79 protein-coding genes and 1 tRNA gene are annotated in these 93,191 nt (G+C 65.3%); 48 read left to right on the top strand and 32 right to left on the bottom strand.

Annotation, left to right across the window (positions count from 1 at the left end; translation table 11 throughout):
- A partial coding sequence (locus JW958_10230; protein MBN1826634.1) for a VCBS repeat-containing protein occupies window positions 1-1,464 on the bottom strand: 1,464 nt, incomplete at its 3' end.
- 787 nt (window positions 1,465-2,251) lie between these two features.
- Here JW958_10230 and JW958_10235 point away from each other — a divergent pair.
- The 6 genes from JW958_10235 to JW958_10260 all read left to right on the top strand — a co-directional run bounded on the left by JW958_10235 (window position 2,252) and on the right by JW958_10260 (window position 6,685).
- Window positions 2,252-3,373 (top strand): 4Fe-4S binding protein, encoded by a 1,122-nt coding sequence (locus JW958_10235; GenBank protein ID MBN1826635.1) that lies wholly within the window; start codon window positions 2,252-2,254, stop codon window positions 3,371-3,373.
- A gap of 5 nt (window positions 3,374-3,378) precedes the next feature.
- The gene (locus JW958_10240; protein ID MBN1826636.1) at window positions 3,379-3,516 is read left to right on the top strand and encodes a hypothetical protein; all 138 of its coding nucleotides are present in this window, start codon (window positions 3,379-3,381) and stop codon (window positions 3,514-3,516) included.
- 12 nt (window positions 3,517-3,528) lie between these two features.
- On the top strand, window positions 3,529-4,203 hold the full coding sequence (locus JW958_10245) for a hypothetical protein (GenBank protein ID MBN1826637.1): 675 nt from the start codon (window positions 3,529-3,531) through the stop codon (window positions 4,201-4,203).
- A 9-nt stretch (window positions 4,204-4,212) separates the two neighbouring features.
- Window positions 4,213-4,830 (top strand): sulfite exporter TauE/SafE family protein, encoded by a 618-nt coding sequence (locus JW958_10250; GenBank protein ID MBN1826638.1) that lies wholly within the window; start codon window positions 4,213-4,215, stop codon window positions 4,828-4,830.
- A 69-nt stretch (window positions 4,831-4,899) separates the two neighbouring features.
- Window positions 4,900-5,949, top strand: a complete 1,050-nt coding sequence (locus JW958_10255) for a histidine kinase (GenBank protein MBN1826639.1) — start codon at window positions 4,900-4,902, stop codon at window positions 5,947-5,949.
- A complete protein-coding gene (locus JW958_10260) occupies window positions 5,939-6,685 on the top strand; it encodes a response regulator transcription factor (GenBank protein ID MBN1826640.1) in 747 nt (248 codons plus the stop codon). The genes JW958_10255 and JW958_10260 overlap by 11 nt, the downstream gene beginning before the upstream one ends.
- Before the next feature lie 118 nt (window positions 6,686-6,803).
- On the opposite strand, the gene JW958_10265 is transcribed toward JW958_10260, so the two are convergent.
- The 3 genes from JW958_10265 to JW958_10275 form a co-directional block, all read right to left on the bottom strand.
- Window positions 6,804-8,552, bottom strand: a complete 1,749-nt coding sequence (locus JW958_10265; protein MBN1826641.1) for a bacterial transcriptional activator domain-containing protein — start codon at window positions 8,550-8,552, stop codon at window positions 6,804-6,806.
- Between the two features lie 204 nt (window positions 8,553-8,756).
- On the bottom strand, window positions 8,757-10,250 hold the full coding sequence (locus JW958_10270) for a NapC/NirT family cytochrome c (protein ID MBN1826642.1): 1,494 nt from the start codon (window positions 10,248-10,250) through the stop codon (window positions 8,757-8,759).
- 12 nt (window positions 10,251-10,262) lie between these two features.
- Complete coding sequence (locus JW958_10275) at window positions 10,263-11,597, bottom strand: hypothetical protein (GenBank protein MBN1826643.1); 1,335 nt, start codon at window positions 11,595-11,597, stop codon at window positions 10,263-10,265.
- A 552-nt stretch (window positions 11,598-12,149) separates the two neighbouring features.
- Between JW958_10275 and JW958_10280 the strand changes: the two genes are divergently transcribed.
- Window positions 12,150-12,434, top strand: a complete 285-nt coding sequence (locus JW958_10280) for an RNA-binding protein (protein MBN1826644.1) — start codon at window positions 12,150-12,152, stop codon at window positions 12,432-12,434.
- Window positions 12,435-12,610: 176 nt separating this feature from the next.
- Here the strand turns inward: JW958_10280 and JW958_10285 are convergent, their stop codons facing one another.
- The 11 genes from JW958_10285 to JW958_10335 form a co-directional block, all read right to left on the bottom strand.
- Window positions 12,611-13,924: a permease gene (locus JW958_10285; GenBank protein ID MBN1826645.1), complete on the bottom strand. Its 1,314-nt coding sequence runs from the start codon at window positions 13,922-13,924 to the stop codon at window positions 12,611-12,613.
- Between the two features lie 40 nt (window positions 13,925-13,964).
- A complete protein-coding gene (locus JW958_10290; protein MBN1826646.1) occupies window positions 13,965-14,381 on the bottom strand; it encodes an arsenate reductase ArsC in 417 nt (138 codons plus the stop codon).
- A gap of 13 nt (window positions 14,382-14,394) precedes the next feature.
- Entirely contained in the window at window positions 14,395-15,075 is a 681-nt protein-coding gene (locus JW958_10295) for a cytochrome c biogenesis protein CcdA (GenBank protein MBN1826647.1), read from the bottom strand.
- Window positions 15,076-15,486, bottom strand: coding sequence for a thioredoxin family protein (locus JW958_10300; GenBank protein MBN1826648.1), 411 nt, complete (start codon window positions 15,484-15,486; stop codon window positions 15,076-15,078).
- Between the two features lie 53 nt (window positions 15,487-15,539).
- Window positions 15,540-16,004: a hypothetical protein gene (locus JW958_10305; protein MBN1826649.1), complete on the bottom strand. Its 465-nt coding sequence runs from the start codon at window positions 16,002-16,004 to the stop codon at window positions 15,540-15,542.
- Window positions 16,005-16,586, bottom strand: a complete 582-nt coding sequence (locus JW958_10310; protein ID MBN1826650.1) for a hypothetical protein — start codon at window positions 16,584-16,586, stop codon at window positions 16,005-16,007.
- A 59-nt stretch (window positions 16,587-16,645) separates the two neighbouring features.
- Window positions 16,646-17,437 carry a sulfite exporter TauE/SafE family protein gene (locus JW958_10315; protein MBN1826651.1) on the bottom strand — a complete coding sequence of 264 codons (792 nt, stop codon included), beginning with the start codon at window positions 17,435-17,437 and terminating at the stop codon, window positions 16,646-16,648.
- Window positions 17,438-17,476: 39 nt separating this feature from the next.
- Window positions 17,477-17,875, bottom strand: a complete 399-nt coding sequence (locus tag JW958_10320; protein MBN1826652.1) for a rhodanese-like domain-containing protein — start codon at window positions 17,873-17,875, stop codon at window positions 17,477-17,479.
- Window positions 17,876-17,928: 53 nt separating this feature from the next.
- Window positions 17,929-18,162, bottom strand: a complete 234-nt coding sequence (locus JW958_10325) for a TM0996/MTH895 family glutaredoxin-like protein (protein MBN1826653.1) — start codon at window positions 18,160-18,162, stop codon at window positions 17,929-17,931.
- A 58-nt stretch (window positions 18,163-18,220) separates the two neighbouring features.
- Window positions 18,221-18,544, bottom strand: a complete 324-nt coding sequence (locus tag JW958_10330) for a winged helix-turn-helix transcriptional regulator (protein MBN1826654.1) — start codon at window positions 18,542-18,544, stop codon at window positions 18,221-18,223.
- Between the two features lie 155 nt (window positions 18,545-18,699).
- Window positions 18,700-19,425 (bottom strand): DUF4197 domain-containing protein, encoded by a 726-nt coding sequence (locus JW958_10335; protein MBN1826655.1) that lies wholly within the window; start codon window positions 19,423-19,425, stop codon window positions 18,700-18,702.
- Window positions 19,426-19,556: 131 nt separating this feature from the next.
- Between JW958_10335 and JW958_10340 the strand changes: the two genes are divergently transcribed.
- Window positions 19,557-20,867: an esterase family protein gene (locus JW958_10340; GenBank protein MBN1826656.1), complete on the top strand. Its 1,311-nt coding sequence runs from the start codon at window positions 19,557-19,559 to the stop codon at window positions 20,865-20,867.
- A gap of 76 nt (window positions 20,868-20,943) precedes the next feature.
- Here the strand turns inward: JW958_10340 and JW958_10345 are convergent, their stop codons facing one another.
- The 3 genes from JW958_10345 to JW958_10355 form a co-directional block, all read right to left on the bottom strand.
- Window positions 20,944-22,284 (bottom strand): ATP-dependent 6-phosphofructokinase, encoded by a 1,341-nt coding sequence (locus tag JW958_10345; GenBank protein ID MBN1826657.1) that lies wholly within the window; start codon window positions 22,282-22,284, stop codon window positions 20,944-20,946.
- A gap of 198 nt (window positions 22,285-22,482) precedes the next feature.
- Entirely contained in the window at window positions 22,483-23,688 is a 1,206-nt protein-coding gene (locus JW958_10350; GenBank protein MBN1826658.1) for a hypothetical protein, read from the bottom strand.
- Between the two features lie 82 nt (window positions 23,689-23,770).
- Entirely contained in the window at window positions 23,771-24,985 is a 1,215-nt protein-coding gene (locus JW958_10355) for a hypothetical protein (protein ID MBN1826659.1), read from the bottom strand.
- Between the two features lie 715 nt (window positions 24,986-25,700).
- Here JW958_10355 and JW958_10360 point away from each other — a divergent pair.
- The 5 genes from JW958_10360 (at window position 25,701) to JW958_10380 (ending at window position 31,204) form a co-directional block, all read left to right on the top strand.
- The gene (locus JW958_10360; GenBank protein MBN1826660.1) at window positions 25,701-27,278 is read left to right on the top strand and encodes a sodium:proton antiporter; all 1,578 of its coding nucleotides are present in this window, start codon (window positions 25,701-25,703) and stop codon (window positions 27,276-27,278) included.
- Window positions 27,279-27,302: 24 nt separating this feature from the next.
- Complete coding sequence (locus JW958_10365; protein ID MBN1826661.1) at window positions 27,303-27,905, top strand: hypothetical protein; 603 nt, start codon at window positions 27,303-27,305, stop codon at window positions 27,903-27,905.
- A gap of 87 nt (window positions 27,906-27,992) precedes the next feature.
- Complete coding sequence (locus JW958_10370; GenBank protein MBN1826662.1) at window positions 27,993-29,729, top strand: metallophosphoesterase; 1,737 nt, start codon at window positions 27,993-27,995, stop codon at window positions 29,727-29,729.
- A 358-nt stretch (window positions 29,730-30,087) separates the two neighbouring features.
- A complete protein-coding gene (locus JW958_10375; protein ID MBN1826663.1) occupies window positions 30,088-31,029 on the top strand; it encodes an alpha/beta hydrolase in 942 nt (313 codons plus the stop codon).
- Between the two features lie 100 nt (window positions 31,030-31,129).
- Window positions 31,130-31,204 (top strand) — tRNA-Glu (locus JW958_10380).
- Window positions 31,205-31,344: 140 nt separating this feature from the next.
- Here the strand turns inward: JW958_10380 and JW958_10385 are convergent.
- The gene (locus JW958_10385; GenBank protein MBN1826664.1) at window positions 31,345-31,509 is read right to left on the bottom strand and encodes a hypothetical protein; all 165 of its coding nucleotides are present in this window, start codon (window positions 31,507-31,509) and stop codon (window positions 31,345-31,347) included.
- A gap of 239 nt (window positions 31,510-31,748) precedes the next feature.
- Between JW958_10385 and JW958_10390 the strand changes: the two genes are divergently transcribed.
- The 4 genes from JW958_10390 (at window position 31,749) to JW958_10405 (ending at window position 38,013) form a co-directional block, all read left to right on the top strand.
- Entirely contained in the window at window positions 31,749-32,480 is a 732-nt protein-coding gene (locus JW958_10390; GenBank protein MBN1826665.1) for a hypothetical protein, read from the top strand.
- 506 nt (window positions 32,481-32,986) lie between these two features.
- Complete coding sequence (locus JW958_10395; GenBank protein ID MBN1826666.1) at window positions 32,987-33,559, top strand: YfiR family protein; 573 nt, start codon at window positions 32,987-32,989, stop codon at window positions 33,557-33,559.
- Between the two features lie 42 nt (window positions 33,560-33,601).
- Complete coding sequence (locus JW958_10400) at window positions 33,602-35,572, top strand: TonB-dependent receptor (GenBank protein ID MBN1826667.1); 1,971 nt, start codon at window positions 33,602-33,604, stop codon at window positions 35,570-35,572.
- A 23-nt stretch (window positions 35,573-35,595) separates the two neighbouring features.
- Complete coding sequence (locus JW958_10405) at window positions 35,596-38,013, top strand: response regulator (GenBank protein MBN1826668.1); 2,418 nt, start codon at window positions 35,596-35,598, stop codon at window positions 38,011-38,013.
- 26 nt (window positions 38,014-38,039) lie between these two features.
- Here JW958_10405 and JW958_10410 read toward each other — a convergent pair whose 3' ends face one another.
- The 4 genes from JW958_10410 to JW958_10425 all read right to left on the bottom strand — a co-directional run bounded on the left by JW958_10410 (window position 38,040) and on the right by JW958_10425 (window position 41,974).
- The gene (locus JW958_10410) at window positions 38,040-38,630 is read right to left on the bottom strand and encodes a hypothetical protein (protein ID MBN1826669.1); all 591 of its coding nucleotides are present in this window, start codon (window positions 38,628-38,630) and stop codon (window positions 38,040-38,042) included.
- 10 nt (window positions 38,631-38,640) lie between these two features.
- Window positions 38,641-40,560, bottom strand: coding sequence for a DUF4105 domain-containing protein (locus JW958_10415; GenBank protein ID MBN1826670.1), 1,920 nt, complete (start codon window positions 40,558-40,560; stop codon window positions 38,641-38,643).
- 39 nt (window positions 40,561-40,599) lie between these two features.
- Window positions 40,600-41,067 (bottom strand): DUF3015 family protein, encoded by a 468-nt coding sequence (locus JW958_10420; protein MBN1826671.1) that lies wholly within the window; start codon window positions 41,065-41,067, stop codon window positions 40,600-40,602.
- A 166-nt stretch (window positions 41,068-41,233) separates the two neighbouring features.
- Entirely contained in the window at window positions 41,234-41,974 is a 741-nt protein-coding gene (locus tag JW958_10425) for an SH3 domain-containing protein (GenBank protein MBN1826672.1), read from the bottom strand.
- Window positions 41,975-42,186: 212 nt separating this feature from the next.
- On the opposite strand from JW958_10425, the gene JW958_10430 reads away from it, so the two are divergent.
- From JW958_10430 to JW958_10485, 12 genes are all read left to right on the top strand, one after another.
- Window positions 42,187-43,452: a beta-lactamase family protein gene (locus JW958_10430; protein ID MBN1826673.1), complete on the top strand. Its 1,266-nt coding sequence runs from the start codon at window positions 42,187-42,189 to the stop codon at window positions 43,450-43,452.
- Between the two features lie 437 nt (window positions 43,453-43,889).
- On the top strand, window positions 43,890-45,518 hold the full coding sequence (locus JW958_10435) for a hypothetical protein (GenBank protein ID MBN1826674.1): 1,629 nt from the start codon (window positions 43,890-43,892) through the stop codon (window positions 45,516-45,518).
- 239 nt (window positions 45,519-45,757) lie between these two features.
- Complete coding sequence (locus JW958_10440) at window positions 45,758-47,242, top strand: glycosyltransferase family 39 protein (GenBank protein MBN1826675.1); 1,485 nt, start codon at window positions 45,758-45,760, stop codon at window positions 47,240-47,242.
- Between the two features lie 77 nt (window positions 47,243-47,319).
- Entirely contained in the window at window positions 47,320-47,868 is a 549-nt protein-coding gene (locus JW958_10445) for an FKBP-type peptidyl-prolyl cis-trans isomerase (protein ID MBN1826676.1), read from the top strand.
- A 132-nt stretch (window positions 47,869-48,000) separates the two neighbouring features.
- Window positions 48,001-49,527 carry a lipopolysaccharide biosynthesis protein gene (locus JW958_10450; protein MBN1826677.1) on the top strand — a complete coding sequence of 509 codons (1,527 nt, stop codon included), beginning with the start codon at window positions 48,001-48,003 and terminating at the stop codon, window positions 49,525-49,527.
- A gap of 125 nt (window positions 49,528-49,652) precedes the next feature.
- A complete protein-coding gene (locus JW958_10455) occupies window positions 49,653-52,118 on the top strand; it encodes a hypothetical protein (GenBank protein ID MBN1826678.1) in 2,466 nt (821 codons plus the stop codon).
- On the top strand, window positions 52,103-53,590 hold the full coding sequence (locus JW958_10460; GenBank protein ID MBN1826679.1) for a glycosyltransferase: 1,488 nt from the start codon (window positions 52,103-52,105) through the stop codon (window positions 53,588-53,590). Before JW958_10455 ends, JW958_10460 begins: the two co-directional genes overlap by 16 nt.
- Before the next feature lie 119 nt (window positions 53,591-53,709).
- Window positions 53,710-54,852, top strand: coding sequence for a glycosyltransferase (locus tag JW958_10465; protein ID MBN1826680.1), 1,143 nt, complete (start codon window positions 53,710-53,712; stop codon window positions 54,850-54,852).
- Between the two features lie 136 nt (window positions 54,853-54,988).
- Window positions 54,989-56,200, top strand: coding sequence for a glycosyltransferase family 4 protein (locus tag JW958_10470; GenBank protein ID MBN1826681.1), 1,212 nt, complete (start codon window positions 54,989-54,991; stop codon window positions 56,198-56,200).
- The gene (locus JW958_10475) at window positions 56,190-57,161 is read left to right on the top strand and encodes a glycosyltransferase (protein ID MBN1826682.1); all 972 of its coding nucleotides are present in this window, start codon (window positions 56,190-56,192) and stop codon (window positions 57,159-57,161) included. The genes JW958_10470 and JW958_10475 overlap by 11 nt, the downstream gene beginning before the upstream one ends.
- Window positions 57,158-57,976, top strand: a complete 819-nt coding sequence (locus JW958_10480; protein MBN1826683.1) for an ABC transporter permease — start codon at window positions 57,158-57,160, stop codon at window positions 57,974-57,976. The genes JW958_10475 and JW958_10480 overlap by 4 nt, the downstream gene beginning before the upstream one ends.
- Window positions 57,963-58,748, top strand: coding sequence for an ABC transporter ATP-binding protein (locus tag JW958_10485; GenBank protein MBN1826684.1), 786 nt, complete (start codon window positions 57,963-57,965; stop codon window positions 58,746-58,748). The genes JW958_10480 and JW958_10485 overlap by 14 nt, the downstream gene beginning before the upstream one ends.
- A 57-nt stretch (window positions 58,749-58,805) precedes the next feature.
- Here JW958_10485 and JW958_10490 read toward each other — a convergent pair whose 3' ends face one another.
- Window positions 58,806-59,219, bottom strand: coding sequence for a hypothetical protein (locus tag JW958_10490; protein ID MBN1826685.1), 414 nt, complete (start codon window positions 59,217-59,219; stop codon window positions 58,806-58,808).
- Window positions 59,220-59,400: 181 nt separating this feature from the next.
- Between JW958_10490 and JW958_10495 the strand changes: the two genes are divergently transcribed.
- The 7 genes from JW958_10495 to tadA all read left to right on the top strand — a co-directional run bounded on the left by JW958_10495 (window position 59,401) and on the right by tadA (window position 67,458).
- Window positions 59,401-60,780, top strand: coding sequence for a glycosyltransferase family 39 protein (locus tag JW958_10495; protein ID MBN1826686.1), 1,380 nt, complete (start codon window positions 59,401-59,403; stop codon window positions 60,778-60,780).
- Between the two features lies 1 nt (window position 60,781).
- Window positions 60,782-61,279: a hypothetical protein gene (locus tag JW958_10500; GenBank protein MBN1826687.1), complete on the top strand. Its 498-nt coding sequence runs from the start codon at window positions 60,782-60,784 to the stop codon at window positions 61,277-61,279.
- A gap of 420 nt (window positions 61,280-61,699) precedes the next feature.
- Complete coding sequence (locus JW958_10505; protein ID MBN1826688.1) at window positions 61,700-63,490, top strand: PAS domain-containing protein; 1,791 nt, start codon at window positions 61,700-61,702, stop codon at window positions 63,488-63,490.
- A gap of 63 nt (window positions 63,491-63,553) precedes the next feature.
- Complete coding sequence (locus tag JW958_10510; protein ID MBN1826689.1) at window positions 63,554-63,943, top strand: response regulator; 390 nt, start codon at window positions 63,554-63,556, stop codon at window positions 63,941-63,943.
- 23 nt (window positions 63,944-63,966) lie between these two features.
- Window positions 63,967-65,424 carry an HD-GYP domain-containing protein gene (locus JW958_10515; protein ID MBN1826690.1) on the top strand — a complete coding sequence of 486 codons (1,458 nt, stop codon included), beginning with the start codon at window positions 63,967-63,969 and terminating at the stop codon, window positions 65,422-65,424.
- Window positions 65,414-65,749: an STAS domain-containing protein gene (locus JW958_10520; GenBank protein MBN1826691.1), complete on the top strand. Its 336-nt coding sequence runs from the start codon at window positions 65,414-65,416 to the stop codon at window positions 65,747-65,749. Before JW958_10515 ends, JW958_10520 begins: the two co-directional genes overlap by 11 nt.
- On the top strand, window positions 65,746-67,458 hold the full coding sequence (gene tadA / locus JW958_10525; protein MBN1826692.1) for a Flp pilus assembly complex ATPase component TadA: 1,713 nt from the start codon (window positions 65,746-65,748) through the stop codon (window positions 67,456-67,458). The genes JW958_10520 and tadA overlap by 4 nt, the downstream gene beginning before the upstream one ends.
- Before the next feature lie 424 nt (window positions 67,459-67,882).
- Here tadA and JW958_10530 read toward each other — a convergent pair whose 3' ends face one another.
- The 4 genes from JW958_10530 to JW958_10545 form a co-directional block, all read right to left on the bottom strand.
- Window positions 67,883-68,779: a prepilin-type N-terminal cleavage/methylation domain-containing protein gene (locus JW958_10530; protein ID MBN1826693.1), complete on the bottom strand. Its 897-nt coding sequence runs from the start codon at window positions 68,777-68,779 to the stop codon at window positions 67,883-67,885.
- A 16-nt stretch (window positions 68,780-68,795) separates the two neighbouring features.
- A complete protein-coding gene (locus JW958_10535; protein ID MBN1826694.1) occupies window positions 68,796-69,197 on the bottom strand; it encodes a type II secretion system protein in 402 nt (133 codons plus the stop codon).
- Between the two features lie 43 nt (window positions 69,198-69,240).
- Window positions 69,241-69,840: a hypothetical protein gene (locus JW958_10540; protein MBN1826695.1), complete on the bottom strand. Its 600-nt coding sequence runs from the start codon at window positions 69,838-69,840 to the stop codon at window positions 69,241-69,243.
- A gap of 67 nt (window positions 69,841-69,907) precedes the next feature.
- On the bottom strand, window positions 69,908-70,330 hold the full coding sequence (locus tag JW958_10545; GenBank protein ID MBN1826696.1) for a hypothetical protein: 423 nt from the start codon (window positions 70,328-70,330) through the stop codon (window positions 69,908-69,910).
- A 220-nt stretch (window positions 70,331-70,550) separates the two neighbouring features.
- Between JW958_10545 and JW958_10550 the strand changes: the two genes are divergently transcribed.
- The 7 genes from JW958_10550 to JW958_10580 all read left to right on the top strand — a co-directional run bounded on the left by JW958_10550 (window position 70,551) and on the right by JW958_10580 (window position 76,822).
- On the top strand, window positions 70,551-71,768 hold the full coding sequence (locus JW958_10550) for a type II secretion system F family protein (GenBank protein ID MBN1826697.1): 1,218 nt from the start codon (window positions 70,551-70,553) through the stop codon (window positions 71,766-71,768).
- A gap of 137 nt (window positions 71,769-71,905) precedes the next feature.
- Complete coding sequence (locus JW958_10555; protein MBN1826698.1) at window positions 71,906-72,427, top strand: type II secretion system protein; 522 nt, start codon at window positions 71,906-71,908, stop codon at window positions 72,425-72,427.
- A gap of 132 nt (window positions 72,428-72,559) precedes the next feature.
- Window positions 72,560-73,672, top strand: a complete 1,113-nt coding sequence (locus JW958_10560) for a hypothetical protein (protein ID MBN1826699.1) — start codon at window positions 72,560-72,562, stop codon at window positions 73,670-73,672.
- The gene (locus tag JW958_10565) at window positions 73,669-74,271 is read left to right on the top strand and encodes a PilN domain-containing protein (GenBank protein ID MBN1826700.1); all 603 of its coding nucleotides are present in this window, start codon (window positions 73,669-73,671) and stop codon (window positions 74,269-74,271) included. Before JW958_10560 ends, JW958_10565 begins: the two co-directional genes overlap by 4 nt.
- A 9-nt stretch (window positions 74,272-74,280) precedes the next feature.
- Window positions 74,281-74,823, top strand: coding sequence for a type 4a pilus biogenesis protein PilO (gene pilO / locus JW958_10570; GenBank protein MBN1826701.1), 543 nt, complete (start codon window positions 74,281-74,283; stop codon window positions 74,821-74,823).
- A 2-nt stretch (window positions 74,824-74,825) separates the two neighbouring features.
- On the top strand, window positions 74,826-75,380 hold the full coding sequence (locus JW958_10575) for a hypothetical protein (GenBank protein MBN1826702.1): 555 nt from the start codon (window positions 74,826-74,828) through the stop codon (window positions 75,378-75,380).
- The gene (locus JW958_10580; protein MBN1826703.1) at window positions 75,377-76,822 is read left to right on the top strand and encodes a hypothetical protein; all 1,446 of its coding nucleotides are present in this window, start codon (window positions 75,377-75,379) and stop codon (window positions 76,820-76,822) included. The genes JW958_10575 and JW958_10580 overlap by 4 nt, the downstream gene beginning before the upstream one ends.
- Window positions 76,823-76,913: 91 nt before the next feature.
- On the opposite strand, the gene JW958_10585 is transcribed toward JW958_10580, so the two are convergent.
- The 3 genes from JW958_10585 to JW958_10595 all read right to left on the bottom strand — a co-directional run bounded on the left by JW958_10585 (window position 76,914) and on the right by JW958_10595 (window position 78,930).
- Entirely contained in the window at window positions 76,914-77,588 is a 675-nt protein-coding gene (locus JW958_10585) for a hypothetical protein (protein MBN1826704.1), read from the bottom strand.
- Window positions 77,585-77,998, bottom strand: a complete 414-nt coding sequence (locus JW958_10590) for a hypothetical protein (protein MBN1826705.1) — start codon at window positions 77,996-77,998, stop codon at window positions 77,585-77,587. Before JW958_10590 ends, JW958_10585 begins: the two co-directional genes overlap by 4 nt.
- Window positions 77,999-78,183: 185 nt before the next feature.
- Complete coding sequence (locus JW958_10595) at window positions 78,184-78,930, bottom strand: hypothetical protein (protein ID MBN1826706.1); 747 nt, start codon at window positions 78,928-78,930, stop codon at window positions 78,184-78,186.
- Window positions 78,931-79,196: 266 nt separating this feature from the next.
- On the opposite strand from JW958_10595, the gene JW958_10600 reads away from it, so the two are divergent.
- A complete protein-coding gene (locus JW958_10600; GenBank protein ID MBN1826707.1) occupies window positions 79,197-79,769 on the top strand; it encodes a hypothetical protein in 573 nt (190 codons plus the stop codon).
- A 96-nt stretch (window positions 79,770-79,865) separates the two neighbouring features.
- On the opposite strand, the gene JW958_10605 is transcribed toward JW958_10600, so the two are convergent.
- Entirely contained in the window at window positions 79,866-81,728 is a 1,863-nt protein-coding gene (locus JW958_10605; GenBank protein ID MBN1826708.1) for an IPT/TIG domain-containing protein, read from the bottom strand.
- Window positions 81,729-82,259: 531 nt separating this feature from the next.
- On the opposite strand from JW958_10605, the gene JW958_10610 reads away from it, so the two are divergent.
- The 4 genes from JW958_10610 to JW958_10625 form a co-directional block, all read left to right on the top strand.
- Window positions 82,260-82,835, top strand: coding sequence for a hypothetical protein (locus JW958_10610; GenBank protein MBN1826709.1), 576 nt, complete (start codon window positions 82,260-82,262; stop codon window positions 82,833-82,835).
- A gap of 19 nt (window positions 82,836-82,854) precedes the next feature.
- Window positions 82,855-87,852, top strand: coding sequence for a hypothetical protein (locus JW958_10615; GenBank protein ID MBN1826710.1), 4,998 nt, complete (start codon window positions 82,855-82,857; stop codon window positions 87,850-87,852).
- Between the two features lie 250 nt (window positions 87,853-88,102).
- Window positions 88,103-92,092 carry a hypothetical protein gene (locus tag JW958_10620; protein ID MBN1826711.1) on the top strand — a complete coding sequence of 1,330 codons (3,990 nt, stop codon included), beginning with the start codon at window positions 88,103-88,105 and terminating at the stop codon, window positions 92,090-92,092.
- Window positions 92,093-92,321: 229 nt separating this feature from the next.
- Window positions 92,322-93,191: hypothetical protein (locus JW958_10625; protein ID MBN1826712.1), on the top strand; the 870-nt coding region annotated here is incomplete at its 3' end.

The raw sequence follows: 93,191 nt of genomic DNA on the forward strand, positions 1-93,191 counted from the left end.
CTTGTGGAACGATCCTCCGCCGTCATTCCGGTAGAGGATGTTGGGCGCGTTCTCCACCGGCCCGGTGCTCACGATGTACAGGTCCAAATCCATGTCGTTGTCGAAGTCGCCGGAGAGGACGCCGCGCCCCGAGCTGGGTTCCAGGAAGCCCGCGCTCACGGTTCGGTCCTCGAAACCGTCGCCGAGATTGACCAAATAATGATCGGACAGAGGCGGCGCTTCCGGATCCCAGCCGATGGCGGAAAGAGCGAAAATCGACTCGGTGCTCGTCACGACGAGGTTGATCGCCATCTGCGAATGCAGGATCTGCCAGCACTGGGAACAGGAGTCGTATCCGACGTACACGGCGAGTTCCGCGCCGGGCTCGTGCTCGCAGACGCCGCACACATTCGTGTCCGCGGGGGAAAGGGTGAAACAGAAGTCTTCCGGGTGACAACCGCCGGCCCCGATGAAGATCTTGTCCAAGCCGTACTTCCACTTGGGATAGAGATCGATGGTCACTTCTCCGGCGGTTTCAAAACCGACTCCCATTTCCACGGGATGGGCGGCGAGAAAGGCCACTTCCACCGTGTTGCCGTCGACCTGGAGGAAACCTTCCTCTTTCTCGCCGCGAATCATGAAGAGATCGTTGTCCAAGTCGCCGTCGAAATCCCCCGCAACGGCGTCGTTGACCCAGCTGTTCGTCGGTATTCCCAGGTCCTCCCGGATGTCCTCGAACGGCACATCCGTCATTTCGTAGACCTTCTCGGGGAAGGGGCCCGTGACATGGGTGATCAATTCGAGTCTGCCGTCGCCGGACAGATCGGCGAGCAGGGCGAATTCGTTGCCGTCTTCGCTCTGCTCCAGCCCCACCTGCTCCGACACATCCGTGAAACCGTAGGGGCCATGCCGGAACAACACCGTCGGTCCGTCGGCCGATCCCGGTCGCTGGCTCGTCGGGCGAAAAGCATCCAGCAATCCGTCCCGGTCGTAGTCCACCCAGAGGGGCATGCGCCCGCGCCCCAAAGGGTATTTCAAGCCGAGCGAGTCGGCGGATTCATCCATTTGACCTTCGTTGTTGATGAAAAAGAAATCGCGAAGAGGGAGGTAGCTCTCCGGATCGAAATCCGCCAGATGATACAGGTCCTGATCGCCGTCGTTGTCGTAATCCACCCAGGTGGCGCCGTGGGTATCGTTCCCATAAAACTCCGCCGGGATGATCTGAAACACCACGTCGACGAAACACCCGTTCCCCTGGTTCACGTAGAGTCCGGGCCGATTCCAATGGTCGACCAGCCACAGATCCGGGTATAGATCCCCATTGTAATTTCCCCAAGCCGAACCCCAACTCGGACCTACATAGCCGATCCCCGCGGCGCCCGAGACCTCTTCGAACTGAATGCCGTCCGCCCGCGCCGAAACGGCCCACGCGGCCATGACGATCACCATTCCTAGGAAGTACGATGCCCGAAGCCCCGCTTTCATCTTCGATCTCCCCTGTCACGGATGTCCGCGGTGAACCTCTTACCGATAAAAGGCGTCGTTCCCGGCTCGACCTCTCGGTTCGCCACGGCGAACGGGACCGCGGACCTCGGTCCCCCGGGTGAAAGCCGACGAACACCGCCGGGTGCGTACACCCGGTCGATTCGCGAACGGCGCGCTAGGAATCGAACTCGGTTTAGACGGCAATTGAGACAAAAGAACCGTGAACGAGAAGGTCGTCCGATCGCAAGGGACCTTCCTTCTCGTTCCGGCCTCACGGGAGAAAAGAACCAAACTCGAAACAGCGCCGTTGTCGGGCGAAACCCCGAGCCGTCTCCGGAGGCCAAACTTACTAACGCTAATAATATCAGAATATTAGGTTGAACGGCAAGAGAAAAGTGGGGTGCTCTTCCGAGCAAGGGAAACGGCGGCCGTCGCCCCCTCGTTTCTCCCTTCAATCGCGGCGAGAGAAGATTCTCCCGGCGGGTCGTTCTCCCCGACCGCCGTTCATCCCCGAATGGGAACCGTTCGTCGGCGGGTCGTCGCTAGGCGCGTGGGCGCGGGCTAAACTCCCCATAGTCACGGACGGGATGGCTTCGACGCCCGTTCCGGCGAAAAGGAGTGACCCATGCCCGCCCGGCCAAGACGCAAATCGGTTTTCACCAGCGCATTGGTTTCCTTGCTCCTGCTCCTCCTGATGAGCACCTTCGTCATGGCCGGCCACGTGGGCGACGACACGCGCCTGGCGGCCAGCGGCCTCTGGACGCTGTATCTCACCTTCATGACTTTCATGATCCTACGCACCGGGCGAACCAAGCCTTGGCGCGGCGTCTTTTTCGTCGTCTACTCCTTCTCCTTCGTTTTCATCTTCATCGGCGATCTTATCGCCGAGCGCGGCTCCATGGCGTTGACGCCCGAAATCATCGCTGCGCACGAAACCCCTCTCTGCCCGGTCGCCATTCCGCAGCTCATCCTGCCCGCGTTGCTGCGCAAGCTGCTTATTTTCCCTTCACAGATCGTGAGCGGTCATTACGGCGGTTTCTGGGCGATCTTCTTCCTCTGGCTGGTCGGTTTTCTCGCCATGGGGCGGGGGTGGTGCAGCTGGGGTTGTTTCTTCGGCGGCATCGACGAGGGATTCTCCAAGGTCCTGCGGAAGCCGCTGCTCGGCACCCGGCGGATGCCCGGGCGCCTGCGCGTTCTCCCTTACGCCGTGTTGCTGATCGTCGTGGTCTGGTCCTTTTGGACACTGGAACCGAAATACTGCTCCTGGCTCTGCCCACTCAAGTTGGTAACGGAGTATCCCGCCGTGGACAGCCCCGTCAGGTATCTGCAGGCGATCATCTTTATCACTCTCGGCATGGGTCTTCTGGTGATTCTTCCGATCCTCACGAAGAAGAGGACGCAGTGCGGCCTCTTCTGCCCGCTGGGGGCGATGCAATCGTTGATGAGTCCCCTCAATCCGTACCGCATCCGCATCGACCCCGACGCGTGCAAGGGTTGCCGGAAGTGCGAGGCGGCGTGTCCCACCTTCTCGATTGTCACGGCGACCGGGGCGGAAAACCGCCCGGCGGACGGGATCTCGTCGCGCGCCCCCATACCGATGATCACGCGCACCTGCACCCGCTGCGGCGAATGTATCTCCGTATGTCCGGAAGGGGCGATCGACTACGCGCTGGTCGGCGTGCCGGTGTATCGCCCGGCGGCCGGTGGCGAGGCGCCGTGGTGGAAACGCCTGTCGCGGGCGCCGCGGCGGATCCTGGGGGAGATTTTCGAAGCCCGGACCCTGTTCGTCTTCACCGCCGTCGCTTTCGGCGCCACGCTCTCCGGCGGTTTCGTCACCCGGACGCTCGCCGGCCTGCTCGGTCTTCTGGTTCGACCGATTCTCGTTCTCTTCGGCTCAGGGGGTGGATGATGCGGTTGCTCGTAATAATCAGAATGTCGCTCGTGTTCGCCTGGGCGATCGCGCTCGCGCTCCTGGTTCCCTTCTTCTTTCTCAACTACGGCGGTCGCTGGCTGCTCCGGGTCGCCGAACATTGGCCTCTTACACATCCATGAACGGAGGATAGAATGTCGCACAGGATCACATGTTGCTTGCTCGGACTCGTCATCGCCCTCGCGGTCTCATTCGCCGCCGCACCGGTCGCCGCCGGGGAAGCGACGGAGGCCGAGAGCCTGCTCGTCCAAGACCCGGACAACCTCTCCCTGCTGATCCGCGCCGGCAACGCCTGTCTGGCGGAAGCGCGGGCGGGGGACGGCGAAGCACTGAAGAGGGCGGAGAAGCATCTGGACAAGGCGCTGGGGCAGGCTCCCGACGATCCGTGGGTCCTGGTGCTCCACGGAAGCATGCTCGCTCTCAAGGGCCGCGACGCCATGCTTCCGATCATGAAGATGCGCCACGTGAAGGACGGGTTGAAGGAAATGGATCGCGCGGTCGAGTTGGCTCCCATGGATTTCGGGATTCGATACCAGCGAGGCGCCTTCTGTCTCAACCTGCCCGTTATTTTCGAGCGTGCCGGCACGGCCGTCGACGACTTCGAGCAACTGCTGATGATGGCCGAGCACGCGCCGGGAAGCGTGTCGGAAGGGGAAGTGCTCGGCATCAAGCTCAACCTCGCCCGGGCGAGGATGCAAAACGGCAATGCCGGCGACGCGCGCTCCCTTCTGGAGGGGATATTGGCCGGCTCGCCCGACAGCGCTTCCGCGTCGGAAGCCAAAGCCCTTCTCGCGGAGATCGACGAGTAGGGAGGCGGTATGTTCACGAAAGCCCTTCTGCTCGGGCTCTCCACGGGACCTTTCTGCCTGGTCTACTGCTTTCCCGTGCTCTTCCCCCTCTCCTGCGCCGGGGGGAAGAGCGCCCCGGGGGGCAGGCTCCGCATGCTGGGCGAGTTCAGCCTCGGACGTCTGGCCGCCTACCTCGCCTTCGGCGCCCTCGCCGGATGGCTGGGAGGGCGCTTCGAGCACCGGCTGCTCGCGTCGATGTCGGGGGCGGCGCTCGTGCTGCTCTCTCTCTTGCTGATCGCCTACGGCCTCGTGACCGGCTTTCCACGGCTCCGTCTTTGTGCGTCCTTGGGTCGAGTTCTACCTATGCGCGCCTTGCCGCTGGGGCTCGGCTTCTTCACGGGATTGAACGTCTGTCCTCCCTTTCTCGCGGCGGCTGCTTATGTCTTTACCTTGGGGCGCGTCGGGAACGGAATTGTCTTCTTCGCCGTCTACTTTCTAATGACGACTCTCTGGCTGCTCCCCCTCTTGTTGGCGGGCGCCGCAGCCCGCGTCGAGCGGGTGCGATGGCTGGCGCAGCTGTCCGCGCTGGTGGCGGGTCTTTTGTTTCTATGGATGGGACTCGGCATGTTTGCGCGAGGGGCCGCGTGACGCGGCGGGCGGACGAAAAGCCGGTAGCATCGTCGCAGGGGATCGGCTAGATTCGCTCCGGAGGGTGTCGTGAAGGAAATCGCGCGGGAAGCCGTCATTTACCAGTTGGTCGCCGCCGCGTTGGCTCTTCTCGCCCACCACGACTCGGGTTTCCTGTCCAGTCTTCCGAGCTATCTGATCATCACGAACTGCATTGCCTGGAGCATTCGATCCCTGTTCGCCTACGCCTCGAACCATCACGGTTTTCTGAAATGGCGCCGGCCCCTGCAGATCGCCTTCGGGCTTCCCGCCGTGGCCGCCGGCTGTTTCGTCGGCCTTCTGGCCGCGTCGTTGATTTTTCAAGTGTTCTTTCATCAGAGCGTTCTCGGCGGCCCGCTCTTTCTGGCGATCTTCAAGGGGAGCCTGCCCGGCGCCCTCATCGTGACGGCGCTGATTCTGAGTTATTACACGATTCGCGAACGCATGGCGAGCCAGGCTCTGGAGCAGGAGCGGTTGAAGGGCCTGCGGGCGAGGGCGGAGCTGGCGGCCCTTCAGTCCAAACTGAATCCGCATTTTCTTTTTAACACGCTGAACACCATGATCGACCTGGTGCACAAGGAACCGGACAAGGTGGAGGAGATGATCCTCGGTTTGTCGGATATCTACCGCAAGGTGCTTCACCTGCCGGCGGCCGAAAGGATCAGCCTGGCCGAGGAATTCGATCTGGCGCGGCAATACCTAGCGATCGAACAGGTCCGCCTAGGAGATCGTCTGCGTTACGACATCGATCTTCCCCGGGCGCTCGAGGCGAGGCGTGTGCCGCCGCTTCTCATACAACCGCTCGTGGAGAACGCGGTGGTGCACGGCATCACGCCCAAAACGGGCGGGGGGAATCTGTGCCTGTCGGCTATTGAGGCGGAAGGCTTCACGCGCGTCGTGGTGGAGGATGACGGCGTCGGCATCGATTCGCGGAAGAGCGGCCGTGACGGCGCGCTCCCGGTGGAGCGGAGCAGCGGCTTCGGCCTGCACAGCGCGCGCGAACGCCTGCGCCTTCTCTATGGCGGCAAGGGAATGCTGAGGATCGAATCGCCGGATAGCGGCGGGACGCGGATCACACTGGAGTTGCCCCTTGCGAATTAGAACTCTCCTCGTGGAAGACGAACTCCATTCGCTGGAGCGCCTGAAAACCCTGTTGGCGGAACGGACGGAGATTGAATTGGTGGGTGAAGCCATGGACGGACTCCAGGCGATCACCCTTATCGACGAGCGGAAACCGGAGCTGGTCTTCCTGGACATACAGATGCCCGGTGCGACCGGGTTCGAGGTGTTGGAGCGCATCGCGCACAAACCGATGGTGATCTTCATGACCGCCTATGATGAATACGCAATCAAAGCCTTCGAGGCGAACGCGCTCGATTACATACTGAAGCCGAGTTCGGTGGGGCGCGTCGCGGAGGCGGTGGCGCGCGCCCTGGAGCGCCGCCGAATCGTGGACACGCGGTTTCTCGCCTCCCTGCGCGAAGCCGTGGAAAGGGAGCCCTATCTGAAACGCTTCGCGGTGAACCGTGCGGACGAGATCCTTCTCATTACCGAAGCGGACGTGTATTGCTTCAAGGCGGAGGAGAAGTGCGTGCTACTCTGCACCGAGGACGAAGAGCACTTCATCGACATGACCCTGAAGGAACTGGAGTCGAGGCTCGACCCCGCCGTTTTCTGCCGAATCCACAAGAGCCACATCGTGTCGCTCGAAAAGGTGAAGAAGATCCAGCGCTGGTTCCACGGCGATCTCGTCGTGCAGCTCGAGGACGCGAAGAAGAGCACGCTCAAGGTGGGACGCAGCTACCGGGAGGAACTGCGCCGAAGGCTGAGCTTATAGTAAGGCGCGTTTTCTCTCCCGCGTTTTCTCTTTTCCCCCGGCCTCTAAAACGCTTTGCGGCGGCTCCCGCGACGCCGCGGCGGGCGACGTTTCGTTGCTTCATCACGGCGACGACGACCTACCGCATTATCTTCTCGTTCTCGTACCAATCCGTCGACGGTTGTTTTTGCATGAGGCGGCGGATCTCTTCGTTGGCGGCGGGGCGCTGGTTGGTGGATTTGAGAAGCTCGATGTAGTTCTGGTGGAGGTGAATGTCGTCGGGGCGTTCGCGGAAGGCGCTCCGGTAGGTCTGGTAGGTTTCGAGCATCTTCTCCTGTGACGCTCCCCTTTTCAGCTCCTCCATGCGGTGGACGGCGCGGGCGTACTTCTCCCCGTGATCGTACTGCTCGGGGAAGGGGTGGTCGTCCAGAAGCTCCAGGATGATGCCGAGAGCGCGGTGCTCGTTCCAATCGGTGTAGACGAGATAATCGGCGCACTCCTCCAGGGAGGGTGGGGCCGGCGGATCGGGTTCTCCGACGCCGAGACGAGCGCGGAGCCTCTCGACGAACGCCGGGAAAACCGTCTCGGCGATCCGATAGTTTCCGGTGAACGTGGGATGCACGTGCTCGAAGAAGAGCGTCTCCGCCGGTATCGGATCGGGACCGCCCACCAGCTCGTCGAAGCGCGACTCCAGATCGACGAGGAAAACGTCCGGCCGGGCCGCCGCGACGGAACGGATCCGGCCGTTGATGACGCCGTCGGCCCGGAAGCGGAGCCCGTCCAGATCCCGCGCCCGCAGAAAACGCTCGCGCGCCCCGGCCACGTCGCCGGCGGCGAGCAGACAACGCCCCAACCGATACTGCGACTCCGCGTGGGCGTCGTCGATCGCCAGCGCCTCGCGATAGAGCGCGATCGCCTCCTCGGTCCGTCCGTCCTCGTCCCGCGCGACCGCCCGTGCGTAGATCTCCTCCCAGCGCGCCCTCTCTTCATCCGTCAGGTCCGCCCGATGGAGCGATGCGAAGGGGGCGCTGTCCCAAAGGTTGACGGGGACGGTACAGAGGAGAACCGGCGCCCCCGCGCCCTCCGCGGCGGCGCAGATGTCGCACAGGTTGCTCTCGAAGAAGTCGTACACCCTCGCCAGGCGGGGATCGCCGGCGGCGATCGTGTTCTCGGTGTACATCTCCATGCCGCCCCACCGTTGGATCAGCTCCTCCTCGTTCCGGAAGCGCCCGGTGATCTCCTCGAGGAGCTGCCCGACCTTTGTGGCGCGCAGGCGTATTCCCAGCCGCACCAGGCCGAGGCTCCCGGCGCGGCGGCCCCCGTCGGAGGCGATCCCGTAGGGACCGATCACCTCGTTGTTCCCCAGATAGACGATGAAGAGATCCGGGTCTCGGCGGGCGAACTCTCGCGCGATGGGGAGGACCACGTGGGAGTTGGTCGCCACGATCGCTGTATTCACGAACTCGAAATCGATATCGGGAAAACGAAGGCGCGCCATCGCCTCGAGGGCGCGGGCGAAGCTGAATGTGTTGTCGGGATAACCCTGCGCCGCCGACGCGCCGAGGATGACGACACGATACGCGCCGGGCGCCTTCTCCTGCCGGAACGTGAAGAAGGGGCAGACGCGCGCGATGGATCGAGGGAAGAAGCGCCAACCAAAACGAAGGTTGACGCCATAGGTGTCCCGCCCCGGCACGGGGATGGCGAGGTCGGTCGGATATCCGTAGCCGCCGACCCGGAGGCCGAGTTCGAGCAGGAGGAGCAGAAGGAGCGGGGCCACCGCCCCAACGGCGACGGGGAGGATCCACGACCAGGGGCGCGGGAGAGGGGCACGCGCGCGCTGTTTCGCCTTCCGTTTCGCGGTTCGTCTCTTGGGGTGTTTCTTCATCCTTCTCTCCGCTTTCGCCCGCCGCCCGCGCCGCGAGGGCGCGACCGCCAACGGGTTCAACCGTCGTATCTTACCACGCCCTTGCGGTTCCCGCTCGGGGTTTGACGACCGGAAACGGTCGCAGCCGATGGGGCGTGAGAAGGGAGGCGACTCACGGTGCGGGCCGCCGCATTCAATCGGGGCGGAAGAGCGGTCGCCGCGTCGCTAGCGGCGCCACGAGTTTAAAAATTCTTCCCTTAAATATTCGTGCATCGCCATTTCCGGATCGTCTGCGACGGACGGCTGGAGAAAGCGGAACGGTTCGTCGCTCTCGAAGGAGAGAATCGAGTGGCAGAGGGTGCAGTCGTAGGGGATCGTCCCGCCGTAGGCGTCGGTCATGTTCCGGTTGTGGCAGCGAAAGCAACCGCCGCCGTTCCGGTGTCCTCGGTGGTCCGGATAGGGGTTCCAGGTCACCCGCATGCGTGGATGAATATTGCGGCGATACGATGCCTGCAGGACCTCTACGGTCCGGTCGGTTATTGATGGGTCGGCCGGCTCGAATCCCTCGGCGCCGCGCCCGTAGAATCCCTCGATCGCGCTGCGGATGCCGGCCATGGCGGCGGCGGAATCGCCGTAGGCACCGGTGAGCGCCGCAAGCGCCTCCCGCTTGAGCCAGGGGAGCCCGGGGTCGAGGTCTCTCTCGCGGATTAGACGGTCCACCGCATGCTCCGGATCCTCATATACGTGTGTCGCCCGGTTGTGGCAGTCTACGCAGTCGAGAATCCTCTCCTCACGGAAGAGCGTGTCCGCCGGGTCGAGGGCGCGGTTTTCGTAGCGCCAGAAATCATCCCCCTTGCGGACCTCCACCCAGGCCATTCTTTCCCGTGACTCGTCGGCCGCCGCGTAGAGGATTTCGTTTCGCGCGGCCACGTGCCAGTGTATTTCGCCACGGTTCTCGCCTCGTCCCGATCCGACCTTGAGAGAGAGCGCGCTGTATCGAGGTGTCGAGAGGCGATCCAGAGCGCGCTTCGGGAAAATCCGGATGCGATCGCCGTAGAATTTGTCCGGCCAATGGCAGCGTTCGCAAGTCTCGCGGGCGGGGCGGAGTTGCCGCACCGGCGTAGGGATCGGCCGTTCGTACAGGTCGAAAGTGGCGGAGACGACCTGCCAGAGGCCGTTCAGCTTGGAATCGATCAGTGCCCCCGCCCCTTCGCCGACGTGGCACTCGACGCATTTCACGTGTGCGTGGGGAGAAACCTGGTAGGTGTTCCACTCCGGGTGCATCACCGAATGACAGGCCGTGCCGCAGAATACGGGTTCGTCCATGAAGTGCAGTATGCGGGCGCCGCCGGCGCCGAGAAAGAGGACGTTGATCAGGGTGAACACGGCGATGGTGGATACCAATCTGCTTCCGGTTGCGCGTGGCCGGACCATTTCGCCGCTGAATCGCTCGGCGAGGGGGTCCGCGACGGAACGGGCCTTCGACGAGCGCAGGTAGATCCGCCAGCCGATCGGGATGAGCGCGAGCCCGAGAAGGAAAAGCGCCGGCAGCGTCATATAGGTGACGAGCCCCGTGTAGGCGTTGGTCAGCACACCCAGAAGGCGGAGCGCCTCCAGGAAGAGGAAGAGGAGGAAAGCGGAGGTGGTGAGCACCACTCCCGCCGTTCCCACCCAATTCGCGGAGAGGCCGATGACGAAGAGACGAAAACGGCGGATCATGACCGGCTGCTCCTATTCGGGCGCGAGGAGGTCGGTATAGACCTTTTGCAATTTCCCGGACCGGATCTCCGCCTGGATCTCCTCCGTCGGCCGGTTGATCCATGCGTGCATGGGATCAAGGGTGAGTAATTCGTCGATCCGGGCGTTTACGTCTCCGTCGCCGTAGTCGCGCGCCTCGGGAAGGAACTTGAAATAGAAATGTTTTGCTACGTCGTAGATGCCGTGCCACCATGTGTAGTCGGGTCCCATCATCGCCGCGCCGTGGCGGGCCCGCCGCCCTTCGTGGTGCCAAAGCTCCCAGTAGGTCCACTCGATTCGGTTGCCGAAGGAGGCGGGGCGCTCGAGCAGCCCTTTCTCTCGAATCATCTTCATGATTTCGCCCGACGGTCGCGCGAACTTCTCGTCATAGAGACGGACCACGCCGTCCATCTGCGCGTAATGCCCTTCGACAAAGAGGTTGCCGTGGCAGTTGATGCATACTTCGAGCATGGCGCCTCGCCGCTCCCGCCAATTTTCCTTCTTCTTAGAGATCGGCGGGCGGAGGGACCAGGAGATGCGGCCGCCCACGTCGTGGGAAGAGGACGAAACGGGCGTTGCCGACATGTGGCAGGTTGCGCAGGTGGGCGCGTTGAAATAGTCCGCGCCGACCACCCAGCGGTCCGCGTCGATATTCATGGACTCCAGGTGGGTTCTATAGGCGTTCCCGTGTTTGCTCTCTTCGTAGACTTCTTTCTGCGGGTGGTCCGGGCCGAGGTGACATTTGCCGCACGATTCCGGTCTTCGCGCTTGCCCCTTGGAGAAAGCATGTCGGGTGTGGCAAGCGTTGCAGGATCCCTTGCTCCCGTCAGGGTTCAGGCGGCCGATGCCGGAGTTGGGCCAGCTCTCCCTGGCGAGGCGGTTGGGAGAATCCGGGTCGATACGCACCTTGCAGCCGTGGCAACTCTCGCAGCCGGCGATGGCGACCGGCCGGCCGCCGGCGGCGTGGGCGAGGTAGGCGTCCTGTGATTCGAGGATCAGACCCGCCGTGGCGTGGTAGGAGTGATCCACCTGCTCCATCTCGCGGGGATGGCAGGAACCGCAATCCTTCGGCGTGACGAGCGTGGCGATGACCGCTCCTTCGTGCTCGAAGGCGTCCGGCTCCCCCCGCTCGGCTCCGTGGCAGTCGACGCAAGTGATGTTGTGAACGGCGTGCTCCGACGCGTACCACTGTCGGTAGAGGCCGGGCGAGACTTCCTTATGACAGGTCATGCACCGGCCGGCGACGTTTTCGACCGGCGATGCCGCGAATGCAAAAAACGCGCAGACCACCGAGACGAGCAAGGGGATCAGGGCGTGGGACCGTTTCATGACCGCACACCTCCGGTCGAGTGTGGATATTGGCGGGACGCCCACGAGTCTAGGGAATGTGCGTACGGCATATCGAGAGAAATCGGAGGACCGGAGAGCGCGGCGCCGGGTCGTACCCCCTCCGGATCGCCTTTTCGCCCCCGGCAGACCCCGAAAAGGGGTGCGTCCGGGACATTTTCAAATATTTTTTACGTGCCGTCCCCACGATGGCCCGGACTTAACCGACTTATTATCAACAACATGGGGCCGGCCCGGCTCCGGGAATCCGGTTTCGCGGGAGAGGGGGAGAAGTTTATAGTTTGACAACCATCGGTCGAGGACGATATCTTTAGTACAGCTGTGGGATAGTCCTACCGAGTCGACTCACCGTTTGCGCCCTCGTTGAATCGAAGATCGGTTTTGGAGTGATGTTCCCGAGCTTGCGCGAAGAGAGGGTCTCTTCGGGGCGAGAAGAGAGAAGTTCGAAAGGTAGGAGAAGAGCGGAGGAACCGCGTCGTCTCACCGATCGGACAGTGTTCGATTAGGGCGGAAATGGAAGAGAAGGATCCTGTTATGAAGTTGTACATCGGAAATCTGCCTTTCAGTGCGACCGAAGCCGAGATTCGTGAGCTGTTCTCCAAGCACGGCACGGTGGAAGAGGTCAATCTGATCACCGATCGTGACACGGGCAGACCGCGTGGATTCGGTTTCATCGAGATGGACGAAGCCGGAGCGAACGCGGCGATCAGCGCGTTGAACGGCACGGACATGGACGGTCGTTCGCTTACGGTCAATCCGGCTCGCGCCCGCGAGAACCGCGGTGGCGGCGGCGGCGGCGGCCGGCGCGATCGCTGGTAGATTACCGCAATCGCCGCGGGGGACGTCTACGACGTCCCCCGCTTTTTTTTGTCCGCGTCGTGGAATCCGGGACTCACGCATTCGTGGGAACGCATGGGGAACCGGCGCGCTAAAAAAACACAACTCGACGCCCCCGGTGGAGTTCCGCCGGGGGCGTTTTCCGGATCACGGGAAGCCTATTCCGTGAAGGCGCCGAAGATCATTCCGCTGACCGTCGCCATGACGATCACGAGAATGACGAAGGCGATTGTCTTCCGCGTGCCGATCACGCTCCGGATAACGAGCATGTTGGGGAGGCTGAGCGCCGGTCCGGCGAGGAGAAGGGCGAGGGCGGGTCCCTTCCCCATTCCCGCGCCGAGGAGTCCCTGGAGGATCGGCACCTCCGTGAGCGTGGCGAAGTACATGAAGGCGCCGGCGGCGGAGGCGAAAAGATTCGCTCCCAAAGAATTGCCGCCGACGAGAGAGGCGATCCACCGGCTCGGGATGAGCCCCTCCTCGTTCGGCCGGCCGAGGAGCGCGCCGGCGACGAGCACGCCGAGGAGGAGGAGCGGAAGGATCTGCTTGGCGAATCCCCAGGCGGAACCGAACCACTCCGACGCTTCTCCGCGGCCGCGGGCCGTGAGAACCGACAAGGCGAGCGCGCCGGCGGCGAAGGGGATCACGGGCGTTTCCCGGAAGAGGAACGCGAGCGCGCCCGTTGTCGCCGCCGCCGCGACGAGCCACGCCCGCCGGACTCCGAACCATGTGCCGAGCATGACGCCCAACGCCGCCGCGCACCCCGCCGTCAGGAACCATTTGGCGAAATAGATCGCCGCCCAGACGCCGCCGTCTCCCCGCGGCGCGCCCCAGTTCGCGAAGACCAGTATCCCGACGAGTGAGGCGAAGAGAAGGGCCGTTTGATGGAGAGGCCGTCCCTCTTCGGGCGCCGGCATCGCCGCCGCGGCCGCCGCCTTTTCCTTCTCTTCGCGCAGGAAGAGGAGGTGCATGAGCACGCCGATCACCACGCTGAAGAGGATCGCGCCGGCGGCGCGCGCGATTCCCATCTCCAGGCCGAGCACCCGCGCGGTGAGCACGATGGCGAGCACGTTGATCGCCGGCCCTGAGTAGAGGAACGCCGTCGCCGGTCCGAGTCCGGCCCCCATCCGGTGGATCCCCGCGAAGAGGGGGAGCACCGTGCAGGAGCATACGGCAAGGATCGTCCCGGAAACGCTCGCCACGCCGTAGGCGACGATCTTGTTCGCCCCCGCGCCCAGATACTTCATGACCGAAGCCTGGCTGAGAAAGACGGATATGGCGCCGGCGATGAAGAATGCCGGGACGAGGCAGAGAAGGACGTGCTCCCGGGCGTACCAGCGGACCAGGTGAAACGCCTCGAAGAGAAAGTGGGGGAGGGGGAGGGCCCGTTCCAGCGCTTCGGCGGGGAAAAAGTAGGCGGCGAGGAAACCTCCCGTCATGAGAAGAAGCGCCCCTCGTTCCTTTTTCCATCGCATCATTCCGCGGCCCTCTTTTCTTGATCCGATGAACGCGGGATCACTCCCCTTCGGCCAGGTATCTCACGATTCTCGCGCGGATGCCGTCGCGCACCTCCCGAAAGGCGGCGAGACGCTTCTCCTCGTCTCCGGTCGCGTGGATCGGATCCGGGAAGGGCCAATGGAGGCGCGCCTTCGCGTCGGGGAAGAAGGGGCAGTTGCGGGCCGCGTGGTCGCACACGGTGACGACGAGGTCGAAGGTGTCCCCGAGAAAATCGTCGATCCCCTTGCTCCAATGCCCGGAGATGTCGACGCCGATCTCCTCCATGGCGCGGACGGCGAGGGGGTGCACCCATCCCGCCGGCGCGGCGCCCGCCGAGTGGGCTTCCCACTCCCCATTCCCCAACTCCCGCCAGAGCCCCTCCGCCATTTGGGAGCGGCAGGCGTTTCCGGTGCAGACGATCAAAACCCGCTTCATGGGAGCACCATCCTTACGTAGTAAAAAGAATCGAAATTCCCACGACGAGAACGAGCGCGCCCGCCGCGCGGCGGGCGACGACGAGGCCGCGGGTCCAGCCGCGCGAGTTCGCCATCTTCTGCACGAGGCCCATGGACGTGCCGCCGGCGAGGACGAGCCCGCAGTGGCCGAGGCTGTACGCGCCGAGAAGGATCGCGCCGAAGGCGGTCCCTTTCAGCGGCACCACCGCGAGGAGGGCGAGGAGAATCGGTCCGGCGCAGGGGAGCGACACGAGCCCGAAGAGGAGCCCGAGCAGGAAGGCCCCCGGCAGACCGCCGCCCACGCGGGGGAGACGGGAGAGGCCGGGGGGGGACCAGCGGAAAACGCCCACCAGATGCAGTCCCATGAAGAGGCAGACCGCGACCGCCACATAGCGCCACCAGGAGGCGCGGAGCATCGAGCCGGCCGTCCAGGCGACGAGGAAGAGGAGAGCGAACATCGCCGTGAGCCCGGCCGCGAAGCCGAGGGAGAGGAGGAAGGAACGGCGCACGCCCGCCCTCTCCTGCCCCGCCACGTATCCGATCATGAGAGGGACCATGGCGATCACGCAGGGATTCGCGGCGGTGAGCAGCCCGCCGGCGAAGGCGGCGAAGGGGGCGGCCCATAGGTTCCCTTGAACCGCGGCGGCGAGGCTCTCGGCGGCTCCTTCGAACAACTACTCCACCCCCATTTCCGCGAAGCGGGCGACGATCTCCTCTTTCGAGAGGAAGCCCTCGTGTCGCCACACCTCGTTCCCCTCGCGGTCGAAGAAGATCTGCGTGGGAATGACGCGAACGCCGTGGCGGCGCCCTTCTTCCGGATCGATACGAACGTCTATGAAGCGGACCTCCGCCCGCCCGGCGTACACGCCGCGCAGCTCCTCCAGGATCGGCGCCATCTTTTGGCAGGGGATGCACTTGTCCGATCCCAGATCGACGAGACTCGGGAGCGTCTCCCGCGCGGGCGCCTCCACCGCCGTCGCGCCTTCCGCGCCCTCGCCGCGCCGGGCGCGCTCTCTTGCGTAGGTGACGGCCAGAAAGAGCAGCACCGCGAAAAGAAGAATGGAGACCAAACGTTGATGTTTCATCTACTCTCCTCGAAATCGATGTCGTGACGGGGGAGGCACTGAGGAGGGACCGTCTAGCGACAGGCTTCGCGCAGCTTCGCCTCAAGCTCCTCGACGGGGACGAACCCCTCCTTCCGCCACGTCTCGTTCCCATAACGGTCGATGAGCACGGTGGTGGGGAACGTCTTGGTCGCGGTTTTCTCTCGGTCCCGGTGGACCGGCAGATCCAGGTAGGCGACCACGGCGCGGTCTTCATACTCCCCGGCGAGGCGATCCACCGCCGCCTTCATGTCGCGGGATTCCTCGTTGTCGCCGGCGAGAACGAGGAGACGCGGCAGGTCCGCCCGCCATTCGCCCGTCGTCTCGGCGGGGAGATCCGCCGTCCAGGGGCGGGCCTCCTCGGTCCGTTCCGTCTCAGCGGGCGTTGTCGTCGTCGGGCCGTTCGGCCCGCGCGTCTCCCGGCTCCGCATGAAAAGAGCGACCAAAATCCCGAGTACGATGAATACGACCGCCTGGACCATGGAACGGCGATGGATCATTTAATCACTCCGCCGGGAATCCGACCCCGACTCGGGACCGGTGTTCTCCGATTCCGGCGTCTTCGCGCCGGCCTCTCCGCTCAGGAACGCCTCGACCTCGCGGCGCACGTAATCCTGAACATTCCGCTTCTCTTTCTCCAGAAAAAGATCCCACAAGCGATCGAGCCGTTTCCACTCGGTCGTCGCGCCGTTTTCCCGACGAACGAGAACCACGGTCTGCGTGCCGGCGCCGAAGGTCCCGGCGAGGTGAGCGTTCTCCTCCGTGTCCATGTCGATGGACCGCCATTCGAGAACGCCGCCGGCGATCGCGTCCGCGAAACCGGTCTCGACCGCTTCCCGGGCGTACTCCTCGATGGTGAGGCAGGACCGGCAACGAAGCGTGTGGTGGCAGTAATACGCGATGTACTCCGGCGAGGCGGGAAGGTCGGCCGCCCGTTCCGGTGTCTTTTCCGCCGGGAACGACGCCACCGCGCCGCCCTCCATTCCGCGCGGTGCGCCGGCCACGGCCGCGCCCCTCAGGACCGCTCCGGCGAGCAGAATCCCGGCGAGCAACGGAGAGAGCTTGAAAAGACGCAGCTTCATTGAGCGCTTCCTCTCTTTCGGGATCGGATCCGTGCGACGATGCCGCCGGCCGATCCCTCCTAGCGCGTCATCGCGGCGTTCACGCAGAGGAAAACCGCCGCCGCGAGTGTCGTGATCGCGAAGATCCTCTTCAGCACTTTCGGCTTGGTGCGGAGCGTCAACCTGCCTCCCAGAACGCCCCCCGCGATCGCCGCCGCGGTCTGCGGGAGAATCCAAACCGGATCGAAGGCGCCCCGGCTGAGATGCCCGAGGAAGCCCATGAACGCGGTGGCCGCCACCATGACCGTCGCGGTTCCGACGGCGAGCCGCATCGGCAACCGGCAGGCGAGCACCATGAGCGGCACCAGGAAGGAACCTCCCGAGACGCCGACCATGCCCGCGAACAATCCCGTGGCGAGGGCGACGGGGACGGCGATCCGGAGATCCACCGCGTATGTCCCTTCTCCGGCACGAAATCTCCAGGTGAGCACGCCGGCCGGCGGGGCTCCTTCCCGTTCGCGTATCGGGAGAAGCATCAGAATTCCCGCGAGGACGAGCATCCCCGCGAATACCATCTTGAGCGTCCAGCCGTCGATGCCGTGGGAGATGAAGCCGCCGACAAAAGCCATCAGGCTCGTGGTGAGCCCGATAAAAATCGCCATCGGCCAGACGACGGCGCGGTGCTTCTGGAAAACGATCATCGCCGCGAGCGACGTGGAGGCCATGAGAAATTGTCCGGTGGTGGCCGCCAAGTGCATCGAAGCGCCCACGACGAGCTGAAGGAGGACATAGAAATTGCCGCCCCCCCGGCCGGCGATGGTCATGAGCACCGCGATGACGAACACCAGGATGCTGACCCATCCGACGCTCATCGTCGTTCCCCTCGGTGGTGCGTGCGGTTCATCGTGCGGCTATCCCCGGCGTGCGCGGAGCCGCCGAGACAACTTCCCCGGTGTCAGTTCCGGCAGGAGCGCGTCGTATCCCGATAAAAGGATCTTCGCGTTTTCGTACCCGTGGGCGCGGAGGTAGAAGTACGCCATGGTGGAGCGGGTATGCGACGAGCAGAACAGCCCCACCGTTTTGTCCCTCGGGATCTCGGACAGGCGCTCCGGCAACTCGTCGAGGGGGAGGGAAATGGTTTTGAGCAGCTCCTCCGGCCGGAGGTCGATGATCGCCCGCTCTTCGTCGGATCGGAGGTCGACCAGTATCGTGTCCGGTCCTTCGAGTAGTCTGTCGGCCGTGATCTTGAAGCGGCCTTCGCCTATAAAAGCGAAGTCCATCTCACGAAGAACGGCATCGAAGTCCGCCATGTCGTCACTCCTTGCGGCCGGGGAGCGCCGGGATTTCCGTTACATTCCTTGCGTCAGTCTTGGAGCATTCCTCGGATCTTTTCCACCGAGGGCACCTTTCCGGAAATTCGGATCACGCCGTCCACGGCGAGGGCGGGGGTGAGGAGAACTCCGCGGGAGGCCATCTCGGCGATGTCGGACACCTTGATCAGCTCGTAGTCGATACCGAGCCCCTCCGCGGCCTCGCGGGCCGCCCCCTCCAGGGCGTTACACTTGGGACAGCCGGTCCCGAACACTTCGATCTTCATGTTTTCTCTCCACGCCCGGCGCCCGGCGCGGGCGCCCGCGATTCGCCGGCGAGTCGGTTCACCCGGAGAGGAGCTTTTTCTGCGCCTCCAGGTTTTCCCGGAGGACCGACTCGATGCAATCGAACATCCCGCCCAGACAGCGGCAGGTGATCCGATAACGATGGGTCGTTCCCTCTTTGCGGGCGGCCACCAGGCCGATCTCGCGCAGAAGGGTGAGGTGCTTGGAAACCGTCGACTGGTCCACGCCGGCGAGCTCGGTCAACTCATTGACACACAACTCGTTATGTCCAAGAGCGTCCAAAAGGAGCAGGCGGGTGGGATGGGCGATCGCCTTGGCGATCCGCGCACGCGCGTCATATTGCTGTGGCGATTTCAGGTTCATGGTACTATGGCAATATTAGCATATATCCGTGGTTCGTCAAGGGGGGAGGGGAGGAAACATGCCCGCCGTTCTCTCCGCACCCGTGCGCGTTCACGTACACGAAGAGAAATCGAAATCGGGAAGCCGGATGAATCCGGTACCGAAAGTTCGCTCCTTTACGATTTCCCGCCGAACACTCTTTTCAAGAGCGCGGTCGTGCGGGCCGCCGGATCCTCGCGGATCTTTCCCTCTTCCTGGGCGAGGACGGTGAAGAGACCGCCGAGCGCCCTCTCGGTCACGTAATCGGTCAGATCGACCGCCGGAGTGGTGACGAAGGGGAGGGCGTTGTAGCGCGTCGACAGGTCTCCGTAGATCCGCGCGAGCCCGACCTCTTCCATTTTTTCCGAGACGATCGGCCGGAAGCGCCCGCTCAGCTCTTCGGTGGTTTTCTCCTGAAAATAATCGGTCGCCGCCCGGTCGCCGCCGTTCAGGATGCCGAAGGCGTCGGCGATGGTCATCTGGGTGATGGCGGAGACGAAGACATCCGTCGCCTCGCCGGCGGCCAGTTCCGCCGCCCGGTTCATCGCCGTCTCCATTTCATCCACCTGGCCGCCGAGGCCGACCGTGCGGAGCGTGCCGGCCATCGACTCCAGCTGTTCCGGCATGGCGATCCGGATCAGCTCGTTGCCGAGGAATCCGTTCAAGGCCGACGTGACGGAGACGGTCCGGTCGGTGCCGACGCGGAGCGCCTCTTTGAGGCCGGCCGCGACGGTCGATTCGTCGAGGGGACCTCCGCCCCCGCCGAGGAGCCCGCCGAGGGTTTGTTCGGCGGCGCACCCTCCGAGCGCGAGGGGGACGATCAACAGCAAGGCGATGGCGACGGAACGAAGAGGGGCATCCATCGGTTTCTCCTTTGTAATTAGGGACAGTCACCTATTACCGTTACAGTGTACTCCGTTTCGAATCAGGCGATAGGAATAGGTGTCCATCTGAATAGATGGCTGTCCCCCATACCAGTCCGGGAGGCCGAACGATGAAGAGGATCCCACGCACGCGCCGCCGCGCGTTCCCCCTCGCCGCGCCCTTTCTTTTCGCAGCCCTCATCGCCGCGCCCGCGGCGGCGGAGGAGACCGACAGGACCGCGCCGATCACCGAATGTCCTCGCGAAGAGATCTTCCCCTCCTACGGCGCCTTTCTGGCGGAACTCGACCGCGTCACGGCGATCGAAGATGGGGAGGAGCGTGTCGACGCGCTCGACGCGCTCTGGCTTCGCCTCCGCGAGGCGAACCAGGTCCCCTTCGTGGCGGGCGATTCCGTCGCCTTCCTTTATCGCGGGCCGGCGCGCGCGGTGGAGTGGAGGGGGGACTGGAACGGTTGGGGGAACGGCGGTCCTCTCGGCTACGGCGCCGGTCGCCGGCTCGGCGCGTCCGACCTCTGGCTCTGCGAAGCGGTCTTCCCGCTCCGCGCGCGCCTCGATTACAAGATCGTGCTGAACGGCTCCGAATGGATCCTCGACCCGGTGAACCCCCTCCGGCAGGTGGGAGGCTTCGGGCCGAACTCGGAACTCCGGATGCCGGGCTTCGTCTATCCGATGGAGACGGTGCGCCGGCCGGGCGGGCCGCGCGGCCGGTTGGAGGGGCCGTACACTCTGCCGAGCGCCGCCCTCGGCTACGACGTGAACGTCCTCGTCTATTCGCCCCCCGGCGCGGACACACTCTCCGACATGCCGGTCGTTTTCGCGACCGACGGCCACGAGTACGCCGCCGACGACATGGGGAGCATGGTGATCGTCCTCGACAACCTGATCGGCGACGGGAGGATCGAGCCGCTCACGGCGGTTTTCATCGACCCGCGCGAGGTGGGCGTCCCCTCCCACAACCGCCGCGGCGAACAGTACACGGCGCGCGAAGACTTTCTCCGTTTCGTCTGCGACGAGTTGGTCCCTTGGACGGAGGGGCGCTACGCCGTGAGGCGGGACGCGGCGGGGCGCTGCATACTCGGCACCTCTCTCGGCGGGCTGAACGCCGCCTACTTCGGCGCCATGCGCCCCGACATCTTCCGTAATCTGGTCGTCATGTCCCCCGCCTTTCGCGATTGGCCGGAGGTGATCGACCGCTACCGCGATCTCGATCCCGGCGGGGCGCGGGTTTTCCTGAGCGACGGCCTTCTGGGGGATATCGGAGACGCGGCGCGTCTCGCCGGCGTCCTCGAGGAGAGGCGCTTCGATTTCTATTATGTGGAAATGAACGAGGGGCACTCCTGGGGGCAGTGGCGCGCCGTGCTGGACGACGCCTTCCTTTATCTCTACGGGATCGGCGGGGACGCCGCTTCGCCGCGGGAGTGAGCGCGGCCGCGGGCGGGCGCGCGCGTGAGTTCGCGGGGTTCGTGGCGGCGCGCGCCGCCGCCGGTCGGAGTCGGCATCAGAGTTCGTCGGTCTCTTCGTCGACGACGCGGCGTCCGAAGAACGCCGGCTGGGCGGTCGCCTCGAGGACCGCCATCCAGAGGCGCCCCTCGGTCGAGATCCGCTTTTTGCGTGACGTGGCGAGCGGGATCGGAACGTGGATGAATGTGTCGTGGCGCGTCCCGATCAGCAGGTCCGTCTTCCCCGCCATGGCGGCGTGGACGGCGTGGCGCGCCAGATCGTTGCAGAAGACGCTGTCCTCGCCGTTCGCGCGGATGCTCCGGATGATGTAGCTCGGGTCGATGTATTTCAGATCGACGGGGTCGCCGATCCCCTTGAAGTACGCGCCGATTCGTTCCTTCAAGAAGGCGCCGATGTCGCGGAGCCGCACGTTCCCCGAGGCGTCCTTCTCCGCCTCCGCCGCGAGATGGTCCTGCCCCGCCCCCTCGGCGACGACGATCACCGCGTGGTGCCTCTTCGCCATCCGCCCCTCCAGAACCTTCAGGAACCCTTCGTCGCCGTCCATGTCGAAGGGAATTTCGGGGACGAGGACGAAGTTCACTTCCTGGCTGGCGAGGGTGGCGCCGGCGGCGATGAACCCGGCGTGGCGCCCCATCACGCGAACGAGGCCGATGCCGCGCCGCGTCCCCTTCGCCTCGGCGTGGGCGCAGTCGATCACCTCGCGCGCTTTCTCCAGCGCCGTGCTGTAGCCGAAGGACTTCGCCACGAAGGGGATGTCGTTGTCGATCGTCTTGGGGATGCCGACGACGGCGACCGGCGCGCCCCGTCGCGCGAGTTCCTCGTGGATCGCGTGGGCGGCGCGCTGCGTGCCGTCGCCGCCGATGCAGAAGAGCATGTCGATGCCGCGGCCGAGGAGGAAGTCGACCATCACCGCCGGTTCCTGCGGCCCGCGGGTGGAGCCGAGCACCGTCCCGCCCTCTTTATGGATGTCCTCGACGAAATCGAGGGTGAGGGGGATGGGCGGGTCGCCCACCTTGGGATTCAGGCCGCGCAAGCCGTGCCGGATGCCGAGCACCTCGGCCACGCCGTACTGATGCCGGAACTCGTGGACGATCGCGCGGATCACGTTGTTCAGGCCGGGGCAGAGCCCGCCGCAGGTGACCACCGCCGCGCGCGTCTTCGCCGGATCGAAGAAGATGCGCTCCCGCGGGCCCGCCTTCTGGAAGCGGAGGTCTTCGCGGGGATCTTCGCCCGGGACGCGTTCGGCGAGGTAGAGGACGCGCGTTTTGTCCCGGATGAAGTTGCCGATTCCGTCGCCGCGGATCGTGGAGAAGTTGAGGGGCGACGCGTGGGCCCTCTCGCCCAGTTCGCGGATTTTGAGATCTTCCGTACGGATCATGGACTTCCTCACCGGTAAATAGGGACAGTCACCTATTTCCAGGGTTCCCCGTGATTGTGGGCGGGCGAGGGGGCGGGGTCAAGAGGAGAGGGGGGCGTTCGGTACCAGTCGTTCGGTACCAGATACCTTTCCGCTCGCCCTGCTCGCGAAAAGGTATCTGGTACCGATAAAGCACCGAAAAAGCAGGCTCCCCTTTCCCTACCGCCAGAGCTGCTTCACCGATCCCCAGGAGGAATTATCTGTCGCGGCAATTTTATTGTACGGTTCTTTGTCGTACTGCCGGAAGACGACCCAGCCGCCGGAATCGTTCGGATCGGGGCGGACGACGAACTCCTGGTCGGAGGCGACGAGGAAAAGAGTCACCCCGTCGGGGGATTGGGGGTTCTCCACTTCGACGCGGAGGTCGACGGAGCAGGTGACTCTGTACCACGTCTCTCCCTCCGGAGGGAGGTCGGGTCCGAAGCTGGTCGTCTCCAATCGCTTGGTGATGTTGGAGAGGGCGAGGTCGATGGAGTTCACGTGCTGGCCGTCCGGATTCTGCCACCCGCCGAACATCCGCCCGGCGATCCGGATCTCGTCCTCTCGGTCCCACCACTCCACCGGGTAGCCGGGGCCGATGTTGTTGGGATCCAGCTCGAAGATGTACAGGGAGTCGAGCAGTTCTTCGTAGGCGGTGCTGTCCTCCGCGTCGTAGACCTCGGCGAAGCGGGTGATCAGTTTCTCCGGCGTGTCGGCCGTGGTGTATGTGTCTCTCTCCCGAAAAAGCCCCTTCACCGCGCCCCAGGAGGCCTCCTCTGTCGCGGCAATTTTATTGTACGACTCTTTGTCGTACTGCCGGAAGACGACCCAGAGGTCCGGATCGTCCGGATCGGGGCGGACGACGAACTCCTGATCACAGGCGACGAGGAAGAGAGTCACCCCGTCGGGGGATTGGGGGTTCGTCACTTCGACGCGGAGGTCGACGAAGCAGGTGACCCTGTACCACGTCTCTCCCTCCGGAGGGAGGTCGGGGCCGTAACTGGTGTTGTCGATCTGGGGGGTGATGTTACCGAGGGCGAGACTGATGGAGTTCGCGTGCTGGCCGTCGGCGTTCGTCCATCCGGAGAACATCCGTCTCGCGATCTGGATCTCGTCCTCTCGGCCCCAATACTCCACGGGGTCCTCCGGATCGATATTGTTGGGATTCAGCTCGAAGATATACAGGGAGTCGAGGAGCGCCTCGTAGGCGGTGCTGTCCTCCGCGTCGTAGACCTCGGCGAAGCGGGTGATCAGTTTCTCCGGCGTGTCGGCCGTGGTGTATGCGTCCCCGTTCCCGCCGCCGGCCGGGTTGTCGTCATCGTCGCACGCGGCGGCGAGGAAGAGGACGGGGAGGATGAGAAGAAGGACGGCGATCGATCGTTTCATCGGTTCATTCCTCGTGGTTGTAACCAGATACCTTTTCGCTCGTCCTGCTCGCGAAAAGGTATCTGGTTACGAAAAAAGCCCTCTATCGCCAGAGCTGCTTCACCGCGCCCCAGGAGGCCTCCTCGGTCGACCGGGTTTTATTGTACGGTTCTTGGTCGTACTGCCGGAAGACGACCCACTCCTCCGGATCGCCCGGATCGGGACGGACGGTGAACTCCTGGCCGGAGGTGACGTGAAAGAGGGTTTCGCCATCCATGGACGTGGGATCATCCACCGCGACCAGGAGATCGATCGAGCAGACGATCCGGTACCATGGCTCGTCGGAGAAGGGGTCGTACCCCTCGAAGGACCCCGTCTCCACCCGCGAGGTGATGGCGGATATCGCGAGGTCGATCGATTCCACGCTCCGGACGTCTTCGTTTTCCCATCCGGAGAACATCCGCCCGGCGATACGCAGTTCATTCCCCAGATCCCACCACTCCACCGGACCGTCGGGGAAAAGGCCGGAAGGAGCCAACTCGAACACGTATTCCGGATCCAGGAAGGCGGCGTAGGCGGCGCTGTCCCGGGCGCTGTACGCCTCGGCGAAGCGCTCGATGAGGGCGCTCAACGAATCCGCCGGCGGGGGCATATTGGCGGGGTGGAAGAGGGATTTCACCGCGCCCCAGGAGGTTTCTTCCCTAGCGGTCCCTGAGCCCGCTTTGCCGTACGACTCCTGATCCTCCTGCCGGAAGAGAATCCAGCGGGTCCTGTCCTCCGGCGCCGGGCGGGCGACGAACTCCTGGTCGGAGGCGACCAGAAAGAGGGTGACACCGTCCGGGGAATGGGGGTTCTCCACTTCGACGCGGAGGTCGATCCACGCGGTCACCCGCCACCAGGTCTCCCCCGCCGGTTTCCCCGCGTAGGGAGTTTCGTCGACTTGTTTCGTAATATTGTAGAACGTCAGGCAGATGCTGTTTGTTCGCTGCCCGTTCTTGTTTGTACTGCCGGCGAACATATTACCGGCGATGGCGCACTCCGTCTTCTTCCCCCAGGTTGAATCGGTCCACCATCCGGGATTGATGTTGTCCGGGTCCAGGGCGAACACATACAACGAGTCGAGAAGGTCCGCGTAGTCCGTGCTGTCCTCTGTGTTGTAAGCATCTGCGAGAAGAACCACCAAGCTCTCCGGTGAGGCCGCTCCCCGCGGAGAGGGATCCGGATCTCCGCCGCCGACCGGGTTGTCGTCATCGTCGCAGCAGGGGAGGAAGAGGAGGGCGAGCGGAAAGAGCAGCGCGAAAAGGGCGGTCCGGCGCATGGGGGGCTCTCCTTGCATCTCCAGGGGAGGAGCGAAGGCGAAACATGGGCAATTCAAGGGCATAGTATCACGAAAGCGCTTTTCGTGGAAGGAGAAAGGTTTCAAGGAATTCCTCGTAACCAGATGAATTCCTCGTAACCAGATACCTCTTCGCGAAAAGGTATCTGGTTACGAAAGGTCGCCATCCCGGTACCAGACACTTTTTCCCTCCCTGCGGTCGGGAAAAGGAGAGTCAGGTACCGGGGTCGTACTCCCGCGGCCGGGTGGCGGCCACGGGCGCCCGCGAAGGGCGCGGCCACCGAGTGCGAAGGCGCGAATGGCCAGGCGCCCTCGCGGGCGGATGGCCGACAGGACCCGGCCGCGTTCCCGATTACGATTGCCCATGGCTATCGTTGTGGGGATCGATTTCGATAGCGATCCCGATCCCGATAGCGATAGTGATGGAAAGCTCTTCATGGTTTCATTTCCCGCGTACGGGTACGTGAACGGGAACATGTACGGAAAGAGGGCGAGGGGTACCGGAACCCTTTTCTCGTCGCTCCGCTCTTCGAAAAGAGATTCCGGTACCAAGGTCGTCCTCCCCGCGGACCGGTGGCGGCCGCGGGCCCGCGCTCTTGACGCTCCCCGGACCGGGTGCGACAATCGGCCCTTCTGTTGCGACCGAAAGGCCTTGAGGGGCGTGAGCCTCGTAACCGTAGAGGTGGAAATGGATTGCATGGTCAGACTCAACGGGGAACGCGTCCCCGGCGTCGGACGCGCGCTTCCGGCGCTCGCCCTGTTTCTGCTTTTGGTCTTCTCGCCGGCGCTCGTCTTCGCGGGCGGCGATCCTCATAATGGAGACGGCCACGCCGCCACCGCCGAGGAGCTCGCCGAAGCCCACGCCGCGGCCCCCGCCGGTGATCACACGGAGGCTCACGAAGCCCACGGCGGACACCACGGCCCACCCCTCGGCGAACGCCTCCCCCTCTGGAGCGTCATTCCCTTCATCGGGATCCTCCTCAGCATCGCCCTCGGGCCGCTTCTGGCGCCGCATCTCTGGCACCACCACTTCCCCAAGGTGAGCTTCGCCTGGGCGCTCATCTTCGCGATCCCCTTCCTGATCGTTTACAGGGGGCAGGCCTTTCACGAGATCCTGCACATCTATCTGGTCGACTACATTCCGTTCATTATTTTGCTATGGGCGCTCTTCACCGCCGCCGGCGGGATCGCGGTGAGCGGCCGTCTCCCCGGCACGCCGCTGGCGAACACCATCGCCATCGCCATAGGCACTTTCCTCGCCTCCTGGATCGGGACGACAGGCGCGTCGATGATCCTGATCCGTCCTCTCCTCCGGATGAACAAAGACCGGAAGCGAAAGGCTTACATCGTCATCTTCTTCATCTTTCTTGTCTCCAACATCGGCGGCTCGTTGACGCCTCTCGGCGATCCGCCCCTCTTCCTCGGTTTCCTGCACGGAGTTCCTTTTTTCTGGACGCTTCATCTGATCCCGATGATGGCCTTCGTCGTCGCGATCTTGCTGGCGGTTTTCTTCGTGATCGACACGCTGAACTACCGTAAGGAGAGAGAGCGGCTCGAAGAGGCCGCGGCCGCCGTGTCGGCGGCGCCCTTCAAGGTGGAGGGTCTCCGCAACCTGATTTTCCTCGGCGGGATCATGGCCGGGGTGCTCGTTTCCGGGCTCTGGAAGCCGGGGATCTCGGTGAACGCGCTCGGCGTCCACGTCCCGATCGAGAACATGTTGCGGGACGGGACGCTCCTCCTGATGGTGGTTCTCTCCCTCCGGTTCACGCCGAAGAAAATGCGCGAAATCAACGAGTTCACCTGGTTCCCGATCAAGGAGGTGGCCTACCTCTTCGCCGGGATCTTCATGTGCATCGTGCCGGCGCTCGCGATCCTGCGGGCCGGCGAGAACGGCGCTCTCGGCTTCCTCGTGCGGGCGGCGGAGAGCCCCGCGGATTACTTTTGGATCGCCGGCGGCCTCTCCAGCTTCCTGGACAACGCGCCGACGTACCTCACCTTCCTGAACACCGAACTCGGGAAGTTCTACACCGGCATGCCGGAGCTGGAGGCGGTGCACGCGCTGATCGCGGAGCACGCCATCTATCTGAAGGCGCTCTCCGTCGGCGCCGTTTTCATGGGCGCCAACACGTACATCGGCAACGCGCCCAACTTCATGGTCAAATCGATCGCCGAGGAGGCGGGCGTCCCGATGCCCAGTTTCTTCGGTTACATGCTCAAGTATTCGATACCGATCCTTATCCCGATCTTCCTACTGGTCATGTTCGTGTTCCTGTAGGCCGGGATTCACGGAGGCATAGTCATGGCGGATGCATATCGCGTGCTCCTCGTTCAAGGACCCTACCCGCTGGTGCGCGGGTTCATCTCCGGCTTTTTGACCGGAAAGGGGATCGGCGGGCGGGTGCACTACTGTGAAAAGGAGAAGCTCCATGTGGACGTGGGGGACGAGGGATTTACCGACCGTCTCAAAGAGTGGATCGGTCTCAAGGATTTCCTCGCCACGCCCGTCGTGATCGACGAGAGCCTGCACGGCCCGCTCGTGGAGGCGTTCCACAGCTCCCGGCACGACCTCTCCCTGTCGGTCAAGGTGGACGTTCCGGTGACCGGCGCCTCGTTCCGCGTCGATTTCCGTGTTTACTCGCCCGAGATGGGCGCCCAGGTCAAGGCGATGGTCGAGAATCCTCCGGCCGGCCTGTCGCTGGACGACGATTTTCGGTTGGAGGAAAAGAAGCATGAGGACGCCGCCGGCGTGGAAGCGTACGCGCCGGAGCACGCCTACGAGCTGCACGGCGAGGGGACGATCCACGGAGAGCTGGAGGCGCTGATCGCTTTCCGCGATCGGATCCGGGAGAACCCGCTCGTTCACTGCGAGCCGATCCGAATCGAGATCCGGAAGGGGAATTAGGGGCGTCCCCCTCTTTCCTCGGGTGCGCGTCTCCCGCTTTGGTGTTACATTGGAATCACCCTCCGGTGTTTTCCCACGGGTGAGCCGATGAACCTTCGCATCACTTTTCTTGTTGCGCTTCTCTCCGCGGCGGCGTTCGCGCACGGTTCCGCCGGGGCGTACGCCCTCGGCGACACGCTCACCGTGATCATGCGCCCCATCCTCACCGTGCCGACCATCCTCGCCGCGCGGGAGACGTTGGAGGTGACCGCCCTCGCGCCGCCGGAGACGGAAGGGTGGGAGGCGGCGCTCCTCCGGCCGCCCCGCGCCTTCCCTCTCGATACGGTCGCCGCGGCCTACGACACGGCGCTCGGGCGCTGGACGCTGCGCGCGGCGGTCCCGGCGGACACGCCGGAGGAGTTGTACGACCTCGTGCTCGTCGCGTCGGGGGGAGTGGCCGACACCGCTCGTCACGCCGTGAAGGTGCTCGCCTCCTATCCGGAGGAGTACACCGTTGTCCACGTCACCGACACGCACCTCCCCGGCCACACCTTCTGGCCTTTGCCGACCTGGGCGGGTGACGACACGGAGATGGACGACTTCCGCGAGGTGATCCGCGACATCAACCTGCTCGCGCCCGCCTTCGTGATCCACTCCGGCGATTACGTCAACGAAGGGGAGATGGAGGATTACAGCGGCTATCGCGCCTTTTCGCGCGCGCAGGAACTTCTCCTCGAGCTGGAAGTGCCGGTCTACGTGGTCGCCGGAAACCACGACGTGGGCGGCTGGCCGCACGCGCCCCCCTCGCAGGGGACGGCGCGGCGCAACTGGTGGCGCTTCTGCGGCTGGCCCTGGCTCGACGACCCGCCGGACGGTGTCCGCACGCAGGACTACTTCTTCGATTTCGGGCCGATCCGCTACATCGGGCTCGAGGCGTACATCAATTACGACGGCTGGCGGGGGGCGATCTACGGCGAGGACTCCTTCATCCCTTCGCAGATCGACTACTTAGACCAGGTGATCATCATGCGGCCGCTCGGTTCGAAAGTCGTCCTCTTCTATCACATGGATTTCAGCCAACAGCTCGGCGATCCGGGCGGGCGGGGGATCGATCTCGCCCTTTACGGGCACATCCACCGGAACAGTGGATCGGTGAACGATGCGCCGCCGGTGCTCGCCACGGACGCGGTGTGCGACGGGAGGCGAAGCTACCGTTTGATCCGCGTGCGGGGCGGGGACCAAATCACTCCCTGGGAGACGATCACCGCCGGTGGGCAGGGGGAGAACCTGGGGGTCCGCTTCAACATGCCGAACGACGGGAGACATGCGCGCAACGTGGCGACCATCGTGAACCGCCACGGGGTCGACATGCCCGACTGCGAGGTGCGTTTCGTGGCGCCGGCGTCGGGCGCGCCTTATCTGATCACCGGAGGGTCGACCGCGCGCGTCTTCGACGCGGACACGGCGCTGGTGGTGGTCGCGCGCGTCTCGGCGCGGGCGGAGGACAGCGTGCGCGTGGAGATCGAGCCGGGCGGCGCGGCCCCGGAGCCGCCCCCGCCGTCGGCAGCCTTCCGCCTCCTCGGCAACCGCCCCAACCCGTTCAACGGAACGACGAGGATCCGTCTCGAGATCCCCGAGCCGGGCGGGCGCGTCGAGATCGACCTGTTCGACGCGGCGGGGCGCTATCTCTTCCCCATCGCCCGCGGCCCCTTCTCCGACGGAGTCCACGAGGTTCCCTGGGACGGGACCGCCCCCTCCGGCGCGCGCGTGCCGAGCGGCGTCTACCTCTACCGCGCACGATTCGCCGGGGCGGAACGAACGGGGCGGATCGTCCTCGTCCATTAGCCCGGCGATCAGGATCCCCATCTACTGCGGTTTCATGCCACGGGCTGCGGAGTCCCTTCTCCTTCGCCGATTCCCTCATCGTGACTATGGCCACGACTCCGGGAATCGACTCGTCCGAAGGAACTCCTCGCCGCGCGTCATGAAACCTCGTAACGATGCGGATCCTGATCGACGGGCTTAATCCGGAATGAAAAGCCTGACGAGAGGGAAAGGAGGATGAGAATAACGATATCCGGAAAGGCTCCCTCTCCCGTCCTGATATTTCACGGGAGAGGGTAGGGTGAGGGTTCGTATTCTTCTTCGTTCAGCGGGCGAAAAACCTCTTCTCATCCCCGTGCGGAGATTTCACAATCGCGGCATGCGTCTATTCGTGGTCATCCTTCTCCTCCTCGTAGCTCTGCCGCTCCTTCTCTATCTGGGTCTCGTGCTCTACGCGGACGCGCGTTTGGGCCGCGCCGTCGATCGCGTCGATCGCGTCCGCCTGAAGAGCGTGATCACCGGTGTTCCGGAGGAGAGCGGAATCACGCCGGTCCGTCTCGGCGGCGCGGAGGGAGAGCGGGTGGAAGGCCTTCTTCTCCCGCCTCGGGAGGGGGAGGGCGCGCGCCTCGCGATCCTTCTCCTCGGCGGCGTGGGGACGGGGAAGGAGGCGGTCCGCCTTATCGATCCGATCCCCGGCGCGGCGGTTCTCTCGATCGATTATCCTCTAAAGGAAAAACTGCCGGGGAATCGTCTGCTCGACAAGGCGGCGTCCCTGCCGGGACTCGTGGGCGGCGCGGCGGAGAGCGCCCGCGCCTCGGCCCTCGCCCTCCGCTATCTGCGGGCACGGGAGGGGACGGAAAGGGTGGTGGTGGTCGGCGTCAGTCTCGGCGTCCCCTACGCCGCCCTCCTCGCCGCCCGTTGCGAGGAGGTCGACGCGGCCGCGCTCCTCCACGGCGGCGGCGATGTTTCCCGGATCGTCGCGCGCGCCCTCCCGATCCCGGAGCGGCTGCGCGGCTTCGGCGGAGACGCCCTCGGGCGGCTGATCGCCCCTCTCGATCCGGCCCGCTTCGCCGGCGCGATCTCCCCCCGGCCCCTTCTTCTGGTGAACGCCGAGGACGATCCGCGTATCCCGCCCCGGTCGATCCGCGCCCTCCACGACGCCGCGCGGGAGCCCAAAACGATCGTGATGCTCGAGGGGGGACACGTGCTCCCGGAGAAACGGGACCTTGTGAGGGGGCTCATGAAGATCACCCTCGAATGGCTCGCGGAACTCCATTTTTTGCAACGCGATGCGACCCCGCCCCCGCCGCCCGCCCCCTGATTTTCCCTCGATCCGTCCCCTCAAAAGGGCATTTTTCGGTTGCGCGTTTTCACCGGGTGCTCTTACACTTCATCAAGTACAGGGACCGAAGTCCAGCGGTGCCGCTATCGTCTAGGGGTTAGGACGCCTGGTTCTCAGCCAGGTAACCGGGGTTCGAATCCCCGTAGCGGTACCATTTTTGCCGGGCGGGGCATAAGCTCCGCCCCTTGTTTATTTTCAGCGAGTTCGATTCATCAAACGCACGAGTCGGTTCCTGTCCGCCCTTGTCGGTTCTCGTTTCATTCCAACAGGTTGGAGGTTCGAATCCCAGCTGGTTCACTCACCTGACGACGCTCTTGCGTTCTCCGCGCATCTGAGCAACAGCATCCCTAGGTCGAATAACTTGCGCAGTGCCTCGATTGCCTCCTTCTCGGTGATCTCTTCCCCGCGGACCGCGTACTGATTCCGCATCCACTCGACGTCTTCTCGTCGTATCTTCATTGAATCCTCCCGGGCTTGGTCCCCGGGAGAATGCTTGACGGATTAGACGAGTGTGCTTCAATACCAAACGGTATCCGCGATGGCGGAATAGGTAGACGCAGTGGGCGGGAACTTCGGTGACCGACCGCATATAATGCCATGCGGAGGCGGTGAAGAAACGGAAAGTTGATGAGCGGCACTTCACCATGCAGGGTGCAAATCCCTGCTCGCGGGTACAGGCTGTCGATAGGAGAGTACCTATGACGAAGGAATCATCTCCACCTACGCCACCGGGCTGGGGGAACGACTCCCTATCTGAGTACATCGACGTCGCGCGGCAGAACGTTTTCGCAACGTTCCACAACCTGAAACACATTTATGAGCGTCTGAGGGATATCTCTGGGGTCTTCAAAGAACTCGAAGCCCATCTCAACAATCCTAAAGAATGGTTCGCTGTCTTCTTTGTCGTCAGGGCGGAGTGTTCATATCTGTCGGCCGCCGAGCTAGCGCTGAGTGGAAAGGCCGTGGAAGCGTTTGTCGTCTTACGAGCCTGTCTTGAGGCAGCCTTGTACGGACTCTATCTGAGCCGGAATCCCGACAAGCAGGAAGTGTGGCTGCGGCGAGGTGAAGACGAAAAGGCCAGGAAAGCCTGCCGGAATGAGTTCACTTCTGGGCGGCTTCTTAGGTGTCTGAAAGAGGTCGATTCCGTGACTCACGATCGAGTCAAAAAGCTCTACGACATTTCCCTCGATTTTGGCGGCCACCCGAATGAGCTGGCGATCACGAGCATGCTCGAATCCGATACGGAGGACGGTCAGATCCACTTCAACCAGCTTTGCATGACCGACAACGATTACCGGTTGAGGCACGCCCTTGCGATGACGGCCAGAACAGGCATCTGCGTCCTGGATGTTTTTCGGAACGTGTTTTCAGAACGCTACGAGATTCTGGACTTGCCAGAGAAGATTGATGCTCTGAGGAAGGACCTATGACTCAGTGGCGGGCTTCAGCCACTTCTCTCTGACCGGTGGCGAAACCGCCCTCACTAGTGGCCTAAACGTCGCTAGATCAATCCGTTCGCATACTACGACCAGCTCGCCCCGGGTTCGAGTAAGCTCACGTGAGGTGTACCATTTTTATTCATAGACCCTTCGGCGGCGACGCCGGAGGGTTTATTGTATGCGGACCAAGTGGTTACGCCGCCGGGCGGCCGCTAGGCATCGCCTCTGCTCCTTACCCGGTCGCTCACACCGCTCGTCGCGGATGTTCGGGTCGTAGACGATGATCCTCCCGTGGTCGGCCGTCCATTTCTTCTCCGATTCGAGCCGAACCGAATCCGCGCCGCCGATGCTCCAACGCGCGGAAATTAACGGATTAACCCCGACAGCCGAAAAGTAGGTGAACCCCCGGAACAAGTTGAAACGGACGGGTGGGGGCTTTCTGCACAACAGGGGTGGACGGCCCCAAACGACGTCATGGGAAAGGCATCGGAATGCCGGTGATTCCACTCAGATTCTTTTCCGGCCGCCGGTTCAAGCCCGCGTTCGCCGTCGCGGCGTTTTCCCTCTGTATCCTGTCGGCGGACCGAATCCTCGCCGACCAGCAGCCGACCACGGAATTGCAGATCAAGGGCGCTTACCTCATGAACTTCGCCCGCCTGGTCACATGGCCCGAAGGCAGCTACCGGTCGGAAGACGATCCCACGATCATCGGCATACTCGGGGATGACCGGTTGCTGGAGATTCTCGATGACGCGCTCGAGACCCACCAGCCTCAGTCGCGCCCCATCGTTCTCCTGCGGATCGACTCTCTGGAACAGATTTCGCAGTGCCACTTGTTGTACGTGTCGCGAAAGACGGACAGATCTCTCGAGGAGATCCTGAAACGGGTTGACGGAAACCCCATCCTGACGGTCAGCGACATCGATGAGTTCACGAGCCGGGGCGGCGCCATAGGGCTGTTCCCCGACAAGGACCGCATAGGCATCGACATCAATCGCATCAGCGAACGTCGCGCCGAGCTGCAGATCAGTTCGCGATTGCTGCGGCTGGCGAGGAAGATCCTGGAGTAGCGATCCAATCTCGGAACGCCGGGAGTCGACGAGGAAAAGAGCATGAAACGAATCGGAACGGCAAGCGCAATCATCATCTCGCTCGCCTTGACAATCACGCCCGTCCGGGCGACGGATGGTGAAGAAGACATTTTCGACCTGTCCATCGAGGAGTTGACGCAGATCGTCATCACCTCCTCCAGGCGTCCCCAGGAAGCGAACCAAGCGGCAGCCAAGGTCTACGTCATAACGCGGCCCATGATCGCCGGGAGCGGAGCCACCAGTCTGGATCAGATCCTCCGCCGCGTCCCCGGTTTCCAGGTGAGGAACTGGCTGTGGGGATTCACCAACACGTCCGTACGCGGCCTGCTCGGCGGATCGCCCATCAACGAGAGGATGCTGTGGCTTGTGGACGGCGTGTCCATCAACGACGTGCGGGACGGCGGCATCTGGACCGATCTCACGGTGTTCCCCCTCGATATGATCGACCGCATCGAGGTTATGCCCGGGCCCCAGTCCTCGATGTATGGGAGCAACGCCTTTCAAGGCGTGATCAACATCATCACGTTACAGCCCGACGACGTGCCGGATGGCGGTGAGTTCAGCGCCGCGTACGGCCGTCACAACACGGTGATCAGCACGGTGGCGATTCCTACGATCCGAGGCGAGACCGCGTCGCTGCTGAGCGCGAGTTACATCGGAACGGACGAGCACCGAATCGTCTCGAATCATTCCGGCAAAAGAACTCTTCATGTGCGCGGAAAAACCCGGCGTGGTTCTTTGTCTCTCCATTACGGCGGGCGCCTGGCCGAGATCGCCTACCCGTCGGTCTTCACCTCTCCGTACAGTCTGTACTCCGAAACCAGGGACGAGCTCTACCTAAACATCAGGCGGGACATCGATCTGTCGGATGATCTGCGGCTCAGCATTCAGCCGAGCTTTCATCGCTGGCACGATCACTTCTTCGACTTCGGCGACGTCCCGGGATTGCAGTACGAACAGGTCTCCTACCGATTGGGGACCCTGGCTCAGCTCCACGGAAATGTGCGAGACGGTGACCGGATCACTCTCGGCGCTCTGATCTTCCGGGAAGATTACGACGGAAACGACTTCGCTCCGGAACGACAGGATCTGGCGGTGACCAAGCTGGAGGTATTCGGAGAATACGAGCTGAAGCTCGCCGACCGTTTGCGGATGTTTCTGGGCGCCAGCGCACACAACACTCCGGGTTTCGACGTAGACGAGGATGCTTCCCGCATCCACCCGCGCGCGTCGGCGTTGGTCGGCCTGACGGAAGATCTTCACTTCCGGGGCGTTTTTTCCACGGCATACCGGACACCCTCCTGGTGGCATCGCTACATCAACACCGTGGACGCGCGGGGCAACCCCGATCTTCACGCCGAGGAGTTGACAGGCTTTGAGTTCGGCCTCGATCAGGCCTTGCCGTCCGGTTCCATCTCGGCGACTTATTTTTCGCAGAAGGTGAATCATGGAATCCTGGAGATCTACGATCCGTCCCTCGCCAACCCGGATTACCTTCAATACGGCATTTTCGGAAAGTTCAACCCCATACAAACCGATGGCGAATTCAACCTCAAGGGTGTCGACATCAGCGCCACGCAGACCATCATCGCCGACCGGTGGTCCGCCGCCGGCTCCTATTCGTATCTCGATTCGCGGCAACCCGACGGAGAGAAGACCCCTTACGACTCGCGCCACAAATTCAACATATTCAACAATTTCCACGCAACAGACCGGCTCTCTTTGGACTACGGTGTCCACTATATCGGCGAGACAGAGGATGCCGAGATGGAGTTCGTCCCCGTAGATGCGAACAACCCCGACGCCGGAACGATTGGACGCCGTCCGGTTGACACCTACGTCATTCACGAGCTGTCCCTGGCGTACCGGTTCACGGGCGGATTCGAAGCCAAGCTTTCGTACTGGGGTTTGGGGCAGGAAGTATACGAGCAGTACCTCGGCTCGGAGCAGACGGGGAACCAATGGTTGTTCACGGTTAGGTATCCTCGATGACAGGTTCGGAGGAAAACCGAACAATGAACCAAAGACACCACGGTAAGCCGCATGTCGGGTTTTCGCTGCCGCGGGTGTTTCTGGATCTTTCCATCCGCAATAAGCTGCGGTGGATCGCTCTGTTGACCAGTCTGCTGGTCATTGTTCCTGTCAGCGCTATCTACATCTATATCGACTACGGCGCGACCACACGCGCCGTCGTCAACAATTTCCAGCTGACGGCCAGGATGGTGGGGAGCAACACCGCGGTCCCCATGCTGTTCGGAGATCGGAAGACCGCGAGCGAGATCCTGCAGGCTCTGGACCAGGACGATCGGGTTCTGGACGTCGTCCTTTACGACGCCGATGGAGAGATTTTCGCCGGGCGACAGGCCGACGAGGCCACCAGGGCGCTTCACGTCAATATGTTGGAGGGGAGCGCCGTCATCGAGGGCAATCTGGCGCATATCCACGAGCCGGTCACCTTCGAGGACCAATACCTGGGCACCATCTGCCTGAAGGCCGATCTCCGGGAACGGCGCAGCAAGATGATCAACAGCGTGATGATTCTCGTGATCCTGATCCCGCTGGCCACCACGCTGGCGTTTCTGGTCTTTTCCCGCATCCAGCGCGCGGTCACCATGCCGATCGAATCGTTGGCGGCCACGGCGCGGCTGGTCTCGGAGAGCACCGATTTCTCCCGGCGCGTGGAAAAAATCTGTCACGACGAAACCGGGGACATGGTGGACGCTTTCAACGAGATGCTTGTCCAGATCCAGAGGAAAACCGTGGCCAAGGAAAAGGCCGACTCCGCCAACCGCGCGAAAAGCGAGTTCCTGGCCAACATGAGCCATGAGATCCGTACGCCGATGAACGGCGTGATGGGCATGGCGTCGTTGCTTCTCGATACCAAGCTGGACCAAGAGCAGCGTGAGTGTTCCAACATCATCTATCGTTCCGCCGAATCGTTGATGACCATCCTGAACGACATCCTCGATTTTTCCCGGATAGAGGCGAATGAGATCGTCCTGGAAAATGAACCGTTCGACCTGCACGAGATGCTGGAGGACGTGGTCGAGCTTATGTCGAGCAAGGCTCGCGAACGATGTCTCGACCTGGATTTGGACTTTCAGGTGGACGCGCCGCGCCGGCTGCTGGGAGACGTCGGGCGCATACGGCAGATCATCGTCAACCTGTTGGGCAACGCCATCAAGTTCACGGAGGTCGGGCATGTCCGATTGACGGCGCGGACGGAAACGGGTCGAAACGCTCGGACGAAATGGCGGATCGCGGTCTCCGACACCGGTATCGGTATCGCCGAGTCGAAGATCGACAGACTGTTCGATCGTTTTTCCCAGGAGGACAGTTCCATTACGCGTCGCTTCGGGGGGACGGGTTTGGGCTTGGCCATCAGCAAGCATTTGGCGCGACTCATGGGTGGTGATATCACGGTGAAGACCGTCCAGGGCGAGGGATCGACCTTCTGCCTGTGCATGGAGCTTCCCGTTCATGCTGAGCAACCCGAGTCGATCCGGCTCCCGGCCGCGGCAACGGGCGCGCGGGTCCTGCTGGTGGAAGCGGGCGGATTCCGTCGTGGAGTGGTCGCTCGACAGTTGCTGGCGTTGGGGCTGAAAGTCGATGCCCACGCCTCGGCCGCCGCCGCCCTTACCGCATGGAGGGCCGCGGGGGCTGCTCCCTACCGGCTTCTGCTGATCGGATCACCGGGAGACGCCGCCGATGCCGAATCCCTCCTGGCGGCTGTTCGCGCCGACACGCCCGACCGCGGAACCGGAACGGCGGTGCTTCGGCTCGGTGAAGAGTGGGAATCCGCAAGTGAGCGGGAATCGTGGCGTGATGTGCCCGGCATCCCCGTGCCGTATAGGGAGACGCATCTCGTCCGTTCGTTGGTCGCCGCCCTGACCGGGCACGAGACGATCGACTCGACGCGCTCTCGCGATTTCGCCAAGGCGGTCGACGAAGACCCGCCCTCCACCGGGGAAGGGAGTCCGCAGCCGCTGGTTCTGCTGGTGGAAGACAACCCGATCAATCAGAAGGTCGCCGCGAGCGTTTTGCGCAAGCTGCACTACCGGGTGGTGTCGGCCGCCGACGGCCGCGAAGCTCTGGCTTTGGTTCAAGAACGCACTTTCAATATCGTGCTTATGGATTGCCATATGCCGGTGATGGACGGCTACGAATCGACGGCCGCCATCAGGGCGCTCCCCGGTCCGGCCGCCGACGTGCCCATCATCGCCCTGACGGCCAGCGTGATGCCCGAGGACCGGGAACGCGCCCTGGCGGCGGGAATGAACGATTTCCTCTGCAAGCCTTTTCATCGCAGACTTCTGGTGGGGATGCTCCGGCGATGGTGTCCTCGGGAAAATGCCGCACCGCCCGCCCGGAGTCACGCGCCCCGCCCCGGTCTTGCCGCCGGCATTCAATCGGAAGACACTCACTCCCGCTAAAGCGACACCTGATTTCACGGGGCGGATTATTCCTCGGCGGTCGCCGTCACGCGGCACGGAACGTCCAATCGGTTCTCCGCGCCGTGGTAGAGGAAGGCGTCGCCGTCGCCGTAGGAAAAGGGGATGAAGCGGATCTCGGCGGGGAAGAGCGCCCCTTCGGGGGATGCGGCGATGAGGGCGGCGAGGGAGTCGGGGGTGAGGTCGTCGTCGGCGATCCCCACGAGACGGCTCGCGGCGGTGTGGAAGCGGAAGGTGAGGCGGAGTTCGTCGTGAACGAAACAGGAGAGAACCAGTTCGTTCTTTGCGTCCGGCGCGCGCAGGAAGGGGCAATCGCCGCCGCCCCGCAAAGCCGCGCCCGGCCGGATCGTCTCGTTCAGTATGCGGAACGCCTCGGCCCTCGCCTCTCGCGCGCAGATGGAGCAGGAGTCGACGGCGCTCTCGGAGAGAAGGTCGAAGGCGGCGCGGGAGAGTTCGTCGAAGGGGAAGTCGGCGCGTTCCTCGGTTTGTTCGACGGCCGCGCCGGCGCCGGGCGAGGGGGCGGCGCGGGGGGGCGCGTTTCTCATCGCCCCGGAGCAGGCGAGAACGACCATCACCACGGCGCAGATCGATTCGCGCATCATTTCGTCCCTAAAAGAACTGTTTGAGAAGAACGCTCCACTCCACCCTCGTCTCGTCCCTCTCGCCGATCACCGTCACCTCGCCGGCGAGGCCGCTGTTCGCGCCGAGGACCAGGTTCTGGCCGAGCCCCGCCTCGAAGCGATTATCCTCGTCGCCGAGCCCGTAGACGATGTCCCGCCCGTAGAGATGCGCTTTCCACCGGCCGGTGAGGCTCCCGACGAATCCGATCGACGCGCCGGCGCCGGCGGACCAACTCCTCTCCAGCGCGCCCCCCACGTGGAGGTCCGTCTCGATCATTCCGTAGACGATCCCCGGAAACCCGCCGTCGTATGCGCGCCCGAAACCGGGATTCAGATCATAGACGACGTAGTCCCGGCCGTTCTCCATCGTCCGCCGAAAGAAGCCGGTTCTTATCTTCCAGGAGGTGTGCTTGAAGAACTCGTCCCGCGGAGCGATGGAGACGATGTCGATCAGATCGAGGGCGTGGAGTCTCGCCTTCTCCCCGGCCGGATCGTAGCGGACCACCGCTTCGCCGAAGATAATCTGCGATCCCTTCTTATAACCGTCTTCGTTGTCCAGGAGGTCGTGGTACGCGGGGCGGAGACGGACCTCCCAGAAAGTCCTCTCCTCCACCGCGCCGCCGCCGAGGGCGAGCCGGTTGGAGCGATGGCCGTCGTCGGGACGGGGCGGCGCCGGAATCGCGTAGCGCTCCTCGGCCTCCGCGTCGCCGAAGACGCTCCGGACCCTTAAGGTGTTCAGAAATCGCTTTTGATAGATCTCCTTCGGGATCTCCTTCCCCATGTAACGGTACTGGAGGATCTCGCCGGCGAGATCGAGGATGGTGATCTTCTCCTCATCGGGGATCGCCGAGTCCCGGACCTCCTCCGGGTTCCGGCCGCCGCCGGCGATCGCCCGCGCCTCCCTCCGGTCTTCCCGGGAAAGGAGCGACGCCAAGTATTTGATTTTCGTCGACTTGGAGGGACGATACGCCGCGGAGCGAAAGAGGCCGGCCCTCTCGATTTCCCGGATCGTGTCGATCGGGATCACCCACCAGCCGGTCCGGTCGGTCAGATCGAGGCCGGGGCGCGCGGCGTCCAGAAGAAAGAGAAGGTCATAGGAGCAGTTCTCGTTGAAGAAGTAGTAGTCGGAGTAGATGTCCTCCAGCTCGTAGATGTGCATCATGAGACGGCGGATCTCCGCGCCGCTCAGATCAAGAGGGTACTCCCAGATGTCGCGGTCGTTGACGTCGCCGTACTCCTGAAGTTTCGCGTAGTAGGGGAGGATGGAGAAGTACCCCTCGTACATTCCGAAAAGCCCCTTCACGATGTAGAAGGGGCCGAAGGTCTCGTTGGTGATCGCCGAGTAATTGACGGCGTAGGAGAGGAGGTCGCTCTTGTAGGAGGTCTCGACGGCGAGCAGCGTGTGCCCGTACATGGAGGCGGGGCTGTTCATGTGGGAGGTGGGGAAGACGAGAGTGACCGACTCCGGCCGGATCTCTTCCATCAATCTCTCGAAGGGTTCGCACCCCGGGACCGGAAGACGGGACTCGTCGATGGAGAGCCTTTCCTTCAGCCAGTGGTAGCGGGCGACGAAGCGGCAGAGGGGATGTTTCCCCTCCTCCGGCGGGGGGAGGAAGAAGGCGCGCAGGGTGGCCTCCAACTCCGCCCGGGGATCGTGCTTTCCGTCCGGGGCGAGGAAGAAGTCCGGATCGTCCACCAGGCTTCGGAGCCCGAAAAGCCCCCTCTTATAATGGAGGAGGGTGTGCCAGTAGGGGGCGTCGTGCAGTTCCGCGCGGCGCGCATTTTCCAATAACTCCGCAAGATAGGGATTGTCCGGCGACGCCTCGGGAGGGGGTTCCGCCGCGGCGGGGAGCGCCGAGAGGAGAAAGAGGAGAAAGAGGAGAGGGAGCGCACGGATGAGAAGAACCAACCGCCCGCTCCCTCTTTCGTGTTTCAATCGTCGCAGCCCTTAGCCCGCCGACAGCACCATCTCGATGTTGTTCAACACATCGATATGGGTGACGTCCTCGCTGGAATAGATGTTCGAGAAATTCGCCTGTAACTTGGCGTACAGCGCCGGCCTCTCCTCGACGGGGACGTCCAGAAGAACCGCGAGAGTGGTCAGATACTCCCCGCTCCCTTTGGACATGTCCATGGCCAGGTTGTCCATGTTGTCGCCGACGAAGTGATTCAGCTTCTCCTGGGACACGAAGGTCGGAGCCTTCTCGCACTCCAGCGTCCCCGAGGTGATCCCGAAGGTCTGATTGCCGAAGGAGCCGTTGAAGGTGGCGGCGCAGATCTGCGAGAGAAGGCCGTCCTTCCCCTCGAAGATGATGGTCCCGATGCCGCAGCCGGTATTGGACCGGGCCGCGTCGGCCGTCGCGGCGAAAGCCGCCACGCAACAGGCCGCGATTCCCAAGGCGATGATTCTCTTCATAAGTCCCTCCCGTCCGTTTCGCGGTTTCCGGAATGATGCCTACCCGCCCCGGCGTTCCCTCGCGGGATCGTTCCACCGGGCTACGGTTAAAGGGAGTAGCACCTTTCGGGGTGCGTATCAAGACGTTTGAGGCCGGCGGGAGGACGCGGGAGGAGAAGCCCTCGCCTCAGAAGGGGGCGCGAAAGAGGATGAGGCGCGCGCCGCCCGGGACCGGCTGAAGGGAGATGGGCGCGACGACCGGCGTGAGGGCGGCCGTCTCTCCTCCGCCGTCTCCGCCGAGGACGAATTGCTGGATCAGGAAGAGGCCGGCGAAACAGCCCGCGGCGATCGTATAGATCTTGGCGTTGTCGTCGTGATCGATCGTTTCGTCGTATTGGGCGTCCGCCTCGTCGAGTTTCCCGTCGTGGTGAAGCGCCTTGTACTCGTCGTAGGCGTCATTCCCCTTCCCGTGTTCGACATAGGCGAGGCCGCCGAGGACGCCGGCCCCGGCGAGGCAGCCCCACTTCAGCGCCGATCGGAGTGACGATCCGCCCTCTTCCCCCGTTTCGGGGATGACCGGCGGCGGGGCGGCGGAAGTCGCTTCTCCGGCTGCTTCGACGCCGGCCGCGGGCGCCGCGCCGGAGGGGTCCCGTAGAAACTCGAGGAAGCGGGAGGCGACCCATCCCTCAACGCCATCGTCGAGGATTACGCGGGACCAATCCCCGGCGGTTTCGACGACGCCCACTTCGGTCCCCTGGGAGATGGAGCGGATCACCGGATCGTCCGTGCTCGGACCACCGCGCACGTTGAGACTCCGGACGGAGACGCGGGCTTTGCGCTGTCCATCGCCGGAAGCGGCCGCGCCCGGCGCGGAAACCGCCCAAACCAACAGAAAGGCGAGCAGAAAGGCGAACGGCTTTCGGTTCATTGTTCTCATCTCCGGCGCGCGGCCCGAGCGGGCCGGTCGATCGGGCTCCATGTGAGGGTTCGGGGCGGGGACGCGGAAGAACCCGCCCCTCGACCGCCTTTCGTGAAACACCTTTCTATCATACTATAGAGGGACCGATCGAGGGTCATCGGACCGCCCGGCGCGATATAATCCTCGGCCGGACGATCGCGCCGTGCCGCCGGAGGAGACCGATGAACCGACCGAAAACGTTTTCTCTCCACGCCCTCTTTTTCTCGGTCGCCCTCCTTTTCTTGTCCGCGGGCTGTGGAGGGGACGATCCGGTATCGCCGAGCGGGGGAGGGTTCTCGGCCGACGAAGCGGTCGCCGCGCTCGATTCCGTGGCGGACGCGGTGATCGCGATCAGCGGCGTGGAGAACGCCGTCTTCCTGGTCGACGCGCCGGGCGAGGATTTCTCATGGACCGCCGCGCGCGGCCTCGCCGACCCGGCCGCCGGCGATTCGATGACCGCGGACCTCCCTTTCCGAATCGCGAGCGTGAGCAAGATCTTCACGGCGGCGCTCGTCCTCGACCTCGTTGAAGAGGGATTGCTCGGTTTGGACGACAGCCTCGGGGCGCTCCTCGACTCCGCGTTGTTTCCGGAGGGGTACGCAGCGGCGGACCTTCATTCGCGAAGCGGTGTGCGATCGGGCGGCGCGATCACGGTGCGCCGCTTGCTGAATCACACGAGCGGGATGCGGGACTACATCTTCGATGGCATTTCCGGCACGGGCGGCGCGCCGGGGAGCCTGATCTACGGGTACGCCCAAGATATCCTCACCACCGGCGGTGCCGGCGTCGCTTCGACCCGTTGGACCCCCGAAGAGTTGTTCGCGTTTTATCTCACATCGGGGTTGTCGGGGGCGGCGCTCTTCCCTCCCGGAGAGGGGTTCCACTACAGCAACACCAATTACATGATCCTCGGCCACGTGGTGGAGGCGGTGACCGGCAACACCTTCGACGCGGAGCTGCGGAGTCGGATCATCGAACCGCTCGGCCTCGCGGACACCTATTTGGAGTATCGCGAGACCGCCGTCGGCGAGAGCCCGGCGCATCACTTCTTCGATCTCCGTCGGCTCGGCGGCCCGAACATCGACGTGATCGGCATGGGAATCGACACCTCCCTCGAGTGGGGGTGCGGCGGCATGGTCTCCACCGCCGGAGACCTCGCCCGTTTTCTCCGTGAGCTGGTCGAGGGTCGGCTCTTCGATCACCCCTCGACCCTGCAGGCGATGTTCGGCTGGGTCGGCGCCGGCGGAGGGGACGAGTACGGCCTCGGCGTGCGGCGCGGCACGGCGGCGGGCGTGACCGTGATCGGCCACGGCGGATTCTGGGGGGCGCGCGCCGCGTACATTCCCGAGTGGGACGTGGTGGTGGTCTTCGCCGTGAACCAGGCTTTCGCGGATCTGGACGTTCCGCTCGAGGATATGGTCTCCGCGCTCCGCGACGCCGGCCTCTGAGCCGCGACGGCCCCGCCGCGCCTCTCTCTCGACCGGACGGGCCGCCGGAACCGTCCCGCCGCGCCTCGCGCCCACCCTTTGCGCAGATGACGTAATCTTGCGCACCGCCTCCCTGCAACCGCTTTCCGGAAACCGCGTGCCGGATCGGCCGGATCCGGAAAATCCGTGCGAACTCCGGCCGGACCCCGCGCCGCCGACTATCCTTGAAGTAAAAAAATTTCGTTTCCTTTGCGAAGATAGCCGTTCCCGCGCCGGCGATGGATCCGCCCGCCGCGTTCGCCCGGGGGACGCGTTTCGCCGGCTCCGAGGCACGGTCCTTGCGAACGCACTCGCCGGGATCGGACCGGCGACTTCCGGCCCGCGATCCCTCGACGGGGTGGAGGGAGGGTCCCGCCGCCCCGGCGGCGATCGGCGAAGCGAACCGGAGAGGAGAAGAGATGAACGGGAACAGGAAGGATCGAAGGCGGAGGGGCGCGGCGAGGACCCGCGCGTTCGTGATCGGTGTATGCGCGCTCGGATTCGTGGGGGCGGCGTCCGGGCTTCGCGCGGCGACGGTCGTCTCGGGAGACGCCTCAGGCGTCTGGGACGTCGAAGGCAGCCCCTATCTGGTCGAGGGGGACGTGCTCGTTCCCGGAGAGAGCGCCCTCACCATCGACCCGGGTGTGGAGGTGCGGTTCCGCGGTCCCTATCGGTTCCTCGTCGAGGGACTGCTCACGGCGACGGGCGCCGAGGAGGATTCCATTCTCTTCACCTGGGACGCGCCCGACTCGGCCTATCTGTGGCGGGGTGTTCGACTGATCGGCGCCGACGACTCATCGGCGCTCGAGTATTGCCGCATTGAACACGTCCGTTCATCCACGGCGTATCCGGAGGTGCGCGGCGGCGCGGTGTACGTCGCCGAGTGCGCGCCCTCGATCCGGCATTGCCTCCTGCAGGAGAACGAGTCGCACAACGGGAACTGGAACGGCGTCGGCGGAGGCGTGGCTTGCTTCAACGCGTCGCCGACGATCGAGCATTGTCTCATCCGGAACAACCGGGCGGATTCCGGAGGCGGCATCGCCGTGCAGGAGGAGAGCGCGCCGGTCATCCGAAACAACAGAATCGAGGGGAACAAGGCGCCGTACTGCGGCGGCGGCGTCTATGTCGGCGCCTTCGCGACGCCGGTCATCGAGAACAACCTGGTCCTGGAGAACGAGGCGGACGGCTGGGGAGGCGGGGGGATCGCGCTCTGGACGACCAACTCGCTCCATCATCGAACGGTCGGCAACAACGTGATCGCCGGAAACTCCACCTCCACCGACGGCGGCGGTTTCTACGTGCGTTACGACGGATCCACCCTGGCGGGGAACACGGTGGTGAACAACTCGGCGGGCGAAACGGGCGGCGGGATCTACGTGCTGAACTTCGGCGGCGCCTCCGATTCCTGCCGTGTGGTGAACGGCGTGATCCGGGGGAACACGGCGCCGGCGGGCTCCGCCGTCTATCTCTACGACCCCTCCACCGCCTTCGAGGCGCGCTACTCCGACGTGGAAGGGGGATGGCCGGGGACGGGGAACATCGACGCGGATCCGGTTTTCGCGGACGAGTCGTTCCGTCTTTGCCCCAACTCCCCGTGCGTGGACGCCGGCGATCCCGACCCGGCCTGGAACGACGTCTGCTTTCCCCCGTCGCTCGGGACGGCGCGAAACGACATGGGCGCCTACGGCGATTCCCTCGCCTGCCGCTGGCCGGAGGAGACGAACACGGCGGTGACCGACGAATGGGACGCGGAGGGACTCGCTCCCCGGGCGGAGAGGGGACTCCGCAGCCTTCCGAACCCTTTCAACCCGCGAACCGAAATCGTCTTTCACCTCGATCGACCCGAGGCGGTGGAACTTCATATCTATGACACCCGCGGACGGCTGACTCGGCGGCTCCTGGACCGGGAGATCCTCCCGGCGGGACCGCACGTGATCGCCTGGGACGGCAGGGACGACGGCGGCGAACCGCTCGGCTCGGGCGTCTACTTCGGACGGCTCGGCACCGGAGAAGCGTTCACCACGATCAAGATGACTCTGGTCCGTTAAAGGGACCGTGAAAACACGGCGCCCGGTTCGAGGAGCGCCCGCCCGCCCCGCCCGCGGGGCCTCCGGGTGAAAGGGGCCGGGTGTTTTAAGGGAGCGCCGCCGGAACGGTCTTCCGGCGGCCTCCCCTTTCCATGCGTTTCCGCTCCTGTTGCGGGGCGCCTCTCGGAAGGGTATGATGCGGCGGGACCGCCCGCGCCGGGCGTGGGGCTCGGCGGCGGCGCGGCGCCGTCGGGAGCACCATGCCTCTCCCCGCGTCCGAAGGCGTTTCGCGCGATCTATCGCGCCCGCTCCTTCTCCTCGTCACTCTCGCTCTCTTTCTGGCGCTCGTCCTGCCGCGGCTGACGAGCCGGGGAATGTTTTTCGACGGGATCACCTACGCGGCCATCGCCCGCAACTCGGCGGCCGGCGCCGGCTCTTTTTGGAATCCGCACTACACGGACACGATCTACTCTTCCTTTCACGAGCACCCGCCCCTCGCGTTCTGGATGCAGTCGATCGCTTTCCGGGTGTTCGGCGATTCTCCTTACGTCGAATCCTTTTATGGATTAGCCACTGGACTCGTCGTTCTTTTCTTGATGATGCGCCTCTGGGCGGCGCTCGGGGGAGGCGAGAGAGCGGGCGGTTGGTTCCCCGCGCTTCTCTTCGCCGTGTTTCCGCTCACGTCGTGGATCCTGGCGAGCAACATGCTCGAAAACACGATGACCGTCTTCACCACCGCCGCCGTGCTCGCCGTCTGTCGGGCCGCCTTCGCCGGGTCGCGGGCCGGAAGGATCGTCGGCGGCGCGGTCGCCGGGCTGCTGGTCGCGGCCGCCTTTCTATCCAAGGGGCCGGTCGGCGTCTTTCCGATCGTCGCGCCGTTCCTCTGCGTCTTGGCCCTTCCGCGGGCGCGTCCCTCCGCCGGCCTCGCCGTCTTCGCCGGACTTTTCCTCGCCCTTCTCGTCGTCGCGGGGGCGCTTTACGCGGCGCCGGAGGCGCGGGATTCCCTCGGCATTTATCTCGAGAAACAGGTGTTGGCGAGCGTGAAGGGGGAGAGGGGGAGCGGGAGCACCTTCACATTCAAGACGTTGAAGGCGCTGATCGCGGACGGGATGGTTCCTCTCGCGCTCGCGGCGATCGTCGCCTTCGCGCACCGGCGGAGTGCCCCGGTTCGCCGGGACCGGCGCGCCCTCTTCATGCTCCTCGTCGGGCTCTCGGCCAGCCTCCCTTTCTTCATCGGTCCGCGGCAGTCCCGTTACTACCTCTATCCGAGTATTCCCTTCTACATGCTCGCCCTCGCCTTTCTTTTCGCCGGCGCCGCGGGGGCGCTCGAGGAGAGGCTGCGGCGGAGCGCCGCGGCGCGCGGCGTCGCGGCGACGCTGGCGGCGCTCCTTTTCGCCGGCGCCGTCGCGGGCGCGGTCGCGGAGAGGGGCGCGGTGCGAAAATACGGGGATTTTCACGAAGACTTCACGGTCCAAAAACCGGCGGTTCCGCCGGGAGAAGTCTACTCCGTGCTTCCGCCGGATCTGCGGCACGAGTGGCCCTTCGTCGCGAACATGGCTCGCTGTTTCCGCGCGAGCCTGACCGACGAGCCCGGACACCGCTATTTGATCCGCCGCTTGGACGCGGCGGAGCCGGCGCCGGTCGGGTATCGCCGGATCCATCCGCCCGCGCCGCGCCGCTACGAGGTTTACGAGCGGGACGAGAGGACGCCGGCACCGGTCCGGGCGTCCCGTTCCCGCCGATGATTCGCCGATTGCCGAAGGGGATTCATTCATCCACAAAACGACGGGAAAAGGAGACGACAAACATGGAACATCGATGGATGAGCGTTTGCGCGGCGTTTCTCGTGATCGCCCTTTCGTTCGTCGCCGGTTGCGGCGGGGGAGGAGAGGCGGACAAAACGTCGGAGGCGGCCGCGGAGAAGAGCGAGGCGGCGGCGGAGAAAGCGGCGCCCCCGGCCGGGGAGAAGGAAGCGCTCCCGGAGGGACCGGAGTACATCGCCGAGCTTCTGGACGTCGACCTCTCCGCCAAGGTGGAAGGAGAGAAAGGGCTCTCTTGGATCGTGCGCGAGGAGGGGACAGGCCCGGTTCCGCAGAAGGGACAGAGAATCCGGGCGCACTACACCGGGTACCTGATGAACGGCACCAAGTTCGACTCCAGCGTCGATCGCGGGCAGCCCTTTGAGACCGAGATCGGCATCGGCCGCGTGATCCAGGGATGGGACATGGCCTTCACCAGCATGAAGGTGGGCGAGAAGCGGGTCCTCTTCATCCCCGCCCCGCTCGCCTATGGTCCCCGAGGCGCGGGCGGCGTCATTCCGCCGAACGCGGACCTCGTTTTCGACGTGGAGCTGATCGGTATCGTCCAGTAGGCTCGCGCCGCTGAAAACAAGGGGGGCGGTCCGGAGTCGGATCGCCCCTTTTTCGACACGGAGACGCGGAGGCGTCCGGCGCGGTAGTATACGGGCGCGGCGGGGAGCCGCGAAAATTGCGGGGGGCGTCTTTTGAGCGGGAGCGGGCATTTCGACACCTCGGCGGTTCGGGCGGACCTGAGGGGGAAGTCGGTCCGCTCCGGCGCGGCGATGCTGGCGGCGCAAGGGGGGAAGGCGGCGTTCGGCCTCGCCTCGGCGATGGCGCTCGCCCGTCTCCTCACGCCGGACGACTTCGGCCGCGTCGCCCTCGTGGTGGTCTCCCTCTCCTTTCTCACCATCTTCCGCGACCTCGGGCTTCCCGAAGCGACGGTCCGCTTCGAAGCCATCGACGACGAGCAGGTTTCCACCCTTTTCTGGATGAACCTGGCGCTCGCCCTCTTGATCTTCGTCCCCGCGGCCTTCCTCGGACCGTTCTTCTCGCGCGTCTTCCGCACGCCCGGTTTGAACGGGATCACCGCCGCGCTGGCCGCCCTCTGTATAGTCTATGTGCTCAGTCTCCACCATACGGCGATCCTCCGGAGGAGGATGCGATTCGTCGTCCTCGCCGGAATCCAGGTGGCCGTGACCATCGTCGCCTCCATCGTCGGGATCATCGCGGCGTGGAAGGGGATGGGGGTCTGGGCTCTCGTCCTGCAGCGCTTCACCAACGGACTCGTCGAAACCGCGGCCGTGTGGATCTTCTGCTCCTGGAGGCCGCGCCTCCTCTTCCGCTTCGGGGCGATCCGCGGGATGATCCGGTTCGGCGCCTTTTATACGCTCTCCGCGGCGCTTTACTACGTTTCCCGCCGCGCGGACCGGCTTCTTCTGGGGCGGTTCTCCTCCGCCGGCGCGGTCGGCCTCTATGAAAAATCCTACGAGTGGCTTCTGCTGCCGGCGGGGAACATCACCGTCCCGATCGGCAAGGTCGCCCTGCCGGGACTGTGCCGCCTCCAGGATGATCCGGCGCGTTTCCGCTCTTACTTCCGGCGGGCGGCGCTCCTCGTTCTCACGATCACCGTTCCCCTCATTCTCTTCCTCGCCGTCGACGCCCCCCGGTTCGTCCTTTTCCTGCTGGGCGGGCAGTGGATCGACGCGGTTCCCGTTTTCCGTTTCCTCCTCGCCGTAGCCCTCACCGCCGACTGGGTCATTCTTCTCGGCTGGGTCTACATCGCCCTCGGGCGCACGGACCGGGAGTTCCGTTTCTGGGCGGTCGCCGCCGCGGTGCTGGTCGCCGCCTTCCGGATCGGCGCACCCCACGGTCCGGCCGCCCTCGCCGCCTCCTTCAGCGCCGCCCAGCTCCTCCTCGCCGTTCCGTCGGTGTTCTACTGTTTCCATGGCACCCCCCTTCGCGCCGGGGACTTTTTCGGCGTTTTCGCGCGCCCGACGATCCGGGCTGCGGCGGCAGCGGCGGCGCTTCTCCTCTTCCGGCGATTCGTCGCCTTCGACGCCCCCCCGGCGATCGACCTCGCCGCCGGCGCCGCGCTCTTCTTCGGTGTCTATTGGGGCGCCTGGGCGGCGACCAAACCCGGCAGGGAAACGCTCCGCGCGGATTTCCGGCTCCTCCGGGAACTGCGATCCCCCGCGCCGCCGTCCCCTTCCCCGCCGGACGCCGTCGACTAGACCCCTCTCGCGCGCGGCCGCCCCTCCCTTTGGATTCGAGCCCTCCGGTCGATGATTGGAATGGGAAGAGCGGGTTCCGACCGCTACAATTTGGAATGAACCATTTCACTTTTCGAGGGATGAGGATGGGACGGCCGACGGTCCGCTCGCGGTCGAGAGAGGGTGAAGGGCGCCGGCCGGCGCGGTTCGTCGCGGACATCGCGGCGTTTCTCGTTTCGTCGCTCCTTTTTCTCGCCCTCCCGGCCGCGTCCTGGGGGGCTTCCTCCTCGCCCGGAGAGGTCCGGATCGGGGTTGTGATGGAGCGCCTCAGCGCGGAGATCGCTCCGCCGCTCGCCCACGCCTCCGGCCAGGGATGGTGCGCCGCCGTGAACCTCGCCGGCGTCCCCTATTCCGCCCTCCTGCTCGAGGATCTTCTCGCCGCCGGCGCCGATTCGGCGCTCCGCCGGTGGGACGGGCTGATCCTCACCGCCTGCCGCTATGTTCCCGACGAACGCTACGCCGGACTGTGCGATTTCCTGGAGAGCTACCTCGCCGGGGGGGGCGGTTTGATCGTGGACGGGCCGCCGGCGCTCCGCGACGGGGCGGGGGCGAGACGGAACTCGGAGAGAATCGAGGAGGTGCTCGGCGCGGAGTACGTCGGGTTCCGGGGCGACACGCGCCACAGGATCCGCGTGGAGAGGGCGGACCATCCGATCACGCGCGCCTGCGCTCCGGGTGAGATGCTGACGCAATGCCTCGACGACGGCCTCCGGATCCTCCGTTTCCGGGAAGGGGGCGCGGAACTGCTCTCCTCCTGGAGCGCGAAGGACGGATTCCCCTATCTCTCGGTGCGCGAAGGGGACGGGAAGCGGATCGCCCTTCTGAGCGATTTCGCCGCCTCGGCGGGGACGGCGATCTCCTTCCGGAACCACGAGCCGTCCGGTTTCTACCCGAACCGCCTCTACGATTGCATCGTCCCTCTCGTGCAGTGGGTCGTGTACGGGAGCGTCGACGACCCCGTTCCGGCGCTGCAGCTCGTCAACGCCGACGCCGCCGTTCTGGCCCGTCTGGACGCCGATTGGAGCTGGAACGGCGAAGTGCAGGAGAAGGCGGTCCGCTTTCTGACCGGGATGGCGCGGGAGTCGGGGGTGTCGACGGTCTACGGCGTGGTGACCGCCTCCGCCGCCGCCTCGGGCTGGGAACGGATCGCCCCCCTTCTCAGGGAGATCGAGAGCGCCGGCGGCATCGTCGCGACGCACAGCCGCCGCCACATCATCAACGGAGACCTGGACGAAGAGAGCGCCCGGAGCGAGCTGGATTCTTCGGTGGCGGAGATGGAGCTGGGGCTCCGGGAGGCCGGCGGCCCGGACCACCCGATCGATTGGTTCATCAATCCGAACGACCAGCTTCCCATGGGACGATACGGACTGATCGCGGAGCGGTTCCCGGTCTTCCTCACGCACGGCTATTCGCAGAACGTGCCCCACGCCTACGGCGTGATGGAATGGTTCTGCGGAGCGGGCCGTGATCTTTTCGTGCTGAACTGTTCCTCCTCGCCCGACTACGAGTGGTTCTACGCCGAGGGTTGGGAGCGCTCGGTGTCGGAAGTCTCGGCGCTGCAGGAGTCGATCTTCGACCATATGCTCCGGGACGTGCGGCGCGGCGTTCTCTTCCATCCGATGTGGCACGACTACTCGATCAGCTCCCGCTCCCTCGTAAAGCCGACCTGGCGGACGCGTCTCCCCCGCTTCCTCGGCGGCGGCATGGAGAAGCCTCCGAGCCACGCCCCTTATTATGAAGGAATGGCGGCCCGATTCGCTTCGTCGCCGATCTACGCGCCCCGCCCCGTGGAGTTGACGCGCAAGCTGCGCGTGATGGCCGACTGCGGTTTCTCCTGGACCTCGTCGGAGCGCCGGGCGGACGTGGAGATCCGCCTTCCCCGAGAGGACCCGGACTCGCTGGCGTCATCGACGGGCGGGATGGCGGTGCGGATCGAGAACCCGCCGGGCCCGATCGTCTCGGTCCGTCTGAACGGAAGGGAACACCGAGCGTTCCGGGACGACCGGGTGATCCTGCCGGACCTGGAGCCGGGGACGAACCGGATCGCGATCGAGTTCGGGCCGGCGCCGTTCCGGGGGACGAGGCTCGTCTACGTCTCCCAGCGGCTCTCCTCCGTCCGCGTTCTCGAAGACGGGGACGTGGAAGCGCGCATCTCCTCCCGTTCCCGTGCGCGGTTCACCTTCGAAACAAACCGCTCCTGCGTGCTCATCGGCGCGGACATGCAGAGTCTCGACAGGCCCCCTTCGCATGCGGCGCGTGGCGTTCTTTTCACCGACGGGACCGTGCGCGTTCATGCCGTCGCCGGCGAGCGCTTCGTCGTCGTCGAGTCGACGGTCCCTTTCCTCGACTACCGGGAAGGGGAGGGGCGCGTCGAGATCGTGCTCGGCGGAACGGCGGAGGAGGAGAAGCGCATTCGTTTCCACGCCGCCTCTCCGCCGCGCGCGATCCTCCTGGACGGTGAGGCGGTCCGGGTGACTCGTGACGAAGACGGTTACGCCGTGGAATTGCCGCGGTCCGCCGCGAGGGGAGGAACTCTGTGCGTGATCCTCTGACGGGTCCGGCGGAGGGGCGGGACGAACGCCCGGCGGCGCTTTTCTTTCTCCCCACCCTCGAGGCGGGAGGAGCGGAGCGGGTTTGCCTGCACCACGTGAACGGTCTCCGGCGTTTCCGCCCGATCGTTCTGGTGCAGCACCTGCGCGGCGATCTCCTCGACGAACTGGACCCGGGCGTGCCGGTCCACGTCATCGGCGACCACGGAAGAGGCCCGGCTCCCCGGAAGAGGACCCGGGGCCGTCTGCGCCGCGCCCTCCGCAGGCGTCGCAGGCGAGCCGTCGTTCGATTCCGCCGTTTTAAGAGGAGGCTGTGCCTCGCCGACTCTCGACTCCGGGCGCGGACGAAGGAACGGTGCGGCCCGCGGACGACACGATTGATCGAGGAGGCGGAACGCGTCTTTCGCGCCTCGGGCTGGCGCCTCCGCGCCGGTTTTGTTTTTTTCTTCGTGGGGTGGACCGGCGCCTCCCGCGGGAGGAGTCGGGACGGGCGCGCTGCCGCGCAACAGGGATGGTCGGCGCTCCCTCTCTGCGTCTGCTTTCTGCTCAAACAGGCGCGTCTGCTCGCCCGTTTCGCCCGGGAGGAGCGGTGCGTTCTCGTCGTCTCCATCCTCCCCTTCACCAACGGGATCGCGATCCTGGCCAAACTGCTCTTCCATCGGCGGCTGCGCGTTTTGATTCACGTACATAGCATGAAGAGCCGCTTGATTCGGGAGGAGACGCCCCCGCATGAGCGTTTTCTGATTCGCCTGGTCGTGAAGCACTTGTATGGGAGGGCGGACCGCATCGTCGCCGCCTCCGAGGGTATCCGGCGCGACCTGGTCGAGCGGTTCGGCGTGCCGGACGGGAAGATCCGCGTCGTGCCGAATCCGATCGATCGGGAGCGGTTGCTCGCCCTGGCCGCCGAAACGCCGGAAGAGAACATTTTCGGAAACGGGCGCCCGGTGGTCGCCGCGGTTGGGCGGCTGGTCCGGGTCAAGGGCTTCGACATTCTGCTGCGCGCATTCGCGCTCCTCCCCGAGGGGATCGGCGCGCGTCTTGTTCTGGTCGGCGACGGCGCGGAGCGCCCCCTCCTGGAGAAGATCGCCGAAGAGGAGGGAATCGCGGGCCGGGTCCTCTTCGCCGGTTTTCGAGCCAACCCCTGGGCGTACATGGCTCGGGCGCGATGCCTGGTCCTCTCCAGCCGCACCGAGGGGCTCCCCCTCGTGCTCGGCGAGGCGATCGCCCTCGGCGTGCCGGTGGTGGCCGCGGACTGCTCGCCCGGAGTACGGGAGTTCGTGCCCGACGAGAACCACGGGCTTCTGGCGCCGCCGGAGGATCCCGCGGCGCTCGCCGTCGCTCTGGAGAGAATGCTCGCGGACGGCGCGCTCCGGGAGAGGGTCGCCGCGCGCGCGGACGAGAGGGTGCGGCCTTACGAACCGGCGCGGGTGCGGGCCGTCTTCGAGAGGGAGATGGAGGAGGCGTCGGGACGATGATCCAAGCGGATTCGGCCGAGTCCTCCCGCGGGGGTTCCGGCGTTCGGGCCGGGGCTTCAACGCGTGCGCTCTTTCTCATTCGAAGCCTGGAGACGGGCGGCGCGGAACGCGTTTTTTCCTTGTATGTGAACCATATGGTCGCGATCGAACCGGTGCCGGTTCTGCAGGCGCCGATCGTCTCGGAGGGGAACCGGCTCCGGAAGGGGCTCGTCGCCCGCGCCTCTTTGGACGGGGGCGGTGAAGGGGGCGTTTCCGCCGGTCTCCGCCGCGTTCTCTCCCGACTCCCCCTTTTGGAGCGTCTCGTCGAGGCGCGCCGGATCGCCCGGATCGCCCGGCGAGAGGAGTGCCGGCTCCTCTGCTCCTTCCTTCTGAAGAGCAACCGGGTGGCGGCGCTCGCCAAGCTCTTCTTCCTCTCCGATCTTCCCCTCGTCGTCTGCGTGCACGAGATGCTGAGCCTTCACCTGGAGAGCGCCCATCGTTCCGCGGCGTCGCGCACCCTCCATCGCTGGATCGCCCGCCTCGTTCTCCGCGAGGCGGACCGGATCATCGCCGTCTCCGAGGGGGTGCGCCTCGACCTCACGGAACGTCTCGGCGCGTCGCCGGAGAAGATCGTGGTTCTGCCCAACCCGGTCGACCGGGAAGCGGTCCTGGCCGCCGCCGCGCGCCCCCCGTCCGAGGATCCTTGGGGGGAGGGGGCGGGCGCGAGGATCGTCGCGGTGGGGCGACTCGTTACGATCAAGGGTTTCGACCTGCTCCTTCGTGCGATGGCGGCGCTGCCGGAAAGCCCGGGCGCCCGGCTGGCGTTGATCGGCGAAGGGCCGGAGAGGGGGGAGTTGGAGAACTCCGCCGAGCGCCTTGGGTTAGGCGACCGGGTCCGTTTTCTCGGCGAGCTGTCCCGGCCCTGGACGGTCATCGCTCGGGCGGACCTCTTCGTCCTCCCCTCACGGGAGGACGCCGCGCCCAACACCCTCGCCGAAGCGATGATCCTCGGGTTGCCGATCGTCGCCGCCGACTGCTCGCCCGGCGTCCGGGAAATGCTGGAAGGGGGTGCCGCCGGCCTGCTCGTTCCGCCCGGCGATCCGGACGCTCTCGCCCTCGCCATGGAGCGCCTCCTCGGCGACCGCGCGCTCCGGGAGCGGCTCGCGGCTCGCGCGTCGGAGCGCTCCCGCGCCCACGACCTGGAGGGGGCGGTTCGGCTTTTCGAGGAGATCCTTCTCCCCCTCATGGACCGCGATAATCATTCACGCTCGACCGCCCTTTAGATACGCTTTCAAAAGATCGATAGTAGATAGAGAGCGAATTGCCGGTCTTCGCGCCGGTCCGGGTCCGAAAGAAACCCTTCTTCGGCCGGTCGCGGGGGCGGGCGCCGAGGCGGAGCCCCTCGGGCGAGGCGGGACGATGACAACCCAGTCGCCATCCACGGGGAAAGGAGCGATCCTCGTGATCGCCCCCCAACCCTTTTACGAGGACCGGGGGACGCCGATCGCGGTGCTGCAGCTTCTACGCGCCCTCACCGAGCGGGGGGAACGGGTCGACCTGTTGACCTTTCCCGTCGGCGCCGACATGGAGATCCCCGGCGTCCGCGTGATCCGCGTCGCCAATCCTCTTCGCATCCGAAGCGTTCCGATCGGGTTTTCTTTGCGGAAAGTCCTTCTCGATCTTCTTCTCACGCCGGAGATTCGGCGGCGACTGCGAAGCGGCGCGTACCGCTGCGTCCACGCGGTGGAGGAGTCCGCCTTTCCGGCGGCGCACTACGCCCGCCCCCTCGGCATCCCGGTGATCTACGACATGCAGTCCTACCTCCCGGAACAGATGCGGAAGCATTTCGTTTTTCGCGGTCCCCTCGCCCAACGGGCGCTCCGCCGGTGCGTGCGCCGGCTCGTGCGGCGGTCGGACCGGATCATCTGCAGCAGCGGCTTGGAGGAGCGGGTCCGCGCCCTCGTCCCGAACGCGTGGGTGAGGGAGTGGCGCTTCGCGGGCGAGTTCGCCGAGGCGGTTCCGGCCGAGGAGATCGCCCGCCAGCGGGAACGGCTGGGGATCGGACCGGAACGCCGCGTGATTCTTTACTGTGGAACTTTCGAGTCCTATCAGGGACTGGATCTGCTCGCCAAGGCGATCCCCGAGGTAATGCGCCGCGCGCCGGAGGCGTTTTTCCTCCTGGTCGGCGCGGGAGAGAGAGACGCGCTTCGATTCTTGGGCCTATCGGAAGGGATGTCGCGGAACGGTTCGCTCCGAATCCTCCCTCGCCGGCCCCGCAGGGACCTTTCGGCTTGTCTCGCGCTCGCCGACGTGGCGGTCTCTCCGCGCGCTTTCGGCGACAACCTCCCCCTCAAGGTCTTCGATTACATGACCGCCGGTCTTCCGATCGCCGCCACGGACATCATGGCGCACAGGCGCGTGCTGAACGAAGAGCGAGCCGTCCTCGCGCGGCCGGAAGTCCACGCCCTCACGGACGCCATCGTCCGACTGATCCGGGACCGCGAAGAAGCGGTCCGGCTCGGCGCGGCGGCGCGCGTCTACGCCGAAGCGGAGCTGGGGTGGCCCGCCTTCGTCGGACGCGTCGCCGATCTCTACGAGGGCGTCACGGGGGGCGCGAAGAGTGAGCGCTGACGCCGCGGCCGCGGTTTTTCCCGTCGTTTCGGTGGTGATCCCGGCGCGGAACGAAGAGGCGCGGATCGGCCGAACCGTGCGGGCGGCGCTGGAGCAGCGCCCGGAGGGGACGGAGCTGGAGGCGATCGTGGTGGACGACGGCTCGACGGACGGGACCATCCGCGAGGCGGAGCGGGCCGGCGCGCGGGTGGTCGGCGCGGGCGCTCGCGCCGGGGGGGGACCCGCGGCGGCGCGCAACCGGGGCGCCGAGGCGTCCCGCGGCGATCCGATCCTCTTTCTCGACGCGGACTGCGTCCCCGAACCGGGTTGGCTCCGGGCGATGCTCGATGGGCACCGGTCCGGCGCGGAAGCGGTGGGCGGTCCCCTGGTCCTTCCGCCCGGGGAGTCGATCTCGATCCGGTCGGATTACTACGGCTGCTGCTACCACATGCACCCCCGTCGCCGCCGGGGTCCCGTCCGGCAACACTCTCCCTGCAATCTGAGCGTGAGGCGGGGCGTCTTCCTGAATACCGCCCGTTTCGACGATCGGCGGGCGGTTCGCTTCGCCCATGAAGAGCTTTCCTGGCAGGGGGAATTGGCCGCCGCCGGAGGGACGATTCTCTTCGAGCCCGCGGCGCGCGCGCGCTTCTCCGGGCGGCCCGGTTTCCGGAGCGTTCTCGCGCGGAGCTACCGCTGGGGTCGCGGCGCGGCCGAAGCGAAGGCGGGGCTTCGAATCGTCCGCTGGAGCCGCCTCTACCGTCACCCGCGACTCGTCGCCGTCGCGGGTGTTCCCCTCGGCGCGCTTTCGTTCCTCTACGTGATGGGATGCTGGCTCCGCGCGGGGACGTGGGAGCCGCTCCTCCTCTGGCCCCTGCTCTTCCTTCAGCGGGCCGCCTACGCCGCCGGTTTGGCGCGGGGCGGGCTCGCGGCGGCGAACCTGCGGGCGGACGCCTCGCCCCGCCCACTCGCGAGGGAACGATGAGGGCCGGCGGCGGGTGGACGGCCGCGCTCCGCGCCGCGCGCGGCCGTTGGGAAGGGATCCGCCGGAGCCGGTACCTCCTCCGGAGCTTGGTGATCCGCGACCTGAAGGTGAAGTACCAGCGTTCCTCCCTCGGTTTCCTCTGGACCCTGCTGAACCCTCTTCTCGTGGTCGTTATTCTGACCGCCGTTTTCCGCACCGTGGTGCGGATCCGGATCGAGGGTTATTGGGCTTTTCTCCTGAGCGGTTACTTCGTCTGGAACACGGTGCAGCACACGCTTCTCTCCGGTTCCTACACGCTGCAGGAGCATTCCTCCCTCGCCCGGAGCGTCGCCTTCCCTCGAGAGGTGCTCCTCTTCGGCGCCGCCCTCTCCCGTCTGGTGGAATTTGCCGCCGAGATCCTTCTCGTCCTCGTGGTGATCGTGGCGGCGCATCATCACGGTTTCCCTCCCGGGCTCCTCTTCCTGCCTCTGCTGATCCTTTTTCAATTCCTGATCGCCGCGGGCCTGATGATGCCGGTGGCGGTCCTCTCGACGCGCTTCACCGACGTGCAGCACGCGCTCCCCATCCTGATGACCGCGCTGTTTTATCTCTCGCCGGTGTTCTATCCGGCCTCGATGGTGCCCGATCCCTATCGCGCTTTCTATTTTCTGAATCCCCTCGCCGGGATACTCACCCTCTACCAACAGACGCTCTATGAGGGGCGGATTCCGTCGCCGGCGTTGCTCGGCGTCGTCGCCGCGTCGTCGATCGTCGTGTTCCTCGCGGGGTACGCGGTCTTCCACCGCTCCGAGGAGGCGTGCAATGAACTCCTCTGAGAGTCGCGCCGCCCCCGCGCCGGCGGTGGACTGCCGGGACGTGGTGAAACGTTTTTACTACTACACGCACCGCACCACGACACTCCGCGAGTGGTTCATCCGCGTCGCGCGCCGCCGCCCCGTCGACGTGCGGGGCGCCGAGTTCGTGCTGCGCGGCTTCCGTCTCCGCGTCGATCCGGGCGAGGCGGTCGCGCTCATCGGGCCGAACGGATCGGGAAAGAGCACCGTTCTCCGGCTCATCGCCGGCATCTACAAGCCGACCGAGGGAACGATCCGCGTGGAGGGACGCTTGGCGGCGGTGATGGACCTCGGCGTCGGCTTCCATCCGGAGCTGACCGGCACGGAGAACGCGCGCGTCTCCGGCGCGATCCTCGGCATGAGGCCGGCGGAGCTGGACAGGCGTTTTCCCGAGATCCTCGCTTTCGCGGAGATCGGTGATTTCCTGGACACGCCGGTGAAGTACTACTCCTCGGGGATGCGTGCGCGCCTCGCCTTCGCCGTCTCCCTCGGCGTGCGTCCCGACGTGCTCCTCCTGGACGAGGTTCTCGCGGTGGGGGACGAGAGTTTTCGCGGGCGCTGCCTGGAGAGGCTGCGCGCGCACCGCCGGGAAGGGGGAACGTTGATCCTCACGAGCCACGATCTGGGCGCGGTGACGGAGCTTTGCGATCGAGCGGTTTGGCTCGAAGGAGGGGAGATCCGAGCGGTCGGTCCCGCCTCGGCGGTGACCGAGGCGTATCGGGAGGCGGCGGCCCGGACCGGCGCGGGCGCCTGACCGTCGCCTCCTTGACGGGTGGGAAAGTCGGTGAAGGGAGGATGTGCCTTCCCTCGCTCAGGATCCCGGCGGCCGGTAGATCGCCGCGGTGATCGCCCCGCCCACCAGGTTCTCCACCATGCCGATCACGAACCACATGCCGGCGAGCCAGCCGGTCAGCGGCATGGAGACGTAGCTCCCGATCGCCATCGGCGCGCTGAACAGGATGCCGATAGAAAGGCCGAAGCGGAGCCCCTCGCGGATTCCCTTCCCCTCACGTCCCTTGCTGAAAACGAAGACGAAGAAGACGCAGTAGATCAGCGTCCCGAGCCCCATGAGCGGCATCAGGCGGGACATCTCCTCCGGCGATCTCCACAGGCCGGGCGTCGCTCGATAGGCGTCGCCGAGAAGGACCTCGTGGAAGAGATAGTCGAGGATCATCCAGACGATGAAGAGCACCGCCGACGCGATCCAGAACCTTTTTCCCTTCATGGTTCTCCCTCCTGCGTTCGAGCCCCGACTTGTTGATGCGGCAAGAAACGGTCGCGGGTCAATGAAAATCGTCCGGGCCGCGGCGACGGCCGGAGATTGAGACCGCCAACCGAAGGCGATATAATCGGTTCGGCGGCGAGGCGCGCGGGCGGCCCGCCGCGCGGAGGGAGGGCGGAGCCTTTTGCGTGTTTCCTGGATCGCGATCGCGGCGCTCGGCGTGGGGGTGCGGCTCCTCTTCCTCCTCCTCGCCCCCCATATCGAGCCCCACGCCGACGAGTCCACCTATCTCTATCTGGCGGCCTGCTGGAACCGCTTCGGCGTCTACTCCGATTGGGTCCGCTTTCTCTGGCCGCCCGGATATCCCTTCTTTCTCTCGCTCTTTCTCCGCGCCGCCGGTGGGGGCGGCGTCCTCGCGGCCAAGGCGGTCCAGGTTCTTCTCTCCGGCGTGATCGGCGCATCGGTTTATCGGTTGGGTCTCCGGTTCTTCGATCGCCGCGCCGCCCGCGCCGCCCTCTGGGTTTGGGCGCTCTATCCGCCCCTCATCGGCTACACCCACACCCTCTGGCCGGAGACGCTCTTCCTCGCTCTCTTCTTCTCCGCCTTCGCCCTGATCGCCGGCCCGAACGTCGCGCCCGCGCCGGGCGCGCGGGGGGACGTCCGGCTCCTTCTCGGCGGTTTCCTTTTCGGCGGCGCGCTCCTCGTAAAAGAAGGGGCGCTCCCCCTCGTCGCGGTGATCCTGCTCTGGCTTTTTCTCCGGGAAGGCGCGGGAAGACGCGGCGCCGGCGCCCGCGGCGCGGCGCTCACCGCGCTCGCCGTTCTCGTCGTGATCCTCCCCTGGACGATCCGCAATCACTCCGTCTACGGGAGGTGGCAGCCGGTCGGCGCCACTCTCGGCATGAATTGCTACGTCGGACTGAACGGCACGTATCGCAACCTGGATTATCCGTCGGACATGATCGCCGACATGGTCCGCGCCAACCGGCGCGTCGCGGGCCCCTTCCTCGGCTCGCCCCCTCCCGCGTGGAAGCGCTCCGAAGCGATGAACATCATCGACCGATCCCGGGAGGACACGGCCGCCGGGATCCGATTCGCCCGGGCGAACCCGGGTTACGTGCTCCGCTCCCGAGTCAAACGGATCGCCGACTATCTCTCCCCGACGTCCAATCCGGTGCGCCACTACGCGCTCCGCCTGTACCCCGGCATCCTGAGCGCCGGGCCGGTGCGCCGCGCCTTCGTCCTTTTCGCGCTCTTCGCCTCCGCCGCCGTGACGGCTCTTGCCGTCCCCGGGATCTTCCACGCCGTCCGGCGGCGGGACGGGTGGATTCTCGCGCTCCTTCCGGCGGCGCTCTTTCTCACCGCCGGTCTTCTCGTCGGCGCGTCCCGTTTCCGCGTGCCCGTGCTGCCGGTCCTGATCGTGCTCGCCGGGCGGACCCTCGCGGGAGGGGAGGGGCGCCTCCGTGCGGCGGAGCGGTGGACGATCGCAGCGGCATGGGCGGCGCTCCTCTTCTTCTGGGTCCTGAACTCCGCGGAGCTTTTAGTCCTGCTCCGGAGGGTTTGGTAGCATGACGGCTGGTGAGCGGGCGCCGAGAATCGAGGAAAGAGGGCGAAGCGCGCCGCGCCGGTTTTTCCCGCACATCGCGCTCCTCCTGATCGCCCTCTTCGAGGTCGTGTTCGGTGTCGCCGCGAGGCCGGGCGACGCGGATCTGTCGCGCCTGGCGCGCGAGGGGACTCCCCGCGAAAAGGTGTCGGCGATTTTCATCCGCACGAACCGGGACGTTCCCGCGCCGATCTCGGCGGAGGAGCTCGGCCGCGTCCTCGCCGAGGAGCCCCGCCTCGTCCGGGAGTGGACCATGACGAGCAACTTCTCCCGCTTCGGCCACGAGAAACGGCTCCACGCCTATGCCGATTCCCTCTCCGAAACGCCCCACGGAGCCCGGTGCCGCTTTCTTCTGAATCATCGCGTCGGGAGTTTCGTCTGGGACCACGGCGTGATCCGATACGAGTGGATCACTCTCGACGAACTGGACGTTTTCCTCCGGTCCGAAGAAAACGATCGATAAAGGCGGCGGCCGATTCCCGCGGCGGACCGCTTTCCAAAAAACGACCCTTTTTCACCCGGTCTTTTCTTTTCTTCCCTTTCCGCGCTCCGTCCCCTCGGCCTCTCGCGCCCTCCGCGCATTCCCCGAAAGGGCGCGAAGCGCCCGCCGGCGCTCCTCTCCCCCCGGGGGAGTTTCCCCGTCCTCACGGCGCCCGATGCGCCCCGGGGGTGGAGAGGAAAGCCCTTCCTGCCGATACCGTTAGAAGACAACCCGCGGGAGACCGCAACGTCCCCGGTTTTGCGGCATCTCTCTCGCGAACAGTCCTTTGCGACGAACGACGGCCGAGTGCGGGAGATCATCGAATTGCATCACGAGAAAAATAAAAAAACGACGGACGCCCGCGGTGGAACGCGGTGGGGACTGCGGACGGCGAATTTTCCTATGCGATGGGTGTTCCTGCAAGGAGCGGCGCTTCTCATTCTCGCCGTGGGAACGACCTGGCTGTTGCAGCGAGGGGAGAGCATGGAGGAGTCGAAGAGGCTCACCTCCAAGAGCCACTCGCTGGCGCAACTGCTGGCGCAGGCCGCGGGGCCGGACTACTCCGCCGGTGACTCGGCGCGGCTCCTTCGCGTGCTCGAATGCGCCACCCGTGGCGGGGACCTGCGCGCCGCCGCGATCGTGGACGACACGGGGCTTATCGTCGCGCACACCGATGTCTCTCTCGCCGGGTCCTCGCTCGGCACACCGCTCCCGATCGGCCCGATCGGCGAGCGGGAGAGCGCCCTTCTGTCGATGGAACTCTTCGGCGAAAGCGGCGGGCGGGTGATCCTGCATCCGCTTCTCGGGGCGGAGGGCGTCGAGGGAACGGCGGCACTCCTGTTGCCCGATCCGGATTCGACCGGCCTCTCCGCCGACTGGGTCCGCATGCTTCTTCCCGCCGGCCTCCTGCTGCTCGCCTTCACTCTGGTCACCCAGGGGACCATCCGCTGGGCGATGCGCCCCGCCTCGGATTTTATGAACCGCCTCGCCGGCGCGCTCGAGTGCGAGGAGAAGAACGCCGCCGCGGAGGACGAAAACGAGACGGGCGACGAGTCGGGGATCATGGACATGACCGTCACGCGAGTCACGGCGCTTACCCGCGTCAAGGACGAGCTGATCATCAAGTCCCGGCTCCTCAACTACGAGAAGAAACGGATGGAGATGATCCTCGACGCCTTCCCGGACGGCCTGATCGTCACCGATCTGTTGAAGAACGTGGTGCTCGTCAATCGCCGGGCGTTGAACTATTTGGGTATTAACGACGACGGAGCGGGCGTGCGGGAATTGGAGGGCCATCCCGAGTTCCGGCGGCTCGTGCGCGAGGCCGAGAAGACCGGCCGGACCGTCCTTCCCGTCGAGAAGGGGGCGCGGGAGAGGAATATCCTCTTCAGCCGGATCCCTCTCGCCGCGGGCGAACGGACGGCGGGAACGCTCTACACGATGCGGGACGTCACCGCCCAGGAAGCCTCCCAGCGGGCCCAAGCGGAGTTTCTCTCTCAGGTGACCCACGAGCTGAAAGCGCCTTTGAACACGGTGATCACCTTCGTCGAGGAACTGGCCGAGGGGGAGGATCTCACGCCGGAGGAGCGGAAGGATTTCTGCAACACGCTGAACGCCGAGACGACGCGGATGGCGCAGCTCATCTCCAACCTGCTCCAGCTTTCGCGGATCCAGATGGGGAACCTGTCGGTCCGATTCTCCTTCATCAAGCCCGCGGCGCTGCTGAAGGAGCAGTCCGAGTCGCTCCGGCGCCAGGCGGAGGGGAAGGCGCAACGCTTCACCGTCCGAGTGCCAGAGTACCTCCCGGCCCTCGCCGGCGACAAGGACCTCCTCGGCGTGGCGATCAACAACCTGATCTCCAACGCGATCAAGTACACGCCCGAGGGGGGGGAGATCACGGTCAGCGCACAAGAAGGGGACGGCGCGATCGAGGTGGAGGTGCAGGACACCGGCTTCGGCATTCCCGAGGGGGCGCTGGACAAGATCTGGGAGCGTTTTTACCGGTCGGAACAGGAAGAGGTGCGCAAGCTGAACGGTTCCGGCTTGGGCCTTTCGCTGGTCAAGGAGATCGTGGAAGCCCACGAGGGCGAAATCACCGTGGAGAGCGAAGTCGGGGCCGGCACCCGGTTCCGTTTTCGACTTCCCATCAAGGAAGCCGGCGCCCGCCTGGACGTCGTGGAGACCATGACCTAGGCGAATACGAGCGACCGGCGCATGCATCAACCGGAGCGGTCCGGACCAACGGGGGGAAAGGCAGTGGAGAACTTGCGGGCGTTCATCGTGGACGATGACTCCAGCGTACGGCGGATCCTGGTGCGCAACTTCGAACGGGCCGGATTCACGGTCGCCACGGCCTCCAACGGCCAGGAGGCGCTGGAGAAAATACGCCGCGACGAACTCTACGACATCCTGATCAGCGATCTCCACATGCCGAGGATGGACGGCCGGCGGCTCTGCGAAGCCCTCGCCGAGGAAAAAACCCACCTCCCGGAGTTCATCTTCATCGTCACTTCGCGCGCCCATGAGGACGAGCGGTCCTGGGTCGAGCGTTTCGACAACATACAGCTCGTGGAGAAACCGGTCGGACCCCGGCATCTGCTGCGTCTGGTACGGCGGCGGTTGATGGTGGGAGTCGCGGGCGAGTGAAGACCGGGGAGATGGAGGGGGAAATGACGGATCCGAAGCGCGACGATTTCGCGGGATTCATCCGTGAAGGTTGCGCCGATCTGTTCAGCCGTCTGTCGGAAGCCGTCGACGTTCCGCTCGCGGTGCTGGACGCCGACGGCGACGTGATCCTGTCCTTCCCCCGAGGGGGCGCGGGGACACCGGCCGCGGCCGGCGCGCCGGGCTCCGTCGCGACGATCGACGGCGGAGAGGGAACGCTGGGGAGCGTGGTCACCCGTGAAAATCGAAAGCGGCTGGCGCCCTTCCTGGACAGCCTCGCCGGCGTGGTCGGCGAGCGCTACGGCCTCGAGCGGGAAATCCAACGGATGACCGACGACCTGGCCCAGTCCTACGACCAGGTCGATCTCCTTTACCGGTTCGCCCGCGTGATTCGCCCGAACGACAGCTTCGAGGGGAACGCGCGCCGCCTCCTCGAGGAGACGGCGGACATACTCGAGAACCGCCTTCTGGTCCAGTACTTCCCGCGCGAGGACGTTCTCTCCTGGAGCGCCGGCCCCGGTTTGATCCTGCCGGAATGCCTCCTTTGGTTGACCGACAACCCCAACGTCCTCAAGAAGATCTACGCCGACCTCGCCCGGGACGTGAAACCGGGAGACGCCGAGCGGAACGTCCGTTTCCGGAACCTGGTGGATTCCCCTTACGGGCGCGTGGAGTACGTGCTGATCCCGCTCTGGGTGCAAAGCGAGGTAGCGGGGTACGCCGGTCTCTTCCGCACCCTCTCCGAAAGCGAGCTGGAGACCGGGGAGATCCGCCTCCTGGAGGGATTGGTGGCGGAACTCTCCAACACCGCCACGACACGGGAACTGTACATGGAGCTGCGACAGCTCCTCTTCAACGTGGTGCGGAGCCTGGTGAACACCATCGAGGCGAAGGACGAGTACACCCGCGGTCATTCGGAGCGCGTGTTCCGCATCTCCCTTCTGATCGGAAACCGGCTCGGTTTCCCCGCCCCGCGGATCCAGGACCTTTCCTGGGCGGCGCTTCTTCACGACGTGGGGAAGATCGCGATCAACGACAAGGTGCTCCTGAAGCCGGGACGCCTGACCGACGAGGAATACGAGATCGTGAAGACCCACCCCGGCGCGGGGGTCCGCATGCTGGAGCCGATCGCGCAGCTCAGCAACATCCTCCCCGGCATTCGGCACCACCATGAGCGCTACGACGGGAGGGGCTACCCGGACGGGCTCGCCGGCGAGAAGATCCCCCTGGACGGAAGGATCATCGCCGTGGCGGACACCTACGACGCGATCACGACCGCCCGGCCCTATCGCCCGGCGGGATCCCACGAGAAGGCGGTGGATATCATCCGTTCCGTCGCGGGCACTCAGCTGGACCCGGAGATGGTCCGCGTCTTTCTGGAACTGGCCGCCGACGGCGCGGTGGAGTCTCCGGAACCGGGCGGCGCCCAGCCCGTCCCGATCGGAGGAATCCATGAAGGTTAAGACGAGGGAACTGGGAGCGGCGACCTATCTCACGCCGGACGGCTCGCTGACGGAGGAGAACCTGGAGAGCATTCGGGAGAGCGTCCGGTCGGCGGGCGCGGGCGGCTCGGCGAACCTGGTGATCGACTGCCGCCGCGTTCCCTCCATCGACAGCGGCGGCCTGGAGTTCCTGCAGGACCTCTCGACGGAGATGCGCGACGCGGGCGGATCGCTCCGCCTCGCCAATGTGAGCCCGGTCTGCAAGGACATCCTCGCCCTCACCCGGCTCGACCAGGTCATCCCCGTGTACGAGGACATCGAAAACGCCGGCAGGAGTTTCTTGTGACCGTTCAACCCGCCACGCGACGGGTCCTGCTCGGCAACCTGCTCGTCGAGCAGGGTCTGATCACGGAAGAACAGAAAGAAGAAGCGCTCGCCATCAACCGGCGGTCCGGCCGGCGCCTGGGCGAGGTCCTCGTCGAGAAGAAGTACGTCACCGTCGAGGACATCGCCCGTGCGTTGGCGGAGCGCTCCGGGCTCCCTTACTTCCGTCTCCGCAAGGGGCTCGTCGATCCGCGGATCGTCGATCTGGTGCCGCAGGAGAAGGCGAAACTCTACGAAGTCCTCCCCCTCTTCAAGGTCCACAACAAACTCACCCTCGCCATCGGCGACCCGAACCGGATCTTCGTTCTCGACGTGATCCGCAAGATGACGGGCTGCGAGATCCAGCCGGTGGTCAGCAATCGCGAAGACATCCTCAAGATGATCGACGAATCCTACGGGCTCGATGAGGGAGGGTCCATCGAGGAGGTCCTCCCGCCCCTCGATGAGGGAGAGCTGGAACTCGTTTCGGTGGAGAGCGACAGCCCGGTGGAGGACATCGCCCAGATGGCGGGCGAGAGCCCGATCATCAACCTGGTCAACCAGGTCATTCTGAAGGCGGTCAAGGAGAAGGCGAGCGACATCCATATCGAACCGGAGCACAAGTTCTTCCGGGTCCGTTTCCGGATCGACGGCGTGCTTTACGAGGTGATGCGCCAGCGCCACGACCTTCTCGCGCCGGTTCTTTCGCGTCTGAAGCTGATGGCGAATCTGGACATCGCCGAGAGGCGGCTCCCGCAGGACGGCCGTATCCAGGTGTGCGCCCTCGGCCGGACCGTGGACCTCAGGCTCAGCACGCTGCCGGGCGTGCTCGGCGAGAAGGTGGTGCTCCGCGTGCTGGACAAGGAGAAGGGCGTTCTCAGCCTCGACCAGCTGGGGTTCAGCGAGAGCACCCTCACCGCCTTCCGGGCGCTGCTCGCGCGGCCCCACGGGCTGATCCTGGTGACCGGGCCGACGGGGAGCGGGAAGACCACCACCCTCTACGGCGGCCTCAAGGAACTGAACTGCATCGAGAAGAACATCGTGACGATCGAGGATCCGGTGGAGTATCAGTTCGAGATCATCAATCAGAATCAGGTGCGGGAGGAGATCGGCCTCAGTTTCGCGCGGATCCTCAAGCACACGCTCCGGCAGGACCCGGACATCCTGATGGTGGGGGAGATCCGGGACGCCGAGACGGCGCAGATCGCCGTGCAAGCGGCGCTCACCGGGCATCTGGTGCTCTCGACGATGCACACCAACGACTCGGCCAGTTCCATCAGCCGTCTTCTGGAGATCGGGATCGAGGCGTACCTGCTGGCGCCGTCGCTGATCGGCGTGATCGGACAGCGGCTGGTCCGCACCATCTGTCCGGATTGCGCGTCGCCGTACTATCCGACGCCGGTGGAGAGGGAAGCGCTCGGTGCCGCGGAAGACACCAAGCTGCGGCTCCGGCGGGGTCGCGGCTGCCCGGTCTGTTTCGACTCGGGCTACCGCGGCCGTCTCGGGATCTACGAGCTGCTCGTCGGCGACAACGACTTCCAGGATCTGCTCCTCAAGAATCCGTCGCTGGAGGAGATCCGCCGCTACCAAACCCGCAACGACCTCCCCACCCTCCGCTCCGAGGGAATCCGGATGGTGCTCGAAGGAAAGACCACGCTGGAGGAGGTGGCCCGCCGGGTGGGAACGGATTAGCCCGGAGTTCCCGTCGTCTTCCTGCTGCGGGCTCGAATCCCGGGCGGCACCATCGCGTTTCCGCCGTCGCTTCCTCCACCGTAGCGATGGCTACGCCTCCGCAAGCTCCTCGTCCAACGCGATGTTTCGCCACGGGCCACGATCCCTCGCTACGAAAGACGACGAGAAATCCGGGCCGGCCCGGCATTCCCGTCGTCTTCCTGCTGCGGGCTCGAATCCCGGGCTGCACCATCGCGTTTCCGCCGTCGCTTCCTCCACCTTAGCGATGGCTACGCCTCCGCAAGCTCTTTTCGTTCCCGCACCCGTACTCGTTCACGTACCCGCACACGAAACGCGGATCGACGGGAAGAACCGTGCAGGGGAACGGGAACGTGTGCGGGCGACGGGGATGGGAAAGAATCGAACGGTAGGAACGGCGCGCGGCTCAGTACACGCGCCTGCCGATCTTTTGGACGGTGTTCTCCGGGTAGACCCTCTCGGAGAATGTGAAGACACGGCCGTTGTCGGCGGTGAGGGTGAGGGTGATCTCGATGTACGGGTAGGTATAGTAGTTGTCGTAGTAATAGACGGTACTGAAGCCGGTGACATGATCGCAGAGGACGCCCGTCTCTTGGTCCCAGGTGTGGACCTCCTCGACGCGGCTGGAGTCCGGGTTGAATTGAAAGATGAGGGCGTCCACCGGGTCCTCGTTTTTCTTGTCGTCCTCGTCGTCGTCCTCCCTCCCTTCGCCGTTGTCGACGCCCCCGTCCCCGTCGTCGTCCCAACCATTGATCCCGTCATCGTAGTCGTTGTTGATGTCGGCGCCGTAGTCCTCGTCGATGGTCCCGTCGTGGTCGTTGTCGAATCCGTCCACCGGGTCCTCGTTCTTGGTGTAGGTTTCGTAGTAATCCTCGTCGTCGTCCTCATCGTTGCCGCTCATGTCGATCCAGCCGTCCCCGTCGTCGTCATAGCCTTTGATCCCCGGTTTGCCGTCGTCGCCGACGTCATTCTTGGGATCCTCGTCGACGCGCGGGAAGAGGATGTCGTTGAAGTAGTAGTCGTCGTCGTCGTTGTGGAAACCGGCGACGGCGAGGATGTCCCGGGTGGGGTTGTGGCCGTTGGGGATCATGAGCTGCGTGCAGACGCGCACGTCGCGGGTCATGCGGGCCATCGCGGCGCGCCCCTCCCGGTAGGTGTCGAGGACGCTTCTCTCCGTCTCGCGCACCTGTAATTGGGATTGCACCATCCGGGAGAGGCCCACGGCGAGGATGCCGAGAATGGCGGTGGCGATCACCACCTCGACGAGGGTGAAGCCGGTCGGGCGCTTTCCGCGGCGGCGCATGGGCGTGGCCATCCTCCTAGATCTTGATCCGGTAGGGAAGCCCGTCGAAAACGATCGTCGAGAAGATCACGTCCTCGCACTGGACGAACACCTGCTTGGCGTCGCTCTCCGGGTTGTAGTCGCCGTTCATATCCATCGGGGAGGACCACCAACGGACGGTGTAGGAGTCCCCGTCGATCGTGACCGTTTCCTCGCCGCCCCAAAGACGCTCGAACTTATAAGCGAGAAGCTTCTCCATCCGGCTCCGGGCGGCGGACTCGAACTCGGATTGCAGCATCGTCTCTTCCATCGCCTGCAGGCCGGAGGCGTAGACGCCGAAGAGCGCCGCGGCGGTGAGGCCGAGTATGGTCATGGAGAGGACCGCCTCGACCAGTGTGAAGCCTCTCGCGACTCGTCGCCGCCGTCCGCGCCTCTTCATCTCTCCCGCGTTTTTCACTTTTCTGTGCTTCCCCGTTCTCTCATCAGTCCTTGGCGATGATTTTCTCCAACTCCTTGATTTCCCCGCCCCATTCGAGGAGGCCGACAACGACGGTGTCCCCGCCGAGGGCCACCCGGACGAATCCCGTGGCCGAAGCGTTCCCGAAGGGGTCGAAGGCGACCGTGTCCGCGCCGTCGAAATCGGCGCCGGCGATCTCGGCGCCTCCGAAGCGGGGAACGGACGGGAAGGGGACCCTGTAGCTCCTGTCGGGGCGGAGGGGATGCTCCGCCGGCGTGTAGAAACGGGTCTGCGCCTCCGCGCGGGTCAGATAGGTGCGGTTCGTGTCCAACACCGCCGGGTCGGGGACGATCCTCTCCACGATCATCGAGTCCGTCTCCACGTCGAAAGTGATCCGGCACGGGAGTCCTGTCCGTATAGCCGTAGTCCTCGCGTAAATAAACGCGCTTTCCACTTCCTCCGCCGCGTTATCGAGGTGCGTGTCCTTTAGAAATCCGGAGTAGAAGGGGAGCGCGACGGCGGCCACCACGCCGATCACCGCGACGGTCGCCGCCGTTTCGGCGAGCGTGAAGCCGCATGCGCGGCGGGCTCGCATTCCCTCTCCGCTTTTCGTCGCGCCTTTCATCTCACTCGACCTCCGGCCCGCCCCCCGCGCCGCGCACCCCGCCGTTTCCCAAACGATTGTCGGGATTCTAGTCATCGATGCAGATCACATGGCGTCTCTCGGCGATGCAATCACCGAAAATCCCGATCGCCGCGATCGTGGCGAAAGTGTGGTCCGTGTGGGGCCGCACCATATAGCCGTAACGTCCGCCGAGGACGTTGTGAAAGTTATAGTCGTGCATGGTGTATTTGTTGGGGTCCGCGGTGGCGACGAAAACGGGATCGTGCAGCAACCGCCACATGGCGTGATTGATCGCCGCGTGGGCCAGATAGTCCGCTTGGGTCTGTTCCCATTCTTGATGGGCGGAGCCCGTCTGCAGGCCGACGCGGTTCACGAAGGCGAGAGCGGTCGCCGAGAGGGCCGTCACGAGAACGAGCACCGCCACGTAGGACGCGCCCCGGCTCCCCGAGGCCGCCGCCCCCCTCCTCCTCCGATTTTTCGCCCTCTTCATCGTTTTTCTCGTTTCGCTCCGCCCGGCGAACCGCTTGCCGCCTCGGGCGATACAGTTCTTCCTCTCTCTGATCGGCCCCGCGGGGCCGCGGCTTGACCATCACTCTCCGGGTGCTGGTCCCCGTCCCCTCCAAGCCCTTTTCCGGCAAGGAATTGGTCCGCTCCGAAGCCCCTAAAGTCCGGAGGGGGAAATTCCGATCTTTTGTGTGAGGAGAGCGGAAATGGCGATCGAAATCGCGCAAAACGTGAACGCCCCCGAGAAGGGCGGCGGCAAGGGAACGGCGGAGAGAGCGCAACGCCTTCCGGCGACGCCGGCGGGCGGCCCGGCCGCCGCGAAAGGAGAGAGGGGCGGCGCCGCGCAGTTCTTCGACCGGCTCAATCAGATCCACCTCATGGAGCCGAAGAACGTGGGGCTGCAGGAGCTGGTTCTCTTCACGCAGCAACTCGCCCTCCTCATCGAGACCGGCAACGGTCTCGTGCCGTCGGTGGAAGCCCTCTCGAGACAGGTGGCGTCTCCGCCGCTCCGGAAGGTGCTCGGCAACGTGCACGACAGGCTCGAAGAGGGGAGCGACCTCTCCAGCTGTCTCCAGAAGCACCCGAAGGTGTTCGACAGCCTCTACATCAGCCTGGTGCGGGCCGGCGAGGCGAGCGGGGCGTTGCAGGAGAGCCTCGTCCGGGTCGGCGGCATCCTGGAGGTGCGGCGCCAGCTCCGGAACCGGCTCCGCGAGGCGATGACCTATCCGATGGTCCTGTCGACGATTATGGTGGGGACGGTGATCTTCCTCCTCACCTACATGGTTCCCAAGTTTTCGGAGATTTTCGACGCTCTGGGGAACGATCTCCCCCGGGCGACGTCGATGCTGCTCGGTTTCGCCGACCTGATTCGCTCAAGTTGGTGGCTCCTTCTTCCGATAGCCGGTGTGACGGCCCTGGCGGGCTATCGGCTGTGGAAAACGGAGCGAGTGCAGCGGGTTTGGGACCGGCTCAAGATCGGCACGCCCTTCTTGGGCGATCTGACCACCCAGACCTATATGTATCAAATGTTTTCGAGCCTCGGCCTGTTGCTGAGCTGCCGGGTTCCCCATCTCGAGGCGATCGGCATCGCCCGCCAGGTGGTGCGGAACGCCTACTACCGGGAGTTCTTCGGGAAGCTGGAGCAGCAGGTGCGGGCGGGGCGCGGGATGGCCCAAGCCTTTCAGGAGGCGCCCTTCCTGCCGGAGACGGTCAAGCTGATGGTTTCCACGGGGGAGGCGTCGGGGGCGTTGGACATCGTGATGGCTAAGTTGGCGGAACGCTACAAGGAGGACCTGGAGAGCAATATCCGCCGGCTCAGCATCATGCTCGAACCGGTCATGCTCGTGGTCATGGGATTGATGGTGGGCTTCGTCGCCATGGCTTTCATCCTGCCGATCATGAGGATGTCTCGGGCGGTGCATTAGCCCGGTCGTGCGTCGGATCCCGCCACGGGAAGTCCGCGCGGGACCGGGATGAACAGGGGGAACGGACGGTTTCTTCCATCGAATCGGTGGATGCGACACGTGCGCAAGGACGGAACGTCGCAAGGAGGAAGGATTTCATGACGCGCACTCACGACAAACGGTCGGGATTCACTCTGGTCGAGCTGCTGATCGTTGTCATCATCCTCGGGGTGATCGCGGCGATCGCGATTCCGCAGTTCACCAGCAGCACCGAGGACGCCAAGCTCTCGTCTTTGGACATGAGCCTCTCGGAGCTGCGGAACGCGATCGAGCTTTACTACCACCAGCACGGCGGCGTGTATCCGGGCGAGAAGAAGCACACCGACGGCACGGCGGTCGGGTCGGCGGCCGAAGCCCAGACGGCCTTCGTGAATCAGCTGACGCTCTACAGCTCGATCACGGGCAAGACGGACACCGAGAAAGACGCCACGTACAAGTACGGCCCCTACATCAAGCGGGGGAGTCTGCCGTTGAACCCGTTCAACAGCACGGCGGACGTGGTCTGCGACATCGCCGAGACGGACATCACGAGCGTGGCGTCCGGCGGGTCGGGCGGTTGGAAGTTCTACATCAAGACCGGCCGGCTGATCGCGAACGACGGTTCGCACGACACGAACTAGATCGACGGTTCGGCGCTCGACGTTTGATGGAAGAAACCGTTGCGGCGCCGCCGGTCCCGAGCCGGCGGCGCCGTCGTTCCCGCATCGGCCCGGAGGCGTTTCCTTCCGGGTCGACGGCGTGGTGAACCGACGATGACGACTCCAGCGGCACCGGCGGAAATTTTCGGTCTTCTCCGATTCCACGCGCGCTCCGCGAAGACCGCGGTGGGCGTGGAGGCGGGGGACGACTGGATCCGCGTCGCGAGCCGCCGGGGCCGTTCCGGCGATGAGGCCTGGTCCTTCGCGGCCCTCGGCCCGGACGGAGAGGGGAGCGACGGCGGCGGAGGGAGAAGCGCCGTCCGCCGCGCTCGTGACGAGGCGCGCCGGCGCGGCGTTCCGCGCGGTCCGGCGGTCTGCGCCATCAGCTCGGCGGCGGTGGACATCTTCCCGCTCACCCTTCGGCCCACGGACGCCGAACCCCTCGACGCCCAAGTCGTCCGGCACGCCCGGGATCATCTGGGTGAGCGCATCGAAGGGGCGGTGCTCGATTACGCGGTTCCTCCCGAAGAGGTTTGGCGCCCCGGCGACGACGCGGTCCCCGCGCTCGTCTTCGCGGCGCGGCGCGATCTGGTCGACGGCCTCCTCGACCGCCTGGAGCGCATCGGCCTCCGGGCGGACCGCGTGGTGACGCCGGCCTGCGCGCTCGCCCCGCACGTGGACGGAGCGGCCTCCGGTGTCCGCCATCTACTGATCGCCACCGGCGAGGAAGCGACTTCCGTCTCGGTCGTCGAGAACGGCCACGTTCTCCTCGAAAGGATGCTCCCCTGGGGATTCCGCAGCCTCGTGGAGAGGCTCCGCGGCGAGCTGGAACTGGACGACGCGCAGAGCCGCCTCCTGCTCACCGCCGGGCCGGGACCGATCGCCGGGCAAGACGACGACGAGGAGGACGCCGGTCCGGACGGGGCGATGAAGGGCGCCCTCCGCCAGGTCCTCGAGCCGGAGTATCAGGAACTGGCCCAGGAAGCCTCGGGTTGTCTCGGCTACGCCAACTCCTTCTTCCGTCCCGCCGGAACCGCGGCGGCGATTCTGACCGGTCCTCTGGCGGAGAGCGCCCCGCTCCGGCTCTTCCTCGAGGAGGGGTTGGGAATGCCGGTGCTCGGTCCGAGCGAGGGGTTGCGGCTGCCCGGTTTCCGCGGATCGGGAACGGCGGCCGCCTTCGCCACCGCGGCGGGCTGCGCCCTTTGGCCCGGGGAGAACGGGCGATGACGCGCATCGACCTGATCCCGCCGGAGACCCTCACGGCTCGCGGAATCAATCGTCGGCTCCGCGTTTGGGGGAAGCGGCTCGGCCTTCTCGCGGTCGCCGCGACGGCGCTTCTGATCGGGATGGTGCACGCCGCCGCCGGCGAGGAGGCGCGGCTCCTGAAACTGACCGGGCGGTACTCCCTCCTTCAAGAGCGCGTGCAACGCGCCGAGAGCCTCATAGCCGAGCGGGACCGCCTCGCCCGATACCGCGAGGTGATCGACCGGATCCGAGGGGACCGGACCGCCGTCGGGTACCTGGTCAAGATGGGGGAGACGCTCACGCCGGACGCCTATCTGAGCGGCATGCAGATGAACCTTTGTCCCTATAACGATTCCCGAATTTGGGGCGGGCTGACCGACAAGGGGTGCTCCGCCCATCTTCGTATCGAGGGTCTGGCGCGGGGTCACCGCGAGGTGGGCATGGTGATCCGGCAGATGGCGCTCTCCGGCGAGTTCGGTTCGGTCTCCCTCGTCTCGGTCTTGGAGAAAGAGGGATCCTCCGACGGAAACGTGGAGTTCGAAATCGTTTGCGCGCTCGATCCGGGCGGCGGCGAGCAATAGAGGTATAAAGTGTTTAAGGATCCGAAACAGGTGGACCTTTTCGGCGGGCTGCTCGCGGCGGCGATGATCGCCGGCGCCGCCTTTCTGTTTTCGGTCCGCGCGGTGAAGCCCTACATCCAAACCCGCGCCGAACTGGGCTCCTTCGAGGAGGCGGTGCAGATCCTCTCCGACGCGGAGGGGAGCGTGGATCGGCTCGACGCCGAGATCCGGCGCGTGGGGGCCGAGATCGCCGCGAGTGAGGCCCTCCTCCCGCGGGACCTGAACCTGGATTCCTTTTTGGAGCAACTCGGCGACCTGGCCGCGTCCACCGGAACGCGGATCGAGAAACTGACCCCCTTCGGCGTGGAGGAATACCGGCTTTATCGCGCCCTCCCGTTGGAGGTGACCGTCTCCGGTTCCTTCCTCGCGATCTACGAATTTCTGGACCGGGTGGAGAACGGGGCCCGTCTCAGCCGGATCGAGGAACTGAAGATGCGGGGACGGCGGAGCGAAGGCGAATGCGAGGCGGAGATGAGGCTCGCCCTCTACTTCGCTCACGAGGAGATGAACTGATCATGGCGGGAAGCGGCGGCAAATCGGCGCTCCGGGCGATCGGCGGGCGGCCGATGCTCGTCGGCGCGGCGGCGGCGGCGGCGGTGTTCGCCCTGACCCTCGTGCCGCTCCGCAAGGAGGCGTCGCTCCGCGCGAACCCGGCCGAGGATGCTCAGACCACGTACCTTTCGCTCCTCGATCGAATCGGCGCCTCCGAGGCGGGACCGCTGGCGGAGGGGAAAACCGGGCCCGGCGTCTCCGAGATCGTGGGTCCCGAGGCGCCGGCGGATCGACTCGACAGGGACCTCTTCGCGCCCGCGCGCCGCGGCTCCTATCGTGCCGACGCGGCGGAGAACGCGGCGACTCCGTCGGCCCCCCGGCGACCGGCGCGCCCGCGCTCGCCGGTGCTCTCGGCGATCTGGATCGACGGCCCCAGCCGGCAGGCGATCCTGAACGGTCGGCCGATGGCGGAGGGGGAGGAATTCGACGGATACCGGGTGATCCGTATCGGTCGGGACGGCGTGATTCTGGAACGGGACGGCGCGGAGCTGCGCCTGCCATGGGGAGAAGAGTCGTGAAGACGTTGACCGGACCTCGAAAACGGTACGCCGTCCGGATCGCCTTGGCGGCGCTCCTGGCCGGTTTCGCGCCCGCGGCGATCGCGGCGGACGCCGCGCCGCTGGACGATTCGCCGCCGGCGATGCGGGCCCGCTCGCAAGCATCCGTGGAAGTGGCGTTGGAGGTCGAGGCGGCGGCGGCGGATTCCGCGGAAGCCGCTGGCGGAGCGCCCGCCCTTCCGGACGAGACGGCCGTGGCGGATACATCTCCGGAGGAAGGGGATGGAGGCGAAACCGTCGCGGAGATGCCCCCGCTCCCGGACGAACCGGAGGCGGTCACCCTCTCCGCGAAGGACCTGGATCTCCGCGACCTTCTCAGCATGTTCTCCCGCTCCCGGGGAGTGAACATCGTCAGCGCCGGCGAGGTGACCAGCCGGGTCTCCATCGACCTGCACGAGGTCCCTTTCGATCAGGCGCTCCGCGCGGTCGTCGGCGCCGCCGGCTATCAGCTGACGCACCGCGCCGGTATTTATTACGTGCGCCGCCCCTCCGAGGAAGACGACGGCGCGTCGTTGCTTCGGGACATCCGCACCTATCGCCTCGACTACTCCACGCCGGTGAACCTCATGCCGATTTTGGAGGAGATGCTCTCGCCGATCGGAAAGGTGACCGCCTACGAACCGCTCCGCACGATCGTCGTGGAGGACAGCCCGGAAGTGTTGGACCGCGTGGGCGTTGTGATCGACGATCTGGACCGGGCGCCGCGGCAGGTGCTGATCGAGGCGCGGATCATCGAGGCGCGCCTCTCCAATGACATAAGCGTCGGCATCGACTGGTCGACTCTGTTCTCCCGCGGCAAGGGGAGCGGAAGCGCCGTCGCGGAAGGTTTCGCCGCGCCCGCGGGTTCCGGCACGGAGGGGCTCTTCCTCACCTGGGGGGAGGGGGACTTCACCGCCGCCCTGCAGGGGCTCGAGGGGATCGACGAGCTGAACACCCTCGCCGCGCCCCGTCTTCTCGCCCTCGACGGCAGGGAGGCGGAGATCATCATCGGCGGCGAACTCGGCTTCTCGGTGGTGACCGTGGTGGACAACACGGTGATCCAGTCGGTGCAGTTCCTCGACACGGGAACGCAGCTCAAGTTCACGCCGGTCATCACGGGGGACGGCCACATCCTGATGACGATTCATCCCGAGCTTTCGGACGGCGTGATCGACGAGGGGCTCCCGAGCAAGACCACCGCAGAGGTGACCACGAACGTGCTGATCGGCGACGGACAGACGCTGCTGATCGGCGGCCTGATTCGCGAGCGGGAGGAGTACACCCAGTCGGGTATCCCGTTGCTGAAGCGGATCCCCCTGCTCGGGCTTCTCTTCGGCAAGACCACCCGGTCGACGCAGAAGACGGAGCTGATCACGCTGATCACCCCGCACATCCTCGCGCCGGGGGAGACGATCGTGAAATAGGTGCGGCCGCGCCGCCGGATGGAAGAGCGAGAGGGGCGCTCCGCCGGGGCGTCCCTCTTTTCGTTCGGAGCGCGAAGGCGCGCCCGAATTTTTAATCCGCGAAATAATAGCGAAGGGACGCCGCGATCGATACGCCGCCGTAGTCGACGGACAGTGCGGTGCCGTCGACCGCGAGGGCATCGCGCCCGCCGATCTCCAGGCGATTCACGCGGGCGTAGCGGTACCACGCCGAGGGGACGAGAAAGATACCGCCGGTGAGGGGGAACTCGCCGTACACATAGAAGTGCGCGACCGGGCCCGCCCCCCGGGTTTCGCCGCTGATGCCTTGGATGCCCAAACCGTTCAGGTCCGCCTCGCCGGCGGAATAGACGAAGCCGCCGCCCAGCCCCGCGCCGAACAGGGCGCGGCCGTCGGGGGAGCGGCGGATTTCCAGCGAGCCGGTGATCGCGTGGGCGCCCATGTCGAAGGCGATCGATCCCGCCGCGTCGGCCGCCTTGGTGCGGGCGAAGATTCTCTCCCAGCGGAAAACGATCGCCGTGCCCGGCGAAGTGACCATGCCGAGCTCGGCGCTCAACCCCCTGCCGTGAATGATCTCGTCGAACGAGCCTTCGACGCTCTCGTCGATGTCGCGTATACGATCGTTCACGTCGTCCATGGCGAGTGTGCCGTAACGGGCGCCGATCCCGACGAAGGGAAAGGACGAGGCGCGGGGCGCCGTCGTTCCGGCGAGCAGGAGGGCGGCGAGGACGAGCGTCGCGGACCTCATCCCAGAATCGGCCTGTAGATCGACGCCGCCACGGCGCCGACCGCCATGTTCTCGATCACGCCCCCGGCGAGCCAGCCGCCGGCGATCGCGTTCGGGATCGGCATGCTCGCCCAGAAGCCGGCGGTGACCGGCACGCCGATCAGGAGCCCCATGTAGAGCCCGAAGCGGATTCCCTCGGCGATCCCCCGCCCCTCGTATCCTTTAGTGAACACGAAGACGAAGAAGAAAGAGTAGAAGAGGGTGCCGAGCCACATCACCATGGCGTAGCGGCCCATCTCCGCCTCGGGCCGCCAGAGCGGGAGGGACGCCTTGTAGGCGGACTCCAGAAAGACGCCGTGCAACAGCCAATCCAGGATCATGTAGACGATAAAAACCGCCACGCCGGCGGGCAGGATTCCTCGTGGTCGCATCGTTCACCTCCGATCGGTAGGGTCCGTCCTCAGGAAATGCGTTATTCGGGGCGATCTGTCAAGGGTGGAGAGAGGGGTTCGCCGTCGGTTCCGGATTCTCTTTTCACGAGGAAAGCGAGAAGGTGTCCGGTGTCGAGAGAGTCGGTATCGGAATCATTCTTCCCCTTCCCCCGCCGGCTCTCCCTTCAGAGTAACTCTCCGCTCGCGCTTTCTTCCCTTGCCGCGCCGAGTCCCACGCGGAGTAGATTCGCGCGGATCATATCGCGCCGCCGCGGAGGCGTCTCCCTTAGGATCCGGCGCGCGAAGGCGCGGAGGCTTTCCTCCCCGGACGGGCAGACAGGCGGCGGGGGCGGGAAGCCCGACGCCCGCGCAAAGCTCGCGATCTCCTTCTCCGCGATATAGACGAGCGGGCGGATGATCCGCATCCGGCCTCCAAAGTAATCGCGCGCCGGCGCCATCCCCTCGACGCGCCCGTGAAAGAGGAGATTGGTGAGGACCGTCTCCGCCACGTCGTCGGCGTGGTGGCCGAGGGCGACCACGTCGCAGCCGAGCCGTTCGGCGGCGAGGAAGAGGGTGTGCCTGCGGATATGGGCGCAGCGCGCGCACCCCAGGGGGAGAGGCTCGCCTATGGGGATCGCCGGCGCCGGCACGTCGCGTTCGTACCCCCACTCCGAGAGACGGCGGAGAAGCGGTTCATGGGGGGGCGTCTCCGCGCCGCGGGCGTCGCAGGGAACGTGAATCGCCGCCAGATCGTAGCTCTCCGGCGCGCTCCGCCGCCTGAGATCGAGAAGCCGGAGGAGGGAGAGCCCGTCCTTTCCGCCCGAAACGCCGACCGCCACGCGGTCCCCCTCGCGGATCATGCCGTGGTCTCGGACGGCGCGATTCACTTCCTTGATCAGCCAATAAGCGAGGGTTTCCGCGTCGGCGCTCATGGAGGGATTATAGGGAAAGCGCCTGCAGAAGCGGATTCCCTTTCCACTCCCTTTTGCCGCACCCGGTCTCCCGATTCGCGTCGTCCGCGCGGGGTGCGCGGGAAGCGCGGCGATACGACCCCGCAACCGCAATAATAACAATCAGATGTGGCGCCGCTCCTCGCCTCTTTCCGGCATGCGTCTTGCAAGTCTTCCCGGAAGCCGGGGCGCGCCTGCGCGCGCGGTCCGCACGGGTATGGAGCCTTTCAAGACAGGAGAGTGAAAGTATGTTACGACGCGTCGCAACGGGGATGCTGATTCTCGGTATCCTCACCCTCCACGCGGGAACGGCATTCGCCGACACCTTCATCTATGAACCGAATCCGAAGCACATCGAAAACCTGCCGCACGGGAAATACTACACATGGGGGATCGATGTTTCCGAGCTGGAGGGATGGCGGATTCTGGAGGCGGAGCTTCAGATCACCCGCATCACCAACAGCGATAACGGGGAGAACACTCTCTTCATTCACCTGTTGGATGAGGCGGAGCTGGGAGTCCACCGGGCCAACGACCGGAACGACGATTTCGTCGACGCCTTCGAGGGAAACGGCGTGTTGATCGACGAGTGGCACGACGCGAACGGGGCCTGGCGCCGGGACGACATCTCCTACCTCTTTTCCGATCTCGACATCCTCGGCGATCTCACCGCCTACATCGTCGACGGCGTGGTCGCCTTCGGGTTCGATCCGGACTGCCACTTCTATAATGACGGCTTCAAGCTGGTCGTCACCGCCGAAAGGCCGACCATGGCGACGGAAAGCACCTCCTGGGGGGACATCAAGAAGACTTTCCGGTAGACGGGATCGACGCCGCGAACGGAAAAAGCCGGACGCCTCTCCCGCGACGGGGCGTCCGGCTTTCTATTTGAAGAGGATCATTCGCCGCCGAAGCGCTCACGGCATCCACCCGAAATCGCAGGAAAGCGCCTTGTAGCCGGGTGTATCCCACCAAGCCTCTCGGAAAACCGACTCGTAGGTGAGCGCTCCCTCCGCGTCCCATCGTCGCTCATGCCACTGCATTTCCGAGAGATGGTTCCGGATGGCGGAACCGGTGACGCGGAACCCCAACGTCGGATCGTAGGGAAGATCGGTCACCCGGACGTGTTCGTACCGGTTCGTCCGGTTGCCGGCTTGATTGGTGATCGTGTCGGCGGCGGTGTAGACCAGGTTCAGCATCCGTCCGTCCCGCCCGATCGTGCCGGAGAATTCCAGCCGGCGCGTCCCGGTCTCGTCCCGGGTCGTTTCGCCCCCGGAAAAGCTCGTGCCGTTCCATCTTATGGTCTGCAGGAGGTGTTCGAAGACGTTGTCCCCCGCCTGATCACCGTCGAATCCGCAGGGAACGTACAGTTCGAACATGGTCCAGCTCGTCTCTTGCAGCTCCAGCACCAGCGAGTCGTCGATCAGGTTGAATGGTCGGCCCGCGCTTTTCCGCTTGTCGGCCGCTTCCACGTAGACAAGCATTTCCCCGGCCTCTGCGGAGGGGACGATCACCCGGATCGCGTAATCCCTCCAGAGGACCGGCGTCCCCGGCGTCTCGTCGAAGAGGACCCGACCGGGGGCGGCGCCGAAACCGGTTCCCGCCACGGTGATCGTGTCGCCGGCGAGTGCGATGTTGGGCTCCAGCGTGTCGATCCGGATCGGCGACCAGAGGCCGAAGCTGTCGGGAAGCGCCTTGCAATGGAAGGAGATCACCCGGCCGTCCGTCTCGGTGTAACTCGTGTCGCCCGTCGCGTGCCACCGCTTCACGGTCAAAGGAATCGCGCGGCTCGTGTCGCACATGTTATGGAGAAGGTCGGTGAAGTACGCCGCGTCCTTGCTCGCAACCACCTCCCAGTCCCAGCCGGTCACCGCCCCCGCCTTGGCGTTGGTCATCATGTCCCCCGGCCAGTTGCCGCGCCAGCCGAAGCAGAAGCCGAGCGACACCAGCGGGGCGCCGTCGCCGAAATCGTTGTGGGCGGCGAAGAAGTAGGAGTCGGCGAAGTAGCGTTTTCCGCCGGCATAGGCGCCCGGCGCCAGGTGCCCCTGCTCGATCATCTCCCAGTTAGCGGCGAAGGACTCCTTCGACGTCTCCTCGCCGGTGATCAGGTAGACTTCCTGGATGTCGTTCTCCGACGGCCAGGGGGAGCCGTGGCTCGCGATGCGGACGATCCCGTAGCCGCCCGATCCGATGGACTTCAGCTCCGCCAGAGTCGCCTTCTCGTCCTTCAGGATCCGGAAGTCCTGGTAGCCCGCGCGGGGGAGCGCGGCCGTCCCCGAGTCGAACACGTCCTCCTCCCACATCTTGAACTCGGAGTAGCAGGGGGAGTAGACGAGTGTCTTCTTGTTCTTCGGCATCCGGTAGCCGCCCTCCGCGGCCTTCCCGATCGGCGCGCCGTCACGGGCGCGCGGGGGTCCGACCGGCGCGGCCTTCGCCGCCGCGCCGCCGTCGCTCCGGAGGCGGAGAACGATCACGCCGTTCATCCCCGACTTCCAGCGGACGTTGACGCCGGCGTCGGTCTTTTCCGCCCACTCCACATCCGGGTCCGCCTGGACGAGGGCGAGGAGACTGTCGATCGCCGCGGCGGTGTCCGCCCCCGCCGCGACCGTCATCGCCTGTCCGTAGTAATCCTGCTGCTTGTCCGCGACCGCGACCGCTTCGTTCAGTTCGTTCTCGGTCGGACCGCCGGGCGCGTTTTCCAGTTTGTCACGGGAAGAGCAGGCGAGGAGAATGAGGAGAAGGATCGCGGTCGCGATGAGAAAAAGTCGATGCGCGCGCATGAGGCACCTCGCTTCCGGCGCCGCCGCCGGTCGGGATCGTTCAGACGTCGGAGGATCGTCCGTTTACGCGCGGAGAGAGGGGAAGTCCGCGAGAATGAAACCAGTATACCACCGGCGGGGATTTTCTCGCGCGGGCGGCGCGCGTTCTCCCGGGTGCGCTTTCATTTCATTCAGATGCCCGAGAGCCTCTTTCGTATTGAAAAATAAGGAGATATTGTGCTATAATGCGAACGCTTGAGCGGCCGCCTTCTCAAAAACAACGGCAACAGACCGCTCCGTTCTCCGCGATCGTTCCCGGACGACCGGCCGGAGCCATCGCACGGCATGGATTGCAGCACCCGGATGTGAGCCGTGAGTACTCCTTGCTCGCCTAACCCGGCCGAAGCTCCACCCTGTTCGGTTCCAAACGCAAGGAAGCATGGCGTCGCCCTGTTGGGCGGCGTTTTCGTTTTATCCATAACGAATCCGACGGCGCTCCGACAGGCCGGAAGCGCCACCGGGCTTCTTCGTCGCGAAAGGCGGTGATCCGACGTGCGCGAAATCTGCGTCCTCGCGGTTCTCGTTCTCCTGCTACCGGCGTTTTCCGCCGGAGACGAGACGGCTGCCCCCGGCAAGGACGAGGGGAGCCGCTCCTCGATCGTTCTTCAATCGTCGGTGATCGGATCGGCGGGCGGAACGGGATCGAACGATTCATTCATCCACAAAGGAACGCTCGCCCAGCCGACGCCGGTCGGGACGGCGTTCTCCGGCGACATCCGTCTGGAGGCCGGCTTCTGGCGGCGCGTCCGGATCGCCACCGGCGTGCTGGACGGCGTCCTTCCGGAGATGCTCCGGACGCGCCTCTTCCCGAACGTCCCCAATCCCTTCAATCCGCTGACGACGATCCGCTTCGAGCTTGCGGAACGGATCCCGGTGACGCTGGTCGTCTACGACATTCGCGGACGGGCGGTGCGGACCCTCGAGAACGGGGTCCTTTCGCCCGGACGGCACGAAGCGGTCTGGGACGGCCGGGACGACGCCGGCCGGAGCGTCGGCTCCGGCGTCTACTTCAGCCGCATGACCGCCGGCGGCCGCGCCTCGGTCCACAAGATGCTGCTCATTCGATAAGACATAAAGGAGAATCCCCATGCCAAGCAGAAGGCGACTCATCCCCGCCGCGGCGCTTCTCCTTCTCTTCGCCCTCGCCCTCCCGGCCGGAGCGGAGACGCCGCGGGTCATGCACTACCAGGGGACGCTGGCGGACACGAGCGGCGCGCTCCTGACCGGCGTCTACGATCTCACCTTCCGGCTTTACGGCGACAGCGTCGCCGCCGGGCCGGTCCTCTGGGAGGAGCCGCGGACCGGCGTCGAAGTGGAGGACGGCCTCTTCCAGGTGATCCTGGGGCGATCCGTCGCGATCCCGGACAGCGTGATCGCGGCGAACGACCTCTGGCTCGGCCTCACCGTGGGCGCCGATCCGGAGCTCGCGCCGCGGCGGCCGATCGGAAGCGTCTTCTTCGCGATGCGGGCGGGAGTCGCGGACAGCGCCCTCGCCGTGGCGGGCGGCGCGGCGGACGACGGGGACTGGACGGTAAACGGCGACGACATCTCTTCCGCAGTCCCCGGCCGGGTGGGAATCGGAACGACGACTCCCGAGTTCAAACTGAGCCTCGGCGGCGACGGCGGGATCGTCGCGGCGGGCGTTTTCGACGCCGGCGATACGCTCGTCACCTCCGGAGCCGGCGCGCGTCTCATCTGGTACCCGCGGAAGGCGGCCTTCCGGGCGGGGCACACCGGCGGCAATCACTGGGACGACGCGAACATCGGCATCTACTCGATCGGCCTCGGCCGGAACACCCGCGCCACCGGGCAGGCCTCGGCGGCGCTCGGCTGGGGGACGACGACCACCGGCACCGCCTCCTTCGCCGCGGGGAGCGGCCTCACGTCGGCGGGGGCTTTCTCGGTCACTCTCGGCAGGTCCGCTTCGGCGCGCGGGACGGCGGACATCGCCATCGGCTCCTTCCTCCGCGCCGGCCCGGCGGAGAACGCCATGGTGATCGGCTCCGGCCTCGGCCAGACCGACAGCCTGGTGAACGACATCGAGAACTCCCTCGCGATCGGCTTCGGCGACACCACGGCGGCGATCTTCGTCGGCGGTCCGTCGAATCGTGTGGGCGTGAAGACGACCTCTCCCGCGGCGGAGCTCGACGTGGCGGGGAAGGTGCGCGCCGATTCGCTGCAGATTCCGACCGATGCGGTGGACGGCCATGTTCTCACCTCCGACGCAACCGGTAATGCCACTTGGCAACCCGCCGCGTCGGGAGGGGACGACGGCGACTGGACGATCGACGGCAACGACCTGATCTCCAACGTTTCGGGCAATGTCGCGATCGGAACCACCGTTCCTATGGCCAAGCTCACATTGGGCGATGACGGTGGAATCGTCGCGACAGGCGAGATCGCTCAGGGGGATACCTTGGGTGAGATCGATGGAACGCGCCTCATCTGGTATCCCCGGAGGGGGGCGATCCGAGCCGGCATGGGGAACGAAACCGTTAGCACAGACTACGGTTACTATTCAGCGGCGTTCGGCAGCCACCACCTGGCATCCGGCGACAATTCCTTCGCCTTCGGCCGTTCCAGCATTGCTTCCGGAGTCGGTTCGATGGCGGGTCCATGGAGTTCTGAAGCGTCCGGCCCCTATTCCTGCGCTATCGGTGCCCTTTCCCAGGCGCTTGGACAGGAATCCCATGCGATCGGGCATGGAGTCCGGGCTTCCGGTTATGGATCGATGGTGATCGGGTGGAGCGATGACATCAACAATCCCATAGACAACGATGTGGCCACCTCTCTCATGATCGGTTTCAACGACTCGACGGCGGCATTCTTCGTTGGAGGTCCGGAGAACCGGGTCGGTGTTCGGACAAGCACACCGGATACGGACTTCGACGTGGCGGGGAAGGCGCAGGTCGACTCGTTTCAAATGCCGACGGGCGCGGTTGACGGCTACGTGCTTACCTCCGACGCCTCGGGAAACTCGTCATGGCAACCCGGAGGGGATGACGGGGACTGGACGATCGACGGCAACGACCTGATCTCCAACGTTTCGGGCAATGTGGGAATCGGGACCTCCTCCCCACCGGCAAAGCTCACCTTGGACGACGACGGGGGAATCATAGCCACCGGCACGATCAGCATCGGAGATACGGTGGGCTACATCGGGGGGAGCCGCCTCATCTGGAATCCGCGAAAATCCGCCTTTCGAGCCGGCACGGCAAATGAAAACTACTACACCGACTATGGCTTATGGTCGGCCGCATTCGGTAACAACAACCGGGCTTCCGGAGGCGGATCGTTCTCCTTCGGAGGTAACAATGTCGCTTCAGGCGACTATTCGCTGGCAGCAGGAGTCTATTCTGAAGCAGCAGGGAACTATTCTTGCGCAATCGGCTCGCACTCGGAAGTACCGGGTCATCAGTCCATGGCGCTCGGGTCCGCCGTGACAGCCTCCGGCGCCTTTTCCTTCGTGATCGGGAAAGGCTACGACAACTATAACCCATTGGAAAACGATGTAGATCAATCCCTCATGATCGGTTTCGGCGAGACATCGCCGGCCTTCTTCGTCGGCGGCCCCTCGAACCGTGTCGGTGTGAATACGACCTCGCCCGAAGCGGACTTGGACGTGACAGGAACGGTACGGACGAATCTGATTCAGATAACCTCAGGCGCTGGGGACGGCTCGGTTCTCACCTCCGACGCCTCCGGCAACGCTTCCTGGCAACCGGTCGGCTGGACGGTCGATAGCAATGACCTCATCGCAACCGTTTCCGGTGACGTGGGGATCGGCACAGCCACGCCTCAGGCGAAGCTCGATGTGGCGGGCAAGGTACGGACCGACTCTCTGCAAATCCCGACAGGCGCGGTGGACGGTTACGTCCTCACTTCCGACGCGACCGGCAATGCGAAGTGGGAAATCGCCCCCGCAGCATCCGACGGCGACTGGAACCTCTCGGGCGACGATCTGAACGCCGCCGTTCCCGGATGGGTCGGAATCGGCATTTCGGTACCCGTCAAGGAAGGAGAACGGGTCACCGACGGCGGGATCCTGGCAAAAGGAACCTACGGCTCCGGGGACATGCTTGCCGCGACGGGAAGCGGTGCCCGATTGATCTGGTACCCGCGCAAGGCGGCATTCCGCGCGGGTGAAGCCTTCGGGTCCGAGTGGGACGACGGCAACATCGGCTCCGGCTCGGTCGCCCTCGGCCGGGGTGTCGAAGCATCGGGCGATGGGTCCATCACATTCGGAACGGGAATCAATGCGGCCAATCCTCTCACCAACGACATCGACAACTCCCTTCTCGTCGGCTTCGGCGAAACGGATGGAACCTTCTTCGTCGGCGGGCCGGACAAACGAGTCGGCATAAAAACGACCGCTCCCGCGACGGACCTTGACGTGAACGGCACCATGCGCGTCGCTAATCAGGGCGGCGCCGACGGCACGATCATCCTTCGCGATTCGAACGGCGGAAACGACCGGCCGGGCATCCGGTTTGAGAACAACTCTCTTCACTACATCACAGGAGACGACGAGTCGGACGAAGTCTTCAACCTCTCGAGCGAAAACGGGAAGAACCGTTCCTACGACGCGATTCTCCGGGTGCTGGGAAGCGCACCCAACGACTGGGGGGTCTACACGGAGATCACCCATGACGGGACGAATGGACGAATCGGCACCGACATGGGAGACCTGGTGGTCATGCCCGCGGGGGAGTTCGCCGTGGGTGATTCGGCAAACGGGCGTGACATGACCGTTCATGGAGACACCATCGGGGCGAACATCCACTGGAACGCCGAAAGGAGGGCGGCCCGTATCGGTCTGAACTACGCCTCCGAGGACAGCATGGGTTCCTACTCCCTGGCGGCGGGCCGTTTCTGCTCCGCTTCCGGCGACTATTCATTCGCTGCGGGAGCGGGCAGCCGGGCAGCGACCGACTTCGGTGTCGCCCTCGGAAGATCGTGCCGAACGACGGGCGGGGGTCATTTCACGGCGGGCGAGTTCAGCGAAGCGACCGCCGGCGATGCGGTGGCGATCGGGTACGAAAACGAAGCGACCGCACAAGGCGCATACGCTTTGGGCGGTCATTGCGTTGCCGAGGGACTCGCTGCGTACGCGATCGGGAACTATGTCGAAGTGACGGGCGACCGCAGCCTCGCTCTCGGATACGGAACGTGGGATTCGCCTCTCCGGAATGATACCGACAGTTCCCTCGTCATCGGCTTCTATTCCACCACGCCGACACTCTTCGTCGGCGGATCGGGCCAACGAGTCGGCGTGGGCACGGGATCGCCCGAGGCGAAGCTCCACGTCCGGCGCGACAGCGATACTTTCGCCCACATCGCGCACGACACCTGCGGCGTCTACGCCTTCGAAGATGACGGCACGGCGATCTCCGCGGAAGCGGATCACGGCACCGCCATCCACGCGGTGAGCGAGGACGGCATCGGCGTGCGGGTGATCACCGATGCAGGCACCGGCGTCCGGGTGACGACGGAGCAGGAGGAGGCGCTCGTCGGTTACAGCACCGAGGATCGGGCGCTTTTCACGCACAGCGACAACTCGTACGCCGCGTGGTTCGACGGAAGCGTCGTGGTCACCGGCACGATCTCCAAAGCGGGCGGATCGTTCCTCATCGATCACCCCGAGGATCCGGAGAACAAACTCCTTCGTCACAACTTCGTCGAGTCGCCGGAGAACCTCCTGATCTACCGGGGGAAGGTGAAGCTGAACGGCGCCGGCGAGGGAATCGTCGAAATGCCCGATTATTTCGAGGCGCTCACGAAAGAGGACGAGGCATCGATCCATCTCACCTCGGTCGGACGGCCCTTCCCCTCCGGCGCCGAATGGAACTCCGGTTTCACCAGCTTCACCGTGTACGGCGACCCGAACCGGGAACTCTTCTGGGAGGTTCTTGCCGACCGGGACGACCCGGTGATCAAACAGTTCGCCCGTCCGGTGGAAGAAATGAAGACGACCGACGACAAGACCTGTCCGCGCGGACGGCTCCTCTATCCCGAGGCGTACGGTTATCCGGAGAGCAAGGGCCGCGACTACGAGGAGCGCCGCGCGCTCCGGGAGGGGAGATAGGAGTACTCCCTGGGTCCCGGATTCTTTTTCGCGAGCGAAGCGAGGGAAAAGTGTTCCGGCACCGAAAGGGAGTCGCCCGCAAGCGTTTCGCGCTCTTCTTGTGCGGGAACGGGAACGAGAACCAGAAGGAAAAAAGTTGAACACTTATATATAAATACAACAAAAACAAACGGCCTTTCGGCGCCTGTTTCTTTTTCGCGAACGAAACGAGTGAAAAGGGCTGCGGCGCCGACGATACGAGGAGAGACCCATGCGAGAGAAACGACCCCTTCTGTTTCTCGCGGCGCTTCTTCTTTTCTTCGCCCTCGCCCTTCCGGCCGGGGCGGACACGCCGCGGGTCATGCACTACCAGGGGACGCTGGCGGACACGAGCGGCGCGCTCCTGACCGGCGTCTACGATCTCACCTTCCGTCTCTACGGCGACAGCGTCGCCGCCGGGCCGGTCCTCTGGGAAGAGCCGCGGACCGGCGTCGATGTGGAGGACGGCCTCTTCCAGGTGATCCTGGGGCGATCCGTCGCGATCCCGGACAGCGTGATCGCGGCGAATGACCTCTGGCTCGGCCTCACCCTCGGCGCCGATCCGGAACTCGCGCCGCGGCGGCCGATCGGAAGCGTCTTCTTCGCGATGCGGGCGGGAGTCGCGGACAGCGCCCTCGCGGCGGCGACCGCCGCCTACGCCGAGAGCGCCGCCGTCGCCGGCGCGCTCCCGGCGCACGACCACGACGACCTCTACGTCACCGAAGCCGAACTCTCCGGCGCGGGAACGATCAACGATCCCTCCAATCCTGTGGACTGGACGAAGCTGAAGAGCGTTCCCGCCGGGTTCGCCGACGGCGTCGACGACGAAGGGGGCGCCCTGGACGACGGGGACTGGACGATCGCCGGCGACGACCTGTACGCGGCGGTCCCCGGCAAGGTGGGGATCGGCACGGCCGCGCCGGAGTTCAAGCTGAGCGTCCTCGGCGACGGCGGGCTCATCGCGAACGGCGTCTACGGCGCGGGGGCCACGCTCGCCGCCTCCGGCGGCGGCACGCGCCTCCTCTTCTACCCGCGGAAGGCCGCCTTCCGCGCGGGATACGTGGACGGCAACGCCTGGGACGACGGCAACATCGGCGCCTACTCGATCGCCCTCGGACAGAACGCGCGCGCCACGGGGCAGGCCTCGGTCGCCCTCGGCGAGGGAGCGGCCGACGGCACCGCATCCTTCGCGGCGGGGAGCGGCGTCACCGCGGCGGGCGCCTTCTCCGCCGCCCTCGGCCGGACCGGCGCCGCCCTCGGAACGGGCGGGATGGCGATCGGCTCCTTCCTCCGCGCCGGCCCGTCGGCGGGCGCGATGGCCATCGGCTCCGGCGTCCCCTGGTTCCCCGCGAAAGACGACCCGGCCGGCGCCGGCATCGACGATGAGAACCCGGACAGCCTGGTGAACGACATCGAGAACTCCCTGGCGATCGGCTTCGGCGACACCACGGCGGCGCTCTTCGTCGGCGGCCCGGAGAACCGGGTCGGCGTGAAAACCACCGTGCCCGCGGCGGACCTCGACGTGGCGGGGAAACTCCGCGCCGATTCATTGCAGATCCCCACCGGCGCGACGGACGGCCACGTACTCACCTCCGACGCGGCCGGCAACGCCACCTGGCAGCCGGCGGATCCGGGGGGGGAGGACGACGGCGACTGGACGGTGGTCACGCACATCGGCCCCGACGACATGATCGCCAACGTGGACGGCCATGTCGGGATCGGCGCCGACACGCCGCTCATGAAACTGACCCTCGACGGCGACGGCGGCATCATCGCCGAAGGATCCCTGAACAACGGCGTGGACCTCGACTCGACGAATCTCGGGGCGCAGATGCTCTGGTATCCGCGGCGGGCCGCCTTCCGGGCGGGCGAGGCGAGCCACGGATCGGACTGGACGGACGACTACATGGGATACCGTTCGGTCGCCTTCGGGGACGGCGTGCGCGTTTCCGGCGAAGAATCGGCCGCCTTCGGCCGGAACCTGGTCGTCACCGGGGACCGGGCTTTCGCCTTCGGCACCGGGATCGATCTCGGCGATCGGCTGACCAACGCCATCGACGAATCCTTCCTGATCGGCTTCGGCGACACGACGGCGACCTTCTTCGTCGGCGGACCGGAGAAGCGGGTCGGCATCGGGACGACCACACCCGCGGCGGATCTGGACGTGGCCGGGACGATGCGCGCCGACGCATTCGAGATGCCGACCGGCGCGGCGAACGGCTACGTGTTCAGCTCCGACGCCGCCGGCGAAGGGACCTGGACCTCCCCGCCCGCCCTCGACGACGGCGACTGGGTCGTGAACGGAGGCGACCTCTACCCCGGTCTCTCGGGAGATGTCGGCGTTGGGACCTCATCACCCGGTTTCAAGCTGGACGTGGAGGGCGACATGCGTGTCGCCAATCCGGGGGGCGCGAACGGCACGCTCATCCTCCGCGACTCGAACGGGGGCAACAGTCGCCCCGGGATCCGTTTCGAGGGCAATGCGGAACAGGTCGTCGCCGGCGACGACGCCCAGGACGAGGTTTTCTACCTCGCGAGCGAGAACGGTAAAAACCGTTCGTACGATGCGATCCTCCGCGTCCTGGGGAGCGCGATGAGCGACTGGGGTGTCTACACCGAAGTCACCCATGACGGAACGGACGGCAGGATCGGTACCGACAAGGGAGATTTGGGGCTCGAGCCGGAGGGGGATGTACGGGTCGGTATGACCGGGACGGCGACGGATCTGGACGTGTCGGGGATCGTGAGCGCCGATTCGATGTTCCGGATCGGCGAGGACATCTATGCGCAGATGGGAGGTGCGGGGGATTCATCCTACCTGTGGATCACGGACTCGCTTCGGCATCCCCCTGATGACGCCGGGTGGATTTGCTTTAGATGCTCCAACCGTGAGGTCATGATCGGACCGTATGCCGTTCGCCCGGCGGGCGGCGCTCGGGACTACACCGCGATCGGATCCCATTCGGGTATGTGGGTACCCGTGAATCCTGGTCCTCCTTGGCTTGTTCTGCGAACGAGGAAAACCACATGCGTCGGGCACGAGGGGGGGCGCTCGGGGACAGGAACGACGACAATCGGCGCCTACTCGGGCGGACCGTCCCACGGAGTCCCCGGTACCGCCGCCATCGGTTATCGCTCCGCCTTCGGAAACGGCGATCCACCCGGCGGTCATCATTCGGTGACGATCGGCTATAAAGCCGGCAGGCACATGCCGGTTAGAGATGACTCCCTCGTCATCGCCAACGACTCCACCATCAACGACGTCCTGATCAAGGGCGATTTCGAAAGGTGGTCGATCGGGATCGGACCGGCGAGCGGGTTCCCCGGGACGGTCAACCTGTACGGGCAGGGCGCCCCCACTCTCGTTTTCAACACGGGACAGCGGTGGCATGTCGGGACCTCTTTGTTCGCTGCCGAACTGAGGGTGGGCACTGGATCCGCCCTCGGCCAGAACGAACGCTTCATGATGGAGAGTGACGGCACGACCCTCTTCTCCGGCGAGCCGGACGGCGATGATTCGTCTTACGTGATCCTGAACGGAGACAGGGTCGCTCTTCGCGTGCAGAGCGTCGACACCACCGCCGCTCTCGTCTTCAGCGATTCGAGTTACGGCCTCCGGTCGATCACGCAGGAAGAGGAGGCGCTCGTCGGCTACAGCACCAACGACCGGGCCCTCTTCGCCAGCAGCGTCAATTCCTACGCCGCGAAACTCGACGGGAATGTCTATGTCGCCGGCAACCTTTCGAAGGCTGGCGGCACCTTCCTGATCGATCACCCCCTCGACCCGGAGAACAAATTGCTCCGGCACAGCTTCACCGAATCGCCGGAGCACCTCCTCATCTACCGGGGGAAGATGAAGCTGGACGGCGCGGGCGAGGGGACGGTCGCGCTGCCCGGTTACTTCGAGGCGCTCGCCAAGGAGGAGGAGGCGATGGTGAGCCTCACGGCGATCGGCCGACCCTTCCTCGCCGGCGCCGAATGGAACGCCCGGCGGAACGCTTTCACCGTCACCGGCCCGCCGGGCCGGGAGGTGGCGTGGATGGTGACGGCGAGCCGGGACGATCCGGTGATCCGCCGACTCGATCGCCCGACGGAGGAGGGCAAGCCGCCGGACGGCGGGATCTGCCCCCGGGGACGGCTCCTCTACCCCGAGGCGTACGGCTATCCCGAGAGCAAGAGCCGCGACTACGAAGAGCGAGCCGCGCTCCGTGAAGGGAGGTAAAGAAATGAACGCTTACTCTCCCTTCCCGTTCAGGGGCCCGTCGGTACCTGATTCTCTTTTCGCGAGCGAAGCGAGGGAAAAGGGTTCTGGTACCGACTACGGAATTCGATCCGTGTACGGGTACGTGAACGAAAACGTGAACAGGCGGAACCGATCGGCACCCCATTCTCTTTTCGCGAGCGAATCGAGGGAAAAGGGTTCCGGCACCGATTCGATAAAGGAGAAACTCATGCGAAGCAGACGGCGATTCCTCCCCGCCGCGGCGCTTCTTCTTTTCTTCGCCCTCGCCCTTCCGGCCGGGGCGGACACGCCGCGGGTCATGCACTACCAGGGAACACTCGCCGACACGAGCGGCTCGCTCCCGACCGGCGTCTACGACCTCACCTTCCGCCTCTACGGCGACAGCAGCGCCGCCGGCCCGGTCCTCTGGGAGGAGCCGCGGACCGGCGTCGAGGTGGAAGACGGCCTCTTCCAGGTGATCCTGGGCCGGACCGTCGCGATTCCGGACAGCGTGATCGCGATGAACGATCTCTGGCTCGGCCTCACCGTCGGCATGGACCCGGAGCTCGCGCCGCGCCGCCCGATGGGGAGCGCCTTCTTCGCGATGCGCGCGGGGACGGCGGACGACGCGGCGGTGGCCGCCGCCGCCGCCTTCGCGGAGAGCGCCGGGGTCGCGGGCGCCTTCCCGGCGCACGACCACGACGACCTCTACTTCACCGAGACCGAACTCTCCGGCGCGGGAACGATCAACGACCCCTCCAACCCGGTGGACTGGACGAAACTGAAGAACGTTCCCGCCGGTTTCGCCGACGGAACGGACGACGAGGGGGCTTCGGTGGACGACGGGGACTGGACCGTCTCCGGAGACGACCTGTACGCGGCGGTCCCCGGCAAGGTGGGAATCGGAACGACCACTCCCGAGTTCAAGCTGAGCCTCGGCGGCGACGGCGGGATCCTCGCGACAGGGACCTTCGACGCGGGGGACACCCTCCAGACCGCCGGCGCCGGCTCGCGCCTTCTCTGGTACCCGCGGAAGGCGGCGTTCCGCGCGGGACACGCCGGCGGCAACCACTGGGACGACGCGAACATCGGCATCTAC

This window comes from Candidatus Eisenbacteria bacterium, from assembly GCA_016930695.1.
In the GTDB taxonomy this organism is placed as follows: domain Bacteria; phylum Orphanbacterota; class Orphanbacteria; order Orphanbacterales; family Orphanbacteraceae; genus JAFGGD01.

Bases quoted from the DNA above. Each gene is read 5' to 3' on its own strand.
- JW958_10235 (MBN1826635.1), top strand. From the start codon at position 2,252: ATGATCCTACGCACCGGGCGAACCAAGCCTTGGCGCGGCGTCTTTTTC.
- JW958_10245 (MBN1826637.1), top strand. From the start codon at position 3,529: ATGTCGCACAGGATCACATGTTGCTTGCTCGGACTCGTCATCGCCCTC.
- JW958_10250 (MBN1826638.1), top strand. From the start codon at position 4,213: ATGTTCACGAAAGCCCTTCTGCTCGGGCTCTCCACGGGACCTTTCTGC.
- JW958_10265 (MBN1826641.1), bottom strand. From the start codon at position 8,552: ATGAAGAAACACCCCAAGAGACGAACCGCGAAACGGAAGGCGAAACAG.
- JW958_10270 (MBN1826642.1), bottom strand. From the start codon at position 10,250: ATGATCCGCCGTTTTCGTCTCTTCGTCATCGGCCTCTCCGCGAATTGG.
- JW958_10275 (MBN1826643.1), bottom strand. From the start codon at position 11,597: ATGAAACGGTCCCACGCCCTGATCCCCTTGCTCGTCTCGGTGGTCTGC.
- JW958_10280 (MBN1826644.1), top strand. From the start codon at position 12,150: ATGAAGTTGTACATCGGAAATCTGCCTTTCAGTGCGACCGAAGCCGAG.
- JW958_10285 (MBN1826645.1), bottom strand. From the start codon at position 13,924: ATGCGATGGAAAAAGGAACGAGGGGCGCTTCTTCTCATGACGGGAGGT.
- JW958_10290 (MBN1826646.1), bottom strand. From the start codon at position 14,381: ATGAAGCGGGTTTTGATCGTCTGCACCGGAAACGCCTGCCGCTCCCAA.
- JW958_10300 (MBN1826648.1), bottom strand. From the start codon at position 15,486: ATGAAACATCAACGTTTGGTCTCCATTCTTCTTTTCGCGGTGCTGCTC.
- JW958_10305 (MBN1826649.1), bottom strand. From the start codon at position 16,004: ATGATCCATCGCCGTTCCATGGTCCAGGCGGTCGTATTCATCGTACTC.
- JW958_10310 (MBN1826650.1), bottom strand. From the start codon at position 16,586: ATGAAGCTGCGTCTTTTCAAGCTCTCTCCGTTGCTCGCCGGGATTCTG.
- JW958_10315 (MBN1826651.1), bottom strand. From the start codon at position 17,437: ATGAGCGTCGGATGGGTCAGCATCCTGGTGTTCGTCATCGCGGTGCTC.
- JW958_10320 (MBN1826652.1), bottom strand. From the start codon at position 17,875: ATGGCGGACTTCGATGCCGTTCTTCGTGAGATGGACTTCGCTTTTATA.
- JW958_10325 (MBN1826653.1), bottom strand. From the start codon at position 18,162: ATGAAGATCGAAGTGTTCGGGACCGGCTGTCCCAAGTGTAACGCCCTG.
- JW958_10330 (MBN1826654.1), bottom strand. From the start codon at position 18,544: ATGAACCTGAAATCGCCACAGCAATATGACGCGCGTGCGCGGATCGCC.
- JW958_10335 (MBN1826655.1), bottom strand. From the start codon at position 19,425: ATGGATGCCCCTCTTCGTTCCGTCGCCATCGCCTTGCTGTTGATCGTC.
- JW958_10340 (MBN1826656.1), top strand. From the start codon at position 19,557: ATGAAGAGGATCCCACGCACGCGCCGCCGCGCGTTCCCCCTCGCCGCG.
- JW958_10345 (MBN1826657.1), bottom strand. From the start codon at position 22,284: ATGATCCGTACGGAAGATCTCAAAATCCGCGAACTGGGCGAGAGGGCC.
- JW958_10350 (MBN1826658.1), bottom strand. From the start codon at position 23,688: ATGAAACGATCGATCGCCGTCCTTCTTCTCATCCTCCCCGTCCTCTTC.
- JW958_10355 (MBN1826659.1), bottom strand. From the start codon at position 24,985: ATGCGCCGGACCGCCCTTTTCGCGCTGCTCTTTCCGCTCGCCCTCCTC.
- JW958_10360 (MBN1826660.1), top strand. From the start codon at position 25,701: ATGGTCAGACTCAACGGGGAACGCGTCCCCGGCGTCGGACGCGCGCTT.
- JW958_10365 (MBN1826661.1), top strand. From the start codon at position 27,303: ATGGCGGATGCATATCGCGTGCTCCTCGTTCAAGGACCCTACCCGCTG.
- JW958_10370 (MBN1826662.1), top strand. From the start codon at position 27,993: ATGAACCTTCGCATCACTTTTCTTGTTGCGCTTCTCTCCGCGGCGGCG.
- JW958_10375 (MBN1826663.1), top strand. From the start codon at position 30,088: ATGCGTCTATTCGTGGTCATCCTTCTCCTCCTCGTAGCTCTGCCGCTC.
- JW958_10385 (MBN1826664.1), bottom strand. From the start codon at position 31,509: ATGAAGATACGACGAGAAGACGTCGAGTGGATGCGGAATCAGTACGCG.
- JW958_10390 (MBN1826665.1), top strand. From the start codon at position 31,749: ATGACGAAGGAATCATCTCCACCTACGCCACCGGGCTGGGGGAACGAC.
- JW958_10400 (MBN1826667.1), top strand. From the start codon at position 33,602: ATGAAACGAATCGGAACGGCAAGCGCAATCATCATCTCGCTCGCCTTG.
- JW958_10405 (MBN1826668.1), top strand. From the start codon at position 35,596: ATGAACCAAAGACACCACGGTAAGCCGCATGTCGGGTTTTCGCTGCCG.
- JW958_10410 (MBN1826669.1), bottom strand. From the start codon at position 38,630: ATGCGCGAATCGATCTGCGCCGTGGTGATGGTCGTTCTCGCCTGCTCC.
- JW958_10420 (MBN1826671.1), bottom strand. From the start codon at position 41,067: ATGAAGAGAATCATCGCCTTGGGAATCGCGGCCTGTTGCGTGGCGGCT.
- JW958_10425 (MBN1826672.1), bottom strand. From the start codon at position 41,974: ATGAACCGAAAGCCGTTCGCCTTTCTGCTCGCCTTTCTGTTGGTTTGG.
- JW958_10430 (MBN1826673.1), top strand. From the start codon at position 42,187: ATGAACCGACCGAAAACGTTTTCTCTCCACGCCCTCTTTTTCTCGGTC.
- JW958_10435 (MBN1826674.1), top strand. From the start codon at position 43,890: ATGAACGGGAACAGGAAGGATCGAAGGCGGAGGGGCGCGGCGAGGACC.
- JW958_10440 (MBN1826675.1), top strand. From the start codon at position 45,758: ATGCCTCTCCCCGCGTCCGAAGGCGTTTCGCGCGATCTATCGCGCCCG.
- JW958_10445 (MBN1826676.1), top strand. From the start codon at position 47,320: ATGAGCGTTTGCGCGGCGTTTCTCGTGATCGCCCTTTCGTTCGTCGCC.
- JW958_10455 (MBN1826678.1), top strand. From the start codon at position 49,653: ATGGGACGGCCGACGGTCCGCTCGCGGTCGAGAGAGGGTGAAGGGCGC.
- JW958_10470 (MBN1826681.1), top strand. From the start codon at position 54,989: ATGACAACCCAGTCGCCATCCACGGGGAAAGGAGCGATCCTCGTGATC.
- JW958_10480 (MBN1826683.1), top strand. From the start codon at position 57,158: ATGAGGGCCGGCGGCGGGTGGACGGCCGCGCTCCGCGCCGCGCGCGGC.
- JW958_10485 (MBN1826684.1), top strand. From the start codon at position 57,963: ATGAACTCCTCTGAGAGTCGCGCCGCCCCCGCGCCGGCGGTGGACTGC.
- JW958_10490 (MBN1826685.1), bottom strand. From the start codon at position 59,219: ATGAAGGGAAAAAGGTTCTGGATCGCGTCGGCGGTGCTCTTCATCGTC.
- JW958_10500 (MBN1826687.1), top strand. From the start codon at position 60,782: ATGACGGCTGGTGAGCGGGCGCCGAGAATCGAGGAAAGAGGGCGAAGC.
- JW958_10505 (MBN1826688.1), top strand. From the start codon at position 61,700: ATGCGATGGGTGTTCCTGCAAGGAGCGGCGCTTCTCATTCTCGCCGTG.
- JW958_10515 (MBN1826690.1), top strand. From the start codon at position 63,967: ATGACGGATCCGAAGCGCGACGATTTCGCGGGATTCATCCGTGAAGGT.
- JW958_10520 (MBN1826691.1), top strand. From the start codon at position 65,414: ATGAAGGTTAAGACGAGGGAACTGGGAGCGGCGACCTATCTCACGCCG.
- JW958_10530 (MBN1826693.1), bottom strand. From the start codon at position 68,779: ATGCGCCGCCGCGGAAAGCGCCCGACCGGCTTCACCCTCGTCGAGGTG.
- JW958_10535 (MBN1826694.1), bottom strand. From the start codon at position 69,197: ATGAAGAGGCGCGGACGGCGGCGACGAGTCGCGAGAGGCTTCACACTG.
- JW958_10540 (MBN1826695.1), bottom strand. From the start codon at position 69,840: ATGAAAGGCGCGACGAAAAGCGGAGAGGGAATGCGAGCCCGCCGCGCA.
- JW958_10545 (MBN1826696.1), bottom strand. From the start codon at position 70,330: ATGAAGAGGGCGAAAAATCGGAGGAGGAGGGGGGCGGCGGCCTCGGGG.
- JW958_10550 (MBN1826697.1), top strand. From the start codon at position 70,551: ATGGCGATCGAAATCGCGCAAAACGTGAACGCCCCCGAGAAGGGCGGC.
- JW958_10555 (MBN1826698.1), top strand. From the start codon at position 71,906: ATGACGCGCACTCACGACAAACGGTCGGGATTCACTCTGGTCGAGCTG.
- JW958_10560 (MBN1826699.1), top strand. From the start codon at position 72,560: ATGACGACTCCAGCGGCACCGGCGGAAATTTTCGGTCTTCTCCGATTC.
- JW958_10565 (MBN1826700.1), top strand. From the start codon at position 73,669: ATGACGCGCATCGACCTGATCCCGCCGGAGACCCTCACGGCTCGCGGA.
- JW958_10575 (MBN1826702.1), top strand. From the start codon at position 74,826: ATGGCGGGAAGCGGCGGCAAATCGGCGCTCCGGGCGATCGGCGGGCGG.
- JW958_10585 (MBN1826704.1), bottom strand. From the start codon at position 77,588: ATGAGGTCCGCGACGCTCGTCCTCGCCGCCCTCCTGCTCGCCGGAACG.
- JW958_10590 (MBN1826705.1), bottom strand. From the start codon at position 77,998: ATGCGACCACGAGGAATCCTGCCCGCCGGCGTGGCGGTTTTTATCGTC.
- JW958_10595 (MBN1826706.1), bottom strand. From the start codon at position 78,930: ATGAGCGCCGACGCGGAAACCCTCGCTTATTGGCTGATCAAGGAAGTG.
- JW958_10600 (MBN1826707.1), top strand. From the start codon at position 79,197: ATGTTACGACGCGTCGCAACGGGGATGCTGATTCTCGGTATCCTCACC.
- JW958_10605 (MBN1826708.1), bottom strand. From the start codon at position 81,728: ATGCGCGCGCATCGACTTTTTCTCATCGCGACCGCGATCCTTCTCCTC.
- JW958_10615 (MBN1826710.1), top strand. From the start codon at position 82,855: ATGCCAAGCAGAAGGCGACTCATCCCCGCCGCGGCGCTTCTCCTTCTC.
- JW958_10620 (MBN1826711.1), top strand. From the start codon at position 88,103: ATGCGAGAGAAACGACCCCTTCTGTTTCTCGCGGCGCTTCTTCTTTTC.